We start from the raw sequence: 111,762 nt of genomic DNA, 5'->3' as shown, positions 1-111,762 counted from the left end.
GCCGCGGCAACGTGCTGCTCGTAGGCGGAGCAGTCGCGGATGCTGGCGGGCCTGGGGATGGGGGCGAACAGCCGGACGGAGTCCAGCGCGTGGACGAGGGTGCCGCCCTGCTCGTCGGTCCTGCCGACCTCGATCGGCAGGTCGTCGAGCACTCGGTGGAGCGCGTCCTGCCCCACCTCGAGGTTGGCCAGGAGCGCGATCAGGTCAGCGGGGACGAGCGCGTCCGCGATGGCTGTACCGCGTCGTCTCCCCACGCGATCGGCGTAGTACTGCCGAGCTGCCAGGTTGATGTCGATGACGCTGCCCGACGCGCCGAGGACACCGACCCGCTCGATGGGGCCGACCGGGCTGGGGACCTCGAAGGTCACGTATCGCATGGGTTGTCCTCTCGTCACGACGGTTCGCGCCCCACCATAGTCAGAATGGACAGTCTTGACGAGAAGTGTCTCGTGTGCATAAATGGGACCAGCCCATCCCGGCCCCTAGGAGGACCCGAACATGCTCATCGATCTGCACGCGCACCAGCTCACCAAGGACCTGTTCAACCAGCACGACCATTGGGGCCCGTTCTGGGACAACGGCTTGCGGATCGGTGACTGGAAGCTTGGCACCAAGCGTCAGACTGCCGCGACGCTCGACGAGATGCTCGAGCGCTGGCAGCCGGAGTCCCGCCTGGCCGCGATCGACGCCGCCGGCATCGACAAGATGATCCTCTCGATGCCCCTGCACATGGTCGGGTACCACTACGAGACCGACTTCGCCGTCCGCTACGCCGAGACCGCCAACAACTCGATGGCCGAGTTCTGCTCGCACAACCCTGACCGCTTCTACTTCTGGGCGCACGCGGCGCTCCAGGACCCGGTGGCGGCAGCGAAGGAGCTCGAGCGCTCGGTGACCGAGCTCGGTGCCCAGGGCCTGATGATGGGCGGTCGCAACTTCGGTGGCCGCGAGGTCAACGACCCGGCGTTCCGCCCGCTGTGGGAGAAGGTGTCCGAGCTCGACTGCATGATCTTCGTGCACGGCTACAACCAGTCGGTGACGTGGGGCAAGAACGCCTGCGATGACCCCTTCGACACCACCTCGATCGTCGGCATGAACAGCGACGAGACGCTCTTCTACTGGAACCTGACCAACGGCGGGGTGCTCGACGACTTCCCCGACCTCAAGGTCCTCATCACCCACGGTGGTGGCTTCGTGCCGTTCCAGCTGGGCCGATTCAACCTCACCAACAAGACGATGGCCCCGGACAGCAAGAACAAGAAGGACCTCATCGAGTACAACTCGAACTTCTTCTACGACCTGGACATCCACAGCCCGCACATGCGCCGCGCGATCATCGAGGAGGTCGGCGTCGAGCAGGTTCTCTACGGCGACAACTTCTCCGGAGCCGACGTGCACGAGGGTGACCTCACGGACGGCCTCGGTCTCTCCGAGGCAGACCGCGAGAAGATCCGGTACCGCACGGCGCTGCCCATGCTCAAGCTACCTGAGTCAGGTATGAACCCGGACGACCTCAGGAAGCCGATCGAGCTCAGCACGACGGTCGACCCCGTCGTCGCCGCCGGCTGAGCGCCCCCCCGACTGCGCAACCACGAAGGACTCGTCCATGGACATCATCGCTCTCGCATACATCGGCCTGGAGTCGACCAACCTCGACGAGTGGTCCCGCTACGCCCCCGAGGTGCTGGGGATGCAAGTGAGGCCCCACGATGGCGACGCGCTCCTCCTGCGGATGGACGAGCGGCACCACCGCATCGCCATCCGGCCGGGTGAGGCCGAGCGTCTCAGCTATGTCGGCTGGGAGCTGCGCGACCGTCCGGCCTTCGAGGACGCCCTGCGCATCCTCGATGCCGAGGGCCTGTCGTACACGGTCGGGGACGAGGAGCTGTGCGCCGAGCGGGGTGTGCACGCCGTGGCGTACCTCGACGGACCGGACCGGATCCGGCACGAGCTCTTCTACGGGCAGGCCTTCGCCTCGCACTCCTTCGTCCCGGGACGGGCCCACTCGGGCTTCGTCGCGGGCGAAGGGGGCTTTGGCCACGTGGTCCTCACCGTTCCCGAGTGGAGCGACGAGCTGAACCACTTCGTCGAGGACGTCCTCGGCTTCCGCTGGTTCGGGTCGGGTGGTGACGTCGGCAAGCGCCGGTTCTACCGGCCCAAGCGCAACTTCCGCACCCACGCGATCGGGTACTCGATCGTGCCCGGCGTCGCCGGCCTGCAGCACGTCGGCATCGAGGTCGAGAACCTCGACGACGTCGGAGTCGCCTACGACCTCGTGCAAGAGCGCGGGTACCCGCTCATGGCGACCCTCGGTCGGCACACCCAGGACCCCGTGATCTCCTTCTACTCCTTCACCCCCTCCGGGTTCCCGCTGGAGTACATCCAGGGCGGCATCGAGGACAGCGAGGCGCACCCCTTCGTCGAGGGCAAGCCCGAGCGCCTCTCGGTGTGGGGCCACAAGTTCAACCCCGACGCGCCCAAGCCCGCGACCATGTACGCCCTCGAGTCGCAGGATGCTCCTACCTGAGGTGGACCCATGACAGCTGCAGCGCTCGATGCCCTGGTCCTCGCCGTACGGGCGGATGTGCCGGTGCTCGTCTGGGGCAGCCCGGGTACGGGCAAGACGTCGGCCGTGGTCGACCTCGCCAGGGCTGCGGGCTGGGCCCACGAGGTCGTGGTCGGGGCGATCCGTGAACCCACGGACTTCTCCGGGCTGCCCGTCATCGTCGGCGGGCACGTGCAGTTCGCCCCACCACGCTGGGCCCGCCGGCTCGTCGATGCTGGTGAGGGGCTCCTCTTCCTCGACGAGCTGACCACCGCACCCCCCGCAGTCCAGGCGGCGATGCTCCGCGTCGTCCTCGAGCGCGAGGTCGGCGACCTGGCGCTTCCGCCGGGCGTGCGGATCGTCGCTGCTGCCAACCCTCCCGAAGAGGCAGCGGACGGGTGGGACCTGTCCGCCCCGATGGCCAACCGCTTCGTCCACCTCGACTGGCCGGTCAGCGCCGAGTCGGTCGCAGCAGGCCTGACCGAAGGCTTCCCCACGCCCGCGACCTTGCTGTCGCGCGCCCGACCCGACCAGGCGCACCTGCTGCGCGCCCGCGCCGTGGTCGCGGCCTTCCTCCGGGTGCGCCCTGCCCTCGTGCTCCGGATGCCCGAGAGCGCCGAGGAGGTGGGCCGCTCCTGGCCGAGCCCGCGGACCTGGGAGATGACGGCGCGCCTGCTCGCCGAGTGCGACTCCGCGGCCGCCTCCGACGAGGTCCGATCCCTCCTCGTGCGTGGGACGGTCGGCGAGGGCCCCGGCTCCGAGTTCTTGTCCTGGCTGCGCCACCTCGATCTGCCCGACCCGGCGCAGGTGCTCGCCGACCCCGACTCCTTCGAGATCCCCACGCGGGGCGACCGCGCCTACGCGGCCCTGGCCGCGGTCGCGAGCTACGCCGTGGCTGCCGACGACGCCGACCTGTGGGCCCGGGCTTGGCAGGTCGTCGCGAGGGCGGCAGAGGTCGCTCCCGACACCGCCGTGCTCGTCGCCCGGCTCCTCGCGGGCAGACGTCCGAAGGGGGCTAGGCTCCCTGCCCAGGTGGACGCGCTCAGCGGGCTGCTGGCCCGCGCCGACCTAAAGGCGGAGTGAGTAGCCGTGCAGGAGCGGCCGCGCCTCGAGGGTGAGCTCCTCGAGCGGTGGGCCGCCGGCCGGCTGCTCGCGGTGCAGGAGGCTCCCTACCTCGCGAGCGCGCTGCTCGCCCTTCGTCCCGTGCTCGTCGAGGTGCCGGGCTCGCAGGCCGACCCGGACGGACCCCTGGCCGGCTATCCCGTCGACGCCGGATGGCGTGTCCACATCGACCCGGTGCGCCTTGCCGTCACTGCACCCCGTGAGCTCGCCTACTGGCTGCTCCACCAGGTGACCCATCTCATCCGTGACCACCCGGCCAGGGGGGTCAGGGCGGCGGGTGCGCAGGGGGGCCCGCCCACAAGGGCGACGGCCGCACGCAGCGAGCCGGCACGGCGGTGGGCTGTCGCCGCGGACCTCGAGGTCAACGACGACCTGCCAGACGCCCTTCGCCCTGAGCGTGACCTGCGGGCCGGGCGGCTCGGCCTGCGCGAGGGGTTGCTCGCCGAGGACTACTGGGACCGGCTCGAAGGGGTGTCGCTGACCGGGGTGCGGGACTGCGGCGGTGGTGCGACCGGCCAGCCGATGGGGGGCGCAGGTGCGCAGGCAGCCATCGGGACCCAGGAGTCGCGGCTGCTGCGAGAGGAGACGGCCCGCAGGGTGTCCCGGTGGGCCAGGGCGCACGACGACGTGCCCGGAGGCTGGACCCGATGGGCCCGGGAAAGCCTGGAGCCCGTCGTGGACTGGCGCAGGGAGTTGCGGGTTCAGGTGCGCAAGGGCGTCGGGTCAGCGGCCGGCCGGGTCGACCACACCTATCGACGACGCTCACGCAGGGACGGCGTCGTGCCTGGCGTGATCCTGCCCGGCAGTCACCGGCCCGAGGCTGTCGTGGCCGTCGTCATCGACACCTCGCAGAGCATGTCGCAGGCCCACCTCGACCGGGCGGTGGCTGAGATCGACGGGGTGATCCGCGCGGCAGGGGTCGCCCGCCGCGGGGTGAGCGTGCTCTGCTGCGACTCGGCGGCCTTCGCTGCCGGCCGGGTGATGCTCGCGAAGGAGGTCCGGCTGCTTGGCGGTGGCGGGACCGACATGCGCGAGGGACTGGGCGCAGCCGCACGGTTGCGGCCGCGACCGGATGTGGTCGTGGTGCTCACGGACGGGTGGACGGACTGGCCCGAAAGAGCGCCCAGAGGCTGCCGGGTCGTCGTCGCACTGGTCGATGGCGAGGTGCGACCGCCACACTGGGCACAGGTGGTCGACATCGACCTCTCTGACCTCGCGGAAGGGTGAGTGTCTCGTGTGGGTGACTGGGCCTGACCAGATCATGGGCTTCCTCGGCGGAACTGCCGGGCCGGAGTGGGTGCGTGTCGGTGTCGATGCCGTGTCTGCGCAGCTGTGGACGATCTTGGGCGTCCCGCCGGACCTGGCCAGCCGGCTGCAGCGCGATGGCATCAAGCCCGGTGAGGTCATCGACGAGTGGTGGCGCGCCGGAGTGCCACTCCCAGAGGTGGCCGCATGGTTGGCTGCCGACCTCACCTGTGACGAGGCGCTCGAGCAACGCGCCGACGGCGTGGGCCCCGAGCGGGCGCGGGCCTTCGGTGCACTGCGCGACCTGCCGGGTGTCGACGACATCTAGCGGGGCCGTACCCGGGCGTGGGGCCTGATCGGAACCGGGTATACAGAAATAACACATAGTGTTACGGTTGACCGAATACATCGTCGTTCAGAAAGGTGGTGGAACAGGTCATGTCCAGTGTCGTCATCAAGCCCGGTGCTCGTCTGCGCAGTTCCGTCTCAGAGGTCGAGGTCGTCATCGTGCGGGCTGGCTCCGGCGCCGAGTCGGCGGCGCTCACCTGCGGCGGGCAGCCGTTGCTCGACATCGACTCCGCGCCGGGCAGTGGTGGCTCGGGCGAGGAGGTCCTCCTCGGCAAGCGCTACGTGGACGAGGATTCCGGCATCGAGCTGCTCTGCACCAAGGGTGGCGCTGGCCCGTTGGCGCTGGCCGGCCGCGACCTGACCGTCAAGGGCGCCAAGACCCTGCCCTCCTCGGACTGAACCATGAACCTCGACCTCCTGCTCGACATGGCGGTGTCCGGCGACCCCGACCGGGTCCTCGTCGGCCGACACGGCGACGGACTGACCGCTGCCGACCTGCAGCGGCGCGCTGCCAACGGCGCCGCAGTGCTGCGGACCACGGGTGCGGCACACGTGGTCTACATCGCGGTGATCGACGAGGCCTTCCCCACGGCGCTCTTTGCCGCGAGCCGGGCGAGGGTCCCGCTCGTCCCGCTCAACTACCGACTCGCTCGCGAGCAGCTGAGCGAACTCATCAGCCAGAACGCCCCGGCCTACGTCATCGCAGACCAGGACCTGCTCGACCAGCTCGCGGTCGACCCTGAGATGTCGACGACTCCGGCGGGATGGCTCGCGCTCACCGACGAAGAGCAGGCGGGCGCCGACGACTCCTTCCCAGGGGATCCCGACGACATCGCCCTGCTCCTCTACACGAGCGGCACCACGGCGGCGCCCAAGGCTGCCGTGCTCCGCCACAAGCACCTCACCTCGTACGTCCTGACGACCATCGAGTTCGGCGCCGCCGACCCCGGTGACTGCAGCCTGGTGAGTGTCCCGCCCTACCACATCGCGGGTGTGGCCAACACGATCACCAACATCTACGCAGGTCGCCGGGTGGTCCACCTCAGCCGCTTCACGCCCGAGGGCTGGATCGACACGGTGAGGGACGAGGGTGTGACCCAGGCACTCGTCGTGCCGACGATGCTCGCGCGGGTCGTGGAGAAGCTCGACGACACCGGCGCCATGCACGGTCCGGCCCTGCGCTCGATCGCCTACGGCGGCGCCCCGATGCCCAGGCGCATCATCGAGCGCGCTCTCGACCTCTTCCCTGACACCAACTTCGTCAACGCCTACGGCCTGACCGAGACCTCGTCGACGATCGCCGTCCTGGGTCCAGAGGACCACCGCGAGGCGGTCGCCAGCGGTGACCCGGCGGTGCGGGCCCGGCTCGACTCGGTGGGCCGCCCGGTCCCCGGCATCGAGGTGGAGGTCCGCGACGACCACGGCACGGTCCTGCCCGCGGGCCGGGCCGGAAACCTCTTCGTCCGTGGTGACCAGGTCTCGGGCGAGTACCGCGGTCGCACCACCGAGCAGACCGACGGCTGGTTCGCCACCCGCGACCTGGCCTACGTCGACGACGCCGGTTTCCTCTTCGTCAAGGGTCGAGCCGACGACACGATCATCAGGGGTGGTGAGAACATCGCGCCGGCCGAGATCGAGGCCGCGCTCGAGCAGCACCCCGCGGTCTCCGAGGTGGCCGTCGTCGGCCTTCCCGACGAGGAGTGGGGCCAGCGCATCGCCGCGATCGTCGTCCTGCGCCCGGGCCGCGAGGCGAGCGCCGACGAGCTGCGAGACTTCGCCCGTGGCCGGCTGCGTGGCTCGAAGACCCCGGAGGTCATCGAGCTCGTGTCCGAGCTGCCCCGCACCGACACCGGCAAGCTCCTGCGGCGCTCGCTCGTCACGGACCTCACCCGATCCAGCACCACCACGGAATCAGCAAAGATGGAGGCAACACCATGACGACAAAGGTCACCCTCGACATGGAGAAGTGCTGCGGCTACGGCATCTGTGCCGAGATCTGTCCGTCGGTCTTCAAGCTCGACGACCAGGGATTTGTCTACGTCGACTCCAACGTCGTGCCCGAGGGCGAGGTGGATGCCGCCCAGGAGGCGGCTGACGCCTGCCCCGAGCTCGTGATCGACCTGCACACGTCGTGAGTCCCTCCAGCGCGGTCATCGTCGACGCGGTCCGTTCCCCGATGGGCCGCGGACGCCGAGCGAAGGGCGATCGACCCGGTGGGGCACTGTCCTCGCTGCACGCGGTCGACCTGCTCGCCCAGGTCCTGCGCGGTCTCGTCGAGCGCACCGGAATCGACGCCGGGCTCGTCGACGACGTCTTGATCGGCTGCGTCAGCCAGGCAGGGGAGCAGGCCTTCACCCCTGGCCGGTTGGCGTGGCTCGGTGCAGGTCTCCCGGAGCACGTCCCGTCCGTGACACTCGATCGCCGGTGCGGATCGGGTCAGCAAGCCGTCGAGTTCGCGGTCCACGGGATCATGGCCGGGGCCTACGACATCACCGTCGCTGGTGGTGTCGAGTCGATGAGTCGCGTGCCCATGGGCTCGGCCCGAATGGGTGTCGACGTCTTCGGGCAAGGCATCGCCGAGCGCTACGCTCCGGGCCTGGTCGGCCAAGGAGTCTCGGCCGAGCTGGTCGCGGCCCGGTTCGGGCTCACCCGCGAGCTCATGGACGAGTACGCGGCTCGATCCCACGAGCGCGCGGCCGCCGCCCACGGCGCCATGGCCTCCGAGATCCTGCCCATCACGGTCCCGGGTGAGGGTGAGGGCGCGGTCGGTGCGACCGTCACCGAGGACGAGACCATCAGGCACGGCACGACCGCCGGCTCCCTCGGCGGTCTCAAGCCTGCCTTCGAGGACGCGGAGGTCCACGCCCGCTACCCGGAGATCAGCTGGTCGGTCACCGCCGGCAACTCGTCGCAGATCACCGACGGAGCAGCAGCACTGCTCGTCATGAGCGAGACCAAGGCTGCCGAGCTCGGTCTGCGTCCCCGGGCCCGGGTCCTGTCGACGGCCGTCGTCGGCTCCGACCCGATCTCGATGCTCACCGGGCCCATCCCCGCGACCAAGAAGGCGCTGGAGCGGGCGGGTCTGACGATCGACGACATCGACCACTTCGAGGTCAACGAGGCCTTCGCCAGCGTCCCCCTGGCCTGGCAGCGGTACTTCCAGGTCGACGACGCGCGGCTCAACCCCTTCGGCGGGGCCATCGCGCTCGGCCACCCGCTCGGCGCCTCCGGCGCCCGGCTGCTGACGACCATGCTTACGTCCCTCGAGACCTCCGGCGGTCGCTACGGGCTGCAGACGATGTGCGAGAACGGCGGGATGGCCAACGCGCTCGTCGTCGAGCGACTCTGAGTCGGCGTCCCGAGTATTCCCCCCTTCGACCCTGGAGGTCCGGTGCACCGCACCCTGTTCGACAGTGACCACGAGGACTTCCGCAGCATGGTCCGGCGCTTCTTCGCCGACCGGGCGGTCCCCCGCTACGACAAATGGATGGAGGAGGGGCATCCCGACCGCGAGTTCTGGCTCGAGGCCGGGGCGCTGGGTCTGCTCGGTGTCCAGATTCCCGAGGAGCACGGGGGCGGCGGCGAGTCGTCCTTCCTCTACAACGTCATCCTCACCGAGGAGGCCCAGCACGCTGGCCTGGCGCTCGGTGGAGTGCGGGTACACACCGATATCTGCATGCCCTACTTCCTGGAGCTGACGACGCCCGAGCAGCAGGCGCGCTGGCTGCCGAAGCTCGCCTCCGGCGAGGCGATCAGCGCCCTCGCGATGAGCGAGCCCGGAGCCGGGTCGGACGTCAAGGCGATGTCGACCCGCGCGGTTCGCGACGGCGACCACTACGTCGTCAACGGCTCCAAGACCTTCATCACCAACGGGTTGATGGCCGATCTGGTCATCCTCGCCGTCAAGACCGACCCCGGGGCCGGGCGCAAGGGCATCTCCCTGCTCGTCGTCGAGACCGACACCCCAGGCTTCGAACGGGGTCGTCGCCTCGACAAGATCGGGTTGAAGTCCCAGGACCTCGCCGAGCTCAGTTTCAGCGACATGCGCGTCCCGGTGGCCAACCTCCTCGGCGAGGAGGGCTCCGGCTTCGGTTATCTGACCCGCAACCTCGCCCAGGAGCGGTTGTCAATCGCTGTCAACAGCCAGGCGGCCGCGGCGCGCGCCGTGGAGACCACGGTCGAGTACGTCATGCAGCGACAGGCCTTCGGCACCACCGTCGGCTCCTTCCAGAACACCAAGTTCGAGCTGGCCGCGTGCGCCACGGATGTCGAAGCCGGGCAGTCTCTCCTCGACAGGGCTCTGCTTGCGCACGAGAAGGGAGAGCTGACGCCCGCCGACGCAGCCAAGGTCAAGCTCTTCTGCACCGAGCTCCAGGGTCGCGTGGTCGACCGCTGCCTGCAGCTCCACGGCGGCTACGGCTACATCCTCGAGTACCCCATCGCCAGGGCCTATGCCGATGCGCGGGTCACCCGGATCTACGCGGGTTCCAGCGAGATCATGAAGACGATCATCGCCAAGGACATCGGTCTCTGAGGGGTCTCGACCTGCACGCTCCTTGATCAGATGAGACACTTTCAATACTATTAGTTCTGTTCAATCAGTCAACGTCGGGAGTCACGTGTACACGCTCATGCAGGGAGTCAAGGTCGTGGAGGTGGCCTCGTGGACCTTTGTGCCCGCGGCAGGTGCCGTCCTCGCGGACTGGGGCGCCGATGTCATCAAGGTCGAGCACCCCGACCGAGGTGACCCCCAGCGTGGCCTGATCAGCTCCGGCATCGTTCCCGGCCTGACCGCCAGCGCCGACCACCTCGTCGAGCTGCCCAACCGTGGCAAGCGGAGCGTGGGCATCGACATCAAGACGCCCGAGGGTCGCGCGGTCCTCGACGACCTCATCCGCGAGGCGGACGTCTTCCTCACCAACTTCCTCCCGGCCACCGTCGCCAAGCTCAGGCTCGACGTCGACGACATCCGCGCCATCAACCCGTCGATCATCTACGCCCGCGGCACCGGCCAGGGAGTGCGCGGTCCGGAGGCCTCGCGTGGCGGCTACGACGGGGCGTCCTACTTCTCCCGCGGGGGGGTCTACGACTCGCTCATGCAGCCGGGCGCCGAGATGCTGCCCGAGCAGCCGTCGGCCTTCGGCGACATCATGGGTGGCCTGACGATCGCCGGAGGAGTCGCGGCTGCGCTCTACCAGCGCGCGGCGACGGGTCGGCCCGAGACCGTCGACGTCTCCCTGCTCAACATCGCCATGTGGAATGTCGCGCCCAATGTCGTGGCCTCCAAGCTCCTCGAGGGCGTCGACGTCCCCGTCTACGGGCCCGACGACCGGCCGAACCCCATCGCCCGCAACGCGTACCAGACCAAGGACGGTCGCTGGATCGCCCTGGTGATGCTCGAGTCGGACCGCTTCTGGCCCGACTTCTGCACGCACATCGGTCGCCCCGACCTCATCGACGACCCGCGCTTCGTCGACGCGACGGCCCGCAAGACCAACAACCGCGAGTGCATCAGGATCCTGCGCGAGCAGTTCGCGACGGCCGACATGGCGCAGTGGCGAGAGCGGCTGGCGACGATGAAGGGGGTCTGGGCGCCGGTGCAGACCCCGCTCGAGACCCACGACGACGTCCAGGTCGCGGCCAACGGGTACCTGCGCACGGTGACGACCAACACCGGTCACGAGTTCGCGACGGTCGCGAGCCCGGTCCAGTTCGGCGGCGAGCCGACGGACCTGGGTCCGGCTCCCGACCTCGGGCAGCACACCGAGGAGGTCCTGCTCGAGCTCGGCAAGACGTGGGACGACCTGATCACCCTCAAGGAGGGTGGCCACATCTCCTAGTCGCTGGTCTGATCGGACAGCACAGTGGCCCCGGCGCTCAAGCGTCCGGGGCCACTTCTGTGCGGTGCCGCAGCGTCAGTGACGCGTCGGGGTGTGGGCGACGATCTCGACGAGCGCGCCGTCGAGATCTTCGGGGTCGATGCGCAGCAGGTCGCCGTCGACGGAGTCCAAGCCGCTGATGCGCTGGTAGCGGGTGCCACGGGCGTCGAGGTCAGCGGCCTTGGCGTCGAGGTCGATCGTCGAGAGCCGGATGTAGTAGGGGCCCGGCCCCCAGTTGTGCAGGAAGAGGCCCTCCTCGGTGTCCCACCGGGTCGGCTCGATGAGGTCGAGGCTCGCGCTGTGGCCCAGGGCGAAGGTCATCCGGGCGCGTCGCAGGCCCTCGTCCTCGAAGGTCTCGACGGTCTCGGGGGACCAGTCGAGGTTGGTGCGCAGCCGCTCCAGGACGTCATCGAGGTCGCGGACCAGGAACCCGCGCGCGACGACCCGGACGAGGTCGCTGGGTGCGGGGTCGCGAGGCTCCGCCGCCGGCGTCTGGAAGACGGCGTCGGGCATTTGCAAGGGCTCCAGGCCCATGATCTCGATGCACAGCCCGCCGTCCACCTCGGGTGTGTAGCGCGGGTCCTCGGGGAGGCAGCCGACCCACAGCCGGTCGAAGGGCATCTCCGGGGTGCGTCGGGCCAGGCGGAAGGGGACCCGACGCTCGTGCAGGCGCTGGGTCACCCCCTTCAAGTCATCGGTGATGAGCACCGTGGCGTGCGTCTTGATCGGCCGCGTGACGCCCTGCAGCTCCTCGAGGGAGTGCAGGTAGATCGGGAACATCGGGTCGCCCGGGTTGTCCGCATCGAGGTGCCCCTGCGGCTCGACGCGGGTGGGTGCCACGGCGAGCGACTTGTGGGTGCGCAGGAAGTGAGCGACGTAGGGGTGGCCGGGGAAGGCCTGGCGCCAGTTGGGGTGTCCGGTGATGCCCACCTTGTCCACCAGCAGCTGGGCCATCCGATCGGCGTCGGCGACCATGAGGTCGCCGGAGAGCAGCATGGTGAACATCAGGCAGTGCCTCCGGTGCTCGACGTGCGTTGGCCGATGGTGTTGCGTTGCGTGCCGAGCCCCTCGATGGTCGCTTCGACGACATCGCCGGGCTGGAGGTAGCGGCCGTCCTCGTGACCGACACCCTCGGGGGTCCCGGTGAAGACGACGTCGCCGGCACGAAGGGGGGTGCGTGCGTCGGCCCAGGCGAGGAGCATGTCCACGCCGAAGGACATCTCGCTCGTGCGAGCCGACTGGCGCGTCTCGCCGTTGACCGAAAGGGTCAGACCGAGGTCCGGTGTGCCGTCGCCGAGCTCGTCACGAGTGACGATCCATGGCCCGAGCGGCGCGGACCGGTAGGCGCTCTTGGCGGTGAACATGTCCATGCCCGTCACCGAGCCGCCGAACTGGTGGTCGCGGAGGGAGGTGTCGTTGCCGACCGTGTACCCGAGGATGCTGCGCTCGGGGTCACCCGGATCGAGCGTGTCACCGACAATCATGACGAGCTCGACCTCGAAGTCGAAACCCTCCGAGATCTCCGGGTAGACGATCTCGTCCTCGGGTCCGACGAGGGCATCGAAGTGCTTCCAGAAGCCGGCCGGCTTGTCGTGGGACTGCACTCCGAGGCCGGTGACGTGCTTGGCGTAGGTCGCGCCGAGGCAGATGACCTTGGCGGATTCCTCGACCGGCGCCAGAACCGCCAGCCCGTCGAGTGGTCGCTGCGCCCCCGAGCGGGTGAGGGCGCCCGGCCCGTCGGCGCACACGATCGGGCCCCAGGACCCGATCGAGTCTTCGACCGGGTCGATGGTGCGGGCCTCGAGGTCGACGACCGCCCAGAAGGGGTCACCGCCGTCGCTGAACCGTCCGATCTTCATGCGTTCTCCTTATGTGCGGCGGCCTCGTCGGCCAGCTCGGTAAGATCGAGTTCGGGGTCGGTGAGGTGCTCGAGTGAGACGGACAGGCCGTCGTGCATGATGCGCCGCACCGCGCGGACGTCGTCGGTGCGGTTGTAGGCGACGCAACCCCGCAAGATGCCGTTGCGCACGAGCACGGCCGAGAAGTTCCACTCGTCGACGTCCCCGCGCAGATAGACCTTGTCCAGCGGCTCGGGCACGCCGGTGATCTGGATGGTGACGTCGTACTGGTCGGACCAGACCCATGGCACCTCGAGGAACTCCTCATTGCCTCCGCACATGTTCTTGGCGGCGACCTTGGCCTGGTGCTGCGCGTTCTGCCAGTGCTCGACCCTGCGCCGCTCACCGATGAGCGGGTGGGGGAGGTTGGCGACGTCGCCGATCGCGAAGATGTCAGGGTCGAGGGTCCGGCACTGACCGTCCACGACGATCCCGTTGCTGACCTCGAGCCCGGCCTGCAGCCCGATGTCGTCGTTGGGCACCATGCCGACGCCGATGACGATCACGTCCGCCGGGTAGCTGCTGCCATCGGCGGCATGCGCGACGAGGCCGTCGGGGCCGTGCTCGAAGTCCGTGATCGCGACGCTGGTGCGGAAGTCGACCCCCTTGTCCCGGTGCATCCTCATGTACAGCTGCCCGAGCATCTGCGGCATCATCCGCTGCAGCGGTAGCTCGAGGCCCTCGAGCACCGTCACGGTGCACCCCATCTGCACCGCGCTGGCCGCGACCTCGGCGCCGATGAACCCGCCGCCGACCACGACGACGCGCGCCCCGGGCTTGAGCCGCTCACTGATCGCGAGGGAGTCCTCGACGGTTCGCAGGGTGAAGATGCCGGGGATGCCGTCGGTGCCCGGCATCCGACGAGCGTCACCGCCGGTGGCTATGAGCAACTTGTCGTAGCCGAGCTCCTGGCCGTCGGCGAGGTGGACCGTCCTGGTGTCGCGATCGATGTGCTTGGCGGCAACCCCCGTGATGAGCTCGATGTCCTTCTTGTCGTACCAGTCCTTGGGGCGCAGGGCGGTCCGGTCCGGGCTCTCCTGGCCGCGCAGCACGCCCTTGCTCAGGGGTGGCTTCGAGTAGGGCGGTCGGTTCTCCTCGCAGACCACCACGATGCGCCCCGTGAAACCTTCGGTGCGCAGGGCCAGAGCGGCGGTGCCGCCTCCGACGCCTCCGCCGATCACCACGAATGTCTCGGTCACGGGTCCTCCAAGGGGCGGGCTTTCAATGGTACGGCTAGGTCAGATAGTGTCATATCCGTACGGTGTTGGGAATAGCAGCCAGACTATGCGTCGGTCCGTCGTGACCGGAATGGAGGGCCCATGCGGGTCGCAGTGATCGGGGCCGGGACCATGGGTAGCGGGATTGCCCAGCTGACGGCGATGGCAGGGCACGAGACGGCGCTCGTCGATCTCGACGAGCGCCAGCTCGAGCGGGCACTCTCGGGCATCGCCCAGAGTCTGGAACGCTTCGTGCGCAAGGAGAAGATCGACGCGGACGAGTCGGCGGCCGTCCGGGCGCGGCTGAGGACCACCACCCAGCTGGCCGAAGGGGTCGCCGGCGCCGATGTCGTCATCGAGTCGGTCATCGAGGTCCTCGACGTCAAGCAGGCGGTGTTCAGGCAGGTCGTCGAGCACGCTCCGGTCGACGCGCTGCTCGGGACCAACACGAGCCAGCTGTCGATCACGAGCATCGGTGCGGCCATCCCGAAGGATGCCCACCGGCTCGTCGGCATGCACTTCTTCAACCCACCCGTCATGATGCGACTCGTCGAGCTGGTGGCCGGCCTGGAGTCGAGCGAGGAGGCCATCCAGCGGGCGGTCGACTTCGGCGAGGCGCTCGGCAAGGAGACGGTGGTCTGCCGCAAGGACTCCCCGGGGTTCCTCACCTCGCGCATCTCGGCGCTGGTCCGGTTGGAGTGCCTGCGCATGCTGGAGGAGGGGGTGGCCAGCCCGGGTGACATCGACAAGGCACTGCGGGTCGGCTTCAACTGGCCGATGGGCCCGCTCGAGCTCGGTGATTTCAACGGGCTCGACACCTACCTGCACATCCTCGGCTCCCTCGAGGACACCCTCGGGGACCGATTCAAGCCGACGGTGACCCTGCGCAACCTCGTCGCCGCCGGCCGGCTGGGCCGCAAGACCGGGCACGGGATCTACGCCTATGACGAGTCCGGCAAGAAGGTCGAGGACTCGGGCAGCTCCGATCACTCGGGGAGCATCCGGTGACCCAGCTCGACGAGCGCTCCGCTCCCTCCGTGCCTGACTCCGCGGCCGGTGGATACCAGCTGTCCGACCGGTACGAGGCCGGGGCCCGACCGGTGCTCCTGACGGGCGTCCAGGCGGTGGCTCGATTCCTCGTCGAGCAGCACGCCCGTGACGCCGCCGCCGGTGCCCGGACGGCCAGCCTCGTCTCCGGCTACCAGGGCAGCCCCCTCGCCGGTCTCGACAAGACGCTGGCCGGCGTCAAGGCGCTGCGTGACAAGCACGGCATGCATCTCGAGCCGGGCCTGAACGAAGAGCTGGGCGCCACCGCGGTCTGGGGCAGCCAGCTCGAGCTGCCCGGTGAGACGCGCAATGTCGACGGGGTGGTCGGGGTCTGGTACGGCAAAGGGCCAGGGGTCGACCGCAGCGGTGACGTCCTGCGTCACGCCAACATGTACGGCGCCCACCCGCGTGGCGGTGCCGTGGTCCTCGCCGGCGACGACCCGGGGTCGAAGTCGTCGACCGTCCCGTGCGTCTCCGAGCGGTCACTGGCCGCCATGGGTATCCCCGTCCTGTACCCGCGCAATGCCGCAGAGGTCATCTCGATGGGCCTGCACGCCGTGGCGCTCTCGCGCGTGTCGGGGTGCTGGGTCGCTCTCAAGATCGTGTCCGACGTCGCCGACGGACTCTTCACCGTCGACGCCGACTTCGCTGCCCAGCGGATCGTCCTCCCCGAGATCGAGTGGGAGGGCAAGCCCTGGCGCTACGAGCAGCTCGCCATGCTCTCGCCGACCGACAGCCTCAAGGCCGAGGCGGCGCTCGTGGGCCCGCGTACCGCGATGGTCGAGGCCTACGCGGCCGCCAACGAGCTCGACGTCGTCGAGGTCGAGGCACCCGGTGCCACGCTCGGCATCGCGGCCACCGGCGCGCAGTTCGACACCGTCCGGCAGGCACTGCTCGACCTCGGTCTGGACGACGCCGCGCTGAGCGACGCCGGCATCCGGCTCTACCGGATCGGCATGCCGTACCCGCTCGGCCGGTCGCGGCTCACCGCCTTCGCCGAGGGTCTCGACGAGATCCTCGTGGTCGAGGAGAAGACTCCCTTCGTCGAGTCGCAGGTCCGCGACCTCCTCTACGGCAGCGCGCAGCAGCCTCGGGTCCTCGGCAAGGCCGACGGGGCCGGGACGCCCCTGGTCCCGGCGACCGGCAGCCTGACGGCCGACCGGCTCGTCCCGGCGTTGCGACAGTGGCTCGACGGGCGCGTCGGCCTGCGTGAGCCGGCCGCGCCTGCCCGTCGCTCCCGGATCGACCTGTCGATCACCCCCGTGGGCAGCGCCCAGCGGATCCCCTACTTCTGCAGCGGCTGTCCGCACAACCGGTCGACGGTGCTGCCCGAGGGGTCCATCGGCGGCGGTGGCATCGGCTGCCACACGATGGTGACGATGGCACCCCGCGAGAGTGCACAGGTCACCGGCATCACCCAGATGGGCGGCGAGGGCGTGCAGTGGCTCGGCCAGGCGCCCTTCTCCGACATCGACCACATCTTCCAGAACGTCGGCGACGGGACGTACTTCCACTCCGGTCAGCTGGCGCTGCAGGCCTGTGTCGCCGCCGGGGTCAACATCACCTACAAGATCCTCTACAACCAGGTCGTCGCGATGACCGGGGCACAGGACGCGCCGGGTGGTCTCGGCGTGCCCGAGCTGACCACGAAGCTCGCCGCCGAAGGCGTGGGGCGCATCATCGTGTGTGCGGACGAGCCCGAGAAGTACGGTCGCAACGCCGGTTTCGCGCCCGGGGTCACGGTCTGGCACCGCGATCGCATCGACGACGCGCAGCGCGAGCTGCGCGAGGTGCAGGGCGTCAGCGTCCTCATCTACGACCAGCAGTGCGCGGCCGAGGCCCGCCGCCTGCGCAAGCGCGGCAAGGTCGAGACGCGCCCCATGCGGGTCGTCATCAACGAAGCCGTGTGCGAGGGCTGCGGCGACTGCGGCGTCAAGAGCAACTGCCTCTCGGTGCAGCCGGTCGACACCGAGCTGGGGCGCAAGACCCGCATCGACCAGACCAGCTGCAACACCGACTACAGCTGCCTCGACGGTGACTGCCCGTCGTTCATGACGGTCATGACCGACCCGGGGACGAGGCTGCCCACGCCCGTGCCGGCCACACCGCCGAGCATCCCGAGCCCGCAGCGGCCGACGATCGACGGGACCTTCGACGTCTTCCTCGCCGGGATCGGCGGCACCGGCATCGTCACGGTCAACGCCCTCCTCGCGACGGCAGCCCTCGTCGACGGGCTGCACTGCTCGGGGCTCGACCAGACCGGTCTGTCACAGAAGGCCGGCCCGGTGACGAGTCATCTGCGCCTCGCGCCTGCCGGTGCTGCGCCGGCGAACAACCGGCTCAGCGAGGGCCGGGCGGACGCGATGCTCGCCTTCGACCTCATGGTCGCCGGTGAGGCGAAGAACACCGCCCTGCTGGGCCGGGACCGCTCGACCGTGATCGCCTCGACGAGCCCGACCCCCACGGGCGAGATGGTCTACGACCCGTCGGTCACCTACCCCGACGAGCAAGGTCTCCTCGCCCCCCTTCGCTCTGCGGCGCGCTCCGTGCACACCGTCGACATGCTGGCGGCGACGACGGCGCTGCTCGGCTCGGTCGAGGCGGCCAACCTGCTCCTCGTCGGTGCCGCCGTCCAGGCGGGCGCCCTGCCGCTCTCGGTGGCGGCGCTCGAGCAGGCCATCGCGCTCAACGGCGTGGCCGTCGAGGCCAACCTGTCTGCCTTCAGGTGGGGACGGGTCAGTGTCGCCGACCCGGTGGCCTTCGGCGCCGCGACCCGGGCCCAGGTGGTCGAGGCGCCGGTGCCGGACGGCTCGCGCTTCCTCGCCGGGCTGTCCATGGCCGGGGAGACGCGGCGGCTGGCCGGCGTCCGTGCGGCCGGCATGGATGCCCACTCCGGGGCCGGTGCCGCCCTCGGCTACGCCCGGTTGGTCGAGCGTGCCTGGGTGGCCGAGCAGTCACTGGCCCCGGGCAACGACGACGCGGCCCACGGCTTCAGCGAGTCGGTGGCTCGCGGCGCGCACCGGCTCGGCGCCTACAAGGACGAGTACGAGGTCGCTCGCCTGCTGACCGACCCCGACCTCGAGGCGCAGACGCTGGGACAGGTACCGGGCGCGGCCCGGCCGACCTATCGGCTGCACCCACCGATGCTGCGATCCGCCGGGATGAGCAAGAAGATCTCGATCCCGCTGGCAGGCCGGCCGGCGCTGGTCGCGCTCGCCAGGGCCAAGCGACTGCGTGGCACCGCGCTCGACCCCTTTGGTCGGGCCCACGTGCGCCGCCTCGAGCGGGCCCTGCTCGCCGACTACGTCGCGACCGTGGCACGCCTGGCCGACGGGCTCGATGCCTTGGGCTACGACACCGCGGTCGCCGTCGCCGAGACGGCCGAGATCGTGCGTGGCTACGAGGGCGTCAAGCTCGGCAACGTGGCGCAATACGTGCAGGCTCGTGCCGAGCTCGGCCACCCGGTCTCGGCCGAGGTTGCAGGCCTGCTCTGAGGGTCGGCCGGCCGACCGACTGATCGGGCCCACCCAGCGTGCAGGACGTGCACGCCGGGTGGGCCCGATCAGTCGTGTGGGCGGCAGGGCCGACCCGTGTCTCAGCGACCCTGGTAGACGCCCTCGCGCCGCTCGCCGAAGGCAGCAACCGCCTCGGTGTAGTCCTCCATCGCAGTGACGACGCCGAAGTGCGAGGAGACCATGTCGTAGTGCGTGCGCAGGTCGACGCTCTCGGCCGAGCGGACGAGACGCTTGATCATCGCGACCTGGACCGGGGGAGCGGCCGCGATCTTCTCCGCGAGGTCGTAGGTCCGCTCGAGGACGACCTCGTCGTCATGGACCTGGTTGACCAGCCCGAGCCGTAAGGCCTCGTCTGCCCCGACCGCGTCGCCGGTGAGCAACAGCTCCATCGCCTTGGCCGTGCCGACGAGTCGGGGGAGCAGCCACGCACCGCCGTCACCGGGTACGAGGCCGACCTTGATGTAGCCCTCGATGAGCTTGATCGAGCGGCCGGCGACGCGCATGTCGCACAGCAGCCCCATGTCCATGCCGGCACCGACCGCAGCGCCGCGCATGCAGGCGATGACCGGCTTGTCGAGGTCGGCGAGTGCCGTGGCCACCCGGTGGACGCGCCCGGTCAACATCTCCTTGCGGCCCAACGGGGTGGCCTCGACCTCGGCCAGCGCAGAGAGGTCGACGCCCGAGCAGAACGAGTCACCCGCGCCGGTGACGACGACGGCTCGGACGCGGTCGTCGGCGCCGGACTCGCGCAGCGCGTCGGTCCACTCGTCGACCATCGTCAAGGTGAAGGCGTTCTTGCGCTCGGGGCGGTTGAGGGTGATCGTCGCGATGTGCTCGCTGACGTCGTACACGAGGTCGTCGCTCATGGTGTGTCTACTCCTGTCAGCAGTGGCCAGAGGCCAGCACCGGTCGCGGTGACGGCTCGGTCGGCGATGAGCTCGGCCCAGCGGGACTGGCTGCCCCACTCCGAGCGCCAGGACCACAGTCGGGTCGTCGCATGCCGAAGGGGGTGCTCCTGGGTGACCCCCATCGCCCCGTGGACCTGGTGGGCGATGGTGGCTGCGGTCGTGCTGGCCTCGGCCGTGCGCACTGCCGCGAGCGCGACGGCGAGCTCGCTCGCCGGTGTGCCGAACCCCTCTGTCGCGACCCGTCGCACGGCAGCCTCGACGACTGCGGACGCAGCAGCGGTCTCGGCGACGAGGGTGGCGAGCTGCTGCTGCACCGCCTGGAAGGCGCCGATCGGTCGACCGAACTGCACTCGCTCGCCCGCGTACCGCAGGCTCAGGTCCTGGGTGCGGCGCAGGGCGCCTGCGGCCAGTGCGGCACGAGAGAGCGCGCCGCGCAGCTCGAGCTCGGTGCGTGCGGTGTCGGGCACGGGGGAGAGGTGCGTCAGCCGGAGGTCGATCGTGATCTGGTCGCGCCGCTCACCCGCGAGGTTGTGCCCGGGAATGACGCTCACGCCCTCGACCTGCGTGCGGACGCCGAGCTCGGGAAGCTGGACGACCCCGAGACCGTCGGGCGTCTGGGCCAGTGCCACGACGGTGGTCGCGACGCCGTCGTCGGGGAGCACGGGGACGCGGTCCACGGTGCCGGTGACATGCCAGGCGTCGCCCTCGCGCTCGGCCTGCACGTCACTCGGCCCGGTGCTCACCGGGCCGTCCGGCTGGTCGAGGCCGGCGAGCTCGAGGAGCCATCCACCGAGCAGCGAGGTCTCGGCCAGCGGGCCCGGGGCGGTGTGCTCCCCGATGACGCGCAGGACGTCGGTGGCAGCCACCAGGTCGGCACCCGAACCACCGCGCTCCTCGTCGAGGCCGAGCCTGGTGACGCCGACCGCGTCGAGCGCAGCCCACACGCGGGCGGCCGTCGACGCATCGTCGACGGACTCGGCCGGAGAGGCGTCGGCGAGCACCTCGTGCACCATCGCCGTCAGGTCGCGCAGGTCGGCTGCGGTCAGTGCCTCGGTGCTCATCGGACTCCCATCCCTCGGGCCACGACCCCGCGCAGGATCTCGTTGGTCCCACCACGGATCGTGAAGCCGGGTGTGTGCAGCACGGCCTGAGCGAGCAGGCGGCGGGTGGGGTCGTCGGAGTCGAGGTCGGGCTCGACGTCGAGGAGCGAGTCGGCCAGGGCCACGACCTCGCCCTCGAAACGGGTCCCCAGGTCCTTGACCAGGGCGGCCGGGACATCTTGGGCGACACCCGACGAGAGCGAGGCGGCGACATCGAGCGACATGGCGCGCAGCGTCGCGAGGCGGGCGAGCAGGAGCCCGAGCTCACGCCGTCCGGCGCAGTCGGCGCGCTGGGCCAGTGCGTCGACGAGGACGGCGATGAGGGGATAGGTGGAGAGGAAACGCTCCGGGCCGCTGCGTTCGAAGGCGAGCTCCGACGTCACCTGGTGCCACCCCTGGCCGACCTCGCCGAGCACCATCGAGTCGGGCACGAAGACCTCGTCCAGGACGACCTCGTTGAAGTGGTGCTCACCGGTGAGCAGGTGGATCGGGCGGATCGTCACGCCGGTGGAGTCGAGCGGGACGATGAGCTGGGAGAGTCCGGCATGCCGGTGGGAGGTGTCGAGGGGAGCCGTGCGGACCAGGGCGAAGAACGCGTGCGCGTGGTGCGCACCGCTGGTCCAGACCTTCGTGCCCGTGACCAGCCAGCCCCCGTCGGTGCGGACCCCCTTCGTCCGGACGGAGGCGAGGTCCGAGCCGGAGTCGGGCTCGCTCATCCCGATGCCGAAGTAGACCTCCCCGCGCGCGATGCCCGGGAGGTACATCCGGCGCTGCTCCTCGGTGCCGAAGCGCAGCAGCGAGGGACCGATCTGACGGTCCGCGATCCAGTGCGCCGCGACCGGCGCCGCGGCGGCGAGCAGCTCCTCGGTGACGGCGAAGCGCTCGAGGGCGCTCCTGCCGTGGCCGCCGTACTCGGCAGGCAGGGTCATGCCGAGCCAGCCGCGCTCGCCGAGCCGACGGCTGAAGTCCTCGTCCCAGCCGGCGAGCCAGGCGTCGGCGATGGGCGCGAAGCGTCCCGCAGCGCGCTCCTCGTCGACGAAGGCGCGGACCTCGAGGCGAAGGGGGTCGGTGGCCGCGAGCGCTTCGCTCACGGCCGGTTCGCGCAGCGCGGTCATCGTCCCTCCCACATAGGGAGGCGCTTCTCGGCGAAGGCCCGAGCGCCCTCCCGGGCGTCGCGCGAGGCGCGGACAGGGGCGGTGATCGTCTCCTGGTGGGCGAGGGCGGTAGCGTTGTCGAGGGTGCGGGTCTCGGTGACGATCTGCTTGGTCGCGGCGACAGCGAGCGGGGCGTTGGCCGCGATCGCTCGAGCCAGCTCGAGTGCCGTGTCCCGGACCTGCTCGGCCGGGACGAGAACGTTGACCATCCCGAGCTCGTGGGCACGCGCTGCGGGGAGCGGCTCGCCGGTGAGCAGCATCTGCAGGGCGAGGTGGTGTGGGAGCCGCTGGGCGAGCCGGACCGCTCCGCCACCAGCGGCGACCAGGCCGCGCTTGACCTCGGGCACGCCGAAGGTGGTCCCCTCGGCGGCGACGATCAGGTCGCAGGCGAGAGCGATCTCGAAGCCTCCGCCGAGGACATGGCCCATGACGCCGGCGACGACGGGTTTGGTCGGCGGGCGGCCGACGATGCCGAGGCCGCCGCGAGAGGCGGAGATCGGGCGCTCGCCCGTCTCGGCGAAGGCCTTGAGGTCCATGCCGGCGCAGAATGTGCTGCCGGAACCTGTCAGCACGGCAGCGCGCAGCTCGGGGTCGCCGTCGAGCTCGTCGAGGGCCGCAGCGAGGGCATCGGCGGTCGGGAGGTCGATCGCGTTGCGCCGGTGCGGCCGGTTGAGGGTGATGACGAGGACGGGGCCCTCGCGCTCTGTCAGCAGGTACTCGTCCACCGAACTTACTATACAGAAAGAGTTACTTCTGTTCAATCGGTCGTGGACGGCCCGGTGGCGGCGATGACCCGCTCGGGGCAGGCGGCTGCACGCCGAACTCAGGCGTACATCAGCCCGCCGTCGGTGAGCACCATCGCGCCGGTCATCATCGCGGACGCGTCGGAGAGCAGGAACGAGACGACCTCGGCAACCTGTTCGGGCGTGCCGAGCTTGCCGGTCGGGACCATCTCGCTCCAGTGGGCCTGCATGTCGGCACCGTAGGCTGCCAGCCCCTCGGTCAGGACCGTGCCCGGGCAGACGGCGTTGACCCGGATGTTGCGACGGGCGTACTGCAGTGCGACGTTCTTGGTTAGACCCACGACGCCGTGCTTGGCCGCGGTGTACCCGGCCATGCCGGGGGCGTTCTTGGTGCCGGCGTTGGAGGCCATGTTCACGATCGGCCCGCCGCCGGTCGTGAGCATCGCTGCGATCTCGGCGCGCAGGCAGAGGAAGGTGCCACGCAGGTCGACGGCGATGACGCGGTCGAAGTCCTCGACCGCCAGTTCGTGGAGGTCGGAGGGAGCGTGGGCGATGCCAGCGTTGTTGACGGCCATGTCGAGGCTGCCGTAGGTGCTGACGGCGAGGTCGACCATCGCCTGCACGTCGGTCGGGTCCGAGACGTCGCAGCGGATCGCGACGGCCTCACCGCCCCCGGCCGTGATGGTGTCGACGGTGGTCCGGGCGGCTGCCTCGTCGACGTCCGCGACGACGACCCGGGCGCCGCGCCGGGCGAGCAGGACCGAGGTGGCCCGACCGATGCCCGAGCCGCCGCCGGTGATGACGACGCTGCGATCGGTGAAGAGGGTGCTGCCCTCAAGGGCTGCTGGCTGGTTCATGAGCGGTCTCCGTCCGGGTCAAAGATCACGCTGACGTCGCAATCTTGGAAAAAGGCCTTGTCGTAGTCGACGTGGTGCGGTACACATTAGGCACTAGTAACACTAGATGTATCATTTGCAATCAGCAACAGCCGGGCAACGAGGCCCGACGACCGGGCGGAGCACCGTGACGCAACACCTGACCTTCCTCATGCTGGGACTGGGCAACGGCTCGGTATTCGCCGCGCTGGCGCTGGCTCTCGTCCTGACCTATCGCAGCTCGGGCGTCGTCAACTTCGCGACGGGCAGCATCGCGCTCGTCACGGCCTACGTCTACGCACTGCTCCGACAGGGTGAGCTGCTCAACCTCATCCCGGGCATGGACAACACGATCCCGATCGGCGAGCCCTGGGGCCTGGTGCCCGCGGCCCTCGCGGCGGTCGTCGTGGCCGGTCTCATCGGTCTGGGTCTGCACCTGGTCGTCTTCCGCCCCCTTCGGCACGCCCCCCCGGTGGCCAAGGCTGTGGCCTCGCTCGGTGTCTCGCTGCTGATCACCTCGCTCATCGCTGCCCGGATGGGCACGCAGGCGGTCAACGTCACGGCGATCTTCCCCACGGGTGCATGGCGCTTCGGCGAGGCCAACATCCCCAAGGACCGCGTCTACCTCGCCGGGACGGTCCTGGTCGTCGGGCTGCTCATCGCAGCCGGGTACCGGTACACCCGCTTGGGCCGCGCGACGAGCGCCGTCGCCGAGAGCGAGAAGGGCGCCTACGTCAGCGGCATCTCGCCGACGAACATCTCCGCCTACAACTGGGTGATCAGCTCGGCTGTCGCCGGACTCGGTGGCATCCTCATCTCGCCGATCGTGCCGCTGATCCCGGTGTCCTACACCCTCTTCATCGTCCCCGCGCTCGCGGCGGCCATCATGGGCGGCTTCGCCAGCATCCTCGTGGCCCTCTTCGCCGGCTTCCTCATCGGCATGCTGCAGTCCGAGGTGCAGTTCCTCGCGGGGTCTCACGACTGGCTGCCCAGCAGCGGGATGCCCGAGCTCGTGCCGCTCGTGCTGATCCTGGTCGTCCTCGTCCTGCGAGCCAAGCCCCTGCCGGGCCGCGGCTCCATCATCACCGCGACGCTCGGGCGGGCCCCTCGACCGCGGAGCCTGCTCATCCCCACCATCATCCCGACCGCCGCCGTCCTCGTCGGCCTGGTCGCCTTCTCCGGGGACTGGCGCAGCGGACTCATCTCGACCCTGATCTACGGCGTCATCGCGCTGTCGAGCGTCGTCGTCACCGGCTACGCAGGGCAGGTCTCCCTCGCCCAGCTCCCCCTCGCGGGGGTGGCCGCCTTCCTCCTCGCGCCCCTGACCGCTGACTGGGGGGTCCCCTTCCCGATCGCGCCGGTCGTGGCCGCGATCGGCGCGATGGTCGTCGGCGTGGTCATCGGCCTGCCGGCCCTGCGCATCCGCGGTCTGACCGTCGCCGTTGTCACCTTCGCCCTGGCCGGCGCGCTCGAGGCCCTGTGGTTCCGCAACGTCGACATCGTCGGCGAGGGCCTCAGGGTCGAGAACCCCACGCTCTTCGGGATCGACTTCGGGGTCGGCGCCGGTGACGCCTTCCCCCGGGCCACCTTCGGTCTGCTCTGCCTCGTGGTGCTCATCGCGGTGGCGATCAGTGTCGCCAAGCTGCGCACCAGCCGGCTGGGCTCGCAGATGCTCGCCGTCCGAGCCAATGAGCGCTCGGCAGCCGCGGCCGGGGTCAACGTGGTGCGGACCAAGATCATCGCCTTCGCGATCGGTTCCTTCATCGCCGGACTCGGCGGGGCCCTGCTCTCCTACAAGCTCGGTTCGGTGACGTACGACCCCTTCTCGGCGATCGTCGGCCTGGCCTTCTTCGGCACTGTCTACCTGGCCGGGATCACCTCGGTCAGCGGTGGCCTCTTCGCGGGCGTCATCGCGACCTTCGGGCTCATGTACGTCCTCCTGACCAATGTCTTCACCACCGGCCACTGGTACGAGGTCGTTGCTGCGGTCCTGCTCATCGTCACCGTCATCACCAATCCCGAGGGCATCATCAGCCATCCGCAGGGCGTCATCGAGCGCTGGCGTGAGCGTCGAGCAGGCACCGACCCGCTGGCCGACACCGGCGCTGCCGGGATCGCGCGCACGACCGACCTCGAGGTCGACACCGAGCTGGCCAGCGCTGATGCCGTGGCGCGGGAGGTCGGTCCCGATCTGCTCACCGTGCGTGGACTCACCGTCCGGTACGGCGGTGTCACCGCCGTCAGCGGGGTCGACCTCGAGGTCCGCGAGGGCGAGATCGTCGGACTCATCGGACCCAACGGCGCTGGCAAGACGACGGCCATCGACGCGATCAGCGGTTTCGCGACCGCCGAGGGCGCCGTCCGCCTCGGCGACACGGATCTGGCTGTACTCAAGCCCCACCGGCGGGTGGCTCAGGGCCTGGGCCGTACCTTCCAGGCGATCGAGCTCTACGAGGACCTCAGCGTCCGCGAGAACGTCATCGTCGGACTCACCGCGCGTGCCGCCCACGAGGCCGATCAGGACCCCGTCGAGGAGACGCTCGCACTGCTCGGTCTGGGCTCCGTGGCGGACCGTCCGGCGGGGTCGCTCTCGCAGGGGCAGCGCCAGCTGGTTTCCATCGCCCGGGCGATCATCGGACGACCCAAGGTGCTCCTCCTCGACGAACCCGCTGCCGGGCTCGACAGCACTGAGAGCCTCTGGCTCGGGGAGCGGCTGCGCGGCATCCGCGACAGCGGCATCACGATCCTCATGGTCGAGCACGACATGGGCCTGGTGCTCAGCCTGTGCGATCGGATCCACGTCCTCAACTTCGGTGAGCTCATCGCCTCTGGTAGCCCCCGTGAGATCCGGGCCAACCAGCAGGTCTCGCAGGCCTATCTCGGTACCTCGCACGTCAAGGTGGTGGCCTGATGCAGGGCGCACTCAGCACACGTCCCGTCCTCGAGACCCGGGGTCTCGGTGCCGGCTACGGCGCCATCTCGGTGATCCGCAGCCTTGACCTCAGCGTCGAACCCGGCACCGTGCTCGGCATCCTCGGACCCAACGGGTCGGGGAAGACGACCCTGATGCTCACCCTCGCGGGTCTGCTGCGGCACCAGGGTGGCGAGGTCCTCCTCGACGGCGAGGCCCTGCCGTCGGGTCGGGCGTCGGTCACCAACCGCGCCGGGGTGGTCCTCGTGCCGGACGACCGCGCCCTCTTCACCGGCTTGACCGTCCGGCAGAACATCGACATCGCTCGCCGCAAGGGCGGCATGTCGTGGGACGAGGTCGGTGACATGTTCCCCGCGCTCGCCGATCGGGCCAACCAGCGCGCCGGGTCCCTCTCCGGTGGCGAGCAGCAGATGCTCGCCGTGGCCCGCGGTCTGGTCCAGCAGCCCAAGGTCCTGCTCATCGACGAGATGAGCATGGGGCTGGCCCCCGTCATCGTCGAGGGCCTGCTGCCCGTCGTCCGCCGGATCGCCGACGAGGCCGGCGTGGTCGTCGTCCTCGTCGAGCAGCACGTCCAGCTCGCCCTCGAGGTCGCCGATCAGGCGCTCGTCCTCGTCCACGGCGATGCCGTCCTGCGGGGTGCGGCGGCCGACCTGGCCGCCGACCCCTCAGCACTGGAGGCCGCCTACCTCGGCGACTCCCCGAAGAGTCCCCCCGCTGCCGGGCCGCCGGCCGATGCAGCCCCATCAGAAAGTAGGACATCCCCATGAAGTCAAAGGCACTGCGGCGCACGCGCGTCGTCGTCCCCCTGACGGTCGCGGCCTTGACCCTCATCACCGCCTGCGGTGATGGCGGTTCGTCGACCTCGTCGTCGTCGGTCGACAGCAAGGCTGCGTCCGACGCACTCGGCGCGGAGAACAAGGCCAGTGGCGACCCGATCAAGATCGGCTACGTCGAGACCGGACAGACGGCCGCCATCGACACGACCAACGAGGACAAGACGGCGGCAGCCGTCCTCAAGTACGCCAACGACCACCTCGGTGGTGTCGGTGGGCGTCCGGCCGAGCTCGTCGTCTGCGAGACCAAGGGCACGCCTGCCGGCGCCCAGGAGTGCGGCAGCAAGTTCGTCCGCGAGGACGTGGTCGCCGTCGTGTCCAGCTCGGTCGGTGAGCCGGGACCCCTCATCAAGCAGCTGAACTCGGCCAAGATCCCCTTCACCGCCAACCTCGCGGCCAACGAGGCGGCGCTCAAGGGTGAGGACGTCTTCATCTTCGGCAACCCCCTGTCGGTCTTCGCGACCCCGGCGCAGTACGGCAAGGAGAAGGGGGCCACCAACGCGGCCCTCGTCGTCATCGACGTGCCCGGCAGCGCTGGTCCGGCCAAGACCCTGGCCCCGTTGCTCTTCGGCAACGCAGGAGCCAAGACCGACCCGGTCCTCATCGCCCCGGGCACGGCTGACATGACGCCGCAGATCCAGGCGGCCCTCAACAAGAAGCCGGACATCTGGTACGTCCTGGGTGACCCGAACTTCTGCTCGAGCGCGGCCAAGGCCTTCCAGACGCTGAACGTCACCGAGAACATCCTCATGGACGGTCGCTGCATCGGTGAGGACCCGGCGGCGGCGCTGCCCGGCATCGACAAGATGAAGTTCGTCACCGGCTTCACCACGGACCCGAAGGACGAGGACTACATCCTGCTCCGGGCCATCCTCGACAAGTACGCCGACGGCCTCGAGACCGACGTCTACGCCGAGACCGCGTTCCAGGGCACGCTCAGCCTGATCACCGGGATCAACGCCGGGAAGCCGGCCGAGGTCACCGCGGAGAACGTGACCAAGGCACTGCGCGAGGCTCCGGCCACGAACTACCCGCTCAGCGCCGGCACGACCTTCCAGTGCAACGGCAAGCAGGTGCCCAAGGCCATCTCGCCCAACATCTGCTCGACCGGTGGCCTGATCGCCTCGTCTGACGCCGACGGGACCTTGAAGGACTTCAAGGCCGTCGACGCCAAGGATCTCTACGTCATGCCGAAGAAGTAAGGCCTGCACGATCGAGGAGCGCACCATGGGCAGCCCCCCGCACGAGTCGAACTTGTGCGGGGGCTGCCGCGCGGCCGGACGATGCCGCCTCGGACTGAGGACCTGGGAGATCTCGGACGAAGGGGTCGTGGTCCGGGGGGCCTGCCCCGCCACGTGGACCGGTGGTCCTTCCATCGCCCATGGCGGGTGGACGGCTGCAGCCTTCGACGACGTCGTCGGGCGGACCGTCCGGGCCACCGGGGTGCGTTCGGTGACGGCTCACCTGGGGGTCGACTTCGTCCTCCCCGTCCCGGTCGAGAACGAGCTCGTGATCCGGGCCCGGATCACCGGCGCCGAGGGCCGCCGCCGCTTCGTCGAGGCAGTCCTCGAGCTCGCCGGCACCGGTGAGGTGCTGGCCCGGGCCGACGCCACCATGGTCGTCGTCGACGACCGCCACTACGACCGACACCGCGCCCACATGGACGAGCGGGCTGCAGGCGAACGAGGAGAAGCACCACATGCACGTTGACCTCACCGGATCACGGATCATCGTCACGGGCGGCGCTCGTGGCATCGGGGAGTCCCTGGTGCGGGTCCTGTGCGCCGAGGGCGCGCTCGTCGCGGTGCTCGACGTGCTCGATGACGCCGGGCAGGCAGTCGCGGGGTCGGCCACCGCTGCGGGCCCGGGACGAGCCGTCTACCACTCCTGCGATGTCACCTCCCGGAGCTCCGTGACAGAGGTCTTCGCCGCGGTGGCCGCAGACTTCGGTGGCCTCGACTCGCTGGTCCACGGTGCGGGGGTCGAGACGCGAACCCCGGCCGAAGAGCTCACGGACGCCGAGTGGGATCACGTGGTCGACGTGAGCCTGCGCGGCGCCTTCCTCACCAACCAGGCGGCCTTCCCCCTTCTGCAGGCCGGCGGCGGCCGCATCCTCAACGTCGCCTCCGGCGCCGGGCTCGACCCCTTCCCCGGCGCAGCCCACTACTCGGCTGCCAAGGCCGGTGTCATGGCCTGGACCCGCTCGGTCGCGCACGAGTGGGGCCGGCACGGCATCACCCTCAACGCGATCGTCCCGGCCATGTGGACGCCGATGTACCAAGCGACCCGTGACCACCTCACCCCCGAGCAGCTCGCGGCGCACGACGTCTTCATGGCCGGCCGGATCCCCGTGGGGGGCAAGCTGGGCGATCCCACGACCGATCTCGCCCCCGTGATCGTCACGCTCCTCTCGGACGTCACCCACTTCGTCACCGGTCAGATCATCTGCATCGACGGCGGCCTCAGCAGTGTCCGCTGACCCCGATGTCTTCGCGCTGCGCGCCTGGCTCGATGCCCAAGGGGTCGAAGGGGGCGCGCTGACCGACGTCCGGACGCTGCGGGGCGGTACGCAGAACCAGATCGGCGCCTTCGTGCGCGGCGGTCGAGCACTGGTCGTGCGACGTCAGCCGGTGCGCGAGGGGAGCGCCGGGGTGGACTCGGCTCGTCGCGAGGCCAGGGTGCTGCGGGCCCTCGCCGGCACCGATGTCCCCCACCCCCGGCTCGTCGGCGTGTGCCTGACGGCGGACGTCCTCGGCACTCCCTTCCAAGTGAGCGAGCTCGTGGAGGGCACCAGCCTCTGGGAGGCGGCCGACCCCAGCGATCGGGAGACTCGCGCGCTGCGCGCCGAGCCGAGCCGGATGCACGAGATCGGTGCCCAGATCGCGACCGGCTTCGGCGTGCTGGCCCGGCAGGACCCTCGGGCGCTCGGCCTCGACGACCTGGGCCGGGGGGCCGGCTGGGTCGCTCGGCAACCCGAGCGTTGGGGCCGCGTGCTGCGGACCCAACGCGCCCAGGTGGGTCTCGCGGCGCGCCTGGAGGGGGCTGACGAGATCCACGACTGGCTCGTCGACCACGTGCCCGCGGACGATCAGCCGGGCGTCGTCCACGGGGACGCGCACCTCGGCAACGTGCTGGTCCACCGTGACGGCAGCGGCGTGAGCATCATCGACTGGGAGCTGGCCACCGTCGGTGACCCGCTCCTCGACCTGGCCGAGCTCCTCGTCACCTGGCCGACCCCAGGGTCCCCCTACGCCTGGAGGGTCCGGGACCACGGGCTGCCCGACGAGGCCGTCGTCATCGACCAGTGGCGTGCGGCCAGCGGGAGGAGCGTCGACCGGCTGCCGTGGTTCCGGGTGCTCGCCGGCTACCGGCTCGCGGTGCTGCTCGAGGGCACGCACGTCCGCGCTCTCCAGGGGAAGGCTCCGCAGGAGATCGGCGCCGACCTCCACCGCCGAGCCCAGGAGCTGATGAGGAACGCCCTCTACACGTCAGCCCTCATCAACATCTCGAACGAATCCGCCGCCGACACCCCGAGGACCACGCATGTGGAGCTTTGAGACCGACCCCGACCACCAGGCCGAGCTCGACTGGGCGGCACACTTCATCGCCACCGAGGTCGAGCCGCTCGACATGCTCCTGGGGTCCCCCTTCGATCGCTCGGACCCGGCGGTGGCAGCGCACGTCCGCAGCCTGCAGGATGTCGTGCGTGCCCGCGGTCTGTGGGCCTGCCACCTCGGACCGGAGTTGGGCGGGCAGGGCTACGGCCAGCTGCGCCTGGCGCTGCTCAACGAGGTGCTCGGCGGTTCGAGCTGGGCCCCGACGATCTTCGGCTGCCAGGCCCCGGACTCAGGCAACGCCGAGATCCTGGCGCACTTCGGCACGCCGGAGCAGCAGGACCGCTATCTGCAACCCCTGCTCGACGGGGAGGTTTGCTCGACCTACGCGATGACCGAGCCGCACGCCGGCGCCGACCCGCTGCTCTTCACGACCACCGCCCGCCGAGACGGCGACGAGTGGGTGATCGACGGGGAGAAGTGGTTCGCCACCAATGCCCGCTTCGCCGCCTTCCTCATCGTCATGTGCGTCACCGACCCTGACGCGCAGGACCCGCACCGACGCATGTCGATGCTTCTCGTCCCGGCCGGGACTCCCGGTGTCGAGGTCGTCCGCAGCGTCGGGGTGGGGACCGACCGACCCGGGGAGGGGACCCACGGCTACCTGCGCTTCACGGGCGCCCGGGTCCCGGCCGACGCGCTGCTCGGCGAGGAGGGGCAGGCCTTCGTGGTCGCGCAGACCCGCCTCGGCGGTGGCCGGATCCACCATGCGATGCGCACGATCGGGCAGGTGCGTGCCGCCTTCGACATGATGCGCGAACGGGCGGTGTCACGCTCGACGCGCGCCGGGGCCCTCGGCTCGCTGCAGATGGTGCAGGAGCAGATCGCCGACAGCTGGATCGAGATCGAGCAGTTCAGGCTGCTCGTGCTGCGCACCGCCTGGCTCATCGACAAGGAGCAGGACTACCTCAGGGTGCGCAAGGAGATCGCGGCGGTCAAGGCACTGATGCCCAAGGTCTTCAGCGATGTCGTGAGTCGGGCGATGCACCTGCACGGTGCTCTCGGGGTCTCCGAGGAGATGCCCTTCATGGCGATGCTCAGCCGCGCCGAGGTGATGGCAGTCGCCGACGGGCCCACCGAGGTCCACAAGGTGACGGTGGCCAGGCAGCTGCTGCGCGGGGTCGAGCCGGTCGACGGCCTCTGGCCGAGTGCGCACCTGCCCAGCCGACGAGCTGCCGCACAGGCGCGACTCGGCGCCACGCTCGAAGCGGGAGTGGTCTCGTGAGCGCGTCGACGGAGCGGTGGACCGGTCGGGTCGCCGTGGTCACCGGCGGCACGCGCGGTCTGGGTCGCGAGATCGCGACGGGACTTGCAAGGAGAGGGGCCGAGGTCGTCATCGTGGGCCGCGACGAGGGGCGGGCGGTGACCGCCGCGTCCGAGATCGCCTCTGCGACAGAGGGCCTCGTCACCGGGATGGGATGTCACGTGGGCCGCTGGGCAGAGTGCGACGCCCTGGTCGAGCGGATACGGGAGACCCACGGGCGCCTTGACGTCCTGGTCAACAACGCCGGGATGTCGCCTCACTACGACGAGCTCACCGACGTGACCGAGGAGTACTTCGACAAGGTCTTCGCGGTGAACCTCAAGGGCCCCTTCCGGCTCAGCGCGCTGGCTGCCGAGCTGATGACGAAGGGGGATGGTGGCTCGATCGTCAACATCACCAGCGTCGCCGCGGTGCGGCCGAGGCGAGGCCAGGTGCCCTACGCGATGGCCAAGGCAGGACTGGCCACCCTCACCCACGCGATGGCTCATGCGTGCGGCCCGAAGGTGCGGGTCAACGCCGTTATGGCCGGGCCCTTCCTCACCGACGTGTCCCGGGCCTGGGACATGGAGGCCTTCGAGGCCCGGGCCCATCGAGAGATCCCACTCCAGCGGGCCGGTCGGCCCGAGGAGATCGCCGGAGCGGTCCTCTATCTCGCGGGTCCCGACTCGACCTACACCAGCGGTGCCGTCGTCAAGGTCGACGGTGGCGAGTCCTGGGCTCCGGCATGAGCACGACGTACCGCACGCTGGGGAGGTCCGGGCTGCGGGTCGCTCCCTTCGGGCTCGGGACGATGACCTTCGGCCAGTCCGGTTGGGGCTGCGACGAGGAGGTCGCCGGCCAGGTCCTCGACACCTATCTCGGCTGGGGCGGCAACCTCATCGACACCGCGGACATCTACGCCGGCGGCGAGTCCGAGCGGATCATCGGGCGCTACCTGGCTGACCGCGGGGCGCGTGCTGACGTCGTCCTCGCGACGAAGTACTCCATGGGCGCACGGCCGGGCCACCCCAATGCCGGCGGCAACGGGAGAGTCGCCATGCGTGGGGCGCTCGAGGGCTCGCTCGAACGGCTGGGCACCGACCACGTCGACCTCTACCTCGTCCACGCCTGGGACGGCACCACCCCGGTCGAAGAGGTGATGCGGGCCCTCGACGAGGTCGTGAGGGCAGGCCTGGTCCGACATGTCGCGCTCTCGGGCGTGCCGGCCTGGTACGCGGCCCGAGCAGCGACGATCGCCCAGTGGCGTGGCTACGAGCCGCCGGTCGCCGTCCAGCTCGAGTACTCGCTCGCCGAGCGGGGTCTCGAGCACGAGTTCCCCGGCCTCTGCCGCGAGGTCGGACTGGGGCTGATGACGTGGGGGCCGCTCGCCAACGGCCTGCTGGCCGGTGCCTACTCCTCGGTCGCACATGCCGAGGACCCGGAGGAGGCCGAGCTCCCGGACGGACGGATCAAGGCGACCTCCGCACGGCGCAACCCGGCGACGGACAAGCGCAACGAGCGCACCTGGGCCGTGGTCCGCGCGCTCGAGGAGCTGGCCGCCGAGGTCGGGGCGACGCCTGCGCAGGTCGCCATCGCCTGGCTGCGGGATCGCCCCGCGGTGACGACGGTGCTGCTCGGTGCCCGGCGTCCCGAGCAGCTGGAGCAGAACCTCAGGGCCGCTGACCTCGAGCTGCCCGCCGAGGCGCGGACCCGGCTCGACGAGCTCAGTGTCCCTCCCCGCACCGTGCCCTACGGCTTCATGCCGTGGGCCCAGTCCCTGATGAACGCCGACCTGGAAGAAGACACCCTGTGAAGATCGCTCGATATCTGGCCGACGACGGACCCACCTGGGGTCTCGTCGAGATCGCCACGGAGCGGGCGACCGTTCGCCCGATCCGCGGAGCCATCTCCGAGTGGGCGCCGGCCCTCGTCTCGTCCGGCTTCGCCGACCTGCCGGTCGAGGACGAGGAGCTGCCGCTGGAGAGCGTGCGGCTCCTCGCGCCCGTCGAGGCCGCCACCAAGGTGCTCGGCGTCGGCGCCAACTACTGGGAGCACCTGCGTCGTCTCGGCCGCACCGAGCGACCCACGCATCTCGCCTCCTTCATCAAGCCGATCAGCGCGATCGTCGGACCGGACGACGAGATCCGCTACCCCCTTCTCACCCAGGAGCTCGACTACGAGGTCGAGCTGGTCGCCGTCATGGGCACCCCGGTGACACCGATGACTGCCGACGCCGTGCCCGCGGTGCTCGGCTACACCGTCGGCAACGACATCAGTGCCCGCGACTTCCGTCACGGCGACAAGGGTCCCGATCTCGTGAGCATGAAGGCCAACGACGCGACGACGCCGCTCGGGCCCTGGATCGTGACCGCCGATGAGCTCGCACCTGCCGACCAGCTCGACCTGACCATCACCTGCCGCGTGGACGGTGAGGTGCGCCAAGAGGACTCGACCTCGCAGATGCTCTGGAGGGTGCCCGAGATCCTCGACTTCTTCCGGCTGCGGATCTCGCTGGCGCCCGGTGACATGGTCTTCACCGGGACGACCTGCGGGGTGGGGCTCGAGGACGGCCGCTTCCTCACCGAGGGCCAGACCGTCGAGACCGAGGTCGAGTCGATCGGCGTCCTGCGCAATGTCGTCGGCGCTCGCGGCGAACGAGGCTAGACGTGCGCGCGGCTGTCGTGACGCAGCTGGGAGGCCCCGAGGCCGTCGTGATCCGGGAGGTCGAGCGGCCATCGCTGCGTCCGGGCACGGTGCGGGTCGCTGTCTCCCACGCGGCACTGAACTTCCCGGATCTGCTGATCATGGCTGGGCGGTACCAGGCCAAGGTCGACCCTCCCTACGTGCCCGGCTGCGAGTTCTCGGGGACGGTCCTCGAGGTCGCCGACGGGGTGAGCGAGGTCGCGCCCGGTGACACGGTCTTCGGCCTGGCGACCCACGGTGCTCTGGCCGAGGAGGTCGTCATCGACGCCTGGCGGGTCACGCCGGTGCCGACCGGCCACGACCTGGACCTGCGGACCCTCGCGGCTTTCGGCGTCACCTACACGACGGCCTACCACGCCCTGCGGACCTTCGGTCGGGTGGCGCGGGGGGAGTGGGTCACGGTCCTCGGGGCAGCCGGTGGCGTCGGGCTCGCGGCAGTGGACATCGCGGGCGCGCTCGGCGCGCGCACCGTGGCCGTGGCACGCGGCCACGACCGGCTGGAGGTCTGCCGACAGTCGGGCGCCGACGTGCTCGTCGACTACTCGACGAGCGACGTGAAGCAGGCGGTGAAGGACGCCACCGGTGGGGGCGCCGACGTCATCATCGACCCGGTGGGGGGCGACCTGGCCGAGCCGTCCCTGCGGGCGATGCGGTGGGGCGGTCGTTATGTCGTCGTCGGGTTCGCCTCCGGCGAGATCCCGAAGATCCCGCTCAACCTCGTGCTGCTCAAGGGCGTGTGGGTCGTCGGGTTCGAGAACCGCACCATCCTCGAGCACCTGACCGAGGTCGCCCGGGGGCATCGTCGCGAGGTGCTCCAGCTGTTGCTCGAGGAGCGGGTGCATCCGCGCGTCGCCGCGGTGCACCCCCTTCGCCAGGTCGTGACCGGACTCCACCAGCTCCAGGACCGCACCATCGCAGGAAAGGTCGTCATCGATGTCCGAGCACAGTGAGCACACTGGGCAGGTCGCCCTCATCACCGGTGGAGCGAGAGGTTTCGGGGCCGCCTTCGCCGCGTCGTTCGCCGCCGACGGCGTGGCCGTTGTCCTGGTGGACCTCGATGGCGCGGCTGCCGAGGAGACCGCCGCCGGGTTGCGCGCGCAGGGTGCCCGAGCTCTCGCGATCGAGGCCGACGTCACGGACGAGGTCGGCATGTCCGCCGCGGTGGCCCGGACGGTGGACACCTTCGGGTCCCTCGACATCTTGGTCAACAATGCCGGCCTGCACCTCGTGCGCTACAACCGACCCTTCGCCGAGCTGGGCGTGGACGAGCTGAGGCGGCTCCTCGACGTCAATGTCGTCGGCCTCGTGGTCACGACCTTGGCGGCTCGCGAGGCGATGCGGGCCGCCGGCGGGGGCTGTGTCGTCAACATCTCGTCGATCGCGGGCTACCTGTCGAAGACCCCCTACGGGGTGTCCAAGCTGGCGGTGCGCGGGGTGACGGTGGCGTTGGCGAATGATCTGGCAGCCGACAAGATCCGGGTGAACGCGGTGGCGCCCGGCCTCATGGGAACCGAGAGCGCGCTCGCTGAGCTGCCCACGGCGATGGTCGAGGACTTCGTCTCGAACCTGCAGCTCGTGCACCGCCTGGGGGAGCAGGATGACGTCGTCGCCGCGGTCCGCTACCTGTGCAGCCCGGCCGCATCGTTCATCACCGGGGAGACCATCAAGGTGTCGGGGGGCTACCCGCTGGGCCTGATGTAGCGACGCGTCCCGGTGCGCAGGGACCGAAACGTCAGATCGCGGCGTCCTTGACCGCGGGTCGGTAGCACACCGCCATGAGCAGGCCGGCCGCGGCGATCCCGCCGACGAGCGAGACGACAGCCCAGACCGGGCCGGCGACGTCCAGACCCAGGGCGTCATCGAGCGACCAGGCGCCCGGGCCCGTGGCGGCGAGGCCGATCGCCACCATGGCGACCAGCAGCGTGTACTCCCACCCGCCCTTGAAGACGAAGTACCCCTTGCCGCGGTGGTCGGTGAGCGCGGCGACGGCCATCAGGCCCACGAACGCGGTCGACGAGAGCCCGGTGAGGAGACCGAGCGTCATGAGCACACCGGCGCCCATCTCCGTGGCCGCAGCGACTCGCGCCTGGACCGCGGGGAAGCGGAGGCCGAGGGCGCGGAACCAGCCCGTCGTCCCGTCCAGCCCCCCGCCGCCGAAGACCTTGTTCCAGCCGTGGACGATGAGCATCGGGCCGAGCGCGAGTCGCACGACGAGCAGGCCGAGGTCGAGATCCATCACAGTCCTCCGAAGAGTTGTCGGGCGTTGGTCCGCAGGATGCGGGTGAGCGCGTCAGGGGCGAGGCCGCTGTCGGCGTGGTACGCCATGGTCTGCGCGTAGGTGGTGAAGTGGAGCATCACGGGGTAGTCGCTGCCGGCCAGCAGCCGATCAGCCCCGAAGGCCTCGGCGGCGGCGCCCAAGGCCGTAGACGAACCGTGGGACACCGTGTCGTACCAGAAGCGGCGCGCCGTCTCGCTGGGCCGCTCGGTCAGCCCGGACACACTCATCGGCAGCTGGTTGTCGAGCCGGTCGAGCAGCATCGGCAGCGCCCCACCGAGGTGGGGGACGATGATGTCGATGCCGGGGAAGCGCTCGGGCACGCGCGCCGTCATGAGGTGCAGCGCTGCGACGGTGTCCTCGAAGACCGTCCCCGCGGTGGGCGCCAGCCCCCAGTCCGTGACCAAGGGCGAGCGGAGCCCGTTGACGCTGGGGTGGAGGAAGAGCACGCCGACCCGCCGGTCGAGCTCGGCGAGGACCGGCTCGAAGGCCGGGTCGGCGACCGAGCGTCCACCCACCGAGCAGTGGATGATCACGCCGACCGCGCCGAGGGTGTCGAGCGCGTGCTCGACCTCGTCGAGCGCGGCATCGACGTGGGGGAGCGGCAGGGCGGCGAAGAAGGAGAATCGATCCGGGTGCGCGGCGACCAGCGCGGCGTGGGTGGTGTTGACCAGCCGGGCAGCACGCCGGGCCGAGTCCTGGTCGGCTGCGTACGGACCGACGGTCGGCGAGAGGACCTGGCGCGCGACACCGGCCCGGTCCATGTGCTCGAGACGGCGCTCGATGCTGCTGGGGTCTGCGCCGGAGGGGGCGGGACACGGGGGCTCGCTCGGGGTCGACGCCGGGGGCCCCGCCTGCCCGTAGCCGGGCAGGTCGAGACCGGCCGCGCGCAGCAGCGATGAGTAGTCCGGCAGGGAGACGTGCGCGTGCACGTCGATGATCGAGCGGTCCACGTGGTCCATGCGGTCAGGCGCCGCGCTCGTCCGCCTTGCACCGGCAGGTCCCGGCCTGGTGCAGCTCGATCATGTTGCCGCTCGGGTCGTGGAGGAAGATCTGCAGCTGCTCGTCGCGCCCGATCCGCCAGTACACGGCCTCGAGGCGGTCGAGCTCGGCGCGCGCCGCGGTGATGTCCGGTACGCCGAAGGCGACGTGAGGCGTGAAGGGGTCGCGATCGGGGGTGCGGGCGTGCTCCGACACCCCTTCGAGTGCGAAGAGGTGGACCTGCGACTGACCGACGTCCATCCAGAGGAGGGGGATGCCGGGCACCTCGCGTGCGCCGGGGTCGGGGTGGAGCCCGAGGACGTCACCGAAGAAGTTGCGGGTCGCCTCCTCCCTGCCGGGCACGATACGAATCGCGTGGTGGTGCAGCTCGAGTCCGTCGAGTGCCATCGGGTCTCCTCGGGGTGTGGGCGGAGGTGGAAGGGAGGGGAGTGCGCGTTATCGGGTGAGCAGGAGCGCGCCGCCGTGCGGGCCTCCGCCCGCCGCCGCCAGCGCGACCTCGGCGCCCTGGACCTGCCGCGCGCCGGCCTCGCCGCGCAGCTGGAGGCAGGCCTCGTAGAAGTGGCCCCACCCGTGGAGACGACCGGCGGACAGCTGACCGCCGCTGGTGTTGAGCGGGAGCGTGCCCGTCAGCGAGATGTTGTCGCCCCCTTCGACGAAGGCGGGAGCCTCGCCGTAGCCGCAGAAACCCAGCGACTCGAGCCACATGATCGTCAGGAAGGTGAAGCCGTCGTAGAGCTGCGCCGTGTCGACGTCGGCGGGGCGCAGGTCGGTCCGGCTCCACAGGTGCCTGGCGGCGTCGGCAGCGGCCATGTCGTGCGGGTGCCGCCACTGGTCCCAGCCCGGGTCGTTGCGCATGGCCGAACCGATGGCCTCGATCCGGACGACCTTGGGGGCGTCGCCGGCGGTCTCGGCGGCAGAGACGACCGCCGCGATGCTGCCGTCGGTCGGGACATCGCAGTCGAGCAAGCAGAAGGGTTCGCTGATCATCCGCGCCGCGAGGTAGTCGTCGATGGTGATCGGCTCGGTGAAGACGGCGTCGGGGTTGTCGGCGGCATAGCGGCGCTGGCTCACGGACAGCCAGCCCACCTGGTCGCGGCGGGCCCCCGTCTCGTGGACGTAGCGTTGGTAGTTCATGGCGAGCCAGTTGGCTGCCGAGACCGCCCCGAAGGGGCGCTGCCACTGCAACGAGCCGGTGACCCCGCCCTGGTCGGCGCCGTTGGTGAGGACGCGCCCGCCCGCGCCCTGGGCGGTCGACTCCTCCGTGGTGCGGTAGACGAGGATGTGCCGTGCGACACCGGCGGACACGGCCATTGCCGCCGCCATGATCGGTGTCAGCTGGGCCGGGCCCTCCTGGCACGCGAGGTGCCACTTCAGGTCGAGGTCGAGCGCCCCCTTCACCCGCCAGGGGCTGGGCCCGTTGAAGCCGGGCGCGGCCGGGTACTCGCCGGGCCACGCGACGACTCCGTCGATGTCGGCCATGGTGAGCCCGGCGTCGGCGACTGCGGCTCGAGCGGCCTGGACGGTGAGGTCGAGGCCGGAGCGCCCGAGCCGTCGGCCGGTGTCGGAGCGGCCGATCCCGGTGATGGCGGCGTCGTGCTCGAAGTGGTCGCGGCTCATGCTGGTGCCTTCTCGTCGGTCGTGGTGAGGGGCTCGAAGAAGGGGAGGTGGATCTCGCCGTGCTGCTCGAAGGTCACCTGCACCCGCTGGCCGATGTGCACCGACTCGGGGTCGCAGCCGACGATTCGGGTCATCAGCTGCAACCCCTCCTGCTCGTCGAGCTCGACGATCGCGATGACATAGGGCGGCGTGATCGCGGGGAGGAAGGGCTGGCGGTTGATCGTGTGGCTGTAGACCGTGCCGAGTCCCGACACCGGCGTGGGGACCGGGGTGCAGGTGCCGTAGGGAGGGCAGTCGGGCCGTGGTGGGTGGAACCAGCGCCCGGTCTCTGCGCACCGCTGGATGCGCAGCCGGCCGTCCGCGCCGGAGGTCCAGAAGAACTCGGTCTCGGGCGTGAGCCGCGGAAGGGGAGGTTCGAGCGCTGGCACCGTCATGCTCCGAAGATACACTAGTGACGAATAGTGTTTTATCTGGCACAGTGTCGACATGGTCGCGTCGCGCGGCCCCAGGGGTGAGCAGGCTCACCCGGGCAGGCGAGGAGGCAGATGGGCAACGTTCTCGACGGGGTCCGGGTCATCGAGGTGGCGATGTGGACCTTCGTCCCCTCGGCAGGAGCGGCCCTGGCGGAGTGGGGCGCCGATGTCATCAAGGTCGAGCACCCGGTCACCGGCGATGCGCAGCGAGGGTTGGTCAACTCCAGGTTCCTCCCACAGCAGGCCGGCGGGGCGAACTACATGATGGAGGTGCCCAACCGGGGCAAGCGCTCCATCGGTCTCGACCTCGGCACGGACGAGGGGCGCTCGATCCTCTACCGGCTCTGCGAGGACGCCGACGTCTTCCTGACGAACTTCCTGCCGGATGCCCGGGCCCGCCTGGGCATCGACGTCGACGACATCCGGGCGCACAACCCCACGGTGATCTACGCCCGGGGCAGCGGCGCCGGGCAGCGCGGCCCGGAGGCGCACAAGGGCGGCTTCGACAGCTCGTCCTACTGGGCGCGCGGCGGCATCGGTTACGCCGTCACCCCGCCCGACGCGTCCTACCCCGTGCGGATGCGCTCGGCCTTCGGCGACGTGATGGGCGGCCTGACGATCGCCGGTGGCCTGGCCGCGGCGCTCTTCCACCGCGAACGCACGGGGGAGCCCAGCGTCGTCGACGTCTCGTTGCTCAACCTCGCGATGTGGAACCTGTCGGTCGACATCGCGTCGGCGCCGCTCTTCCCCGAGGAAGGGGTGCACCGCTACGACCCCGAGGCGATGATCAACCCGACGGTCGGTATGTACCCCACCCGGGACGGTCGCCACCTCAACCTCACCATGCTTCAGTCGGACCGCTACTGGGCCGAGCTCGTCGACGCGATGGGGTGCCCCGAGCTCGCCGACGACCCGCGGTTCATCGATCACGCTGCGAGAGAGCGCAACTCGGCGGACTGCACGCAGGCGCTCAAGGCGGTCTTCCTCGGCCGGACGCTCGACGAGTGGCGCGATGCGCTCGCTGCCATCGAAGGGGTCTGGTCGCCGCTCCAGACCCCTCTCGAGGTCCATGACGACCCGATGGTCGCCGCCAACGGCTACCTGCCGGTCGTCGAGACGACGAGCGGCAGGTCCTTGGCCCTCGTGGCCAACCCGGTGCAGTTCGACGAGCAGCCCGCCCAGCCGACCGGCGCGCCGGAGCACGGTCAGCACACCGAGGAGATCCTGCTCGACCACGGCTACGACTGGGACGACCTCGTCGGCCTCAAGGAGCGAGGGGTGATCACATGAGCCGGTCCGTGCCCCCGAAGGACCCCACCGCCCCCTCGCCGCGCGTCCCCCTGCGGGCCGACGCCGACGGGGACGCGCTGCTGCGGACCATCTACGACAAGGTCACGGCGACCGCGGGTCGGGTCCCGACCCTCTACCAGGCGCTCGGCAACGCGCCCGCCCAGCTGCAGGGGTGGATCGACGCGGCCTGGGCGCTCCGGGCACAGGCGCACAGCGACAGGGCGCTGCGCGAGCTCGCGATCCTGCGCTGCGCCTACCTCGCCCAGAGCGAGTACGTGTGGTGCAGCCATGTCCACCTCGCCATCGTCGAGGGGGCCAGCGAGCAGCAGGTGGCCCACATCACCGAGTGGTCCGCGCACCGGGCGGACTACCCGCCCGCGACGCAAGCGGTGCTTGCCCTGACCGACGATCTCGCCGGTCAGGGGCAGGTGGCAGAGGCGACCTGGCAGGCCGCGGCCGAGCACCTGGACCCCGAGGCCCTCGTCGAGGTCGTCCTGACGCTCAGCTGGTACCTGCACGTGGCGCGCGTCGTCGAGACCCTGCACATCCCACCCGAGGGCTACCACGCCCGCGTTGCCCCCCTTCCACCACGCCCCGGCACCGGGGCCCCGGACCAGGAGAAATGAACATGCGAGCAGCAGTCCTGCAAGAGCGCGGCGGCACCCCTGTGGTCGTCGACCACGAGGAGCCCTCGGAGCAGGCGGGTGCCGTCCTCATCGACGTCGACACCGCCGGGCTCGGCGGCTGGGACGTCGTCGGTGCCTATCGCGAGTCCGTCGACTTCCCCTGCGTCGTGCGGGGAGAAGGGGTGGGGCGCGACCAGGACGGACGCCGGGTCTACTTCGGCGAGCGCTCGGTCCTCCCCTTCGGCGCGTTGGCCGAGCGCACCGTCGTGCCCGTGCCCGAGGTCTGGGAGGTGCCGGACGGTGTCGACGATGCGACCGCGATCACCATGGCCATCGCCGGGACCGGTGCACTGCTGCCCCTCGAAGCGACCAGGATCGAGGCGGGGGACCGCGTGCTCGTTGTCGGCGGCACGGGTGCGCTCGGTCGCATCGCGCTCCCGCTGGCCCGCCACTTCGGCGCGGGCCGGGTCGTGGCGGCCGCTCGGGATGCGGATGCGCTGGCCGACCTCAAGTCGGCCGGCATCGCCGACGAGGTCGTCACCCTGACGGGTGAGGACGATGCCGCGCGGCTGCGCGACGCGAGTGGCGGCGACGGTTTCGACGCCGTGCTCGACCTCGTTTACGGGGCGCCCCTGGAGGCGGCGATCGCCGCCACCCGCTGGGGCGCGCGCATCGTCAACGCCGGCACCCTCGCCGGCCGCCAGGTCACACTCGGGCCGGGTGCGCTGCTCTTCCGCACCCTGACAACCATCGGCACTGGTCAGCGGCCACCCGCCGAGCGCGAGCAGATCTGGCGCCGCCTGCTCCAGCTGTCGACCGAGGTCGACCTGTCGATGCCGACCACGCACTATGCGCTCGAGGACGCTGCGACCGCTTGGCAGGCCCAGGTGGCGAGCCCCCACGGCAAGGTCATCGTCGACATACGCTGAGCCGGACGCATCCCTCGACGGCAGGGGTCAGCCGTCGAGGTGGGCTCGCAAGGTGACGAGGCTGGCGTCGAGCAGCGCCAGCAGGTCGGAGTCGGGATGGTCGAGCCACTGGTCATAGGCCGTGACCGCCAGCGCGAGGCTGACCCGGCCGATCAGGAGTGGCTCCAGCGCCGTCGGGTCCACGCCTCGAGCCGTCGCCACGTGGTCGGCGATCACCCGGCGCCACTGCGCGTAGCGGAGCGTTGAGTGGGCCTGCAGCGCGGGGGTGTGCAGGATCAGCTCGAGGCGCTGGCGATGGGCGGGGAGGACCTCGGCCGGGTAGGTGTGGAAGGCCAGCACCCCCTGGTGCACCCGCTGCCAGAGCGGCAGCGACGAGGGGAGCGCGTCGAGGATCGCGCGGAAGTCGCCCGCTCACCCGTCTCCTGGGGCGACGTCTGGAGGACCTCGCCTACGGGGCGGGAGTGTGGATCGGCGCGCTGCGGGACCGCTCCGTGCAGGGCCTGCGACCCCGGATCGTCGGACGTCGACCCCGCCTGCGACGGACGGGGTGTGCACGGCCCTGACGCTCGAGAATACGATGTGCGGCCATGAGCACCCCTGCTGCAGCACCGCCCTCGACGGAGGGTTCCGCGATCGAGCGGTACTTCAAGATCGCCGAGCGTGGTTCGACCGTCGGCCGTGAGGTCCGCGGTGGTTTCGCCACCTTCTTCACGATGGCGTACATCGTCGTCCTGAACCCCCTGATCATCGGCACCCAGGCCGACTCCACCGGGGGATTCCTCGGTGGCGGCGACGGACCCAACCTGCCCATGGTGGCTGCGTGCACGGCGCTCGTCGCCGGCGTCATGACGCTGCTCATGGGCGTGGTCGCCAACTACCCGCTGGCGCTGGCCGCCGGACTGGGGCTCAACGCCTTCGTCGCCTTCGGCATCGCGAAACTGCCGGAGATGACCTGGGCCGACGCCATGGGCCTGGTCGTCATGGAGGGTCTGATCATCCTCCTGCTCGTCCTGACCGGGTTCCGCAAGGCCGTCCTGCATGCCGTACCCGCCCAGCTGAAGACGGCGATCAGCGTCGGCATCGGTCTCTTCATCACCGTCGTCGGCCTCGTCGACGCCGGCTTCGTGCGCAAGGCCGCGGGCGGTCCCCTCGGCGAGCTCGGTGTCGGTGGCTTCCTCGCCGGCTGGCCGCTGCTCGTCTTCGTCATCGGCCTCTTCATCATCATCACCCTCTACGTGCGCGGGGTGAAGGGCGCGATCCTCTACGGCATCCTCGGCACGACGATCCTCGCGATGGTCGTCGAGGCCGTCTTCAGCATCGGGTCGCAGACCAACGAGAAGGGCGAGATGGTCAACCCGACCGGGTGGGGCCTGAATGTCCCGAGCCTCCCGGACGCCGTCGTGGCGACCCCCGACTTCGGTCTGCTGGGTGACTTCAACCTGCTGGGCTCTTTCGACAAGATCGGCATCGTCTCCGCGTCGCTGCTCGTCTTCACGATCCTGCTCGCCGACTTCTTCGACACCATGGGCACGATGGTCGCCGTCGGTGCCGAGGGTGACCTGCTCGACGAGGAGGGCAACCCGCCCAACTCGCAGAGGATCCTCATCGTCGACTCGCTCGCCGCAGCCGCCGGTGGCGCCGCATCGGTCAGCTCCAACACCAGCTACATCGAGTCCGCCTCGGGTGTCGGCGAGGGGGCACGCACGGGTCTGGCCTCGGTCGTCACCGGTGTCCTCTTCCTGTTCGCGACCTTCCTCTCGCCGCTCGTCGCGGTCGTCCCCTACGAGGCCGCCACGCCGGCCCTCGTGCTCGTCGGCTTCCTGATGATGCAGCAGGTCAAGGAGATCGACTGGGACGACCTGGAGATCGCCATCCCGGCCTTCCTCACGATCATCCTGATGCCCTTCACCTACTCGATCACCGCGGGCATCGGCGCCGGCTTCGTCACCTATGTCTTCATCAAGGTGGTGCGCGGCAAGATCGGCGTCATCCACCCGCTGATGTGGCTCGTCGCCCTGCTCTTCGTCCTGTACTTCGGGATCGACCCGATCAAGGGAGTGCTCGGCGTCAGCTGAGCCCACCCCCTTCGCCCCACAGCGCCCCCGCAGCGATCCTGCGGGGGCGCTGCTGTGTCCGCACGACCTTAAGGAGATGCGCAAGAGGTGCGCACGACCTCAAGGAGATGCGGCTGGGGTGCGTACGACCTTAAGGAGATGCGGCCCCAGGTGCGCACGACCTTAAGGAGATGCGCAAGAGGTGCGCACGACCTTAAGGGGCTCTTCACAGATGAGGGTGTAACTGGGTTTGTGGCCCCGGGCGGCGTGGCGGTGGCGGGGTAGGCGTCGAGGCCTTCACATGATGGAAGTTCTCACACAACCCATCAGGAAGACCTCGACATGTCTGACGCTACCTTCACTGCCCCGGATCTGACCACGTTCGCCCGCTTGGACCAGCTCGGACTGGAGGTCACTGGCCAGTGCCTCGAGGCCGGGCAGGCGGTGCTGGCCTGCCGGGTGGTCGAGCCGGATGACTGGTGCCACCGCTGTGGCTGTCAGGGCCGGCCACGCGGCAGCGTGGTGCGCTCCTTGGCGCATGCCCCCTTCGGTCAGCGCCCCACGACCCTTCGGGTGCGGGTGCGCCGCTACACGTGCACCGACTGTGGTCATGTGTGGCGTCAGGACACCTCCCGGGCGGCTGAGCCTCGAGCCAAGCTCTCTCGTGGGGGGCTGGCGTGGGCGTTGAGCGCGATCGTGTGCCAGCACCTGTCGATGTCCCGGGTCGCCGAGGGCTTGGGCGTGGCGTGGAACACCGCCAACGACGCGGTCCTGGCCGAAGGGCGACGGGTGCTGATCGATGACCCGGCCCGCTTCGAGGGGGTGAAGGTCCTGGGTGTCGATGAGCATGTGTGGCGCCACACCCACCGCGGGGACAAGTACGTCACCGTGATCATCGACCTGACCCCTACTCGTCAGGACGGCGGCACGGCCCGGTTGCTGGACATGGTCGAAGGGCGTTCCGGGGAGGTCTTCGCTGCGTGGCTGGCCCAACGGCCCCAAGCCTGGCGTGAGGGCATCGAGGTCGTCGCGATGGACGGGTTCACAGGATTCAAGGCTGCCGCCACGAAAATGGTCCCCACCGCGGTCACGGTCATGGACCCCTTCCACGTCGTCGCCCAGGCCGGTGAGGCGATGAACCGGTGCCGACAGCGGGTGCAACGAGAGACGTGTGGGCGCCGCAGCCGCAAGGGCGACCCGTTGTACCGCGTGCGCAGGGCACTGTTCGTCGGCGACCAGTTGCGCACCCAGCGCCAGAGCGAACGCATCACGCCCGTGCTGGCCGATCCCGCCCACGCCCAGCTCGCGCAGGCCTGGCGCGCCTACCAAGAGATGATCAACGCCTACCGCGACGAGAAGCCTGCTCGAGGACGCCAGAGGATGGCCGATCTGATCGATCACCTCAACTCCCAGCCCCCCGAACAGATCGAACTACGCAAGCTCGGCAAGACCCTGCACCACCGCGCTGAGGACGTCCTGGCCTACTTCGACCACCCCGGCTCATCCAACGGACCCACCGAAGCCATCAACGGACGCCTGGAACACCTACGCGGCCTGGCCCTGGGCTTTCGCAACCTGACCCACTACATCGCCAGATCCCTCCTAGAATCCGGCGGCTTCAGACCCCAACTACACCCTCAGTTGTGAAGAGCCCCTTAAGGAGATGCGCAAGAGGTGCGCACGACCTTAAGGAGATGCGCAAGAGGTGCGTACGACCTTAAGGAGATGCGGAATAGTTAGCAAGAGTAATGAGTTGTGCTAACTTGTTGTACCTGACGAAGGGAGATCCGTGACCGAGACCGCGGCGAGACTGGGACCCAAGGCGATCAGCTCGGTGAGCGAGGACCTGCGACTGGCGTGCATGCGGATCAGTCGCAGGGTGCGCTTCGAGAGCACGGACGAGATCGCCCCGCACCAGTTCTCGGTGCTCTCCCGACTCGAGGACGGACCCCTCACCCCACGGGCGCTCGCCGACATCGAAAAGGTGTCGGCGCCGAGCATGACCCGCACCGTCGGCTGCCTGGTCGACGACGGTCTCGTCGAGCGCCATGACGACCCGGATGACGGGCGGCGCATCCTCGTCGAGCTGACCGCTGCGGGCCGCGACTTCCTCATGACGGTCCGTCGCCAGCGCGGCCGCTGGATGTCCGAACGCGTCAGCGAGCTGACGAGCGAGGAGCAGGCGGTCCTCGTGGCCGCGAGCGAGATCCTGGGCAGGATCGCCGCCCGATGAGCTCGACCTTCGCCTCCCTCTCGATCCGCAACTACCGCATCTACGCGATGGGTGCGATCGTCTCCAATGTCGGCACCTGGATGGGTCGCGTCGCGCAGGACTGGGTCGTCCTCACCGAGCTCACCGACCACTCGGCCTCAGCGCTCGGCATCGTCACCGGCCTGCAGTTCCTGCCGATGCTCCTGCTCGCCCCCTGGACCGGTGCTGTCGCCGATCGGTTCCCCAAGCGGCTCCTGCTGCTCGTCACCCAGGCCACGCTCGGGCTCACCGCTCTCGTCGGCGGTGTCCTCGTCCTGACCGGCACGGCCCAGCTGTGGCACTTCTACGTGCTGGCGCTCATCACCGGTATCGCGGCGGCCTTCGACAACCCGGCCCGCCAGACCTTCGTGTCCGAGATGGTGCCGCGCCACCGGTTGAGCAATGCGGTCGCGCTCAACAGCGCCTCCTTCAACCTCGGCCGTCTCATCGGACCGGGTGTGGCCGGCCTGGTCATCGCCGGTATCGGCTCCGGCCAGGCGCTGGTCGTCAACTCGCTGACCTTCGTCTCGGTGATCATCGCGCTGCTGTGCCTGCGGACGAGCGAGATGACTCCGGCGCCCAGGGTGACCGGTCGCGGGACGGCTCTGGAGGGCCTGCGCTATGTGCGAGGGAGGCCGGACATCGTGCTCGTCCTCGTCCTGATCTTCGTCCTCGGCACCTTCGGGATGAACTTCCAGCTGACGATCGCACTGATGGCGACCCAGACCTTCCACAAGGGCGCGGAGGAGTACGGCCTGCTCGGGTCGATCATGGCCATCGGGTCACTGGCTGCGGCGCTCATGGCTGCCCGCCGCAACGAGCCCCGGCTGCGCGTGCTGCTGATGGCGCTCGTCGGCTTCACCCTCGCCACCACGGCCGCGTCGCTGGCGCCGACCTACACGACCTTCGCCATCGCGCTCATCGCGTGCGGCATGACCTCGCTCACCGCGATGACCACCGCCAATGCCATGGTCCAGATGCGCACCGAGCCGATGATGCGCGGGCGGGTCATGGCCCTGTACATGGCGATCTTCTTCGGCGGGACGCCCCTCGGTGCGCCGGTCATCGGCTGGATCGGCGACGTGCTGGGTGCTCGTTGGACGCTCGGTGTCGGGGCGATCGCGGTAGGGATCACGCTCGTCGTGGTGTCCTTCTGGCTCGGACGGCACGAGAATGTCGAGGTGACCTACTCGAGCCAGCGCCGCCCCCGCGTGCGCGTCCTGTCAACGCCCACCCAAGACATGCCCGAGGCCGCCCGGTGACCCCGCGCTTCCGCCGGATCATGACCTGGCTGGTCCTCGCCTCACTCGTCCTCGTGGCGATCGCCGCGGCCTTCTAGGTCAGACCCTCCCGGGTCAGGCGCGCTCGAGCACGAAGTCGATGCAGGCCAGCAGCGCCGAGACGTCGTCGGGGTCGACCGCCGGGAAGGTCGCGATCCGCAGCTGGTTGCGACCCAGCTTGCGATAGGGCTCGACGTCGACGATCCCGTTGTGCCGCAACGTCGCCGCGATGGCGGCGGCATCCACCTCGTCGGCGAAGTCGACGGTCGTGACGACCTGAGAGCGGGCTGCCGGGTCGGCCACGAAGAGGCTCGTGTGCTCCCCCTTCGTCGCCCAGTCGTGGATCCGCGAGGAGGAGTCCGCAGTGCGACCCGCGGCGAAGGGGAGGCCTCCCGACGCGTTCATCCACCGCACCTGCTCGTCCATGAGGGCGAGCGTGGCGACGGCGGGGGTGTTGAGGGTCTGGTCCTTGCGTGAGTTGTCGATCGCCGCGGTCAGGGAGAGGAAGTCGGGGATCCACCGGTCGGTGGCGGCGATCTCCTCGGCGCGAGCGATCGCCGCGGGGCTCATGACGGCGAACCAGATGCCACCGTCGGAGGCGAAGGATTTTTGCGGGGCGAAGTAGTAGGTGTCCGTCTGCGTGATGTCGACGGGCAGCCCGCCTGCGCCGGACGTGGCGTCGACGAGGACGAGGGCGCCGTCATCGATGCCCTCGGGGCGCTGCACGGGTGCCATGACGCCCGTGGAGGTCTCGTTGTGCGGCCAGGCATAGGCGTCGACGCCCGCGACGGCCCCGGGGGAGGCCAGCCCGCCCGGCTCCGCCGAGCGCACATCGGGGTCGGCGAGGAAGGGGGCCTTGCGCGTGACCGCGGCGAACTTGCTCGAGAACTCGCCGAAGACGAGGTGCTGGGCGCGCTCACGGACCAGGCCCAGCGCCGCGATGTCCCAGAAGGCCGTCGACCCGCCGTTGCCGAGGACGACCTCGTAGCCGTCCGGCAGCGAGAAGAGGTCGCCGAGGCCCTCGCGGAGGCTGCCGACGATCGAGCGGACCGGCGCCTGCCGGTGGGAGGTGCCGAGCACCGTGCCCGCGATCGAGGTGAGGTGGGCGACCTGCTCCGGGCGGACCCGCGAGGGGCCGGACCCGAAGCGTCCGTCCCTGGGACTCAGGTGATCGGGGATGGTGAGGTCGGTCATCACTGGACCTTGGCCAGCTCGGAGTCCTTGGGCTTGACGATCGACACCGGCTCGCCCCAGCCCTTGGCGATGAGCGTGGCGTTGGCGCCGTTCTGGGTGAAGGACATCTTGCGGACGAGATCGTCCTCGTCGAGCCACACGTCGTAGATCAACCTCGCAGGAGCGTTGGGGTCGGGATCCAGCCCGAGCTCCTTGCGCACATCGGCGGTGCGCACAGTGGCGGTGTAGTGCGTCGTGGTCACACCCTCGACCTTTTCGCTGCCCTTGTCGCCCGCTGACTCGACGCCAGCAACGAAGGCATCGAGCTGCTTGCGCATGCTCAGTGCCGACGTCTGTTCCAGTGCCTGCTTAACCAGTGGATTGGTCGAGCCCTTGGTGATGGCGACCCATTTGGGGGGCTGGGCCAAGTAGTACGTCCCGTCGACGAGCCGATACGTGAACTTTTGACCGTTGAGGTCGAGCTCCATCTCGAGGGCTTCGTTCTTCAGGTCCTGCACACCGGTGGCAGTGATGCCGGGCTGCCCTTGGGCGCCCATCTTCACGTCGATCGTGACCGTCGGGTTCCGATGGATGGCCCTTTCGATCTTGCTGGTGAACTCCTTGGGGTCGAAGGGCGTGCCCGTGTCGGTGGGCTTCGACGAGGACGACGAGGACGATGTCTTCTTCGCCGTCTTCGACGTGGTTGTCGGGGCACTGCTCGACGTCGTGGTCGGCGCCTGCGTGGAGGTGCTGCCGGTGCCCGCGGTCGGGCCCGGACCACCGTCCCCCCCGCACGCGGCGAGGGCAAGAACCGCCGAGGCGGCAAGCGTCATCGAGATCCTGCGCATGGTGTCCCCTCGTCCCCGGAAGCCGATCAGGCGGGGAGCGTGTCGTAGCCGGCCACGTCGCTGATCGGGCGCGGTCCCGGGCCGGTGTAGTTGCTGCTCGGGCGGATGAGGCGACCGGTGCGCTTCTGCTCGAGCACGTGGGCCGACCAACCGGCCGTGCGGGCACAGACGAAGAGCGGGGTCATCATCTCGCCGGGGACATCGGCGAAGTCGAGCAGGACCGCGGCCCAGTAGTCGACATTGGTCTCCATCTTGCGGTCCGGGTAGCGGTCCGCGAGCTCGGCGATGGCCGCCTTCTCCAGCTCGAGGGCCACCTCGTAGCGGGGGGCGCCCAGGCGCTGGCAGGTCTCGCGCAGGACGGCCGCGCGCGGGTCGTAGGCCCGGTAGACGCGGTGACCGAAGCCCATGAGGCGCTCCTTGTTGTCGAGCGCGTCCTTGACGTACTTGGTCGCGTCGCCGGTGCGCTCGACACCCTCGATCATGTGCTGGGCGCGGGACGGGGCGCCACCGTGCAGCGGTCCGGACATCGCACCGACGGCCCCGGAGAGGCAGGCGGCCGCGTCGGCGCCGGTGGAGGCGATGACCCGTGCGGTGAAGGTCGAGGCGTTCATCCCGTGCTCGGCAGCGGAGATGAAGTAGGCGTTGATGGCCTCGACGTGCTTGGGGTCGGGCTCGCCGCGCCAGCGGATCATGAAGCGCTCGACGATGCTCTTGCCCTCGTCGACGCGCGCCTGGGGGACCATCGCGGTGTTCTGGCCGTGCGCGGACTGGGCGATGAAGGACAGCGCCATGACCGACGAGCGGGCGAGGTCCTCACGGACTTGGGTGTCATCGATGTCGAGCAGCGGCTTGAAGCCCCACAGCGGTGCCAGCTGGGCCAGCGCGGACTGCACGTCGACGCGGATGTCGCCGCTGTGCACGGGGAGGGGGAAGGGCTCGGCCGGCGGGAGACCCGGGTCGAAGGAGTCGTCGACGAGCAGGCCCCACACGTCACCGAAGGTGACCTTGCCGACGAGGTCGTTGATGTCGACCCCTCGGTACCGCAGGTTGCCACCAGCCTTGTCGGGCTCGGCGATCTGGGACTCGAAGGCGACGACGCCCTCGAGGCCGTGCTTGACATCCGTGTCGGACATATCTGGTGTGCCTTCCTGCTCAGCCGTCTGTTGCTCTGTGCACATTCTGCACTCTTCGCTTCAAGGACTGGCCGGTAGCATGCCCGAAGCCGCTCCGGCGGCAGACGACCCACGACACACGAGGAGCAGCGGTGGCACGTTCACGCCTCGGGTACAGCCCTGCGCTCGACGGGGTCCGGGGCCTTTTCATGCTCTGCTTCATGGCCTTCCACTTCGGGGTCACGTGGCTCACCGGAGCCTGGGTCGGCATCAACCTCTTCTTCGTCCTGTCCGCCTTCCTCATCACCCGGCTGCTCGTGGAGGAGAAGATCACCAGCGGCGGCATCGACGCCATCGCCTTCTACACGCGCCGCGCGCGGCGACTCCTGCCCGCCCTCTTCCTCGTCCTGGGTTTCGTCATCGTCTACGCCGTGCTGTGGGCCGACGACACGGTCCGTCGCAAGATCGGCGGGGACGTCATGGCCACCTTGGGCTATGTCATGAACTGGCGGCTGATCTCGGAGGGCGACCAGTACTTCGGCACCCTGGGTGGGGCCACCCCCCTTCGTCATGCGTGGACGCTCGCGATCGAGGAGCAGTTCTACGTCCTCGTCCCCTTCGTCATCCTCGCCCTGATGGCCCTGGTCCGCTCCCGCCGGGCCATCACCCTCGTGCTCGTGATCGGCGCCGTGCTCAGCGCGGTGTGGACCGCGGTGCTCGGATTCCACGACGCGAGCGACTACCCGCGGGTGTACTACGGCACGGACGCCCGCGCTCAGGCGCTCTTCGTCGGCGCGGCCCTCGGGGTCTGGCTCGCGCCGGGCCGCAGCGGCGCGGTCCCGACCTTCCCCCGACCCGTCGTCCTGGGTGCCGGTGTCGTCGGGGTCGTCACCAGCATCGGTGCCTTCTTCGTCGTCGGCCCCTACTCGGCATGGATGTTCAACCTCGGCGGGATGCTCTTCTTCGCGTTGGGAGCGGCCCTGCTCGTCCTCGCCTGCGCCGATGAGCGCCCGAGCTGGGTGCAGACGATCTTCGGGTGGCGCCCGCTGGCCTATGCAGGACGGCTGTCCTACGGGCTCTACCTGTGGCACTGGCCGATCTGGCTGGCCTTCGGCAACCGACGTCTCGTCGACAACGGGATCGCAAATTTCGTCATCTGCTCCGTGCTGACGGTCGGGATCGCGCACCTGTCGTACCAGTACATCGAGCGCCCGGTGATCAAGAAGGGGGTCCGCGGCCTCTTCCCGACGCTGCGCACCCGCGCGGTCGCGGTCGTCGTGCCCGTCGTGCTCCTCGCCGGCTGCGGCCTGGCCATCGCGCACAGCGCTCCCACCTCCCCGGCGCCCGGCGACACAGCGATTGCCGCCCCGGCCGGCCCGCCCCCCATGATCGTCAAGGGGCAGGAGGAGTACGTCTCGGGTGAGCCGGCGCGGGTGGGCGTCTACGGCGACTCCGTCCCCTTCTTCCTCGTCGACCGCTTCCAGTCGGCCCCCTTCCCCGGCGTGACGCTGAAGAACTACTCCCGTGAGGGTTGCGACCTGCTCGCCGAGCCGATGAGCTGGGCCCCAGGGTTCCAGATGGGCAACGAGCCGCTGTGCACGCAGATGAAGAAGGACTGGCCGGCGAAGTTCACGCAGAACGACGACCAGGTGCTCCTCGTGTGGGCCTCACCGCTGCTCGCCGTGCCGCACGTCGTCGGCGGCGAGCGGCTGTGGCTGGATGACCCGGAGTACGTCCACCTCATCGACGAGCGCCTCGACACGGTGCGCAAGGAGGCGGTCGACGCCGGCGCGCAGCAGGTCCAGATCGTCAACGTGCCCTGCCGCAAGCCGGTCAAGGAGACGCTCCCCGAGGAATTCCGCTTCGTCTTCGACTCCAACCCCAAGATCGTCAAGGAGTACAAGGACCCGACGAAGATCAATGCGATCGTCGATGACTGGGCTGCGTCCCACGACGACGTCGCGGTCGTCGACCTCCACGGCGCCCTCTGCTCCGACGGCTACCAAGAGAAGATCGACGGCATCCAGGTCTTCAACGACTACCTGCACTTCTCGCCCGAGGCGACCCCGATGATCTGGAGCTACGTCCTCGGTGAGGTCAGCGCCAACTACGCGAAGCGGTGAGGATCACGCGTCCCGGAAGTTCCAAGCGGTGACGATCTCGGGCGCCAGCCAGGTCCACACGAGCTGGGCCCCCTGCCGGGCGAAGTGCACCCGGTCGACATAGACCTCGGCGCCGTTGATGTTCGCCCGGTAGCCGTTGGCGCACAGCACCCCGTTGAGGTCGAGGACAGCGACCGAGACCGGACCGCCTTCGTCCTGGACCCCCTTCGCCCAGCGGCTGACCACCTGGTTGGTGGAGGTGGGGTCGATCTTGACGGCGCCCAGCTCCGCTCCGTCACGGACGGTGGCTGGGTCGTCGTGGCACGTGGCGTTGACGATCTGCAGCTGACGGGCCCCGGCATCCTCGGTCTGCGCGAGCAGCGCGTCCAGGGCGCGCCGGACCTGCCGGTCGTGTTCTGGAGCGCCCGGCTCGAAGGTGCGGCCGTCGATGACCATCGGCTGGGTCAAAGCGGTCTCGATGGGGGAGAGCACGATCTGTGCTCCCGACCCGCGTACCTCACCGGGCCACTGCGAGCGCCAACTGGCGCACGTCGGGTCCTCCTCGACCTCGCCTCCTCCCATGTACCTGAAGGTGATCGGCACCGGGTTGCAGGAGCCTCGGCGCGTGTGGCCACTGACGTCCAGCCCCGGATACTCGCGACCCCGGAACCCGTCGCGCATCGACTGGGCGATCGAGCTGCCGACGACGGCAACTTTGAGATCACCCGCAGGCGGGCGGTACTCGGCGGTGGCGCTCAGCGGCGTGCCATCCCAGTCCCCATTGATGAGCGGTGACCAGACCGTGCTCAACGCGAGCGAGACCGCGGCCAGCGCTGCGATGACGGTCGGTGCGGCCCATTGCCGCAACCCGCGACCCAGACTGCGCGGGACAAGGGCACGGAAGCCACCGATCATCACGGGCAACTCGACGAACCGATAGGACAGGACCGCGCAGATCCACGCCAGGACGAGCTTGATGACGATCGCCAGGGCCATGGGTAGGCCGTCCATGGGCAGCCAGATCGTGATCGGCCAGTGGAAGAGGTAGAGCCCGTAGGAGATCTGGCCGAGGTGGACCAGGGGTGACCAGCCCATGAGGCGGTTGATCCGCAGCGGTCGGGGGTCCAGCGCAGAGGCGCTCATGCACGCGGCCATCACAGCGAAGATCACCATCCCCCCGCGCTCGAAGATCCAGCGGCCGGTCTCGTCGAGCAGGAAAAAGGCCGAAATCGACAGCAGGGTGCCGCCCCAGCCGATCACCTCGGCGACGGATCGGCTCAGTCGAGGGGCTCGCCCGCGTCGGTCCGGCGTCATGAGCATCGCGACGGCCAGGCCGACGAGGATCGCCTGTGCGCGGACGTCGGTGCCGTAGTAGAGGCGTGATCCGGTGGCTCCCGCCCCGGCGAGGTGCGCGGTCCAGACCGCAGATGCGACGGCCAGCCCGAGGGCGATCACTGTGCGTGCCCACCGCCGGCGCACGAGCAGGACGGCCGCCACGACGAAGGGGGCGAGGAGGTAGAACTGCTCCTCGACCCCGAGGGTCCACACGTGCCGCAGGGGGCTGGGCTCGACGAGGAGGTCGAAGTATTGGTCATCGCGGGAGACCAGGCGCCAGTTCTGCCAGAAGGTGATGGTGGCGAACGCGTCACCAGCCGTCTGCGGGCGATCGCCGGAGTCGACGAGCAAGGTGTGGGCGAGGACGGCGGTGACGAGCAGCACCATCGCAGGCACGATCCGCCGAGCTCGGCGTAGGTAGAAGCGGACGGCGTCGATGCGGCCGCGGCGCTGCCACTCCTTGATGAGGATCCCGCCGATGAGGAAGCCGGAAAAGGTGAAGAAATGGTTGATCCCCACCCAGCCGCCGGCCAGTTCGGTGACCCCGAAGTGGTAAAGCATGACCAAGATGATGAAAAGCCCGCGGTAGCCATCGATGGCCGGCCGGTAGGAGGTGCCCATCTGATCCAGGTCCGTGCTGACGAGATCGCGCCACGAGGTGCGCTGGCGGCGGTCGTGCCGCGGAGCGGCAGGGCGCATGCGAAACTCCAGGAAGGGGCGGGCCGGAATGATGGTCCCGGGCAGGCTACCGGCCAGTCCGGGGTGGTGGGGCGACGGCCGTAGTCTGGCGCCATGAGCGCTTCGCCGGACGGGATCATCCCCCGCACGCCCCCGCGACCGGACCACGTGGACTACGCCGGGGAGGGGTTGGACGAAGGGGAGGTGCCGGGCGCTCCCTTCGGCCTGATCTCGTCGTGGGTCGACACCGCACGAGCCCGGCAGGTCGAGCGTGGCGACGTGCCCGAGCCGATGTCCTTCGCGGTCGCGACCGTCGACGCGCAGGGCCGGCCCGATGTCCGCACGGTGCTCATGCGATTCCTCGACCCGGTCGGGCCGGGCTTCGTCACCAGCCTCGAGTCGGCCAAGAGCCGCCAGCTGGAGGCCACTCCCTTCGTCGCGGCCACGCTGACCTGGCCGGCGATGTTTCGCGCGATCCGATTCCGCGGCCGGGCCGAGCGCATCGATGACGCGCAGCTCGACACCTACTTCGCCGACCGCCCGCGAGGCTCACAGCTGAGCGCCTGGGTCTCGCGCCAGTCGCAGCCCGTCGAGGGCCGTGCGCCGCTGGAGCAGGCATGGGCCGAGGTCGAGGCCCGCTACGAGGGCCAGGACGTGCCTCGCCCCGATGACTTCGGTGGTTGGCGCATCGCGTGCGATGAGGTCGAGGCCTGGGCCGGCCGCAGCAACCGCCTGCACGACCGCTTCCGCTGGACGCGCGTCGCGGACGGCGGCCTGGACGACCCCGCCGCCTGGAAGGTCGAGCGACTGCAGCCCTGACACGGGCAGGACGGGCGGGCGCCGCCCGTCACCAGTGGTGCATGGACGCCCGGACGACCCCGGCGATGTCCTCCTCGGTGACCTCGCGGGGGGCGGTGGCGAGCAGCCGCTGCTGCTGCATGGTGCCGCTGACGATCCCGTCGACGTCGGCGTCCGTGTAGCCGATCTCGGCGAGGCCGGAGGGCTGGCCGATGTCGCGCATGAGGCGGCGCAGGACGGCCGAGAGCCGCTCGGGCTCGGCCACGTCGGCGTCCAGGCCCTGCGGGTCGAGCCAGCTAGCCGCGGCGAGGTGGCGCTGCGGGTCGGCCTCGAAGGTCATCGCGAAGGCCGCCGGAGCGGTCGAGGCGACGGCCATGCCGTGCGGGACCATCGCCTCGCTCGCGTCGTACCCGTCGGGGCGGAAGCCGGAGCCGAGGTCGTGCACGCGGCCCGCGACGGGGTAGGCGTTGGCGTGCGGCACATGGACCCCGGCGTTGCCGAAGCCCATCCCGGCGAAGGTCGCCGCGAGAGCCATGTCGGTGCGGGCGGCCTCGTCGCCGGCGACGGCGCGACGGAAGGCCCCGGCGAGCAGACGCATCGCGCGCTCGGCGTACATGTCGGCGATCGGGTTGGCGCCGCAGTACGGGACCCGCTGCTCCGGCGTCTTGTGCTCGTAGGTCGTGTAGGTCCGCGCGGTCCAGGACTCGAGGGCGTGGCAGAGGATGTCCATGCCCGCCGACGCCGTGACGCCGGGAGGCTGGGTCGCGGTGAGCTCGGGATCGACGACGGCGAGCACGGGGCGCAGCCGCTCGTGGCTGATGCCGGTCTTGACCTTGGCCTCGAGCACGTCGAGGACGCAGATGGTCGTCGACTCGCTGCCGGTGCCGGTGGTCGTGGGCACGGCGATGACCGGCAGGACCGGGTGCTCGGGTGCGCGCCCGCCACCGACGGGGGCGTTGACGTAGTCCATGAGCTCGCCGGGGTTGGTGAGGAGCAGGGAGACGGCCTTGGCGGTGTCGATGCTCGACCCACCACCGACGGCGACGACGGCGTCGACGGGGGCCACCCCCTTCGCCCGCTCCACGGCCGCGGCCAGCGAGGCGTCACTGGGCTCGACGGCGGCGGAGTCGTGGATCTCGACACGCAGCCCGGCGGACCGGAGTGCGTCGGCGACCCGCTCGGGGTGCCCGGTCGCCATCAGGCGGGGGTCGGTGACGACGAGGGCGCTGCGGGCGCCGAGCCCGGCGACGTCGTGGCCGATCTCGCTGATGGCGCCGGGACCGAACTTCAGCTTCGGCGCCGCGTAGGTGAAGACGGACTCGGGCATGCTGGGGGTGGGCAGCATCAGGACTCCCTGTGGACCTTGTGGGCGGCGGCCTGGGCTCGTGGCTTGATGACGAGCAGGTCGACGTTGACGTGCGGCGGCCGGGTGGCCATCCACGTGATGGCGTCGGCGATGTCGTCGGCGACGAGGGGCTCGGCGACGCCGGCGTAGACCTTGTCAGCGCGCTCGCTGTCGCCCTTGAAGCGGGTGAGGGAGAAGCCCTCGGTGTGCACCATCCCGGGGGCGATCTCGGTGATCCGCACCGGCTGGTCGACGAGCTCCAGGCGCATCGTCTCGGTCATCGTCGCCAGCGCGTGCTTGGCGGCCGTGTAGCCGGCGCCGCCCTCGTAGGAGGTGCGTCCCGCCGTGGAGCCGACGTTGACGATGATCCCCTCACCCGCGACGAGCGAAGGGAGCAGAGCCTGCGTCACGCGGAGGGTCCCGATGACGTTGACCTCGTACATGGTGCGCCAGTCCTCGATGTCACCGGTGGCGACGGGGTCGAGACCGTAGGCGCCGCCGGCGTTGTTGACGAGCACCGCGAGCTGGTCGCCGACCTCGGCCGCGAGCTCGGCCACCGAGTCGGCGTCGGTGACATCGCAGGTGACCGCCCGTCCGTCGATCTTGGCGGCGAGATCGACGATGCGGTCGGTGCGGCGGGCGGCGCAGATGACCTCGTGGCCGGCGGCCGCGAGCGCGCGGGCGGTGGCGGCGCCGATGCCGGAGCTGGCGCCGGTGACGAGGGCGAGGGGGCGGGTCATGGGCTCTCCTGTGGCTGGGCTGCGGGGGCGGTGCCGGGGATGGTGTCGCGGCCGACAGCGATCCAGGTCGCGGCGGCGCTGGCGAGCAGGCGCTCGCCGTCGAGGAGGGCCGTGCCGGACCATCGCTTGCGGCCCTCTCGCCCGGCGGCCCAGGCCAGGACGACGAGCTCGCGCCCGACCGGGACGGGGGCGTGGACGGTGGAGGTGAAGGTGCCGAGCAGCAGCGCGTCCTCGCCGAAGCCGACGGTGAAGGCGCCCGGGCAGTCCAGCGCCGCGAGGACCGAGGGCAGGCCCTCCTCGGTGAGGGTCACGGGTGCGGCGAGGACGTCGTCGCGTCCGGCGACGGGGCTGGCGTAGACGTGCAGGCCGGCGTCGTTGTCGGGCCCGCAGACGAAGCACCCGGGATAGGGGTGGTTGCTCGCGTCGAAGCCGGCCGCTGCCGCACGGGCGTCCTCGAGGGTGACCGGTGCGGGGATCGTGAGCTCGGGCAAAGGGACCCGACGGGCCGTCCCGAGCAGCGTCTCCCCGTCGAGCAGGTGGAGGGAGAGGTCAGGACCGTCGGCGACCGAGCCGTCGACCTCCCACTGCAGCGGACGGCCGAGCGGCGTCGGGGCGCTGAGGCGTACCGTCGCCGAGGTCAGGTCCCCCTCCGCGGGGACGAGGTCGTCGAGACGCTCGGTGAGCAGGCCGCTGACCCAGCCGCCGTTGCCGCACCCCGGAGGTCCGGCATGGCGTGGGGAGACGGTCGTCGTCTCGGCTGTGGTGTGCACCACCCCAACCTAGCGATGCGCTCCGAGGAGAGGACACGGGGATGAGCTCGGGCGAGGACTTCGGCTGGCGGCGCATCGTCGTCCCCGCCTACGGTCCGACCCTGCTGTCGGCGTCGGCCGCCGGCGCCGTGGTGCCGATCGCGGCCCTGCGGGCCGACGAGCTGGGCGCGAGCCTGGGCATGGCCGCCTTCGTCGTCGCGCTCACCGGGGTCGGGCAGCTTCTCGGCGTCCTGCCCGCGGGTGCCCTCGTGGCGCGCATCGGGGAGCGCGCCACGCTCATCCGGGCCGGGCTGCTCGACGTCGCCGCGCTCGCGGTGGCCGGGTGGGCCCCCTCGTTGTGGCTCATGGGCGCGGCGCTGCTCGTCAGCGGGCTGGCCACGTCGGCCTTCTTCCTCGCCCGGCAGGGCTACATGATCGACGTGCTGCCGCAGCACCTGCTCGCGCGCGGCATGTCCCTGCTCGGAGGTGCCATGCGCGCGGGGCTGCTCCTCGGGCCGGTCGTCGGGGCGCTGGCCATCGCTCCCTTCGGCCTGCAGGGTGCCTACGGCGTCGCCGCGCTCCTGGCCCTCGGGTCGGCCCTCACCGTGCTCACCGCGCCCGACCTCACGGCCGACCACGAGCGGGCCCGGGCGGGCCAACCGCGCACGGGGATCTTCCGCGTCATCCGTCGGCACGCGCGTCTCCTGCTCACCCAGGGGGTGGGGGTCACGGTGATCTCGGCGCTGCGCTCCGCGCGCCTGGCGATCCTGCCGCTGTGGGCGCTGCACATCGGTCTCGACGGCGTCGACTCCTCGCAGATCTTCGCCGCGGCCGGGGTCGCCGAGCTCTTCCTCGTCTACCCGGGCGGCTGGATGATGGACCGGCTCGGCCGGTTGTGGGTCGTGGCGGCCCTCCTCGTGGTCGTCTCCGCCTCCTTCCTCGTCCTGCCGTGGGCCGACTCGAAGGGAGAGCTGCTCGCGGTCGCCCTCTTCATGGCGCTGGGCAACGGGCTGGGCTCGGGCATCGTGATGACGCTCGGGGCCGACAACGCACCAGCCGCGGACCGGGCGCAGTTCCTCGGCGCCTGGCGGCTCACGGGCGAGGTCGGTCATGCCTCCGGGACGCTGGGCCTGAGCGCCGTCACGGCAGTGGCGTCGCTGCCGGTGGCGGCCGTGACGCTGGGGGTCCTCGGCCTGGGCGGGCTGGCGTGGACGAGCGGGTGGATGGCCCGGGCCGACCGGGAGCGCCTCGCGCGCTGACGACGGCTGTCCGGTCGGTGCCGGGCAAGGCATGATGGGGCTCGTGAAGGACCTCATCGACACCACCGAGATGTACCTCCGCACGATCTTCGAGCTCGAGGAGGAGGACATTCCTCCGATGCGTGCCCGGATCGCGGAGCGACTGGGCCACTCGGGGCCGACCGTCTCGCAGACCATCGCCCGCATGGAGCGCGACGGTCTCGTCAGCCTCGGTGGGGACCGCCAGCTCGTGCTCTCCGACACGGGGCGCCTGCTCGCGACCCGCGTCATGCGCAAGCACCGGCTCGCCGAGCGGCTGCTCGCGGACGTCATCGGCCTGGAGTGGGAGCACGTCCACGAGGAGGCCTGCCGGTGGGAGCACGTCATGAGCGAGCGGGTCGAGCGCAAGATCCTGTCGATGCTCCCCGAGCACCGTGAGTCGCCCTACGGCACCCCGATCCCCGGCCTCGACGAGCTGCTTGCCGGCGAGGAGGCCACCGCCGACTACCTCGAGGGCCTGCAGAGCCTGACCGAGATCGTCGCAGCCGGCTCCCAGGGCGGGCAGTACCGCGTGCGACGCATCGGCGAGACCGCGCAGGTGGACCACGAGGCGCTCGCCCTGCTGACCGAGGCCCGGCTGCGCCCCGGCGAGGTCGTCACCATCTCGGCCGACCAGGACCGGGTCGTCGTCGCGAGGGTCGGCGCCCAGCCGGGGGACGCCGTCTCCTTGCCCGGCGACGTGGCCGAGCACGTCTTCGTCGAGATCCTCCCTTCCTGACCCGCCGTGACCTGAACGTGACATTGGGCCGATCTGCAGGTACGGTCTGTCGGGTCCGCCTCCCCTGGGCGGACTCGTCTCGCGGACGCTGAGTCCTGCCACCGCACCGGACGGATCTGCACGAACACCGCATGGCAGGAGCGGGGGACCCACTCATGGGGCATCGCGGATGCTCCTTGGGGTTAAGTCCTTCAGCGCATCGGACCGCAAGGTCGATCCGGCGCCGTAGGACCGGGCCGCACCTCTGGCCCGAACCCGACAGCTCACCCCGCAAGCCGGATAGAGGTCAACACCTTGTCTCACAACATCGGGCGCCACCGCGCCGCTGGTCGCTACAACCCCGTGTCCGAGATCGGGCAGATCGTCAGCCACGCCGGCACCCCGATCGCCAAGGGCACCGCCGTCTTCGCCGCCTCGGGTGGCCTGATCGCTGCGATCGCCGTCCCCGCGCAGGCCGCCGACTCCGCCACCGTCGTGGACTCCGCCCCGGTCCAGGCCACGTCGCAGGCCGCAGCGGTCACCGCACCCAGCGCCACCTCCTCGTCCACCCAGGCGGTCACCGCCTTCGGAAAGCTCGAGGTCACGCCCGTCGCCAAGCCGACCGGCCCGACCCCCGCGCAGCTGCGTGCCCGCGCCGAGCGCGAGCAGGCCCGCCAGGAGGCCGCCGCCGCTGAGCGCCAGCGCGAGCAGGAGGCCGCCCAGCAGGCCCAGCAGGAGCAGGCTGCCCCCGCTGCACCCGAGCGCACGCAGAGCAGCACGGCGAGCCGCTCGCAGGAGCGTCAGGCCCCCGCCGCCGCTCCGGCCCCGGCCGCCGCCCCGGCGCCGGCCCCGAAGAAGGCCGAGCCGGCCCCGGCTCCCTCCTCCAACGCCGGCGGCGTCATCGCGATCGCCAAGCAGTACATCGGCACCCCCTACGTCTACGGCGGCTCCACGCCGGCCGGCTTCGACTGCTCGGGCTTCACCCAGTACGTCTTCGCCAAGGCGGGCAAGTCCCTGCCGCGCGTCACGACCGCCCAGCAGGCCATGGCCACCCCGGTCTCCGACCCGCAGCCCGGTGACCTCGTCTTCTTCGGTTCGCCGGCCTACCACATGGGCATCTACCTCGGCGACGGCATGATGATCGACTCTCCCCGCACGGGCTCGAGCGTCAGCATCCGCCCGGTCTTCGACGGCGTCTCCGGCTACGGCCGCGTCTGAGCGCAGCTCACCCCGTGACCAAGGGGGCGAAGGGAGTCACTCTCCCTTCGCCCCCTTCGTCAGGTCGTGGGTCGGCACGTCGCGGGTCGTCGTGCGGTGAGTGCGGCTACGGCGCGCTGCCCTCGTCCTGCTCCATCCGCCGGTAGGCCTCGCCGAGCTCGTCGTGGTGCAGCAGGTCGTCCTCGGAGATGCCGGTGCGGTACCCGGCGCGGCCGAGGATGTGCGCCGTCACCGGTGCGGTGAGGGCCTGGGCGCCCACCACGATGAGCAGGGTCGCGACCGAGGCCCAGGTGCGCACGTTGAGGGCGAGCCCGACGAGGATCAGCAGCAGCCCCAGCGTCTGCGGCTTGGTCGCCGCGTGCATGCGGGCGAAGATGTCGGGCAGCCGCACCAACCCGATGGCACCCACGAGGGCGAGCACCGCCCCGAGGAGGATGCTGATCGCGCCGGCCAGGTCGCAGGCCTCCTGCCAGGTCATGACTCGTCCTCCTTGCGCGCCATGAATCTGGCGACGGACACGGAGCCGACGAAGCCGGTCAGGCTGAAGACGACCATGATCGGCAGCGCGCCCACGTCGTCGGTGCGCAGGATCTGCGTGGCGATGATGCCGGTGATGATGACGATCAGGACATCGAGGCTCAGCGCGCGGTCGAGGTTGGTCGGGCCGAGGTTGACGCGCACGAGCACCAGGGCGGCCGCCGCTATGAGCAGGCCCAGGGAGATGGCCAGGATGATGCTCATGCCTCCTCCGTCTCCTGGGCCGCTCGACCCGGGGCCGTCGGGCCCTGCGTGCACAGGGTGATCTCCTCGTCGGTGCCGATGGCCCGCACGACGCGGGTCTCGACGTCGAGGACGTCCTGCCGCAGCTCCTCCAGGCCCTCCGGCGAGGTCACGTGAAAGCCGTGGACGTAGAGGATGCCGGCCCGCCGACGGGCCTCGACGACGATCGACCCGGGGACGAGCGAGACGAGGGCCGACACGATCGTCATGTAGAACTCCGAGCGGGTGCGCAGCTGCACCTCGACGATCGATCCCCCGAGCGAAGGGCGGGGGCTCAGCGTGGAGATGACGATCTGCACGGCCGCGACGACGAGGTCGACGAGGAAGCGCGCGACGAGCACGACGAGGCGCCACGGGTGGATGCGACCGAAGTACTCGATGGACGGCAGCGGGAAGATCTGGGTGACGACGGCACCGATGATCAGGCCGTTGACGACATTGCCGAGGGAGACCTTGTCCCACAGCAGGACCCACACGACCGCCAGGGCGATGATCGCGCGTGGCTGCCAGCCGCCGCGACGTCCGGTGGTGGCGACGTGCTCGGCGTCCATCACGGCACCTCCTGGGGCAGCACGGCCTCGACGTAGGCGTCACGGGTGATCATCTGGCGCGCTGCGGCGTCGGTGTAGGTGAAGAGCGGCCCGGCGAAGACGGACAGCCCCATGCTGAAGACGACCACCGCGCTGGCGGCGCCGAGCATGAGCGGGGGCATGGGGCGGTCGACCTGGCGCGAGGGCGCCGGGGGTGAGATGGGTGTCGACGGCCGCTCGTGCGCGACGACCGCACCGATGGCGTCGCTCAGCCGCCCGAAGCTCGGGGTGAGCGTCGGGATCTCGAAGGTCTGGTCGGCGCCCTCCTCTGCGCGGGGCCGCCAGAAGGCGAAGCTCCAGGTCTTGGCCACCGCGTAGAGGGTGAGGAGCGAGGTGACGACCGACCCGACGACGAGCGTCCAGGCCACCGCGCCCCCGTCGGCGACACCCGCCTGCACCAGCCCCACCTTGCCGACGAAGCCGGAGAAGGGAGGGATGCCTGCGAGGTTCATGGCCGGCACGAAGAAGAGGATCGCCAGCACCGGGGACGTGGCCGCGAGCCCGCCGAGGCGGTTGATGACCGTCGACCCGCCGACCCGCTCGATGAGTCCGGAGATGAGGAAGAGCGCGGTCTGCACGATGATGTGGTGCGCGATGTAGAAGATCGCCGCGGACAGCCCCAGCCCGCTGGCCACCCCGATACCGAAGAGCATGTAGCCGATGTGGCTGACGAGGGTGAAGGAGAGCATCCGCTTGATGCCCGGCTGGGCGACCGCACCGAGGATGCCGACGAGCATCGTCAGCAGCCCGGCGATCATGAGCAGCGTGTGCAGGGGCGACTCGGGGAAGAGCAGGAACTGGGTGCGCACGATCGCGTAGACGCCCACCTTGGTGAGCAGGCCGGCGAAGACGGCCGACACCGGGACGGGCGCCGAGGGGTAGCTGTCGGGCAGCCACGCGGACATCGGGAAGACGGCGGCCTTGATGCCGAAGACGGTGAGGAGCATCAACTGCAGGGCCAGGCTGACGGTCGGGTCGATGTCGGGCAGGCGCAGCGACAGCTGGGCCATGTTGACCGTGCCGGCCGCCGCGTAGATCCCGGCGATGGCGACGAGGAAGAGGAAGGAGGAGACCATCGAGACGATGACGTAGGTCGTCCCGGCGCGGATCCGGGAGCCGCTGCCGCCGAGGGTGAGCAGCACGAAGGACGCGAAGAGCAGCATCTCGAAGCTGACGAAGAGGTTGAAGAGGTCGCCGGCGAGGAAGGCGTTGGACACGCCCGCCGACAGCACGAGATAGGTCGGGAAGTAGATCGACAGCGGTGAGTCCTCGTCGCCGTCGGCGACGCCCTGACCGATGGCGAAGACGAGCACGACGAGGATGACGAAGCTGCTGATCAGCAGCATGAGCGCGGACAGCCGGTCGGCGACGAGGGCGATGCCCAGCGGCTCGGTCCACGCGCCGAGCCACAGGACGATGGGCCCCTGGTCGTGGGTGCCCCACATCAGGGCGATCGCGACGCCGAGGCTCGCGGCGAGCACCAGGAGGCTGATGGCGACCTGGGTGCGGGGCCTGCGGCGCGCGACGAGGGTGAGCGCGGCCCCGAGCAGCGGTAGCAGGACGGGAAGGGGGAGGAGGTTGGCCATCGTCATGCGGTCGCGTCCTCCTCGTCTGCGGTGGTGGTGGACTGGGTGTCCGGGTCGTAGGTGCTCGAGACCTCGTCGCGTTCCGCGAGGCGCTTGATCAGGTCGTCCTCGGCGTCGTCCGGGACGTCGTCGCTGCCGGTGATGCGCCACTGGCGGTAGGCGAGCGAGAGCACGAAGGCCACGGAGGCCAGCGCGATGACGATCGCGGTGAGCACCATCGCCTGCGGGAGTGGGTCGCTCATCTCGGACGAGGGGCGGGCACCGACGAAGGGCGCTCCCTTCGCCGGTCCGGAGACGACGAGGTAGAGCGTGGCCACGCCGTTGCTGGCGAGGACGATCCCCAGGAGCAGTCGGGTCAGGGCCCGCTCGAGCAGGAGGTAGACGCCGCTCGCGATGAGGAATCCGGCGACGACGACGAGGGTGAGGCTGGGGGCGATGGCGTTGGGGTTCATGCGGTGAGCTCCTCCTCCTCGGCCTGCTTGTCGATGCCGGAGCCGAGGGAGCGCACGACGTCCAGGGCCAGCCCGACGACGATGAGGTAGACGCCGATGTCGAAGAGCAGGGCCGTGACGATCTTGACCTGGCCCCAGATCGGCAGGTCGAGCTCGACGACCGCGGACTGCAGGACGGTGCCGCCGAAGGCGAGCGGGGCGAGCGCGGAGATCGCCGAGACCGCGAGGCCGGCGCCGAGGACGAGACCGGCGCTGACCGGTGCGGCGAAGTCGAGCTCGGCGCGCCCTCCGGCGAGGTACCGCACGAGCAGCGCGAGACCGAGGACGAGGCCTCCGGCGAAGCCGCCGCCGACCTGGTTGTGCCCGGCGAGGAGCAGGTAGAGCGAGAGCAGGATCATCACGTGGAAGACGAGGCGGGTGGCGGTCTCGAGGATGACCGAGCGTCGCTCGCGTGGCACGGAGGCGATGACCTCGCCCTGGCTACGACGCCGCGTCCACGAGCGCTCGACGTCCTGCGTGCGCACGAAGACGAGGCTGGCGATTCCGGTGGCCGCCGCGACGAGGACGGAGATCTCGCCGAGCGTGTCCCAGGCGCGGATGTCGACGAGGGTGACGTTGACGATGTTCTTGCCGTGGCCGAAGGCGTAGGCCGCCTCGGGGAAGGCCTTGGAGATCGGCTCGTGGACGCGTGCATTGGCGGCGACGACGGTGATCGTCGAGATGGCCAGCCCCATGGACCCGGCGAGCGCCAGCCGCCACGAGCGCCGCAACGAGCGGCGCTCGGCCAGCGGGCGCCGGCGGAACCGCTCGGGCAGCTTGCGCAGCACGAGGACGAAGAGGACGAGGCTGAAGGTCTCGACGAGGACCTGGGTGAGGGCGAGGTCGGGGGCGCCGTGGAGCAGGAAGAGCAGCGCGAGGCCGTAGCCGGTGGTCCCGACGAACATCACCGACTGCAGCCGGTTGCGCGACCTGACCGCCAGGACCGCAGCCACGATGACGAAGAGCCCCACGACGGCCTGCGCGAGGGAGTCCCACAGCCGCACCTGCGTCCCGGGCAGCGCGGTGGCCGCCACGGCGCCGGGCAGCACCAGCACGATGATGAAGATCGTCCCGAGGTAGGTCGGCAGCGAGCCGCCCTGCGACAGTGCGGTGACCTCGACGGCGAAGCGGTCGAGGGCGCGCATGAAGCGCTGGTAGACCCGCTCGGCGTCGACCACCTGCGGCAGCGCGGCCTGCAGGCGGGCGAAGGGGGCCCGCGCAGCGAAGAGGAGGAGGCCGGCGGTGATCGCCAGGGCCGTCAGGCCGAGGGTGGGGGTGAGTCCGTGCCACAGCGCGAGCTGCTCGGGCTCGGGGCCGGTGAGGGTGCGCGCGTACGGCTCGAAGACGTCGCTCCAGGTGCCGCCGAGGAAGCCGCCGACGAGGGTGACGGTGGCGAGGAGCACGGGAGCGATGAGCAGTGCGGACGGTGCGGCGAAGGGGGTGGGTCTCGGGGAGGTGCCGGGTCCCCCCTTCGTGGCGAAGGCACCCCAGACGAAGCGGGCGGAGTAGGCGACCGTGAGCGTGGACCCGGCGACGAGGCCGGCGACGACGAGCCACCCGGTGATGCCGGGGATCGCGCCGTGGGTGGCGTCGAGGGCTGCGGTGAGGGCCGACTCCTTGGCGACGAAGCCGATGAGCGGCGGCAGGCCGGCCATCGAGGCCGCCGAGACGACGGCGACGGCGGTGAGGAGGGGGAGCCGCCGGGCCAGGCCGTGCAGCTGGGTCAGGTCGCGGGTGCCGGTCCCCTTGTCGATGATGCCGACGGTGAAGAAGAGGACCGACTTGAAGAGGGCGTGCGAGAGGACGAGGGCGAAGGCGGCCAGACCGGCGGCCTTGGTGCCGATGCCGGCGAGGGCGGTCATCATGCCGAGCTGGCTGACGGTTCCGTAGGCGAGGAGGAGCTTGATGTCGTCCTGGCGCAGCGCCCGCCACCCGCCGAGCACCATCGTCCACAGGCCCAGGCCGATGGTCAGGGGCTTCCACCCGGGGGTGTCGGCGAAGACGGGGGCGAGCAGGAGGACGACGTAGATGCCGGCCTTGACCATCGACGCGGCGTGCAGGTAGGCGCTGACCGGGGTCGGTGCGGCCATGGCGCCCGGCAGCCAGAAGTGGAAGGGGACCTGTGCCGACTTGGTCAGCGCCCCGATCAGGACGAGCAGGACGGCGATGGTCGTCAGGGTCCCGGCGGGCGGCGGGTCGGCGAGCATCTCGCTGATCGTGTAGCTCGAGGTCTCGCCGAGGACGATCGTGCCGACGAGCATCGCCAGCCCGCCGAAGGTGGTGACGAGCAGGGCCTGGGTCGCCGAGCGACGGTTGGCCGAGCGCACCGGGTTGTGCCCGATGAGCGTGTAGGAGAAGACTGTCGTCAGCTCCCAGAAGACGTAGAGCGCCATGAGGTTGTCGGCGATGACGAGCCCGAACATCGCGCCGGCGAAGGCGGTGAAGACGCCCGTGAAGCGCCACAGGCTGGGGTCGTCGGGCTTGAAGTACCAGGCGCAGTAGACGAGCGCGAGGGCGCCGACGCCGCTGACGAGCAGGCCGAGGAGCCACTGGAGCGTCCCGAGCCGCAGGTCGAAGTCCATCCCGAGCTGCGGCACCCAGCTGATCTGCTCGACGACGGCGTGGCCGTCGGTGACGCGGCTGGTCTGCGCGAGGAGCCAGGCGAAGGTGACCGCCGGCACGAGGGCGAGGACGAGGAAGGAGCGCCGGTGGAGGATCCGGGCGAGAGCGGGCGCGACTGCTGCTGCCACGAAGTGGGCGAGCAGCAGCAGGGTCACGAGGGCCTCTCGAGGGGTCCGGGGACGGGTTGTCAGTTTAACGGTTGGCTTCGCGCACTCCCCGTCGAGGTCGCCCCCGGGCTTCCCACGTTCCCCGAGGAGGCCGCCCCGCGGCCGTCTCGAGGGGAGCCAGATCGTCCACATTCTCGGGCTCACCCTCTTCTCTTGTTCGAACGTATGTACTAGTCTGGATGTAGCGAAGGGAGGCGCGATGACCGATCAGGGGACTGACACCACAGTGGGTGAGTCGATGGTCGGGGACGCGCTGCCTGATCGTCTTGCTGCTGCTCTTGAGGTGTTGAGCGGTGCTCGTGCCGAGGGTTTGTCGGAGGCTGAGCTGCTGCAGGTCGTGACGGTGTGCGAGGCGACGAAGGGGGCGGCTGCCGCGTTGCAGGCCCGCGCGACCGCGATGTTTGTCGAGGACCGTGACGCGAGGGTGGCGCAGGACCGTGCTGATGGTGTGGTCTCGGCGCGGGAGGCATCGTGTCGTCGGCGTGGGGCGCGGGCGGAGCTGGCTCTTGCTCGGCGGTGTTCGCCGGGTCAGGCGGATCGGCACGTGGGGTTGGCGAAGAGCTTGGTGCACGACCTGCCGTACACGATGGCGGCGTTGACCGCTGGTGAGCTGAGTGAGTGGCGGGCGACGATCGTGACCCGTGAGACCGCGTGCCTGTCGCACGAGGACCGGGTCGAGGCCGACCGCAGGTTGGCGGGGTGCCTGACCACGGTCAGTGACAAGGAGCTGGCTGCGGCGGCGCATCGGGCGAGTGCGGACCTGGACGCGGAGGCTCTGGTGCGGCGGCGCCGCAAGGCGGTCGCCTCCAGGAATGTGAGTGTGCGGCCTGCGGCGGATGGGATGGCGTGGTTGAGCATCCTGGGTCCGCTGGCGGATGTCGTGGGGGCGTTTGCGGCGTTGAAGAAGGCGGAGCAAGGCAAGTATGTCGCCACCGGTGACCCTGAAGTTGATGCGGCACGAGCCGCCGATGAGCGGGGTCGGGGCGCGTGGATGGCCGACACGGCTCTGGAGCTGTTGTCCGGTCGGTGCGAGGGGCAGGTGCAGCCGGTCGAGGTGGGTCTGGTGATGCGTGAGGAAGCGATCGTGCGCACCGGCGAAGGCTCCGGTGCGAGTGGCGATGCTGGTTCGGTGTTCTTCCGCACTGGCGCCACCGGTGCTGGTGATCGGGATGAGGTCGAGGTCCCGGGGTGGGGCGCGATGCCCGGGGAGATGGCCCGGGAGCACTTGCTGCGTCTGTGCGACGCGGGGACCGCGACGTGGTTGCGCCGGTTGTGGACCGCCCCGGGCGGCAACGACCTGGTCGCGATGGACTCCAAGCGGAGACTCTTCAGCGGGGTACTGCGGCAGCTGGTCGAGCTGCGGGATGCCACCTGCCGGGTTCCTTTCTGTGGGGCGCCGATCCGCGACATCGACCACGTCAGGGGTCACGCCCGTGGTGGTGAGACGTCGGCGGCGAACGCGATGAGTGACTGCCAGGGACACAATCTGGTCAAGGAGGCCCCGGGTTGGCGGGCCGAGGTCACCTCGACGGGCTTGGATCCTGGCGGCGGCCCCCACGAAGTCACCCTGACCACCCCGACGGGTAGCGAGTACATCTGCACGGCGCCGCCCCTGCTGGGTCACGGGCGACCACATCCGCCACGGCCTCGGTCGGCTCCAGCTCTGGTTCCCGATCTGATGTGGTCTCCCTTGGAGACCCACCTCGCGAGCATGTTTGCCGCCTAGCGCGCGCGGTCCAGCGCCAGTACGGGCCAGCCGCCGATGGGTTCGGCGATCAGCGCAAAATCACTGGCCTGACACGCGTCAACGACGAGTGCCCCCGGCTGGATTCGAACCAGCGACACCTTCTTTAGGAGAGAAGTGCTCTTCCCCTGAGCTACGAGGGCCTGGCACGGGCACCCTGGCTCTCACCAGAGGCGCGATGCGCCGAAGGACAGGGTACGCGTCATACTCCCTTCGGTGAGCACCCACGCCCTGCAGCGGCGCACCATCGCGACGCTCGCCGGGTCCCAGGTCCTCGGGGGTGTCGGCGTGAGCGCGGGCGCTGCCGTGGGTGCGCTGCTCGCGGCGGACGTGTCGGGCAGCGAGGCCTGGGCCGGGTTGGGTGGCACGGCGCAGACCCTCGGCGGTGCGCTGGCAGCGATCGTCATCGCCCGGATCATGGCGGCGAAGGGGAGGCGTCCCGGGCTCGTCACCGGGTACGCCATGGCCATCGCCGGCGGCCTGCTCATCGTGGGGGCGGCGGTGGTCGGCTCCTTCGCCCTGCTGCTCCTGGGATTCCTTCTCTTCGGTGGGGCGACCGCGGCCAACTCGCAGGCGCGCTTCGCGGCGACCGACCTCGCGGACGACGTGCACAAGGGCCGCCACCTGTCGATCGTCGTCTGGGCCACCACGATCGGGGCGGTCGCCGGGCCCAACCTGACTGGGCCGGGTCGCTGGGTGGCCCAGCAGCTGCACCTGCCGGTCCTCGTCGGCCCCTATGTCCTCTCGCTGGTGGGCATCCTCCTGGCCGGGCTCGTCCTGACGCTCGCCCTGCGCCCCGACCCGCTCCTCACGGCCAGGGCCCTGCAGGTCGAGCACGTCGAGCCGGGGGAGGACCACGCCCCACCGGCCACGGGATGGGCGGCCATCCACACGCGGCCCGACGCGCTCACCGGCGTGCTGGCCATGGCTCTGGGCCACACCGTCATGGTCTCGGTGATGATCATGACCCCCATCCACATGCGGCACGGGGACGCGACCCTCGAGGTCATCGGGCTGGTCATCTCCCTCCACGTCGTGGGCATGTACGCCTTCTCGCCCGTCACCGGCTGGGCCGTCGACCGCTGGGGCGCCCGGTCCGTCATCGGGGCCGGCTCGCTCCTCCTGCTCACCGCCAGCCTCCTGGCGGCATCCTCCCGTGAGGGGCAGTCGCTCGCCCTCACCGCGGCCCTTTTCGTGCTCGGTCTCGGCTGGTCCTGCACCCTCATCGCCGGGTCGACCCTCCTGACGGCGGCAATCCCCCTTCGCCAACGTCCCGCAGCCCAAGGCCTCGCCGACGTGGCGATGGGCCTGGCCGGGGGCGGGGGCGGAGCCCTCGCGGGACTCATCGTCGGATGGTGGGGATACCAGGCCCTGGGCCTGCTCGCCGGCGGCACGGCCCTGCTCGTCGGGCTGCTGGTCCCGCTCGGGAGGCGCCGCGGTTGTTAGCGTTGCCCGGTGAGCACCCCGTCGACCACCCCTGCCCCGGTGTCGGCTGACGTCTCGCGGCTGCGCCGCGAGCTCATGGAGCTCGGGGGCCCCAACACCCTGCTGTGGCCGGCCCGCGACCCGCACGTCGTCGACCTCACGACGGCCCACCCCGGTGGCGTGGCAATGCTGTTGTCCGGCAGGGACGCTCGCCTCTCCGACCTCGTGCGGGAGCCCGGCGCCCTGCTGCGCGCCCAGCGCCGGGCGGCCGAGCTGACCGAGCACGTCGAGCGGATCGCCGAGGAGCACGGGGTCCACACGGGGTTCCTCGCCATGGGGTCCGCCTCCTGGCAGGTGCCGGGTGAGGACGAGCGGCCACTGGCGCCCGTCGTCCTGCGTCGAGCGACGCTGCGGCGACTGCGGCCGGGGCCCGACTTCGCCCTCGACCTGGCCCACCGCGTCGAGATCAACCCGGCCCTCCTGACCTATCTGCGTCGGGCCCTGCACCGTGACATCGACGGCGAAGCCCTCGCCGACCTCGGCCGCGGAGACGGCCGCGGCTTCAACCCCACGCCGATCCTCGACGAGCTGCGGCGCCTGTGCGCGGACCTGCCCGAGCTCAACATCACCCCCCGGATCGTGCTGGCCGCCTTCCCCTACGGCAAGGCAGAGGCGCTCGCCGACCTGGCCGGTCTGGGCGACCGGATCACGCGCGGCCCCGCGGCGGCCCTGATCGCGGGCGAGCCGGTGCCACCCGCGCAGACCGAGCCCGACAGCGTCGCCGACACCGCGGTCCTCGACATCACCGCCGACCAGCAAGCCGTCCTCGACCGGGTCGCCGCGGGGGAGGACCTCTATGTCGATGCCCCTCCCGGCACGGGCATCGCCCGCCTCGTCGCCTCGGTCATCGCCCAGACGGCGGGCGAGCGCCGCAGCGTGCTCCTGCTCACCGAGAAGACAGCGGCCATCGAGGCCGTCGTCGAGGACCTCAAGGAGGCTGGGCTCGAGGACCTGCTCATCCACGTCGTCGACCCCGCCGTCGAGATCGACCCCGCCGTCGTCGTCGACCGCTGGCCCCGGGGGCTGCCCGAGTCCGAGCGGTCCTTCGACAACCCCGGCCGCCGGGCCGGGTCCGCTGCGCACCTGCTCGACGGCCACACCCACGCCATGCACGAGCCGCGCGAGCCGTGGGGCGTGTCCATCGCCCAGGCGCACGACGCGATCGTCGGCCTGAGCACCCGCCGCCCGGCGCCCCGCTCGCGGGTGCGGCTGAGCGGCAAGGTCCTCGCCTCCCTCGATGTCGAAGGGAGGGAAGCCCTCGTCGCGCAGGTGGTCGGGCTGGCCAACCGCAAGGCGTGGCACCCCGGCCGCAGCGACCAGCCCTGGGCCGGTGCGCGACTGCACGACGACGCCGACGTCGACGAGGTCCTGGCAGCCGTCGACCGCCTGCGCGGCAAGGACGGCACGCTCGCCCAGCTGCGCGCGACGGTCCGCGAGGTCTTCGCCGACATCGCCGAGCCACGCGCCGCCACTCCCGCGGACCACGGCCGCTTCCTCGCCGGCATCGAGGAGATCCGCGACACCGTCGAGATCTTCCGCCCCGAGATCTTCGACACCCCGCTCGACCACCTCCTCGCCGCCACGGCGCCCAAGGGCGCCTCGCCCGAGGGCGAGTCGCTCGGCGTGGTCGAGAAGCGTCGGCTGCGCGCCCATGCCCGACGGCTCCTGCGGCCCGGCCGTCCCCCCGAGGACCTGCACGCCGCCCTCCAGCTCGCGTCCCAGCAGCGCCGCAACTGGTCGCGGCTGACCGGCGGTGGCGGACGACCGCGGATCCCCACCGACATGGACCGGGCGCACACCGCCTACGAGCGCGTCTACGCCGACCTGACGCACGTCGCGTCGGTCATCGGCGACGACCCTGCAGCCACGAGCCTGCTCGACACCCCGTGGGAAGAGCTGACCGCTCGACTGGACGCCCTGGGCAAGGACACCGCCGGTGCCCGCGTCGTGCCCACGGTCATCGCGGACCTCGACGACCTGCGCTCACGGGGACTCGGCGACCTCGTCGACGACCTCGCCGCACGGAGGGTGCCCGCCGAGTCCGCCGCCGACGAGGTGCTCTTCGTCTGGTGGGCCTCGGTGCTCGCCGAGGCCGGCAGGGACGAGCGCTTCGCCCAGGTGACGGGCGAGCAGCTCGACGAGGCACTGCGCACCTTTGTCGAGGCCGACCGGGCGAGCCTGGGCGCCAACGCCGCCCGCATCGCCGCCCGCCAGCGCGAGCGCTTCCACGTCGACGGCCGCCGGCACCGGGCTGCCGCGCGGCAGGTCGCCGCGGCCCACGAGGGCCTCCTGGCCAGGCCGGCGTGGAGCCAGGCCTTCGACCGGTGGGGTGGCCTGCTGCGGGCGGCCGCACCGGCTTGGGCGATGCCTCCCTTCGTCGTCGGTCAGGTGCTGCCCCTCGACGAGCGCTTCGACCTGGTGATCGTCGACGACGCATCGCGCACGACGCTGGCGCGCACCCTCTCGGGCATCGCCCGCGGAGACCAGCTGCTCGTCATCGGCGACCGTGGTCAGCTGCCACCCGACACGTGGACGGCCGACGCAGGCGTCCCGGCACCGGCCCGCCCCCGCAGCTCGCTCGCCGACCTGGCCTCCCGGGTCCTGCCGTCGATCGCCTTGCGGGACAGCGCGTATCCCCGCCCGCGGGTCGACAACCTCCTCGGCGCCGAGACCACCGCTGCAGAGGTGGTCCACCCGCCGGCCCCCGTCCCCCACGACGCGGTCCATCTCGTGCGGGTCGAGGGCCACGGGATCCTCGACGAGCGCACCGGGCTCGTCGAGACCACCACGGCAGAGGTCGCAGAGGTCCTCGAGCGGGTCCGTGAGCACCTGCGGCGCTACCCGCGTCGGACCCTGGGCATCGTGACCTTCGGCCAGCTGCACGCCGACCGGATCGCCGACGCCGTGGCCGAGCTGGCGCAAGCCGAGCCACAGGTCGGGCAGGCCATGGCCGGGCTGCGGGAGCCCCTCGTCATCAAGCCTGCCGAGCGGTGGCAGCGTCAGCAGCGCGACACCGTGATCGTGGCCGTCGGCTTCGGCCGTACGCCCCAGGGGCGGGTCGTGCAGCGGCTGGGCGCCCTCAGTGGCGTGACCGGCGCCGAGCTGGTCCTCATCGCGGCGACCCGGGCCCGCCGGGCGGCGATCTGGGTGACCACCATCGACCCGGGCGACCTCGCCGGTGACCGGGGCAACCTGCCCGGCCATCGGGCGCTGCGCACCCTGCTGACGGGTCTGGTCGACCCGACCCCGACCACCTCCGATGGGTCGGCCCCGCTGAGCCCACTGCTCGCCGGCTTTGTCCAGCGACTGCGGGAGGGTGGTCTCGTGGTGACGACCGACGTCGGCATGGGCGAGCACCGGGTCGACATCGCGGTCGCCGACCCGCGGGACCGCCAGCGCATGCTGCTGGCCGTGGACGTCGACGGACCGGGCTACGCCGGTCTGGCCTCGACCCGGCAGCGCGACCGGATCCTCGTGGAGCGCCTCACCGACCTCGGATGGGCACACCTGCGGCTGTGGGCGGTCGACATCTTCGCCGACCCGGCCCGGCAGGAGGCCCAGGTCCTGCGCGCCGTGCGCGAAGCCATCGCCAAGGAGGAGTCGTGAGCCCGACACCCGGAGCCGACAGGCAGACCGGCGAAGGGGAGGACCTCACCCTTTCCGCGAAGGCGGACCCGGCGGACGCCACCCCTGGGTCGAAGCCGAAGCCGAAGCCGAAGCCGAAGGCAAAGCCCGAGCAGACCCGTGACGACACCGATCGCGGCTGGGGGGAGCGTCCCGACGAGGACGCCCACGACCGCTGGCTGCGGGAGCAGCGACCGCCGCACTGGGAGTGAGCGCCCACCCGCCCACTCCCGACATCCCGCGCACCTGAGCACCCGATCACGACGAAGAGGGCCGGTCACCGTGACGGTGACCGGCCCTCTTCGGGCGTGAAGCGGTGTGACTCAGGCGCGACCGGCGCGCAGGGAGTCGCGGATCTCGCGGAGGAGCTCGACGGACTCGTCGGTGGTCTCCTCCTCGTTGGCGACGAAGCGCTCACGCATCGCGGTGTAGGGCTTGACGACACCGAAGTAGACGACGGCGGCGAGGATGAGGAATGCGACGACGGCGGTGATGAAGGCGCCGACGGGGATGCCACCCGGCTTGAAGGCCGAGAAGTCCGGGTTGCTGCCGAGGACCTTGGCGATCAGCGCCATGATGACGGCGGTGAACGTGGCGACCACGGTGGCGAACGACGTGGCGATGATCAGACCGACGGCGATCTCGACGAGATTGCCGCGCATGATGAAGTCCTTGAAGCCCTTCATGAGGGTCTCCCTTCGGTTTGGGTACACAGGGGCGTGACGTATGTGCACATCACTCGTCTTGCATTGTGAACCATCGGCGGGTCGATTGCCGTGCCAGAGCGGCGTGTCGTGCGTCGCTCACCCACCCGCCACGAGGACGAAACCGCCCTGTGAGGCCCCGCCGGCGCCCATCTGGCGCAGGATCGGCTCGACATCGCTGCGGCGCAGGATGACCCGCGCCATGGCCGCCCCGGACGGTGTCTGGGAGGTGCCCGCGATGCGGGCGCCCGTGGCGATCGGGGTCCCGCGCCCCGGGACGTAGACCGCGACGGCGTCGCCGGGGAGCAGGTGGTCTGCCGGCACGGCCAGGGGGAGCGACAGCTCGGGCCCAGCGCGCTCAGCGGCCGGTACGGGGGCCGCTGCGGGCGGGCGGACGGCGCCGAGGGTCAGGTGCAGTGCCAGCAGGATCGCGACGACCGCGAGGGCTCGCCGCACCAGCGAGAGCCGCCAGGCCGCGCGCCGTGAGGGCCCGAAGAGGGACGGGAGCTGCTGCGCCAGACGGGAGGAGGCCATGCCTCGACGCTAGGGACATGTGGTCCCCAGCGGGTGGTCGATCAGCTGGCGGTGGACGCAGCGCTGGTGGTGCTCGAGGGTGTGGACGAGCTGCTCGTGGAGGACCCGTTGGAGGTGCCGGAGCCGCCCGTCGAGCTCGACGACGAGTCGCTGCTCGAGGAGGTGCTCGAGGCGGCGGTCGAGCTGCTCGCCGCCGTGTCGGTCGAGGAGCTGGTCGCCCGGGAGTCGTTGCGGTAGAAGCCGCCTCCCTTGAAGACGACGCCGACGGCGTTGAACTGCTTGCGCAGGTTGCCGCCGCAGCTGGGGCACACCGTCAGCGAGTCGTCGCTGAAGGACTGGACGATGTCGAAGGCGTGGCCGCAGTCGGCGCAGGCGTAGGCATAGGTAGGCATAACAGGCCCTATGATACGTCGCCGCGCCAGCCGGCCAGGCGGCCGTTCGCGGACACGGCCCGGAAGCGCTTCTCCGTCGCCTCGCGCAGGTCGCCGGGGGTGACGACGAGCAGCCGGTCGTTGGGCCACAGCCGGGTATGGGCGTCGGGGACGAAGGTCTCCTTGTCGCGCACCACGAGCGAGACATTGGCCCCCTTGGGCAGCCGCAGCTCGTAGATCTCGACGCCGGCGAGCTTGGACCCCGGGGCGACCGCGATCTCGAGCAGCTGCGCGCCGAGCTCCTCCAGGGGCATCGCCTCGACGATGACCCCGGTGGCCCGGCTGGGCTCGGTGACGCGCAGCGCCCGCGCCACCCACGGCATGAGCGGTGCCTGCACGACGGTGAAGATGACGACGAGCATGAAGACGAGGTCGAAGACCCACTCGATCCCGGGGACGTTGTTGGTGATCGGGACGGTCGCCAGCACGACGGGCACGGCACCGCGCAGGCCGGCCCAGGAGAGGAATGCCTGCTCGCGCCACGGCACACGGAAGGGGGTGAGCGAGACGAGGACCGACAGCGGCCGGGCCACGAGGAGCAGGACCAGCCCGACGAGGATCGCGCGGGGGATCTCGTCGAAGAAGCCCGAGGGGGTGGCGAGCATCCCGAGCATGACGAAGAGGCCGATCTGCGCGAGCCAGCCGAGCGCCTCGGCGAAGCCGGTCACCGACTGGCGGTGCGGCAGGTGCATGTTGCCCAGCACGAGGGCCGCGAGGTAGCAGGCGATGAAGCCGGAGGTGTGGATCGTGGCCGCACTCGCGTAGGCGAGCACGCCGATCGCGACGACCCCGAGGGAGAAGAGGCCCGAGGTCCCTGACGCCAGACGACGCATCAGCCACCCGCCGAGCCAGCCGACCGCCAGCCCGACGAGCGCGCCGCCCGCCAGCTCGACGACGGCGAGCAGCCCGATGCTCCACCACGGCTCGGCGGTGGCCGGGTCGGCGATCTGCAGGGACAGGGCGGTGACGAGCAGGACGACGGGCGCGTCGTTGAAGCCGGACTCGGCCTCGAGCATCCCGGAGAGCCGTCGGGGGAGAGGCACCACCCGCAGCACCGAGAAGACGGCGGCGGCGTCGGTCGAGGCGAGGATCGCGCCGATGAGCAGGCTGATCTGCCAGTCGGTGCGCAGGATCTGGTGCAGGGCGACCGCGACCACCCCGACCGAGACGAGGACACCGACGGTCGACAGCGCCAGGGCCGGGCCCACGGAGGAGCGGATCGAGGACCAGTTCGTCGTCAGCCCGCCCTCGATGAGGATGAGGACGAGAGCGCAGTAGCCGAGCACCTGCGCGACCTGGTCGGAGTCGAAGGGGATCCCCAGGCCCTCCTTGCCCACGGCGAGCCCGATGGCCAGGTACAGCAGCAGGGTCGGCAGGCCGGAGCTGGTGGCCAGACGGACGGCAGCGACGGCCACGACGAGCACGAGCGACCCGGCCAGGAGGACCAGCGACAGGTCCGAGAGGCCGAAGGCAGCGGCCTGCTCGGTCATCGTCACCGCATCCCCCTCTCGCCGTCGCTGGCGTCTAGTCTCGCAGGGTGACCCTCGCGCGTCAGGTACGCCGCAGCCTCTACGTGACGCTGGCCCTCGTCATCGTGCTCGTCGTGGTGCTCGCCGGGGTCGTCTTCGGCCAGGGGCGCCGCCCCCTTCCCCAGACCGACGGGACGCTCGAGGTCAAAGGACTGACCGGTGACGTCGAGGTGCTGCGGGACGCCCAGGGCATCCCCCACATCTACGCCGACACCAGGGGCGACCTCATGCGGGCACAGGGCTATGTGCAGGCCCAGGACCGCTTCTTCGAGATGGACACCCGACGGCACATCACCGCCGGCCGCCTCGCCGAGCTCGTGGGCGAGCCCGGCGTCGAGACCGACACGGTGATCCGCACGATGGGGTGGCGCCGGGTGGCCGAGCAGGAGCTGCCGATGCTCCAGCCGGAGACCCGTCGGGCGCTCGCGGCCTACACCGACGGGGTCAACGCGTGGATCGAGGAGCAGGGCTCGCCCTCCTCGATGGCCCTCGAGTACACGATCCTGTCCCTGAGCCTGCCCGAGTACCGCGTCGAGCCGTGGACCTCCGTGGACTCTCTCGCGTGGCTGAAGGCGATGGCGTGGGACCTGCGTGGCAACTACACCGGCGAGCTGACCCGCGCCGCGCTGCAGGGCCGGGTCAGCGACACGATGATCGCCGAGCTCTACCCGGCCTACCCCACGGCCGAGCACGTGCCGATCCTCTCGGGCAAGGACTGGCGACCGGGAGGAGCGAAGGGAGGGTCGGCGCAGCCCGCGCAGCCGAAGGGGGCCCAGCCGAAGGGGGCCCAACCAACTTCGTCGTCCGCGCCGGCCGGCTCGTCCGCACCAGCAGGCTCTGCCGCAGTGCTCGACACCGCGGCCGCGATCGACGCGGTGCCCGCGCTGCTCGGCCGCGGCGAGGGGATCGGCTCCAACTCCTGGGTGGTCTCGGGCGAGCGGTCCACGACGGGAGCGCCGTTGCTGGCCAACGACCCCCACCTCGGGGTGAGCATGCCCGGCATCTGGTACCAGATGGGTCTGCACTGCCGTGAGGTCAGCGATGCCTGCCCGATCGACGTGTCCGGCTACACCTTCGCCGGTGTACCCGGTGTCGTCATCGGGCACAACCGGGACATCGCGTGGGGCTTCACCAACCTCGCGCCCGACGTGACCGACTTCTACCTCGAGCAGATCACTGGCGACGAGTACCTGCGCGACGGCCGGCTGCGCCCGCTCGAGACGCGCACCGAGACGATCCGGGTGGCGGGTGGCCCGAGCCAGCAGATCACCGTGCGCTCGACCGGTCACGGGCCGATCCTGTCGGACGCCGTCCCCTCCGTCGCGGCGGCCGGGGACGAGGTCGAGGTCGAGGGGCGGGCCACGAGCGACTACGCCGTCTCCTTCGCCTGGACGGCCCTGCGACCGACCACGACGGCCGACGCCCTGCTCGGGCTCAACACGGCGAGCAACTGGGACGAGTTCCGCGCTGCGGCAAAGGACTTCGCGGTCCCGAGCCAAAACCTCGTCTATGCCGACACCGCCGGTCACATCGGCTACCAGGCCCCCGGGCAGGTGCCCATCCGCAAGGGCGTCGGCGACAACCCGCCCGGCTACGTGCCGGCCCCGGGATGGGACTCGGCCTACGACTGGACCGGCTTCGTCCCCTTCGACGAGCTGCCGTCCTCGCTGGACCCGCCCGAGGGACTGGTCGTGACGGCCAACCAGCAGGTCACGGCGAGCACCACCCCCTTCCTCACGACGGAGTGGGACTCCGGCTATCGCTCGCAGCGCATCCGCGACCTGCTCGAGAGTGACGAGCAGGTCAGCCCCGACAAGATGGCGCGCATCCAGCTCGACACGGACAACGGCCTCGCGCCGGCGCTCCTCGGCCCGCTGCTCGAGGTGGAGCTCGACGATCCCTTCACCGAGGACGCGCGTGCCCTCCTGCGTGACTGGGACGGCCGTCAGCCGGCCGGGGCGGGGGAGGACGCAGCCGCCGCGATGTACTTCAACGCGGTGTGGCAGCGGATCGTGGCGCTGACCTTCAACGACGACCTCCCCGCCGACCTGCAGGCCAGCGGCGGGTCGCAGTACTGGCAGGCCGTGACCGGCCTGCTCGCCAAGCCCCAGAGCGGCTGGTGGGACGACCGCACGACGGCGGGGGTCGTCGAGGGGCGCGACGAGATCCTGCGACGCGCCCTCGTCGACGCGCGACTGGACCTCACCCGCGAGCTCGGCAAGGACCCTGCGACCTGGCGGTGGGACCAGCTGCACCAGGTGACCTTCCGCCACCAGGTGCTCGGCGGAGACACCATCCCCGCCCCGGTGCGGGGCCTGGTCAACTCCGGGCCGCACCCCGTCCAGGGCGGCTCGTCGACGGTCGACGCGACCGGCTGGGACGCGTCGCAGGGCTTTGCGGTGACGTCGGCCCCGTCGATGCGCATGGTCGTCGACCTCGGTGACCTCGACGCGTCACGGTGGGTCAACCAGACCGGGGCGTCCGGGCACCCCTTCAGCGACCACTACGACGACCAGGTCGATGACTGGCTCGCCGGGCGCACCCACCCGTGGCCGAGCAGCGAGGCTGCGGTCCGCGAGGGCACCGAGCAGACCCTGACCCTCACCCCTGCGGGGCAGTAGTCCCCAGCACGCGATGGGTCGGTGTGCACCCCTTCGCCGTCAGCACCCACGGGACCGGGATGTCGTGCTCCTCGCTGGGCAGCCGCTCGTCGGTGTGCTCGCCGGGGTGAAGCAGGACGATGACCGGCGTCCCGGTCGGCAGCATCGGCAGCACCCGGTCGTAGCAGCCGCCGCCCTGCCCCAGCCGCGTGCCGGCGGTGTCGACCGCCAGTCCCGGGGCGAGGACGAGGTCGGCGTGCGTGGGCGCGTCGATGCCGAAGGGGGTCCGCCCCGGGTCGTCGAGGTCGCACCAGTCGAGCTGCATGTCGGGCAGGGTGATCGGGACGAGGACCCGGTCACCGCGGGCGCGGAGCGCAGCGTTGATCGCGGCGGTGGGCGGCTCGTGGGGGAGCGACTCGTAGGACAGGACCGTGGCCGGCTCGGACCTCGGTCCGGCTCCCGCGGGAAGGGAGTCGAGGTGCTCCGCGATGGCGCTCGCGTCGGCCGTGAGGTCTCGGGCGGCAGCCAGCCGTCGCCGCCGCGCCCGCAGGAGGCGACGGACATCTCCCTTGGACATGGGGGCAGAGGCCATGACTGCATCGTAGGGTGACCGGCATGGGACCTGAGGGGCTGACCGAGGCTGTCCGCAAGATGTCCGATCGTGGGGTCGACGAGCGTGCGATCACGGTCTTCGAGGACTACTGGCAGCAGCTCGCTGACGGTGCCGAGGGCGTCATCCGTGAGGAGGCCATCGAGCCGCTGTGCGATGTGCCCGAGCTGGCGGCCATCGAGGTCAGCGACGACGAGCGGCGGGCTGCCCTCGCGCAGGTCGCGGTGATCAAGCTCAACGGCGGGCTCGGCACGAGCATGGGCATGGCGGGCCCCAAGGCCGCGCTGGTGGCCCGAGACGGCCTGACCTTCCTCGACGTCATCGTGCGCCAGCTCATCGGGCTCGAGGAGCGGTACGGCTCACGGCCGCCGCTGATGCTGATGAACACCCCGCTCACCCGGGGTGCCTCCCTGGAGATCCTCGAGCGGTATCCGCACATGGCCGACCAGGACCTGCCGTTGGACTTCCTGCAGAACATGGAGCCCAAGCTCGACGCGCACACCCTCGCACCCGTGGCCTGGCCGGAGGACCCCGAGCTCGAGTGGTGCCCGCCCGGGCACGGTGACATCTACGTGGCCCTGGCCTCCTCGGGCCTGCTGGACCAGATGCGCGCCGCGGGCATCCGCTACGCCTTCATCTCCAACTCCGACAACCTCGGTGCCACCTGCGACCCCGACATCGCGGCCTGGTTGATGAGCGAGGGCATCCCCTTCGCCGCCGAGGTCGCGGAGCGAACTCTCAACGACCGCAAGGGTGGTCACGTGGCGGTGCGCAAGAGCGACGGCCGTCTCATCCTGCGCGAGTCGGCGATGGTCGTCGCCGAGGACCAGGACCTCTTCCAGGACACGACCCGTCACCAGTGGTTCAACACCAACAACCTGTGGGTGGGGCTCGACGAGCTCGACGCCCTGCTGCGCGAGCGCCAGGGGGTGCTCGGTCTGCCGATCATCGTCAACCGCAAGACGGTCGACCCCACCCTCCCGGACTCCCCGGCGGTGATCCAGATCGAGTCCGCGATGGGCACGGCCGTCGAGGCCTTCGAAGGGAGCGTCGCGCTGCGCGTGCCCCGCTCGCGCTTCCGCCCGGTCAAGACGACCAACGAGCTGCTGCTCTTGCGCAGCGACGTCTTCGCCCTCGACGACAGGTCGCAGATCGTCTCCCTCATCGACCACCCCGAGCCCCGGGTCAGCCTCGACGGGACCTACAAGTTCATGCGTGACTTCGACGCCCGCTTCCCCGCCGGGGTCCCATCGATGCGCGACTGCACCTCGTTGACCGTCTCGGGTGACGTGACCTTCGGCGCCGACGTGCAGGCCGTCGGTGACGTCGAGGTCGTGGCCGAGAGCCCGGCGAGCGTCGCCGACGGCACCCGGCTCGAGGGCCCGACCGTGCTGGCGCAGTGAGGCGCTCGCGAGGACCCGTCCTGTCCGGCTCGACCCCGGCAGGTGAGCTGGTCTCCCTTCGTCCACTGCGGGTGCGGGACCGGGCCGAGCTCGTCCGGCTGCGCACCCGCAGCGCTGACTGGCTGCGTCCCTGGGACCCGACGGTCCCGCCGGGCGGCGCGCCTCGGCGGGACATCGCCGCCGACTTCCGGGGGTACGTGCGGGCGCTCGACGCGGAGAGGCGGTCGGGGAGCGGGCTGAGCCTGGCCATCGTCGTCGACGACGCGATCGTCGGGATGGTCGCCGCGAGCAGCATCGTCGAGGGCGCGCTGCGCTCGGGGAGCATCGGCTACTGGGTCGGCCACGAGGTCGCCGGTCGAGGCATCGCGCCCACCGCCGTCGCTCTGCTCGGTGACCACCTCATGGACCCGAGCGGCCGTGCGCTGCACCGGATCCAGCTCGAGATCCGCCTCGACAACGCGCCCAGCCTCGCGGTCGCGGCCAAGCTCGGGCTGCGCGACGAGGGCATCCGTCGGGCCTACCTGCACATCGACGGGGCCTGGCGCGACCACCGGTCCTTCGCCGTCGTGACCGAGGAGATCGGTCCCGGAGGGCTGCTGGCACGACTTTCACACCAACAACATCAGCCACGCCCGCGACACACCGACCAGCCTGCGCCACCCTGAGGCTCCGGCCTCCTAGCGTGGGGCCCGTGCAGCCGAGCAGCCTCATCTTCGTCCTTGTCGTGGCGATCTGGGCTGTCTACCTGCTCCAGTACTGGATCAAGCGTCGTGACCACCTCTCCACCGTGCGGTCGGTCGACCGCTTCTCCGCAGCCATGCGGGTGCTCGACGACCACCGCCTGCGTCGCGAGACCGCTGAGCCCACCCCTCGCTCCTACTCGGTCGCGCCGGCCCGTGCCGCGCGGCCCGCGGTGACCGTCAAGCACGCCGAGGCCCCGCCCCGGGCGCGCATCGTCGAGCCCGTCGTCGGCGCCGACCGCCGGGTCCGTGGACTGACGCTCCTCACGATGCTCGTCCTGGCGCCCGTCGTCCTGCTCGTCGCGGCCTTCGGTCCGCTGCCGTGGTGGGTCGCCGCTGCGTGGCTCGTCGGGACGGTGGCTGCCTTCGGGTGGCTGCGTCAGGCGGTCACGGCGCAGCGTGAGGCACGTGGTCGTGAGCGGGTTGCCCAGCGGCGCACCGCCCAGGCGGCTGCCGCCCGCCCCGAGCGCAGCGAGCGTCCCGAGACCGTCGAGACCGCTGCACCGACTCCGGCCCCGCGTCGCAAGGCCGAGCGCATCTACGACGTCGCGTCGACCGCGCCGGCCGCCGAGGCCGTCGTGGACGAGGCTCCGGTCGAGGCCCGCCCGCTCGAGCCCGGCACGTGGGAGCCGACCCCGGTGCCCCGCCCGATGTACACGATGAAGGCGCGCGCCGACCGGCCCGAGCCGGCCCCGCAGCCGGCCGCTCCCGCGGCCGTGGACCCCGAGGTCCCCCAGGTCATCGACGTCGAGGACGAGGACCTGCCGGCCATCGCCGGCTGGGGCTGACCCTCCCTTCGCCTCCTCAGGCGTCGTGCGGCGGTGACTCGCGGTCGGGCCGCGCCAGCTCGTCGGCCGCCGTGATGTCTTCCGTGATCTCGGCGTGCTCGACGTCCGTCACGAGATCGGCCGAGTCCAGCACGTCCTCGGGCGTCGGTTCGAGCAGGTTGTGGCCCACCGCGTCGAGCACGGCCACGAGCGGGACGGCGGTCAGCGCCCCGATGATGCCGCCGACGAAGATGCCGGTCGCGATGCCCAGGATGACCGCGAGCGGGTGGACGCGGACGGCCCGCCCCAGGAGGAGGGGACCCTTGGCGACGAAGGCCAGCGCGACGGCGACGAAGCCCGACAGCAGGGCGCCGACGACCGGGATGAAGGACCCGATGAAGACGAGCAGGGCGATGCCGGAGGCGAAGGGGACGCCCAGGACGAGAGCCCCCAGACCGATGCCGAGGGCGTCGGTGCCGGCCACGAGGATCGTCGCGCGGGTGAAGGCCTTGAGCTGGTTCCAGGCGATCGCGCCGGAGGAGAGGACCTTGGCCCGGGCGCTGCGGGGGAAGAGCCGCACCATCCACGCCCGGATGCCGGGACCGTCGTGCGCTCGACTCCAGTCCTGCGGATTGTTGACCCGCGCCACCACGGTGTTATGGTTACCGTCGTTCTTGGGGCTGTGGCGCAGTTGGTAGCGCGTCTCGTTCGCAATGAGAAGGTCAGGGGTTCGATTCCCCTCAGCTCCACCACCGGGACACCCCGGCCGACCAGCGAAAACGCTGGAAACTCGGCCGGGGTTTCGCTTGTCATTCCGACCCCGCCTCGCGATGTGTCCCCCCGGTGCCCCCCGGCGCGGCATTGAGCCGGTCCAGACCCGCCCGGTCAGCGCCCGTGCCGAGGAAGTGCAGGTACCTGTTCGTCGTCGCGATGGACTCGTGACCCATCCACGCCTGCACCGTCCCGGGATCGACCCCACGACTCAGCCAGAGGCACGCCGCGGTGTGCCGCAGGTCGTGGATCCGGCGGCCGCGACCTGTCGTCGGCCAGCGGACCGAGCGGAGCACGGCAGAGCGGTGCAGCTGCGCCCCTCGCTCGGTCGTGAAGAGCAGATCCCCTTGGGCCTTGCCCTCCGACAGCCGCAGCACGATCGGCAGCACCCGGTTGGCCAAGGGCACTCGACGTGACCGCCGCCCCTTGGTGGCCTTCACCGCCTGACCCTCAGGCTGCGAGCGTCGGACGAGCAGACCGGGAGTCGGGACCTGCATGACGTCCTCGACCCGCATCGCCCGTGCTTCCGCCCAGCGCAAGCCCGTCCACGCCAGAACCAGCAGCAGGTCCGCGAGGTGCGGCGATGCCGTGGCCCATGCGGCGTGGACCTCCTCGAGGACCTCCTCCGTGAAGGGATCCATCTCCTCGACCTCGCCGGACTGCTTGGGCACGGTCATGCCGATGACCGGGTTGGCCAGGACGATCTTCTCGCGCACGCACCATGCGAAGAAGGAGGAGAGGCTGGCTCGGAAGCGTCGGACCGAGCTCTCGGCGAGACCGTCAGAGAGGAGGCTCTCGAAGGAGCGGGCGACCTCCCGACCCGAGACCGCTGACACGTGCAGCGCCAGCATGCTGGTCGGCATCAGCCGCAGCAGGTCCTGGTCTGCCCTGTAGGTCTTCGCGGCCACCGTCGTGCGCCGGACCTCGAGCCACTGCACCACGAGGACCCGGACCCGCTGCCGCCCCGCCCGTGGGTCGACCCCGCCGGACAGCGCCGCACGTTCGCGCGCCAGCCACGCCTTGGCCTCCCGCTGGGTGTCGAAGACACGGCTGGCGACGTTGACCCGTCCGCTCTTCAACTTCGCCCGGAAGCGCCCGTTCGGGGTCTTCTGGATGCTCACGCCGCCGCCTTCCTCAGCCACGCGTCGACGTCCTCACGGCGGTACCGCGGGATGAAGGGTGACAACCACGTCACGCGCGGCCCCTCCCCGGAGTGCCGCCAACGACACAGCGTCGACGGCGAGACCTGCACCGCTCGCGCCACGTCCTTGGTGGTCAGCAGCCGAGGAAGCTCGGCCTCGTCCGGTGTCGGTGTGCTCTGGTCCATGTCTTTCCCCTGTCTCTAGTGTCCACGTCGGGTGGTGCGTCGTTGGGCTTTCCACAGGTCGTATTCGCGGGAGCGGGCGGCGGTGGCCAGGGCGAGGGCTTCTTCGGTGTCGTCGCGCCAGCCGGTGCCGGCGTAGGTCCAGGACCCGATGACTTGGGTGGTGGTGTCGGCGTCGTCGGCCAGGAGGCGGGCTTCGAGATCGCGGATGTCGATGGGGGTGCCGGTGCGTCGGGACTGGGTGGCGAGTTCTTGCCAGCGTGATCGTGCGCGGCGTAGTGCTCCGAGGGTGATGGAGTAGCGGCGGGACTTGGTGCCGAAGTGTCCGCGGAAGCCGAGGCAACGCACCCATTTGTGCATGCGGCGGTAGTCGTGCTCGGGGGCGTGGAAGGCTGCGGCTCGCTGGGCCATCTGGCGGCATTGGTGTTGCAGCGCGGTGATGTGGGGCCGGTTTTGCCCGTGGCCGTGCAGGCTGCCGGAGTCCTTGGTGGAGTACTTGGCGAGGTATCCGGCGACTTGGTCGGGGGTCAGTGGGCCGGTGGGGTCGTCGGTGCGGGTCCCGGCGCGCACGGTGCGCACGTCGACCTGCGCGCCGAACGCGAGGATGCGGGGGGTGTCGTCGTGGTCGACGGGTTCGGCCAGGACGGTCACGGTCGGGACGACGTCGCGGACGAGGTCGGCGAGGTCGTGGCCGGTGAGGGTGGTCGGTGCGGGGGAGCCGGTGCCTGCGGTGGCGGGCCCATCGAGTCGGATGAGGGCGTGGAAGTGGATCAGTCCGCGGGTCTGGTACTCGGCGACCTTGGCGTACTGCACGGATGCGTGCTCGCTCAGGCGGACCTCAGGGACGTGCAGGTGGTGGGCGATGCTGCGGCGCAGCGCGATGGTGAAGCGTCGCCACAGCTCGGGGGCGTGCCATTGCCACATCACGGCCGAGGCGGTGTCGTGGCAGTCGGAGCACAGCGGGGACCCGTTGGCGTGGTCGTCTTCGTCGTGGACGAGCCCGCACCATGTAGGTCGTCCGTGGGGGCAGCGTGTCTGGTCGTCGCGGCGTCGTGGCCGGCAGGCGCGCCCGTGGCGGTGTCCGTGGACGGGCCCGAAGGAGGGGGCGGTGAGGGTGACGAAGAGCAGGGGGTTGTCCCGCACGTGTGCGGGGACGGTCTTGCCGCCGTTGATGCCGGCGTGGATCAGGGCGTAGGTGTCTCTGGCGTAGACGCGGGAGCAGGCGGGGCAGTCTGAGGCGCGGCGGTTGCCGCAGGGGCGGTGCAGGACGCCGAAGGGCAGGTCGCGGGTGTCGAAGGTGGAGAGGACTTGTCCGGTGGTGGTGTCGACTGTGGTCGTGGAGCCGGCCAGGCGGATGGGGTGGGCGCAGTTGCCGGTGCCGGCCAGGGCGTCGAAGAAGGCGTCCATGGTGCCGTCGGCGATGCGGGAGGAGAGTAGCTCGGGGGTGCCGGCGCGGGTGAGGGCTGGCACGTCGAGCGGGGCGTCTTCGCTGAAGCCGGGGAAGTGGTCCGTGGCGGCAAGGACGGGTGTGGTGTCGGTGTGCACGATCCCTCCCAACCAGAAGGGTGTGCCGCGTGAACGGTGATGCTGGCCTTGGGTTCACGCGGCACACCCGGACTGTGGGAAGTGCGGCAATGACGAGATGCGGAATCTTCCGGCGCCGCAAGGCCGCTCAACGCCGGACGCAACCACCACGATGGGGTGGGTGCAGGAGCGGATCAGTCGAGTGTGTGTAACGGCCATCTGTCATGCGAGCGCACTGGGCCCGAGGCTGGGGAGCCGACCCCCAAGGGAAATATCCCGTTCGTGTGTGTGTTGATCCGCACCAACAACTCTGCCGCCCCGAAATGGCTCCCGCATCTTTCAGAGCAAATTTCTGTTAACCGAATTGTTCCTCGGCCGGGCGGAAGCGTCCAAGAAGGTCTTGTCGGACGCAACACTTGGGGGCCCGTGCGGCGTTCGAGGGAGGAGAGGGGGTGAGATCCGTGTTCGACGAGAGCTTCGAGGACTTCATCGCCGTGCGTGGGCCGGAGCTGTTCCGGGTGGCTCTGGCGATGTGCGGGGACCCCGGACGGGCCGAAGACATCGTGCAGGACGTGTACGCCGTGGTCTATCCCCGGTGGGAGCGGATCGCGGCGCTGGAGCAGCCTTACGCCTACGTGCGGCGATCGGTCGTCAACCGCTTCCTCGCGCTGAACCGCCGGAGGGCCTCGACCGAGGTCGTGGGGCTGCACGAGGACCGTGCGGAGTCCACGGACGGCGGGCTGCCCCAGGTCGACGCCGCCCTGTCCGTGCTCGACCTGATCCAGCACCTGCCTCCGAGAGCACGGGCGATTCTCGCGCTGCGCTACCTCGACGACATGACCGACGCGGCCATCGCCGAGCTGCTGGAGATCAAGCGCGCCACGGTGGCGGCCACGGCCAGTCGGGCCCTGCGTCGCCTCGCCCAGGAGATGCCCGAGTTGAAGGGAGCCCATGATGATCGATGAGGAGCGACTGGCCCAGCGCCTCCGGGACGAGCTCGCCGCTGTCCCTGTCCCGAGGTCGGTCACGACGCCACCGCGCCGGAAAGTCTCTCCGCGCCGGGGGGTGTGGGTGGCGGCCGTGGCGTCACTAGCGGCCTCCGTGGCCGCGGTCCTCGTCGGAGTCACCCTCTGGCCGGGCAGCACGCAGGACGCGGCAGCACCGAACGGTGGCCTGCCGTGGCAGACCCGCGACGGTGAGATGCTCGTGCGCTGCGGGTCGAGTGGGACTCCGTTCGCGCCCTCCATCGTCGACGAAGGGGGGCTGGACCTTACCGCGGGCGAGCGTAGCGGGGTGGACTCCGCCCTCGACCGGCTGCGTGACAGCGCCGGGATCGACGCTCCGAAGGCTCTGCAGGAGACCGAGGGGAAGGTCGGTTGGGTAGCCGTCGCCCGGGGGACCTCCCCGGACCGCGTGCTCACGGTCCTGCTCCCGGAGACGAAGGGCGGCTCCGTGCGGCTGGCGACCGCTCAGCTGGTCGAGCTCGACGACTCGCTCGGCTCCCTTCGGACGGGGAGCTGGGGCGGCGGATGTGGCGCCGAGCCCGCACCTAATGGCGCAGGAGTGTGGGCCAACGTCGTCGCCGCGGCCGTGCCCGACCCGTCAGCCGACACGATCCGTGTGGAGCTCTCCGAGACGGAGTGCTCCTCCGGGGATCTCGACAAGCGGCTGGGCGAGCCGTACCTCGTGGAGACGGAGGAGGCGGTGACCGTCTACTGGCCCGCGCAGGCCGTGTCAGGCGGTGCCTTGTGCATGGGCCACCCGACCGTGAAGCGAACGGTCACCCTCGCCCGGCCTCTGGGCGATCGCGAGCTGCTCGACGGCAGCCGGTATCCCGCACGTCGGGTGCAATGAACTCGGGAACCCGGACGCACTGAACGCCGACCGCGCCCGATCCTCGCTTCTACACCCTGAAGGCTTCACCGGATCCGTTCACCAGGTGACGGCCGTCATGCCCGGCAGCGCCGCTCACTTCCGACAGGCTGTGGGCAACGAGCAGGTGGACTCATTGATCGTGAGGACTTTCTTTACTGACTCAAGGCGGGCCTTCGGCCCGCGCCCGGCCGGCCGACTTCGGCCGCTCCGGTGGGGACCCCCGCGCTCCGGGCTCGTGCCTCGCCCTGCGCGCACCCCACCTGCGCGCCCTTCGCCGCCGGCCGAACACAAGCAAGGGCACCCGGTGCTCCCCACACCGAGTGCCCTCATCTATGAACCGCCGACCCGCCGCTACACCCTCCGACCTCCACGGCCACGGCTCAAGCGGCCCGCGCTCACCGCAACAGGGACGCGCTCCGCGCCTGCGCACCACACGTGACCGAGCCTCCTGGCCGCTTGCCCCGCACCCGCTCCGGTCGGCTCTGCTCCGCTATCGGGACGGCGGTTCTCCGTGCCCCCCTGGTGCCCCCCGACGCTGCGAACCGAGGCGTCGATGGCACGTATGCACTTCTGCGAGTGGCGGATTCCCGGGGCGACGAGACCGCAGCGCGCCTTCGCAATGAGAAGGTCAGGGGTTCGATTCCCCTCAGCTCCACCACCGAAGGCCCCCGCTACGGCGGGGGCCTTCATCGTTGCTTGGGCGACCGCGGGTACATCCCCGGCCGGTGCCCGAAAGCGGCTCAGCCGACGCCCGGTGCGCCGAAGTACGCGTCGTCCCGTGTCCCGACCCGTCGAGCCGTCGTCAAGTGCCCGCCGAGGTAGGCGCCGACGCCGGAGATGCCGGCTCCCATGAGCGCCAGTCGCGCCCCGCGCTCGTCGTGGCCCGCACGTCGGGCGAACCACGACGAGGCGTAGGCGCCGACGGTGACGGCATTGGTCACGGCGTGGACGAGACCCACCCGCTTGTCCCGCGGCCCCGCCTCCGACCACTGCGCCCACCCGGTCCAGGCGGTCGGCCCGAAGGCCAGGAGCCCGGTGGCGACCAAGGTCCGCGCCGGTGCCGCCCACTGGCCGCGACCGGTCACGTCGAGGATGCTCGCCGACAGCCACGTCCCGAGGACGACGTCGGTCAGGGCCGGGTGGAGCGCGTGACCGAGCCAGTCACCGCGCAGTACCGCTCCTCTCGTCCCGGATCCGAAGAGGGTGCGGATGTGCGGCTCCAGCGCCTCGACGGCCGGGTCGAGCGCGGCGGCATCCTCGAGGCGTCGGGTCACGTGCACGAGCGCGGGTGCTGAGGTGGCTTCCATGGTGGTCTCCTCGACCGGTCGGGCGTCGCGATGGCGCGGGCAGGCTCCCTTCCACCTTGCTCCGACGAGTGGGTGAGCGCAAGCACCCGACCGTGCCACAGTGACCTGGTGGACGAGACCCTCTCGAGCAGCGCTGCCCAGCGCCTGCGCGACGCCGCACTGACCTACGCGCCTGTGGGTGGCACGCGGACCGGTGAGGTCCCGAGCGGGTTCGCCACCTTCAGCCGCACCCGCACCGTGGGCGAGGGGCAGGAGCGCTTCGAGGTGGCAGCTCGTGGTCTCCTGCGCTGGGAGATGCACCGTCGGGCGGGCCTGAGAGTGCAGGCTTCCCACGGGCACGTGACGGCAGGCGCGGTGGCCGTCTTGCGCTTGGGAGTCGGCAGAGTGGCTCTTGCTGCACCGGTTCGCGTCGTGCACGTCGTGGACGAGCCGCGACGCCAGGGGTTCGCCTACGGCACCCTCCCGGGCCACCCCGAGAGCGGCGAGGAGTCCTTCGTGCTCGAGCTGCAGCCGGGCGGCTCGGTGGACTTCACCATCACCGCCTTCTCACGTCCGGCGACGTGGTTGGCCCGTGCCGCAGGCCCGGTGGGGCGCCGCGTCCAGTCGTCGATCACCGACCGGTACCTGCGGTCGGTCTGATCGGACGAAGGGGGTGACGGGCGCCCCCTTCGGCAGTAGCGTCGATCTCCACCCAGACCCAGGAGACGACCATGCGCCAGGTGACCTACTCGATGGGCTCCACGCTCGACGGCTACGTCGTCGGGCCGGACGGCGGCTTCGACTGGTCCGTCCCCGACGAGGAGGTCTTCGCCCAGCACCTCCACGACCTGCGGGGGACGAGCGTGCACCTGCTGGGCCGGCGGCTCCACGAGACGATGCTCTTCTGGGAGAGCGACGGCCCGGACCTCGACCCCGCGGAGCTGGAGTGGGGACGGAGGTGGCGCGCGCTGCCCAAGGTCGTCTTCTCCACCACCCTCACCGAGGTCACCGGCAGCAACACCCGCCTGGCCGAGGGGGGCCTCGCCGAGGAGATCGAGCGACTGCGCTCCGAGTCCGACACGGGCGAGATCGCCGTCGGCGGCGCCGAGCTCGCCGCCGAGGCCGCCGAGCTCGACCTCATCGACGAGTACCGACTCTTCGTCCACCCCGTGCTGGTCGGTGGTGGCCGCACCTTCTTCCCCGAGCTCGAGCGGCAGGTGTCGCTCGAGCTGGTCTCCAGCAGGGCCTTCGGGTCGGGGGTCGTCGCCTCCCGCTACCGCGTGGTGCGCTGACCCCCGACCCCGGCTGACCTCAGGCTCGGCGGCGGCCCCTCAGCGCCAGAGCGGCGCCGGCGAGGGCGACGACGAGCGCGAGCCCGCCGAGCACCCGCGTGAGCATGTCGGAGGAGTCAGCCGCGGCGGCCTGGGTTGTGGGAGTGGCCGTCTCGCTCCCTTCGTCAGCGGTGGCGTGGTGGCCACCCTCTTCGGCTGCCGTGACCTCGAAGCTCGGCGCCGGGTGCTCCGGCTCCTCGCCGCCGGCCTCGGCCACATCGGACCAGTCGGACACCTCACCGTCGGAGTAGGTCTGCTTCGCGGCGAGGGTGAGCGTGCTGGGCGCCGGGAGCGGTCCCGCGCTGATCGCGAACTCCGTGTCCGACTCGTTGGGCACGCGGAAGGTCAGCGCCGCGTAGCCGCCGGATGCGGTGGCGTCGGGCATGACCCGTCCTTAGAGGAGTGGGTGAGCTGGAGAGGCCTCCCGCCGCACCCCGACGAAGGGGGTGGGTCAGGCGGCCGTGGGGGCGTGGCCGAGCGAGGGGCCGCGTTGGCCGACACCACCGAGGACCACGACGGTGCGGGTCGGTTCGCCCCCTCTGGAGGGGGCGAACGCCTGACCCACCACGAGGAGCAGAACGGGAGCGGCGGGCAGCCTCGGCCAGAGCAGCTGGGCAATGCGCCAGATCGCGTCCTCGCGGTGCAGCGTGGGCAGCTTGGTGGTGATGTCGGTCCAGCCTGTTGGACTCGGCCTCCGCGCATGGGGGGTACCGAGTGGCCCGCCGGACCTAGAGCGTCACCGCGCCGGCGATCGGGGCGGCGACGTCACGGCTCGAGCGGTGGCTGCGACGGCAGCATCGACACCTGTCAGACGGTGACTGGTCCGCGCTGACCCGGCGAGGAACTCCAGGACGAGGAGTGTCGGGCTGTGGGCGGGAGGCAGCCAGTACACGGGGTGATGGGTGCGCCACCCGAGGCGGGCGAGCACGTCGCTGATCTCGCTCGCCCAGCCCGCGGCCGGCACGCCACTGCCGACCACTGCCAGGGCGAGCCACCCGGCGTCGTGGTCGATGTCCTTGGTGCCGAGCGGCAACCGCGAGACGATGTGCTGCCAGAGCGCGCGGCCGTTGTCGCGCACGCGCGCGCCGGCCACGGTCGGGGCCAGCCGGCCCTTGCGCACGGTGACCAGACCCATGGCGCGAGCCGTGGTGCGCACCTGATGCACCGGCCACGTGAGATCTTCCCGGTTCGCCTTCCCGATCCACCACTCGGCCACGCCAGTGCGTTCGGCGAGTGTCTCGACCATTGCCGGTGGAAGGTACCCCGCCTGGGTGAGCTTCACCCCTTCGCCGATGGTCTCGAGGAAGATGCGATAGGTCTCGGTCAGACGCGCGGCGTCCTCGTCGCTGATCCCTACCGGCTCGTGCGCCGCGGGACGCGAGAGCAGAAGCCGCAGGCTCGGGTCGCCCTGCTGGTGGAGCCGCTCGACCATGGCGCCGAGCCGCTCGGTCACCGCCGCGGGCCCGGCACTGACGATCGCCAGCGCGTCATCTGCCTCGTTGAGATCGAACGCGTCGGGGTGCCAGTCCGGCGGCAGCCACATGTGGGCCTGCGTGGAGTCCTCGAAGACGGGCGGCAGGAGTGCGTCGTCATGACCACTGCGGACCCACTGCGCCAGCTGGTCGTGACCGCCGATGCCGCCGCAGTCCTCGGGAGGACAGGCCAAGCGACCTCCCGTGCACCGTGGGCGCGAAGGGGGTGCGTCCAGGACCTCCTCGACCGTGAGTACGTGGTCCCAGTCGTCCCCGAAGTCGTACTCGTACCCGAGCCGGTCACCCTTGGCGGCCACAAGCTGGTCCAGGCGCACGTCGTCCTCCAGCACGCCGTCCTCGCCCTCGGTGAGGTCGAAGCCGGTGACGAAGTACGGCGACCGGCGATCGACACCGGTGCGGAACCGGTGCAGGTGGCTGTCGGTCCACCCCATGGCTGCCTGGATCACTTCGTGCAGACCGGGCAGCGTCAGATCGCCGGGCAGCTCGAGGCGCCGCCACACCGGGGGTTTGGTGCCGCGCAGATCGAGGCGGACCCGGAAGCCCCGGGTGATGTCCGGAACCGCGAGCATCTCCGGTCGGGGCTCCTCCAACAGGTCCCCCATCGGGGGCGGGCCGGTTTTGAGCAGCGCCGAGAGCAGGACGTGGTGCTCGGCGGGGGGTGATGCGCCCGCCAGCAACTGCTCGACCAGCGCCTTCGCGTCGTCCTCGTCAGTCATCCGCCCAGTCAATCACTTGGTGGACGACGTCAAAAGCGCGGTGGTCACCCGCGGTCGGACCGGAAGCGCCGGGGCCGAGCGGGCAGGTGCTCGACGGCGACCGTGAGCGGCCGCCACGCGATCCCGGGTACCCACCGGATCGGTGCGTACGGGTCGGCCGCGTGGTTCCAGGCAACCTCGAGGTCGTCCGCGATGAGGGCGCCGTCGGCAGGGTGCGTCCTGGATGCCAGCTCACGCAGCCGCTCGACGTGGGTGAGTTTGACCGTGGATGACCACGTGATCACACCCCGGTTGCTGGACTTGTCCGCCACCTCGGACGTGATCTCCATGATGCGGAAGGCGCCGGCCTCCATCAGGTCGTGCTGACCGTCGGTGGCCCAGATCAGCCCGGCGATGGTGTCGACCGGGCTGCCCGGCGCTTCCTCGGGAGCCGGACCGACAGCCTCCCCGTCCGGGACAGGGCCGAGGTCGACGGTGTTCCGTTCCGCCTCCTTCGCCCCGCGAGCGACGGCGGCCGCGTCGAGGATGGTGACCTCGACGGTCACCCTGCGTCTCCAGGTCTCACGGTTCCGTCCGCGGTGAGGGCTTGGGCGCGGCACCCGTGGCTCGAGTTGCGGCATGTCGAACAGGCTGTCGACGACGGGGACCGCGACGGGCAGCGAAACATCGGACTCGGTGAGCTCGCCCTGCTGCCCGGTGCTGGCGAGGGGCAGCTGCTCCCACTGCAGGCGGATGGCGGGGGTCGTCGAGAGCGACTCGAAGGCCGCCTCGGCAGCCTCCTGGAGGCCGTCCGCGACGTCCTCCCCTCCGGAGACCAGATCCAGCACCCGGCTCGTCGCCCCGGCCAGCTCCGGCCGCGGGATCGCGGCCCAGCCACCGCGTCCGCGCATGCCCTGGTCGTCCGCCGGCAGGTCGTCGAGGAAGCGGGCGACGGCCGCGGAGGCGACGGCCGCGTCGTCGTGGTCCACGCGCAGCCGGAGGGACGCGACGGGACCCTCCAGATCGGTGCCCCAGAGCCACTCGAGGTCGACGCGCCACGGGGCCGGGCGCGGGTCGTGCGAGTCCATGCGGACCAGCCTTGCACAGGGGAGCGGCCGTGGCCGGTCAGGGAGCGGGTGGTCCGCTGATCATCCGTCCGTCGGCCGACCGCGGCCAGGCGTTGGCGGTGCACCCGTGCAGCGAGAGGGTCTGCTGCACCATGACGGGAGCCGGACTGCCCTTGCGCGGGCAGCGCTCGTGGCCCTGCCCGAGCCCGTGACCGACCTCGTGGTTGACGAGGTAGTGCCGGTAGAGCGCGAGGTCCTTGATGTGCGGGACCCCCTCGAGCCAACGGTCCAGGTTGAGCACGACGTACTGCCCCACGCGGCAGGAGGTGTAGCCGTGAGTGTTGGCGCCGGCGGCCGCGCACTGCTCGTCGACCGTGTCGGGCGTGGCCAGGCGGATGGTCAGGTCGGCGTCTGCGGTCGCCACCCGCTGGAAGCGCCAGTGCCCACGGGCCGTCCAGCCCCGTGGGTTGCGCAGGGTGGCGTCGACCGCCCGGGCGAAGCCGCTCGGGGAGACCCCGGCCCCCTCCTCGACCTCGATCCGGTAGGTGACCAGCTCGCCCTTGCTCCCGCGGACCGGGCCACGTGCACCCACGGTGCGGTAGCGCCCGGTGGAGCGGTAGGTGTGCTTGGGCGAGGGAGCGGCCTTGGTCGCTGACGTCGTGGTCGACGCCGAGGGCGAAGGGAGATCCGCCGACGTGGTCGAGGTGGCGACCACCGGGCTCGGCGCCCCGGGTGCCTCGCCCTGCTCGGACTCCGCAGCGCCAGCACCCTTGAGCCCCACGGCGATCGCGACGACCAGCACGACGGCGGCGAGCACGGCGGCCACCTGTCGGCGCCGGGCCTGGTCGGCGTCGCGCGGAGCGAGGTGGCGGTGTGTGGGCACGCGTCTCAGGATACGTGCGCGTGGGCCAGCAACCAGTCGCGCAGGCGCAGCGTCGACAGGCAGTCGTACTCGTTGTACTGGCGCAGGTCCTCCAGACGCAGCGCCGCCTGCGCCTCGTCGCCCACGGCGACGGCCTCCCGGTAGCGCTGGTACTCGATGATCGAGTCGCCGCCGGCGGTCACGCCGTCGGCGTCGCGCAGGTCATCGCCCATGTAGAGCGGCTCCAGCCGCTTGATCGAGTACGACGGGCTGCCCACGCGCACCGCCGACTTGACCGCGGCGTAGAGGTCGACGAAGACACCGCGCTCGAGCAGGTCGGCGACCTCCTGCTCGTGGACACCGTGCCGTGCGGCCAGCCGGGTGAGGGCGCTGCGCTCGTAGCCGGAGTAGTGGAAGACGTGCAGGTCGGGCCAGCGCTGCAGCCGCTCGCGCAGCCAGTCGACGAAGCCGACGAGCGCCGCGCGCTCCTGCTCGCGGTCATGGGCCCAGAAGGGGACGAACTCGCCGCCAGCGGTGAGGGACCCGAAGAGGTACTCCAGGCCGAAGTCCTCCTCGCCGCTCCCGCGCCACATCGGGTCGCCCTCGAAGTCGAAGAAGACGTCACCGTCGCTGGGGGAGGGCAGCGCCGCGAGGGCCTCGGGGGCGAAGACCTCGTAGGCCAGGGGCTGCTCGGCCGTGGGCTCGACGAGCTGCAGGGAGGCCTGGCTGCGCAGCACGGCCAGACGGGTGTCGTCCAGCCCCTCGACGGGGTCGACCCGGGCCGCGAGCGCAGCGACCGTGCTCACCCCGGACTCCAGCAGCAGGCGCCGCGTGGAGGAGTGCACCCCTGCGACCAGCCCGACGTCACCACGCTCGGACAGCTCGGCGCGGCAGACGTCGCAGTGCAGGCAGGCCCGCCAGCGCGCATCGCCCCAGGTGACCGGGCTCCCTTCGCCCTGGTGGGTGTCGAGCACCTCAAGCACCCGGGCCCGGGCCGCGGACAGGTCGCCGGCGATCTCCTCGCGGGGTGTGTCGACGACCGACCCGTCGCCCAGGATCAACCGGACGAAGGGAGCGACGGCCACCCCGCTGTCCTCGAGCGCCTGGGCATAGGCCGCCACCTGCACCAGCGCGTCCTGCCTGACGGACCGGGCCAGCTTGGTCTCGGCGACGACCCACATCCCGGAGTCGTCGCGCAGCAGGTGGTCGGCCCGTCCCTGGAAGCGTGCGCCCCGCACCGCGGCCTGGTGGACGAGCCGGGTGCCCGGGTCGTCCAGGACCGCGACGACGGCCTCGGGAGCCAGCGCGTGGGCGTGCACGACGCCCACGCCGACCTCCTGCGTCAGGGCCTCGGTGACCTCGTGCTCGCGCTCGCGACCCAGGTCGCCGAAGCGCGCCCGGATCGGGTCGGGCTCGGCCGGCACGCTCTCGCGCCGTCCCAGCCGCACATCGGCCGTGACGAGCAGCCCGTACTCGCAGCGGAGCCCGGCGCGCAGGTCACTCGATGTGATGACCGCGGGCTGGGGGAGGCCGGCGACGAGGGGGAAGTCCATGGCCTCGAGGGTACGAGGGGCCCCCGACAGTCCGAGCTCGCCCGGGCAGTTCGGCTGGGTTCACACCCAGCTGGGGAACCACATCCGCCAGCGCCACTGGTCGTAGGGGATGACCTGGGCGGTCCAGATCGGCCAGAAGAAGGCGAAGTTGGCCAGGACGATGAGCAGGTAGATGCCCACGGCGAGCTGCCCGATGCGGCGTCGGCGGGCATCGGCGCCCGGTGGGCCGAGCGCGAGGCCGAGCACGAAGACCACCGCGAGGATGACCCAGGGCTGGAAGGAGATCGTGTAGAAGGTGAAGATCGTGCGGTGCTGGAGGAAGAACCACGGCAGCCAGCCGCCGACGAACCCGGCGAGGACCGCCCCGGCGCGCCAGTCCCGTTTGAAGGCCCAGTGGTAGGCGAGGAAGAAGAGGGCGGCGGTCGCCAACCACCAGATGGAGACCGAGCCGAGAGAGCTGATCGCCTTGGAGCACTTCTCGACCTCACAGCCGGTCATGCCCTGTGTGGGTGACTCGTAGAAGAACGAGGTCGGCCGGGACTGGATCATCCACGACCAGGGGTTGGACTGGTAGGTGTGCGGTGACGTCAGGTTGTCGTGGAAGTCCAGGACCTGCACGTGGTACTGCCACAGCGAGCGAAGGGCGGGGGGTAGCCACTGCACGCCCTCGCCCGGGTTGTCGGCGGCCCAGGTGCGGTTGTACCCGGTGCGGGTGGCGAACCAGCCGACCCACGAGGCGAGGTAGGTCGCGAGGACCACGACGGTCATCGACAGGCCCGCCCAGACCCCGTCCTTGCCGATGCCCGCGACGATCCAGTGCCGGGCGCCCGCCGCCCTTCGTGCACCGATGTCCCAGAAGACGGTCATCAGGCCGAAGGCGGCGAAGAAGTACAGACCGGACCACTTCGTGCCGCAGGCCAGACCCAGCGAGAGCGCGGCGACGAGGCGCCACGGCCGCCACCACAGCATCGGCCCCGTGCGGAAGCTCGAAGGAAGCCGAGCGGCTCTCTCCGCCAGGCGTGCTCGCGACCAGTCCCGGTCGATGAGCAGCGCCCCGAAGGCCGCCAGGGCGAAGAACATCAGGATGATGTCGAGCAGGCCCGTGCGCGACTGGACGAAGTGGTGCCCCTCGAAGGCCATCAGGAAGGCCGCAACCGCCCCGAGCCAGCTGGACCCGAAGAGGCGCCGCGCGATCCGGCCGACCATGAGGATCGAGAGGGTGCCCAGCAGGGCCACCGAGAAGCGCCAGCCGAAGCTGGACGTCGGCCCGAAGACCCACTCGCCGAAGGCGATGATCCACTTGCCGACCGGCGGGTGGACGACCATGTCGCCCTCGGTGGCGTTGAAGATCGCCGTCGTGCCCTGGGTGAAGAGCGGGTCGACCTTCTCGCCGTCGCCGTTCCACCGCTGCTCGACGCCGTAGTCGAGCATCGAGACGCCCTGCTTGACGTAGTAGGTCTCGTCGAAGACCAGCTGGTGGGGACGGCCCAGGGACCAGAAACGCAGGATCCCGCCGATCGCGGCGAAGAGGAGGGGGCCGGCCCAGCCCCACAGGACGTCGGTGGGACGGAACCCGAGCAGGCGCTCACGCAGCTGCTGCCCCCTGTCCATGCGCGCCATCGTAGGCGAGGGGAGCGCCCCCTCGTGGCGCGGTGCTGGGATGATGCCCGCATGCCTCTCGTCCTCGCAGCCACACCCATCGGCGATCCGCGCGACGCCAGCCCGCGTCTGCGCGAGGAGCTCGCCGGGGCGGACGTCATCGCCGCGGAGGACACCCGGCGCCTGCGCGGCCTCGCCGCCCGGATCGGTGTCGACCTGCCGCCGCGCGTCGTGAGCTACCACGAGCACAACGAGGCGACCAAGACCGCCGAGCTGCTCGAGCTGGTGCGCGAGGGGCAGCGGGTCGTCCTCGTCACCGACGCCGGGATGCCCTCGGTGTCCGACCCGGGCTACCGCTTCGTGCGGGCCTGCATCGACGCCGACCAGGTCGTCACCTGCGTCCCCGGCCCGAGCGCGGTGCTGATGGCACTGGCCGTCTCGGGGCTGCCGGTCGACCGCTTCTGCTTCGAGGGCTTCCTCCCGCGCAAGGCGGGGGAGCGGCGCTCGGTCCTGCAGGAGGTCGCGTCGGAGAGGCGCACGATGGTCTTCTTCGAGGCGCCCCACCGCATCGCCGCCTCCCTGGAGATCATGGCCGAGGTACTGGGGGCCGACCGTGAGGCCGCCGTCTGCCGCGAGCTGACCAAGACCTACGAGGAGGTCCGCCGCGGCGGTCTCGCCGAGCTCGCCGAGTGGGCCGCAGAGGGGGTCAAGGGCGAGATCACCATCGTCGTCGGCGGGGCCGAGGAGAGGAGCGTCTCCCTCGAGGACGCCGTGGCCGAGGTGCTGGCCCGCAAGGACCGCGGCGCCCGGCTCAAGGACGTCTGCGCCGCGGTGGCCACGTCCACCGGGCACGGCAAGAAGGCCCTCTACGACGCCGTGGTGGCCCACCGCATGTCCCTCTCAGACTGAGGTGGGACAATCCCGGCCATGACCGAGCCGCTGCCCGACTCAGGCACCGACCTGCCCGTCGACACAGAGTCCCCGGAGACCGCAGCCCAGGCCGCAGGAGCCGCCAGCGAGGCCGCAGAAGGAGCCCGGGAGGCCCACGCCGAGCACGGTGCCCGTCCCGGCAGCGAGCGCACCGTCGTGCACCTGCTGCGTCACGGCGAGGTCGACAACCCCGACAAGGTCCTCTACGGCCGCCTCCCCGACTACCACCTGTCGGCCCTCGGTCGCGAGATGGCCGAGGTCGTCGCCGAGCGCCTCGCCGAGGCCGACCTGGCGCTCGTCGTGCACAGCCCGCTCGAGCGCACCGCCGAGACCGCAGCCCCGACGCTCGCCCGCCACGGACTGACCGCCGTCGTCGACCCCCGGGTCATCGAGGCGGGCAACAAGTTCGAGGGCCGCCGATTCCGCAAGCGCCTCCTGCTCGACCCGCGTCGCTGGTGGTGGCTGCGTGACCCGACCAAGCCCACCTGGGGCGAGCCCTACCGGGCCATCGGCAAGCGGATGATGGCTGCCATCGAGGACGCCCGAGACCACGCCCGCGGCCACGAGGTGCTCATCGTCAGCCACCAGCTGCCGATCTGGACCATCCGCAGCGTCCTCGAGCACCGCAACCTGTGGCACGACCCGCGCAAGCGGGAGTGCAACCTCGCCTCCCTCACGTCGGTGACCTTCACCGGCGACGAGATCACCGACGTCACCTACAGCGAGCCCGCCGCGCACCTCTACGCGCAGGCCGCCACGATCCCTGGAGCCTGACACCCTTCGATGAAGACCCGCCGCCTGACCTCCGCCCTCGTCGCCTCGGTGAGCGCCCTCGCGCTCGTCGGGGGGCTGTCCGCCTGTGGCGAGTCCGCCTCCGAGAAGGCCGCCAAGGAGGTCGGCTCGCGCAACGGCGACGGGTCGATGACCCTCTTCGCGCCGCAGGACCGTGGCGCGCCCGTGGAGCTGGCGGGGGAGACCATCGACGGCAAGACCTGGGACAGCGCCGACGAGCGCGGCCAGGTCGTCGTGGTCAACCTCTGGGCCAGCTGGTGCGGTCCGTGCGCCAAGGAGGCCCCGCACCTCGTCGAGGCCTACGAGAAGACGAAGGGGGATGACGTCGAGTTCGTCGGCATCAACTACCGCGAGTCCTCCAAGGCGACCGGCCTGGCGCAGGGCAAGGAGTGGGGCTTCACCTGGCCCTCCGTCTACGACAAGTCGGGCCGGACCGCGATCGCGATGCAGGGCAAGATGACCACCCAGCCCTCCACGGCCGTGCTCGACCGTGAGGGTCGGATCGCTGCCGTCGTCCTGGGACCGGTGACGACCTCGACGCTCGTGGGCGCGGTCGAGGACACGCTGGCAGAAGCCGGATGACGGCGGCCCTCACCTCGCTCACCGCGGCCTCGTCCTCGCTGAGCGACCAGATCAGTGCTGGGGCACTGCCGCTCGTCCCCCTCCCCAACGACAAGGAGCTGTTCTTGTGATGGCCCGCACCACCCGGCCCGCGCCCGACGTCACCCAGCCCAAGCTCGGGCCGATCGGCTACCTGCGGTGGGGCTGGCGACAGCTGACCAGCATGCGCACCGCGCTCTTCCTTCTGCTGCTGCTCGCGATCGGCGCGGTGCCCGGCTCCGTCTTCCCCCAGCGCAGCCAGGACCCGGCGCGCACGGCCGACTGGATCGCCCGGCACGAGACCACCGGGCCGACGCTCGACAAGCTCGGGGCCTTCGAGGTCTACTCCTCGCCCTGGTTCTCCGCGATCTACCTGCTGCTCTTCATCTCGCTCATCGGCTGCATCCTGCCGCGCACCGCGGTGCACTGGAAGGCCTTGCGCAGCAAGCCCCCTCGCGCGCCCAAGCGGCTCGCCCGGCTCGAGGCGCACGCCGACGGCGAGGTCGACGGGGACCTCGCCGAGGTGCGCGCAGCGGCCACCGCGGTGCTGCGCCGCCGCCGCTACCGCGTCGCCAGCCACGACGACGCGTCGGTGTCGGCGGAGAAGGGATACCTCAAGGAGACCGGCAACCTCGTCTTCCACACCGCCCTCGTCACCCTGATCATCGGGATCGCGGTCGGCTACCTGTGGGGCTGGAAGGCCGACATCATCGTGCCCTCCGGGGAGTCCTTCGTGAGCACGGTGACCCGCTACGACACCTTCGCCCCGGGGCCCTTCGTCGACGCGTCCTCGATGTCCCCCTTCGCCATCGACGTGAAGAAGATGAGCGCCGACTTCAACGACCGCAAGCCCGGCGCGACGACCTTCGGCCAGCCGCGGGACTTCGAGGCCCTCGTCGACGTGACCGAGGCCGACGGCAACTCCTTCACCGACAGCATCAAGGTCAACCACCCCCTGGAGATGAAGGGCGCGACGGTCTTCCTCCTGGGCAACGGGTACGCCCCGGTCGTCACGGTCAAGGACAAGGAGGGCGAGGTCCTCTACCAGGGGGCCACCGCCTTCCTCGCGCAGGACGGCAACTACCGCTCGACCGGCGCGATCAAGGTCGGGGCGGCCAAGGAGCAGTTCGGCTTCGTCGGGCTCTTCCTCCCCACCGCCTACATCGACCCCGACCAGGGGCCGATCTCGGTCTTCCCGGACACCAGGAGCCCGGCGCTCGCGATGAGCATGTACACCGGCGAGCTCTACCCGAACGGCCGTCCGCAGTCCGTCTTCACCCTCGACACCGCGTCGATGAAGAAGGTCGAGACCAAGGACGGCAAGGACGCGCTGCGGTTGTGGCTGCAGCCCGGCGAGGGCGCCACGCTGCCCGACGGCATGGGCACGATCACCTTCGACGGCATCGAGCGATACGCGGGCTTCTCGGTGCGCCACGACCCCGGCAAGGGCCTGACCCTGTGGTCGGCGCTCGCTGCGCTGGCTGGCCTGATCACGACCCTGACCATCAAGCGCCGCCGCGTCTTCGTGCGTCTCGTCCAGGTGGGCGAGGTCGTGCGGGTGGAGGTCGCTGGCATGAGCAAGGACGACGACGAGGGCATCCTCGGGGTGGTCCAGGAGATCCGCGACGAGCTCGTGGGAGAATCGAGGACATGATGACGAACGCGATGCTGGCCCAGTACGCCAACTACTCGCTGGCCGCGGCCGCGCTGGTGATCACCGTGGCGATGCTCGGCTACGCCCTGTACCTCGCGCAGGCGGTGCCGGTGCGCGAGCGCGACGAGGTGGCAGCCAAAGTCCCTGCTGCTGTGGGCGCTCCTGCCACGGACGAAGGGGGCGACGCACCCGCCGAGACCGGCACCGCGACCGCTGTGGAGACCCCGATGCGGGCGCGCAAGGCCGCCGGTGTCGCCGGCTCCCTCTCGTGGCTCGGTGCGGGGTTCCTGCTGCTGTCGTTCGCGCTGCGGGGGTTCGCGGTGGACCGATTCCCCCTGGGCAACCTCTTCGAGTTCAGCATCGGCGCAGCCTTCTTCGCCATGGCGACGTTCAGCGTGGCCAAGTCGCGGCGTGACCTGCGCTGGCTCGGGGTCTTCGTCACGGCCTTCGTGGTGCTGCTGCTCATGATCGCCTCGACCTCCTGGTACGTCGAGGCCGACGAGGTCGTGCCCTCGCTGCAGTCCTACTGGCTGCCGATCCACGTGACCGTCGCCACCCTCGCCGTCGGTGTCCTCACCGTCGGCGCCATCGTCAGCGGGCTCTACCTGCTCAGCGACCGCGAGGTCGGTGGCGAGCGGTTCTGGCGCAAGCTGCCGTCAGCTCCGGCGCTGGAGAGGTTCTCCTACTCCCTGCACATCATCGGCTTCCCGCTGTGGACCTTCACCCTCATCGCCGGCGCCATCTGGGCCCGCGAGGCCTGGGGCGCGTACTGGACCTGGGACCCCAAGGAGGTGTGGACCTTCGTCATCTGGACGGTCTACGCCGCCTACCTGCACGCCCGCGCGACGAAGAACACCCCACGTCGCACGGCGAACTGGATCGCCATCGCGGGCTTCGTGTGCATCATCATCAACTACACGGTCGTGAACTTCTACTTCATCGGCATGCACAGCTACGCCCAGTGAGGCACTACATGGTCCGCTACACCCTGCTCCGCCTGATGATCTTCTTCGGCTGCCTCGCGCTGCTGTGGCTGGTCGGCCTGCGCGAGCCCACCGAGCTGCCGTGGCTGGTCGTCGGCGCGGCGCTCTCCTCGATGATCATCTCGGCGATCGTCCTGCGGCCCTTCCGTGCCGAGATGATCCAGCAGATCCAGGACCGGCAGGCCGCCAAGGAGACCGCTCGCTCGGCGCGCACCGACACCGACGAGGCCGTCGAGGACGCCGCTCGCGAGCGCTCGGACCGCTCAGATGCTTCGCGTGAGGCGACGGCGGTCGACGAGGAGCCCGAGAACTTCCGCTGAGCGGGGGCGAAGGGGGTCAGCGCGCCAGCGGGGCGAAGAGCCAGACCGCCCACATCAGCTCGGCGAAGCCGGTGAGTGCCAGGGCCGGGATGAGCGCGCGGCCGGTCTCCCCGGAGCGCACGGCCTGGATCCCCGGCCAGGCGATGACGAGGCCGAGCAGGCCGAGCGGGGCCCACGGGCGCCAGATCGTCATGAGCAGGGTGCAGACGATCGCGACGACGAAGAGACCGAGGTAGAGCTGGCGGGTGCGGGCGTCGCCGAGCCGCACGGCGAGGGTCTGCTTGCCCGTCACGGAGTCGGTCGGGATGTCGCGCAGGTTGTTGGCGACGAGGATCGCGGTGGCCAGCGACCCGACGGCGATCGCCCCGAGCACGCCGACCGCGGTGATCGTGCCGATCTGGGTGTAGAGGGTCCCGAGCGTCGCGACGAGCCCGAAGAAGATGAAGACGTAGACCTCGCCGAGGCCGCGGTAGCCGTAGGGGTTGTCACCGCCGGTGTAGCGCCAGGCCGCGATGATCGCCAGGGCGCCGATCGGGATGAGGATCCACGCCTGGCTCAGCGCCACGAGGGCGAAGCCGGCGAAGGCGCCGAGCCCGAAGAAGGTGAAGGCCGCGATCTTGACGTTCGCCGGGTCGGCGAGTCGCTGGCCCACGAGGCGCACCGGACCGACCCGCTCCTCGTCGGTGCCGCGGATCCCGTCGCTGTAGTCGTTGGCGTAGTTGACGCCGATCTGCAGGCAGCAGGAGACGAGCATGGCGAGCAGGGCGAGGCCGAGGCTGGCTCCCTTCAGCCCCTCCTCGACGTCCCGGTGGGCTGCGGCGGCGGCGGTGCCGACGATGACGGGAGCGATTGCTGCGGGGAGGGTTCGCGGACGGGCGCCGGCGATCCACTGCTTGATGGTGGCCACGATCGCCGATCCTACGAGGCGGTCAGGCTCCGAGCAGACGCGCCACGGCGGTGCGGTCCGGTTTGCCCGGGCCGCGCATCGGCAGCTCGGCGACGACGTGCACCCGGCGGGGGAGGGCGGCGGCCTCGAGGTGGGGTCGCAGCATCTCGCGGATCTCGGCGACGCCACCCTCCGCGACCGGCCCGACCGGCGGCCCGCCGGGGGAGGTGACGACGGCCAGCGACACGGCCTGGCCCCACTGCGGGTCGGGTACGCCCACGACGACCGCCTCCGTCACCGCGGCGATGTGCGCCAGGACCGCCTCCTCGACGACGCGGGGCGCGACCTTGAGCCCGCCGGTGTTGATGATGTCGTCGGCGCGACCGGTGACGCTCACCCGGCCATCACGGTCGACGGTCCCCAGGTCGCCGGTGCGGAACCAGCGCTGCCCCGCTTCGGTCGTGAAGGCGTCGCTGTCCCGGCCGAGGTAGCCGTGCGCGACGACGGGGCCACCGAGCTCGAGGACGCCGTCGGCGTCGGCACGGGCGGCGACGCCCTTGAGGGGCTTGCCGTTGTAGACGCAGCCGCCGCCGGTCTCGGACATGCCGTAGGTCGTGACGACCCGGACGCCTTCGGAGCGGGCTTTGTCGAGCAGGAGGCGCGGGGTGGCGGCGCCGCCAACGAGGATCGCGTCGAACCGGCGCAGCGCCTCCAGCCCGAGCGGGTCCTCGACGAGGCGGGCTAGCAGCGTCGGGACGAGCGAGGTGTAGCGCCGCTCCCCGTGCATCCCGGCGGTGGCCTGGACGAGGTCGAACGGGGTGACGCTCCCGGGGTCGAGGACCACCGGAGTGGTGCCGGCGGCGATGCTGCGCAGGAGGACCTGCAGGCCAGCGATGTGGTGCGGCGGCAGGGCGAGCAGCCACTGACCGTGGCCGCCCAGGCGCTCGGCCGTCGCGTCGGCGCTCGCGATGAGGCCGGCCGCGGTGAGCAGCGAGAGCTTGGGGGTTCCGGTCGACCCGGAGGTCGCGATGGCGACGGCCAGGTCGTCGGGGAGCGCGCCCTCGGGCAACGCCGGGGTCGAGTCCGGTGCGTGCGGGTGGATCGGCGCGGTGCCGGTCAGCGCACGCTCGAGCGAAGGGAGCGACTCGAGGACCGCGGGTCCGGTGGGCAACGGGAGCGTGGTGATGGGCACGGCGCTCATCCTCTCGTGGCGGGAGTCAGGCACGCGCCCGGTCCTTCCAATAGCCGGGGCGTCGTTTGGTGTGGGCGACGGCGACCACGGTCAGCACGTCGTCCCGCACCAGGTACAGGACTCGGTACGGGAAACTCGTCACGCCCTTCGACCGGACGATGGGTTCGCGTGGCCACCCCCGTAACGGAGGCCACGCCTCGGGGTCCTCGGCCGCGAACTCGATGGCGATCTCGACGGCCTCGGCAAAGCGCTCCCCGAGCCCTGCGCGATCGTCGTACCAATCAACCTCTGCAATGAACTCGTCCCGGGCATCCGGATGGAAGCGGACGGGAAGGGTCATGCGTTGCGGGCAGCCCGGCGGGCAACGATGTCCGCGAAGACCTGGTCACTCGGCACAGTCCGGAGCCGGCCACCCGTGAGGTCGTCCACGCGACGTGAGATCTCGATCGTCCATTCGTCATCGACCGACTCGTCCTCGCTGTCTTCGAGCGACTCGAGCAGCCTCAGGGCGACGTGCCTGCGCACGTCCGGAGGTAGAGACATCCCTGCCTCGTAGAACTGCGACTCGCTCACCGACATACGGAGAGTTTACGCCGCAGTCGCTGCCCTGCGCTGGGCCTTGTCCACAGGGTCGCGCAGCGATTCACGGAGACGCCAAGGGCGGCAGACGTGGTGCGGGCTGGAGGGCCGACGCTCGCTTCCTCAATGGGTCCAGGGGTCTGACCCACGGAACCTCTGGGGATCAGAAGTACCAGGGGAAGGGCGACCAGTCGGGCTCGCGCTTCTCGTGGAACTGGTCGCGCCCCTCGACGGCCTCGTCGGTCATGTACGCCAGACGGGGTCGGTAGGGGGAGCGGGTGATCGGCACGGGATCGTCCTTTCACCACGGGCGCTCCGAACGTCGCAGATCCGCTGGCCAGCCGAAATCTTGACGTCGTTCGTAGATTGGCCCCATGACGAGTGGTCCCTTGGAGCGCGAGACCTGCCGGGATGTCGTCGTGCCCGCGCTCGCGGCCGCGGGTTGGACGGGAGCAGACGTCCGCGAGCAGTACCCAGTCAAGGCGGGCCGGACTCTGCGGCTCGGGAGTCGCGCGCGCAACCTCGGTGATGGCTTCGTCGACTACGTCCTCGAGATCGACCAGGTGCCGGTCGCTGTGGTCGAGGCGAAGCGTGCCTACCGATCGGCGTCCGACGGTCTGCAGCAGGCATTGCGTTACGCACAACAGCTTGACGTCCCGCTCGCCTACGCCACCAATGGCGACGAGATCATCGAGCGCGATCTGGTGTCGGGTCGCGAGCGCCGAGTCGAGGCCTATGCCGCGCCAGCCGAGGCATGGGCGCGTTACGCCCACCTGCATGATCTCGACGCGGCGGGGCAGGCACTGCACTCCAAGGGGTTCAACCGTGAAAAGAGGTTGGCCACCGGTGACGTCCAAGAGCCTCGGTGGTACCAAGCGGTCGCGATCAGGCGTGTGCTGAGCGCAGTGGCTCGTCACGAGCGGCGAATCCTCCTGCTCATGGCCACGGGTACCGGTAAGACCTTCACCGCGATGCAGATCGTGCATCTCCTGCGTGAGTACCACCGGGTCGCCAACCCGGAGCGCAATTACCGGGTCCTGTACCTCGCGGATCGTGATGCGCTTGTGGCAGATCCGATGCGCAAGGACTTCGCCCAGGCTTTCGGTGGCGAGCCACTCTTCCGTGTCGGCGGTGCTGCCAATCTCAATCGCGAGGTCTACTTCGCGACCTACCAGTCCCTGGTGCAAGGCGATGAGGACCGGCTGGGCGAGTACCGACCCGACTTCTTCGATCTCGTCATCGTCGACGAGTGCCATCGCGGGAGCGCGTCGGAGAACTCGTCATGGCGCCGGATCCTCGACCACTTCGACGCGGCGATCCAGCTGGGGCTGACCGCGACGCCCAAGCAGGGCGACACCGTCGACACCTACCGATACTTCGGGGAGCCGGTCTTCACCTATTCGCTGCGTCAGGGGATCGAGGACGGATACCTTGCGCCGTACCGCGTCCGGCGCGTCACACTCAGCCCCGACGCCGATGGCTGGGAGCCCACGCCGGGACAGCGCGACCGCTTCGGACGTGAGATCCCGGAGGGGGTCTACGGCACCCGGGACTTCGAGCGAGTCTTGCGGCTGCTGGCCCGCACGGACCTGGCGGCCGGTTACCTGTCCCGGCTGCTTCGGGCGGACCCGACGGCCCGGACGATGGTCTTCTGCGTCGACACCCAGCACGCTGACGAGATGCGACAGGCGTTGGTCGACGCCAACCCGGATCTCGTGGCGGACGACCCGGAGTGGGTGGTCCGCATCGTCGGCGTTGAGGGTGAGAAGCAGCGTCTACTGGAAGCCTTTTGCGACCCGCACCAGACGTCTCCAGTGGTGGCGACCACTTCACGGCTGCTGTCCACGGGTATCGATGTGCCGGACCTCAAATATGTCGTGATCTTCCGGCCGGTCGGCTCGATGGTGGAGTTCAAGCAGATCATCGGCCGGGGGACGCGCCTCTACCCCGAGAAGGGGAAGACCTCCTTCGAGATCGTTGACTTCGTGGGGGCCACGAGCCACTTCGAGGACCCAGACTTCGACGGGTACCCCGTGCGGATCATTCACGATCCTCCCTTGGACGGGACTGCCCAAGGCTCGGACGAGAGCGAGGCGACGAACCACGCCTCTGGGGTCAGCGAGCCGGTTCCTCCCTTCACCGCACACAACCCCGAGGACCCTGTCGGCGGTGACCCCCTGCCTGCCGGCGCCGATGCAGCCTCCCGCTCGAGCCCCACCTTTGTCGTCGACGAAGGCGGTTTCACCGTGGTCTCGGAGTCGGTGCACGTCGTCGACAACTCCACGGGACGCCTTCGCCTGACCGAGTACGGGGAGTACGTGGCCGGTGTCGTCCGTCGCTTGGCTCCGACACCGGGAGACCTGGCGACTCAGTGGTCGCGCCGGCCGTCGCGCGAGGAGATCTTGACCGTGCTCGAGGGCGAGGGTGTCGTCGTGGACGACCTGCTGCCTGCCGGCGAAGGGGACGTGGATCCGTTTGATCTGCTCGTCCAGCTTGCGTGGGGACTGCCCTCGCGGACGAGAGCTGAGCGGGTGCGGCGGGTGCGCACTCGTCATCACGCGGACCTGGAGCTGCGATCCGAGCTGGCTCGCAGGGTCCTGACCCGTCTGCTCGACGTCTATGCGGAGCGTGGGATCGACGAGGTCTCCTCGCCCCAGCGACTACGCCTCCCGGAGATTGCGGCACTGGGATCGGCGCGGGAGATCGCCACGGCGTTCGGCGATCCTGCGACGATGCACCAGGCCATCGATGAGCTGCAGACGTGGTTGTACTCCACGGAGAGCGCATAGCAAATCACGTAGAACTACAGTTTTCGTTGAGTTTTCATGCTGGTAGCCTTCGCTGGTGCCCGGCTCTCGACAGGATCTCCGCCAACAGCTGAGCACCCTTGCGTTCAGTCAGGCCGGATACTTCACGGCGGCGCAGGCCCTCGCAGTCGGTTACACCTACCAGGCTCAGAAATATCACGTCGACCACGGGAACTGGGTGCGGGTGCAGCGAGCGCTCTTCCGCCTGCCGGGATGGCCGAGCAATGCCGATGACACATATGCCCGATGGTCGGTCTGGTCGCGCGGTGAGGGGGTCATCTCCCACGAGTCAGCGATGTCTGTGCTTGAGCTGTCCGACGTCAACCCCGCCCACGTGCACCTGACGGTCCCGGCAACATTCCGCGCGGCCGACGATGCCGTTGTGCTGCACCGTGGGGTGGTCTCCGACGGCGAGGCGGAG

General features: G+C 70.7%; 106 protein-coding genes, 2 tRNA genes and 1 riboswitch (2 of these 109 only partly in view). Of the genes, 58 read left to right on the top strand and 50 right to left on the bottom strand.

The window, feature by feature from the left end; genetic code table 11:
- A protein-coding gene (locus EXU32_RS13265) for a fumarylacetoacetate hydrolase family protein (RefSeq protein ID WP_130630328.1) crosses the window boundary here: on the bottom strand, positions 1–377 show its 5' portion. Its footprint begins 616 nt before the window's first position; the window shows 377 of its 993 coding nt (coding positions 1–377); it begins with the start codon at positions 375–377; its stop codon lies off the left edge, out of view.
- A gap of 121 nt (positions 378–498) precedes the next feature.
- Here EXU32_RS13265 and EXU32_RS13260 point away from each other — a divergent pair, with 121 nt between their 5' ends.
- The 11 genes from EXU32_RS13260 to EXU32_RS13210 all read left to right on the top strand — a co-directional run bounded on the left by EXU32_RS13260 (position 499) and on the right by EXU32_RS13210 (position 11,100).
- Positions 499–1,569, top strand: a complete 1,071-nt coding sequence (locus EXU32_RS13260; RefSeq protein ID WP_130630327.1) for an amidohydrolase family protein — start codon at positions 499–501, stop codon at positions 1,567–1,569.
- A gap of 37 nt (positions 1,570–1,606) precedes the next feature.
- Positions 1,607–2,527: a VOC family protein gene (locus EXU32_RS13255; RefSeq protein ID WP_130630326.1), complete on the top strand. Its 921-nt coding sequence runs from the start codon at positions 1,607–1,609 to the stop codon at positions 2,525–2,527.
- A gap of 9 nt (positions 2,528–2,536) precedes the next feature.
- The gene (locus tag EXU32_RS13250) at positions 2,537–3,628 is read left to right on the top strand and encodes a sigma 54-interacting transcriptional regulator (RefSeq protein ID WP_130630325.1); all 1,092 of its coding nucleotides are present in this window, start codon (positions 2,537–2,539) and stop codon (positions 3,626–3,628) included.
- Between the two features lie 6 nt (positions 3,629–3,634).
- Positions 3,635–4,894 (top strand): vWA domain-containing protein, encoded by a 1,260-nt coding sequence (locus tag EXU32_RS13245; protein WP_130630324.1) that lies wholly within the window; start codon positions 3,635–3,637, stop codon positions 4,892–4,894.
- 13 nt (positions 4,895–4,907) lie between these two features.
- Positions 4,908–5,240, top strand: coding sequence for a hypothetical protein (locus tag EXU32_RS13240; RefSeq protein ID WP_130630323.1), 333 nt, complete (start codon positions 4,908–4,910; stop codon positions 5,238–5,240).
- 110 nt (positions 5,241–5,350) lie between these two features.
- Positions 5,351–5,659, top strand: a complete 309-nt coding sequence (locus EXU32_RS13235; protein WP_068424639.1) for a hypothetical protein — start codon at positions 5,351–5,353, stop codon at positions 5,657–5,659.
- Between the two features lie 3 nt (positions 5,660–5,662).
- Positions 5,663–7,198, top strand: coding sequence for a class I adenylate-forming enzyme family protein (locus tag EXU32_RS13230; RefSeq protein WP_130630322.1), 1,536 nt, complete (start codon positions 5,663–5,665; stop codon positions 7,196–7,198).
- The gene (locus tag EXU32_RS13225) at positions 7,195–7,395 is read left to right on the top strand and encodes a ferredoxin (protein WP_130630321.1); all 201 of its coding nucleotides are present in this window, start codon (positions 7,195–7,197) and stop codon (positions 7,393–7,395) included. Before EXU32_RS13230 ends, EXU32_RS13225 begins: the two co-directional genes overlap by 4 nt.
- Complete coding sequence (locus EXU32_RS13220) at positions 7,392–8,609, top strand: thiolase family protein (RefSeq protein ID WP_207233799.1); 1,218 nt, start codon at positions 7,392–7,394, stop codon at positions 8,607–8,609. The genes EXU32_RS13225 and EXU32_RS13220 overlap by 4 nt, the downstream gene beginning before the upstream one ends.
- Before the next feature lie 42 nt (positions 8,610–8,651).
- A complete protein-coding gene (locus EXU32_RS13215) occupies positions 8,652–9,794 on the top strand; it encodes an acyl-CoA dehydrogenase family protein (protein WP_130630320.1) in 1,143 nt (380 codons plus the stop codon).
- Positions 9,795–9,879: 85 nt separating this feature from the next.
- Positions 9,880–11,100: a CaiB/BaiF CoA transferase family protein gene (locus tag EXU32_RS13210; protein ID WP_130630319.1), complete on the top strand. Its 1,221-nt coding sequence runs from the start codon at positions 9,880–9,882 to the stop codon at positions 11,098–11,100.
- Between the two features lie 75 nt (positions 11,101–11,175).
- On the opposite strand, the gene EXU32_RS13205 is transcribed toward EXU32_RS13210, so the two are convergent.
- The 3 genes from EXU32_RS13205 to EXU32_RS13195 are packed head-to-tail and all read right to left on the bottom strand — an operon-like array spanning position 11,176 to position 14,236.
- Entirely contained in the window at positions 11,176–12,144 is a 969-nt protein-coding gene (locus EXU32_RS13205; protein WP_130630318.1) for a lactoylglutathione lyase, read from the bottom strand.
- The gene (locus EXU32_RS13200; protein WP_130630317.1) at positions 12,144–12,998 is read right to left on the bottom strand and encodes a fumarylacetoacetate hydrolase family protein; all 855 of its coding nucleotides are present in this window, start codon (positions 12,996–12,998) and stop codon (positions 12,144–12,146) included. The genes EXU32_RS13205 and EXU32_RS13200 overlap by 1 nt, the downstream gene beginning before the upstream one ends.
- A complete protein-coding gene (locus EXU32_RS13195; RefSeq protein ID WP_130630316.1) occupies positions 12,995–14,236 on the bottom strand; it encodes an NAD(P)/FAD-dependent oxidoreductase in 1,242 nt (413 codons plus the stop codon). The genes EXU32_RS13200 and EXU32_RS13195 overlap by 4 nt, the downstream gene beginning before the upstream one ends.
- A gap of 120 nt (positions 14,237–14,356) precedes the next feature.
- Here EXU32_RS13195 and EXU32_RS13190 point away from each other — a divergent pair, with 120 nt between their 5' ends.
- Positions 14,357–15,262, top strand: a complete 906-nt coding sequence (locus tag EXU32_RS13190; RefSeq protein ID WP_130630315.1) for a 3-hydroxyacyl-CoA dehydrogenase family protein — start codon at positions 14,357–14,359, stop codon at positions 15,260–15,262.
- On the top strand, positions 15,259–18,795 hold the full coding sequence (locus EXU32_RS13185) for an indolepyruvate ferredoxin oxidoreductase family protein (RefSeq protein WP_242612790.1): 3,537 nt from the start codon (positions 15,259–15,261) through the stop codon (positions 18,793–18,795). The genes EXU32_RS13190 and EXU32_RS13185 overlap by 4 nt, the downstream gene beginning before the upstream one ends.
- 101 nt (positions 18,796–18,896) lie before the next feature.
- Here EXU32_RS13185 and EXU32_RS13180 read toward each other — a convergent pair whose 3' ends face one another.
- From EXU32_RS13180 to EXU32_RS13160, 5 genes are all read right to left on the bottom strand, one after another.
- Positions 18,897–19,682: an enoyl-CoA hydratase/isomerase family protein gene (locus EXU32_RS13180; protein ID WP_130630314.1), complete on the bottom strand. Its 786-nt coding sequence runs from the start codon at positions 19,680–19,682 to the stop codon at positions 18,897–18,899.
- Positions 19,679–20,785 carry an acyl-CoA dehydrogenase family protein gene (locus EXU32_RS13175; RefSeq protein WP_130630313.1) on the bottom strand — a complete coding sequence of 369 codons (1,107 nt, stop codon included), beginning with the start codon at positions 20,783–20,785 and terminating at the stop codon, positions 19,679–19,681. Before EXU32_RS13175 ends, EXU32_RS13180 begins: the two co-directional genes overlap by 4 nt.
- Positions 20,782–21,939, bottom strand: coding sequence for an acyl-CoA dehydrogenase family protein (locus EXU32_RS13170; protein WP_130630312.1), 1,158 nt, complete (start codon positions 21,937–21,939; stop codon positions 20,782–20,784). The genes EXU32_RS13175 and EXU32_RS13170 overlap by 4 nt, the downstream gene beginning before the upstream one ends.
- On the bottom strand, positions 21,936–22,703 hold the full coding sequence (locus EXU32_RS13165; RefSeq protein WP_130630311.1) for a crotonase/enoyl-CoA hydratase family protein: 768 nt from the start codon (positions 22,701–22,703) through the stop codon (positions 21,936–21,938). Before EXU32_RS13165 ends, EXU32_RS13170 begins: the two co-directional genes overlap by 4 nt.
- Positions 22,704–22,801: 98 nt before the next feature.
- Positions 22,802–23,578, bottom strand: a complete 777-nt coding sequence (locus tag EXU32_RS13160) for an SDR family NAD(P)-dependent oxidoreductase (RefSeq protein WP_130630310.1) — start codon at positions 23,576–23,578, stop codon at positions 22,802–22,804.
- Between the two features lie 166 nt (positions 23,579–23,744).
- Here EXU32_RS13160 and EXU32_RS13155 point away from each other — a divergent pair, with 166 nt between their 5' ends.
- Genes EXU32_RS13155 through EXU32_RS13100 form a run of 12 tightly spaced genes read left to right on the top strand, consistent with a single transcriptional unit; the run spans position 23,745 to position 36,622 of the window.
- Positions 23,745–26,507 carry a branched-chain amino acid ABC transporter permease/ATP-binding protein gene (locus EXU32_RS13155; RefSeq protein ID WP_130630309.1) on the top strand — a complete coding sequence of 921 codons (2,763 nt, stop codon included), beginning with the start codon at positions 23,745–23,747 and terminating at the stop codon, positions 26,505–26,507.
- Positions 26,507–27,295, top strand: a complete 789-nt coding sequence (locus EXU32_RS13150) for an ABC transporter ATP-binding protein (RefSeq protein WP_130630308.1) — start codon at positions 26,507–26,509, stop codon at positions 27,293–27,295. Before EXU32_RS13155 ends, EXU32_RS13150 begins: the two co-directional genes overlap by 1 nt.
- Positions 27,292–28,563: an ABC transporter substrate-binding protein gene (locus EXU32_RS13145; RefSeq protein WP_130630307.1), complete on the top strand. Its 1,272-nt coding sequence runs from the start codon at positions 27,292–27,294 to the stop codon at positions 28,561–28,563. The genes EXU32_RS13150 and EXU32_RS13145 overlap by 4 nt, the downstream gene beginning before the upstream one ends.
- Before the next feature lie 25 nt (positions 28,564–28,588).
- Positions 28,589–29,071 carry a PaaI family thioesterase gene (locus tag EXU32_RS13140; protein WP_130630306.1) on the top strand — a complete coding sequence of 161 codons (483 nt, stop codon included), beginning with the start codon at positions 28,589–28,591 and terminating at the stop codon, positions 29,069–29,071.
- Positions 29,061–29,840: an SDR family NAD(P)-dependent oxidoreductase gene (locus EXU32_RS13135; protein WP_130630305.1), complete on the top strand. Its 780-nt coding sequence runs from the start codon at positions 29,061–29,063 to the stop codon at positions 29,838–29,840. The genes EXU32_RS13140 and EXU32_RS13135 overlap by 11 nt, the downstream gene beginning before the upstream one ends.
- Complete coding sequence (locus tag EXU32_RS13130) at positions 29,830–30,918, top strand: phosphotransferase family protein (RefSeq protein WP_130630304.1); 1,089 nt, start codon at positions 29,830–29,832, stop codon at positions 30,916–30,918. Before EXU32_RS13135 ends, EXU32_RS13130 begins: the two co-directional genes overlap by 11 nt.
- The gene (locus EXU32_RS13125; RefSeq protein WP_130630303.1) at positions 30,905–32,200 is read left to right on the top strand and encodes an acyl-CoA dehydrogenase family protein; all 1,296 of its coding nucleotides are present in this window, start codon (positions 30,905–30,907) and stop codon (positions 32,198–32,200) included. The genes EXU32_RS13130 and EXU32_RS13125 overlap by 14 nt, the downstream gene beginning before the upstream one ends.
- Positions 32,197–32,967, top strand: coding sequence for an SDR family NAD(P)-dependent oxidoreductase (locus tag EXU32_RS13120; RefSeq protein WP_130630302.1), 771 nt, complete (start codon positions 32,197–32,199; stop codon positions 32,965–32,967). Before EXU32_RS13125 ends, EXU32_RS13120 begins: the two co-directional genes overlap by 4 nt.
- On the top strand, positions 32,964–34,031 hold the full coding sequence (locus EXU32_RS13115; RefSeq protein WP_130630301.1) for an aldo/keto reductase: 1,068 nt from the start codon (positions 32,964–32,966) through the stop codon (positions 34,029–34,031). The genes EXU32_RS13120 and EXU32_RS13115 overlap by 4 nt, the downstream gene beginning before the upstream one ends.
- Positions 34,028–34,882, top strand: coding sequence for a fumarylacetoacetate hydrolase family protein (locus tag EXU32_RS13110; RefSeq protein WP_130630300.1), 855 nt, complete (start codon positions 34,028–34,030; stop codon positions 34,880–34,882). Before EXU32_RS13115 ends, EXU32_RS13110 begins: the two co-directional genes overlap by 4 nt.
- A 2-nt stretch (positions 34,883–34,884) precedes the next feature.
- Entirely contained in the window at positions 34,885–35,871 is a 987-nt protein-coding gene (locus tag EXU32_RS13105; RefSeq protein WP_130630299.1) for an NADPH:quinone oxidoreductase family protein, read from the top strand.
- Entirely contained in the window at positions 35,855–36,622 is a 768-nt protein-coding gene (locus EXU32_RS13100) for an SDR family NAD(P)-dependent oxidoreductase (RefSeq protein WP_130630298.1), read from the top strand. The genes EXU32_RS13105 and EXU32_RS13100 overlap by 17 nt, the downstream gene beginning before the upstream one ends.
- 31 nt (positions 36,623–36,653) lie before the next feature.
- Here EXU32_RS13100 and EXU32_RS13095 read toward each other — a convergent pair whose 3' ends face one another.
- From EXU32_RS13095 to EXU32_RS17355, 5 genes are read right to left on the bottom strand one after another with little or no spacing between them, the layout of a single operon-like run.
- Positions 36,654–37,157: a DoxX family protein gene (locus EXU32_RS13095; RefSeq protein WP_130630297.1), complete on the bottom strand. Its 504-nt coding sequence runs from the start codon at positions 37,155–37,157 to the stop codon at positions 36,654–36,656.
- Positions 37,157–38,158, bottom strand: a complete 1,002-nt coding sequence (locus EXU32_RS13090) for an amidohydrolase family protein (protein ID WP_130630296.1) — start codon at positions 38,156–38,158, stop codon at positions 37,157–37,159. Before EXU32_RS13090 ends, EXU32_RS13095 begins: the two co-directional genes overlap by 1 nt.
- A gap of 4 nt (positions 38,159–38,162) precedes the next feature.
- Positions 38,163–38,585, bottom strand: a complete 423-nt coding sequence (locus EXU32_RS13085; protein ID WP_068424730.1) for a VOC family protein — start codon at positions 38,583–38,585, stop codon at positions 38,163–38,165.
- Between the two features lie 48 nt (positions 38,586–38,633).
- Entirely contained in the window at positions 38,634–39,815 is a 1,182-nt protein-coding gene (locus tag EXU32_RS13080) for a thiolase C-terminal domain-containing protein (protein ID WP_207233798.1), read from the bottom strand.
- Positions 39,812–40,249: a Zn-ribbon domain-containing OB-fold protein gene (locus EXU32_RS17355; RefSeq protein ID WP_207233797.1), complete on the bottom strand. Its 438-nt coding sequence runs from the start codon at positions 40,247–40,249 to the stop codon at positions 39,812–39,814. Before EXU32_RS17355 ends, EXU32_RS13080 begins: the two co-directional genes overlap by 4 nt.
- Positions 40,250–40,360: 111 nt before the next feature.
- Between EXU32_RS17355 and EXU32_RS13075 the strand changes: the two genes are divergently transcribed.
- Genes EXU32_RS13075 through EXU32_RS13065 form a run of 3 tightly spaced genes read left to right on the top strand, consistent with a single transcriptional unit; the run spans position 40,361 to position 43,133 of the window.
- A complete protein-coding gene (locus EXU32_RS13075; RefSeq protein ID WP_130630295.1) occupies positions 40,361–41,578 on the top strand; it encodes a CaiB/BaiF CoA transferase family protein in 1,218 nt (405 codons plus the stop codon).
- Complete coding sequence (locus tag EXU32_RS13070; RefSeq protein ID WP_130630294.1) at positions 41,575–42,204, top strand: carboxymuconolactone decarboxylase family protein; 630 nt, start codon at positions 41,575–41,577, stop codon at positions 42,202–42,204. Before EXU32_RS13075 ends, EXU32_RS13070 begins: the two co-directional genes overlap by 4 nt.
- Positions 42,205–42,206: 2 nt before the next feature.
- A complete protein-coding gene (locus tag EXU32_RS13065) occupies positions 42,207–43,133 on the top strand; it encodes a quinone oxidoreductase family protein (RefSeq protein WP_130630293.1) in 927 nt (308 codons plus the stop codon).
- Positions 43,134–43,160: 27 nt separating this feature from the next.
- On the opposite strand, the gene EXU32_RS17210 is transcribed toward EXU32_RS13065, so the two are convergent.
- The gene (locus EXU32_RS17210) at positions 43,161–43,472 is read right to left on the bottom strand and encodes a hypothetical protein (RefSeq protein WP_165399673.1); all 312 of its coding nucleotides are present in this window, start codon (positions 43,470–43,472) and stop codon (positions 43,161–43,163) included.
- A gap of 248 nt (positions 43,473–43,720) precedes the next feature.
- On the opposite strand from EXU32_RS17210, the gene EXU32_RS13050 reads away from it, so the two are divergent.
- The 4 genes from EXU32_RS13050 to EXU32_RS13035 all read left to right on the top strand — a co-directional run bounded on the left by EXU32_RS13050 (position 43,721) and on the right by EXU32_RS13035 (position 48,700).
- Positions 43,721–45,208 (top strand): NCS2 family permease, encoded by a 1,488-nt coding sequence (locus EXU32_RS13050; protein ID WP_130630290.1) that lies wholly within the window; start codon positions 43,721–43,723, stop codon positions 45,206–45,208.
- A 321-nt stretch (positions 45,209–45,529) separates the two neighbouring features.
- Positions 45,530–46,834, top strand: coding sequence for an ISL3 family transposase (locus EXU32_RS13045; RefSeq protein WP_130628169.1), 1,305 nt, complete (start codon positions 45,530–45,532; stop codon positions 46,832–46,834).
- 142 nt (positions 46,835–46,976) lie between these two features.
- A complete protein-coding gene (locus tag EXU32_RS13040; protein ID WP_235499478.1) occupies positions 46,977–47,420 on the top strand; it encodes a MarR family winged helix-turn-helix transcriptional regulator in 444 nt (147 codons plus the stop codon).
- Positions 47,417–48,700: an MFS transporter gene (locus EXU32_RS13035; protein ID WP_130630289.1), complete on the top strand. Its 1,284-nt coding sequence runs from the start codon at positions 47,417–47,419 to the stop codon at positions 48,698–48,700. Before EXU32_RS13040 ends, EXU32_RS13035 begins: the two co-directional genes overlap by 4 nt.
- 93 nt (positions 48,701–48,793) lie before the next feature.
- Here EXU32_RS13035 and serC read toward each other — a convergent pair whose 3' ends face one another.
- Genes serC through EXU32_RS13020 form a run of 3 tightly spaced genes read right to left on the bottom strand, consistent with a single transcriptional unit; the run spans position 48,794 to position 51,872 of the window.
- Positions 48,794–49,912 carry a phosphoserine transaminase gene (gene serC / locus EXU32_RS13030; protein ID WP_130630288.1) on the bottom strand — a complete coding sequence of 373 codons (1,119 nt, stop codon included), beginning with the start codon at positions 49,910–49,912 and terminating at the stop codon, positions 48,794–48,796.
- Entirely contained in the window at positions 49,912–50,739 is an 828-nt protein-coding gene (locus EXU32_RS13025; protein WP_130630287.1) for an LppX_LprAFG lipoprotein, read from the bottom strand. Before EXU32_RS13025 ends, serC begins: the two co-directional genes overlap by 1 nt.
- Before the next feature lie 26 nt (positions 50,740–50,765).
- Complete coding sequence (locus EXU32_RS13020) at positions 50,766–51,872, bottom strand: citrate synthase 2 (protein WP_055997124.1); 1,107 nt, start codon at positions 51,870–51,872, stop codon at positions 50,766–50,768.
- Between the two features lie 131 nt (positions 51,873–52,003).
- Between EXU32_RS13020 and EXU32_RS13015 the strand changes: the two genes are divergently transcribed.
- Positions 52,004–53,974 (top strand): acyltransferase family protein, encoded by a 1,971-nt coding sequence (locus tag EXU32_RS13015; protein ID WP_130630286.1) that lies wholly within the window; start codon positions 52,004–52,006, stop codon positions 53,972–53,974.
- Positions 53,975–53,977: 3 nt separating this feature from the next.
- Here EXU32_RS13015 and EXU32_RS13010 read toward each other — a convergent pair whose 3' ends face one another.
- Entirely contained in the window at positions 53,978–55,987 is a 2,010-nt protein-coding gene (locus EXU32_RS13010; RefSeq protein ID WP_130630285.1) for an acyltransferase family protein, read from the bottom strand.
- 93 nt (positions 55,988–56,080) lie between these two features.
- On the opposite strand from EXU32_RS13010, the gene pdxH reads away from it, so the two are divergent.
- Entirely contained in the window at positions 56,081–56,785 is a 705-nt protein-coding gene (gene pdxH, locus EXU32_RS13005; RefSeq protein WP_130630284.1) for a pyridoxamine 5'-phosphate oxidase, read from the top strand.
- A 28-nt stretch (positions 56,786–56,813) separates the two neighbouring features.
- Here pdxH and EXU32_RS13000 read toward each other — a convergent pair whose 3' ends face one another.
- Genes EXU32_RS13000 through EXU32_RS12990 form a run of 3 tightly spaced genes read right to left on the bottom strand, consistent with a single transcriptional unit; the run spans position 56,814 to position 59,619 of the window.
- Positions 56,814–58,109 (bottom strand): hydroxyacid-oxoacid transhydrogenase, encoded by a 1,296-nt coding sequence (locus EXU32_RS13000; protein WP_242612789.1) that lies wholly within the window; start codon positions 58,107–58,109, stop codon positions 56,814–56,816.
- Positions 58,109–58,849: an SDR family NAD(P)-dependent oxidoreductase gene (locus EXU32_RS12995; protein ID WP_130630283.1), complete on the bottom strand. Its 741-nt coding sequence runs from the start codon at positions 58,847–58,849 to the stop codon at positions 58,109–58,111. The genes EXU32_RS13000 and EXU32_RS12995 overlap by 1 nt, the downstream gene beginning before the upstream one ends.
- The gene (locus tag EXU32_RS12990; RefSeq protein ID WP_130630282.1) at positions 58,846–59,619 is read right to left on the bottom strand and encodes a hypothetical protein; all 774 of its coding nucleotides are present in this window, start codon (positions 59,617–59,619) and stop codon (positions 58,846–58,848) included. The genes EXU32_RS12995 and EXU32_RS12990 overlap by 4 nt, the downstream gene beginning before the upstream one ends.
- Before the next feature lie 41 nt (positions 59,620–59,660).
- Here EXU32_RS12990 and EXU32_RS12985 point away from each other — a divergent pair, with 41 nt between their 5' ends.
- The 3 genes from EXU32_RS12985 (at position 59,661) to EXU32_RS12975 (ending at position 62,811) form a co-directional block, all read left to right on the top strand.
- The gene (locus EXU32_RS12985; protein WP_130630281.1) at positions 59,661–60,857 is read left to right on the top strand and encodes an MFS transporter; all 1,197 of its coding nucleotides are present in this window, start codon (positions 59,661–59,663) and stop codon (positions 60,855–60,857) included.
- Between the two features lie 43 nt (positions 60,858–60,900).
- On the top strand, positions 60,901–61,614 hold the full coding sequence (locus EXU32_RS12980) for a metal-dependent transcriptional regulator (RefSeq protein ID WP_165399672.1): 714 nt from the start codon (positions 60,901–60,903) through the stop codon (positions 61,612–61,614).
- 123 nt (positions 61,615–61,737) lie between these two features.
- A riboswitch (cyclic di-AMP (ydaO/yuaA leader) is annotated at positions 61,738–61,906 on the top strand.
- 2 nt (positions 61,907–61,908) lie between these two features.
- Positions 61,909–62,811 carry a C40 family peptidase gene (locus EXU32_RS12975; RefSeq protein ID WP_130630280.1) on the top strand — a complete coding sequence of 301 codons (903 nt, stop codon included), beginning with the start codon at positions 61,909–61,911 and terminating at the stop codon, positions 62,809–62,811.
- 106 nt (positions 62,812–62,917) lie between these two features.
- On the opposite strand, the gene mnhG is transcribed toward EXU32_RS12975, so the two are convergent.
- Genes mnhG through EXU32_RS12945 form a run of 6 tightly spaced genes read right to left on the bottom strand, consistent with a single transcriptional unit; the run spans position 62,918 to position 69,035 of the window.
- A complete protein-coding gene (mnhG, locus tag EXU32_RS12970; protein WP_130630279.1) occupies positions 62,918–63,289 on the bottom strand; it encodes a monovalent cation/H(+) antiporter subunit G in 372 nt (123 codons plus the stop codon).
- The gene (locus EXU32_RS12965; protein ID WP_130630278.1) at positions 63,286–63,552 is read right to left on the bottom strand and encodes a monovalent cation/H+ antiporter complex subunit F; all 267 of its coding nucleotides are present in this window, start codon (positions 63,550–63,552) and stop codon (positions 63,286–63,288) included. The genes mnhG and EXU32_RS12965 overlap by 4 nt, the downstream gene beginning before the upstream one ends.
- Complete coding sequence (locus EXU32_RS12960) at positions 63,549–64,142, bottom strand: Na+/H+ antiporter subunit E (protein WP_130630277.1); 594 nt, start codon at positions 64,140–64,142, stop codon at positions 63,549–63,551. Before EXU32_RS12960 ends, EXU32_RS12965 begins: the two co-directional genes overlap by 4 nt.
- Positions 64,142–65,773 carry a Na+/H+ antiporter subunit D gene (locus EXU32_RS12955; RefSeq protein WP_207233796.1) on the bottom strand — a complete coding sequence of 544 codons (1,632 nt, stop codon included), beginning with the start codon at positions 65,771–65,773 and terminating at the stop codon, positions 64,142–64,144. The genes EXU32_RS12960 and EXU32_RS12955 overlap by 1 nt, the downstream gene beginning before the upstream one ends.
- The gene (locus EXU32_RS12950) at positions 65,770–66,219 is read right to left on the bottom strand and encodes a Na(+)/H(+) antiporter subunit C (protein WP_130630276.1); all 450 of its coding nucleotides are present in this window, start codon (positions 66,217–66,219) and stop codon (positions 65,770–65,772) included. Before EXU32_RS12950 ends, EXU32_RS12955 begins: the two co-directional genes overlap by 4 nt.
- Positions 66,216–69,035 (bottom strand): Na+/H+ antiporter subunit A, encoded by a 2,820-nt coding sequence (locus tag EXU32_RS12945; protein WP_130630275.1) that lies wholly within the window; start codon positions 69,033–69,035, stop codon positions 66,216–66,218. The genes EXU32_RS12950 and EXU32_RS12945 overlap by 4 nt, the downstream gene beginning before the upstream one ends.
- A 211-nt stretch (positions 69,036–69,246) precedes the next feature.
- Between EXU32_RS12945 and EXU32_RS12940 the strand changes: the two genes are divergently transcribed.
- The gene (locus EXU32_RS12940; RefSeq protein ID WP_130630274.1) at positions 69,247–70,773 is read left to right on the top strand and encodes an HNH endonuclease; all 1,527 of its coding nucleotides are present in this window, start codon (positions 69,247–69,249) and stop codon (positions 70,771–70,773) included.
- An 89-nt stretch (positions 70,774–70,862) separates the two neighbouring features.
- On the opposite strand, the gene EXU32_RS12935 is transcribed toward EXU32_RS12940, so the two are convergent.
- Positions 70,863–70,934, bottom strand: a tRNA-Arg gene (locus tag EXU32_RS12935).
- 73 nt (positions 70,935–71,007) lie between these two features.
- Here EXU32_RS12935 and EXU32_RS12930 point away from each other — a divergent pair.
- From EXU32_RS12930 to EXU32_RS12920, 3 genes are read left to right on the top strand one after another with little or no spacing between them, the layout of a single operon-like run.
- On the top strand, positions 71,008–72,237 hold the full coding sequence (locus EXU32_RS12930) for an MFS transporter (protein WP_242612788.1): 1,230 nt from the start codon (positions 71,008–71,010) through the stop codon (positions 72,235–72,237).
- A gap of 9 nt (positions 72,238–72,246) precedes the next feature.
- Positions 72,247–75,882: a DUF4011 domain-containing protein gene (locus tag EXU32_RS12925; protein WP_130630273.1), complete on the top strand. Its 3,636-nt coding sequence runs from the start codon at positions 72,247–72,249 to the stop codon at positions 75,880–75,882.
- Positions 75,879–76,112 (top strand): hypothetical protein, encoded by a 234-nt coding sequence (locus tag EXU32_RS12920; RefSeq protein ID WP_130630272.1) that lies wholly within the window; start codon positions 75,879–75,881, stop codon positions 76,110–76,112. The genes EXU32_RS12925 and EXU32_RS12920 overlap by 4 nt, the downstream gene beginning before the upstream one ends.
- 111 nt (positions 76,113–76,223) lie before the next feature.
- On the opposite strand, the gene mscL is transcribed toward EXU32_RS12920, so the two are convergent.
- The 4 genes from mscL to EXU32_RS12900 all read right to left on the bottom strand — a co-directional run bounded on the left by mscL (position 76,224) and on the right by EXU32_RS12900 (position 79,059).
- Complete coding sequence (gene mscL, locus EXU32_RS12915) at positions 76,224–76,586, bottom strand: large conductance mechanosensitive channel protein MscL (RefSeq protein WP_130630271.1); 363 nt, start codon at positions 76,584–76,586, stop codon at positions 76,224–76,226.
- A 117-nt stretch (positions 76,587–76,703) separates the two neighbouring features.
- Complete coding sequence (locus tag EXU32_RS12910) at positions 76,704–77,138, bottom strand: hypothetical protein (protein WP_130630270.1); 435 nt, start codon at positions 77,136–77,138, stop codon at positions 76,704–76,706.
- A gap of 41 nt (positions 77,139–77,179) precedes the next feature.
- Positions 77,180–77,530, bottom strand: a complete 351-nt coding sequence (locus EXU32_RS12905) for an FmdB family zinc ribbon protein (protein WP_130630269.1) — start codon at positions 77,528–77,530, stop codon at positions 77,180–77,182.
- Positions 77,531–77,538: 8 nt separating this feature from the next.
- A complete protein-coding gene (locus EXU32_RS12900) occupies positions 77,539–79,059 on the bottom strand; it encodes a potassium/proton antiporter (protein WP_130631194.1) in 1,521 nt (506 codons plus the stop codon).
- Positions 79,060–79,106: 47 nt separating this feature from the next.
- Here EXU32_RS12900 and EXU32_RS12895 point away from each other — a divergent pair, with 47 nt between their 5' ends.
- A complete protein-coding gene (locus tag EXU32_RS12895) occupies positions 79,107–81,719 on the top strand; it encodes a penicillin acylase family protein (protein WP_130630268.1) in 2,613 nt (870 codons plus the stop codon).
- Here the strand turns inward: EXU32_RS12895 and EXU32_RS12890 are convergent.
- The gene (locus EXU32_RS12890) at positions 81,700–82,290 is read right to left on the bottom strand and encodes a 5-formyltetrahydrofolate cyclo-ligase (protein WP_130630267.1); all 591 of its coding nucleotides are present in this window, start codon (positions 82,288–82,290) and stop codon (positions 81,700–81,702) included. The genes EXU32_RS12895 and EXU32_RS12890 overlap by 20 nt on opposite strands.
- A 23-nt stretch (positions 82,291–82,313) precedes the next feature.
- Here EXU32_RS12890 and EXU32_RS12885 point away from each other — a divergent pair, with 23 nt between their 5' ends.
- From EXU32_RS12885 to EXU32_RS12875, 3 genes are read left to right on the top strand one after another with little or no spacing between them, the layout of a single operon-like run.
- Entirely contained in the window at positions 82,314–83,711 is a 1,398-nt protein-coding gene (locus EXU32_RS12885) for a UTP--glucose-1-phosphate uridylyltransferase (protein ID WP_130630266.1), read from the top strand.
- Positions 83,708–84,376 (top strand): GNAT family N-acetyltransferase, encoded by a 669-nt coding sequence (locus tag EXU32_RS12880; RefSeq protein WP_242612787.1) that lies wholly within the window; start codon positions 83,708–83,710, stop codon positions 84,374–84,376. Before EXU32_RS12885 ends, EXU32_RS12880 begins: the two co-directional genes overlap by 4 nt.
- A 26-nt stretch (positions 84,377–84,402) precedes the next feature.
- Positions 84,403–85,239: a hypothetical protein gene (locus EXU32_RS12875; RefSeq protein WP_130630265.1), complete on the top strand. Its 837-nt coding sequence runs from the start codon at positions 84,403–84,405 to the stop codon at positions 85,237–85,239.
- Positions 85,240–85,255: 16 nt separating this feature from the next.
- Here EXU32_RS12875 and EXU32_RS12870 read toward each other — a convergent pair whose 3' ends face one another.
- A complete protein-coding gene (locus EXU32_RS12870) occupies positions 85,256–85,870 on the bottom strand; it encodes an AI-2E family transporter (protein ID WP_130630264.1) in 615 nt (204 codons plus the stop codon).
- A gap of 24 nt (positions 85,871–85,894) precedes the next feature.
- Between EXU32_RS12870 and EXU32_RS12865 the strand changes: the two genes are divergently transcribed.
- Positions 85,895–85,970, top strand: a tRNA-Ala gene (locus EXU32_RS12865).
- A 57-nt stretch (positions 85,971–86,027) separates the two neighbouring features.
- Here the strand turns inward: EXU32_RS12865 and EXU32_RS12860 are convergent.
- From EXU32_RS12860 to EXU32_RS12850, 3 genes are read right to left on the bottom strand one after another with little or no spacing between them, the layout of a single operon-like run.
- On the bottom strand, positions 86,028–87,110 hold the full coding sequence (locus EXU32_RS12860; RefSeq protein ID WP_130630263.1) for a tyrosine-type recombinase/integrase: 1,083 nt from the start codon (positions 87,108–87,110) through the stop codon (positions 86,028–86,030).
- Positions 87,107–87,316, bottom strand: a complete 210-nt coding sequence (locus EXU32_RS12855) for a helix-turn-helix transcriptional regulator (protein ID WP_084451355.1) — start codon at positions 87,314–87,316, stop codon at positions 87,107–87,109. Before EXU32_RS12855 ends, EXU32_RS12860 begins: the two co-directional genes overlap by 4 nt.
- Positions 87,317–87,331: 15 nt before the next feature.
- On the bottom strand, positions 87,332–88,858 hold the full coding sequence (locus EXU32_RS12850; RefSeq protein WP_130630262.1) for a replication initiator: 1,527 nt from the start codon (positions 88,856–88,858) through the stop codon (positions 87,332–87,334).
- A gap of 431 nt (positions 88,859–89,289) precedes the next feature.
- Between EXU32_RS12850 and EXU32_RS12845 the strand changes: the two genes are divergently transcribed.
- Positions 89,290–89,802 carry a sigma-70 family RNA polymerase sigma factor gene (locus tag EXU32_RS12845; protein WP_165399671.1) on the top strand — a complete coding sequence of 171 codons (513 nt, stop codon included), beginning with the start codon at positions 89,290–89,292 and terminating at the stop codon, positions 89,800–89,802.
- A gap of 115 nt (positions 89,803–89,917) precedes the next feature.
- A complete protein-coding gene (locus EXU32_RS12840; protein WP_130630260.1) occupies positions 89,918–90,691 on the top strand; it encodes a hypothetical protein in 774 nt (257 codons plus the stop codon).
- 761 nt (positions 90,692–91,452) lie between these two features.
- Here EXU32_RS12840 and EXU32_RS12835 read toward each other — a convergent pair.
- Positions 91,453–92,019 (bottom strand): DUF2231 domain-containing protein, encoded by a 567-nt coding sequence (locus EXU32_RS12835; RefSeq protein ID WP_130630259.1) that lies wholly within the window; start codon positions 92,017–92,019, stop codon positions 91,453–91,455.
- A gap of 108 nt (positions 92,020–92,127) precedes the next feature.
- Between EXU32_RS12835 and EXU32_RS12830 the strand changes: the two genes are divergently transcribed.
- The gene (locus EXU32_RS12830; RefSeq protein WP_242612786.1) at positions 92,128–92,658 is read left to right on the top strand and encodes a DUF1990 family protein; all 531 of its coding nucleotides are present in this window, start codon (positions 92,128–92,130) and stop codon (positions 92,656–92,658) included.
- Between the two features lie 71 nt (positions 92,659–92,729).
- On the top strand, positions 92,730–93,290 hold the full coding sequence (locus EXU32_RS12825; protein WP_130630257.1) for a dihydrofolate reductase family protein: 561 nt from the start codon (positions 92,730–92,732) through the stop codon (positions 93,288–93,290).
- A 19-nt stretch (positions 93,291–93,309) separates the two neighbouring features.
- Here EXU32_RS12825 and EXU32_RS12820 read toward each other — a convergent pair whose 3' ends face one another.
- From EXU32_RS12820 to EXU32_RS12795, 6 genes are all read right to left on the bottom strand, one after another.
- Positions 93,310–93,714, bottom strand: coding sequence for a DUF1775 domain-containing protein (locus EXU32_RS12820; RefSeq protein ID WP_130630256.1), 405 nt, complete (start codon positions 93,712–93,714; stop codon positions 93,310–93,312).
- A gap of 351 nt (positions 93,715–94,065) precedes the next feature.
- Entirely contained in the window at positions 94,066–95,538 is a 1,473-nt protein-coding gene (locus EXU32_RS12815) for a plasmid pRiA4b ORF-3 family protein (protein ID WP_130630255.1), read from the bottom strand.
- A 44-nt stretch (positions 95,539–95,582) separates the two neighbouring features.
- Positions 95,583–96,605, bottom strand: a complete 1,023-nt coding sequence (locus EXU32_RS12810) for a hypothetical protein (protein WP_130630254.1) — start codon at positions 96,603–96,605, stop codon at positions 95,583–95,585.
- A 37-nt stretch (positions 96,606–96,642) separates the two neighbouring features.
- Positions 96,643–97,467, bottom strand: coding sequence for a DUF3152 domain-containing protein (locus EXU32_RS12805; protein WP_207233795.1), 825 nt, complete (start codon positions 97,465–97,467; stop codon positions 96,643–96,645).
- A gap of 5 nt (positions 97,468–97,472) precedes the next feature.
- Positions 97,473–98,999, bottom strand: coding sequence for a TM0106 family RecB-like putative nuclease (locus EXU32_RS12800; protein WP_130630253.1), 1,527 nt, complete (start codon positions 98,997–98,999; stop codon positions 97,473–97,475).
- A gap of 60 nt (positions 99,000–99,059) precedes the next feature.
- Complete coding sequence (locus EXU32_RS12795) at positions 99,060–100,610, bottom strand: dolichyl-phosphate-mannose--protein mannosyltransferase (protein ID WP_130630252.1); 1,551 nt, start codon at positions 100,608–100,610, stop codon at positions 99,060–99,062.
- 60 nt (positions 100,611–100,670) lie between these two features.
- On the opposite strand from EXU32_RS12795, the gene rsmI reads away from it, so the two are divergent.
- The 6 genes from rsmI to EXU32_RS12765 all read left to right on the top strand — a co-directional run bounded on the left by rsmI (position 100,671) and on the right by EXU32_RS12765 (position 105,877).
- Positions 100,671–101,507 carry a 16S rRNA (cytidine(1402)-2'-O)-methyltransferase gene (gene rsmI, locus EXU32_RS12790; protein ID WP_130630251.1) on the top strand — a complete coding sequence of 279 codons (837 nt, stop codon included), beginning with the start codon at positions 100,671–100,673 and terminating at the stop codon, positions 101,505–101,507.
- Between the two features lie 18 nt (positions 101,508–101,525).
- Positions 101,526–102,302 carry a histidine phosphatase family protein gene (locus tag EXU32_RS12785; protein WP_130630250.1) on the top strand — a complete coding sequence of 259 codons (777 nt, stop codon included), beginning with the start codon at positions 101,526–101,528 and terminating at the stop codon, positions 102,300–102,302.
- 9 nt (positions 102,303–102,311) lie between these two features.
- On the top strand, positions 102,312–102,902 hold the full coding sequence (locus EXU32_RS12780; protein ID WP_130630249.1) for a TlpA disulfide reductase family protein: 591 nt from the start codon (positions 102,312–102,314) through the stop codon (positions 102,900–102,902).
- Positions 102,903–103,011: 109 nt separating this feature from the next.
- Positions 103,012–104,574, top strand: a complete 1,563-nt coding sequence (gene resB, locus EXU32_RS12775; protein ID WP_130630248.1) for a cytochrome c biogenesis protein ResB — start codon at positions 103,012–103,014, stop codon at positions 104,572–104,574.
- Entirely contained in the window at positions 104,571–105,539 is a 969-nt protein-coding gene (gene ccsB, locus EXU32_RS12770; protein WP_226282933.1) for a c-type cytochrome biogenesis protein CcsB, read from the top strand. Before resB ends, ccsB begins: the two co-directional genes overlap by 4 nt.
- 8 nt (positions 105,540–105,547) lie before the next feature.
- Positions 105,548–105,877, top strand: a complete 330-nt coding sequence (locus EXU32_RS12765) for a DUF4229 domain-containing protein (protein ID WP_130630247.1) — start codon at positions 105,548–105,550, stop codon at positions 105,875–105,877.
- A 16-nt stretch (positions 105,878–105,893) separates the two neighbouring features.
- Here the strand turns inward: EXU32_RS12765 and EXU32_RS12760 are convergent, their stop codons facing one another.
- The 5 genes from EXU32_RS12760 to EXU32_RS17625 form a co-directional block, all read right to left on the bottom strand.
- Positions 105,894–106,784, bottom strand: coding sequence for a 1,4-dihydroxy-2-naphthoate polyprenyltransferase (locus EXU32_RS12760; RefSeq protein ID WP_130630246.1), 891 nt, complete (start codon positions 106,782–106,784; stop codon positions 105,894–105,896).
- A 22-nt stretch (positions 106,785–106,806) separates the two neighbouring features.
- Complete coding sequence (gene menE, locus EXU32_RS12755) at positions 106,807–107,988, bottom strand: o-succinylbenzoate--CoA ligase (RefSeq protein ID WP_242612785.1); 1,182 nt, start codon at positions 107,986–107,988, stop codon at positions 106,807–106,809.
- Positions 107,981–108,295 carry a type II toxin-antitoxin system RelE/ParE family toxin gene (locus tag EXU32_RS12750; protein WP_130630245.1) on the bottom strand — a complete coding sequence of 105 codons (315 nt, stop codon included), beginning with the start codon at positions 108,293–108,295 and terminating at the stop codon, positions 107,981–107,983. The genes menE and EXU32_RS12750 overlap by 8 nt, the downstream gene beginning before the upstream one ends.
- A complete protein-coding gene (locus EXU32_RS12745; protein ID WP_130630244.1) occupies positions 108,292–108,534 on the bottom strand; it encodes an addiction module protein in 243 nt (80 codons plus the stop codon). The genes EXU32_RS12750 and EXU32_RS12745 overlap by 4 nt, the downstream gene beginning before the upstream one ends.
- Positions 108,535–108,697: 163 nt before the next feature.
- Entirely contained in the window at positions 108,698–108,823 is a 126-nt protein-coding gene (locus EXU32_RS17625; RefSeq protein ID WP_278044451.1) for a hypothetical protein, read from the bottom strand.
- Between the two features lie 85 nt (positions 108,824–108,908).
- Between EXU32_RS17625 and hsdR the strand changes: the two genes are divergently transcribed.
- Together hsdR and EXU32_RS12735 are read left to right on the top strand one after the other, a co-directional pair.
- Positions 108,909–111,323: an EcoAI/FtnUII family type I restriction enzme subunit R gene (gene hsdR, locus EXU32_RS12740; RefSeq protein WP_130630243.1), complete on the top strand. Its 2,415-nt coding sequence runs from the start codon at positions 108,909–108,911 to the stop codon at positions 111,321–111,323.
- A 55-nt stretch (positions 111,324–111,378) separates the two neighbouring features.
- Positions 111,379–111,762, top strand: partial view of a type IV toxin-antitoxin system AbiEi family antitoxin domain-containing protein gene (locus tag EXU32_RS12735; RefSeq protein ID WP_130630242.1) — the 5' portion only. The gene runs 210 nt beyond the window's last position; 384 of the gene's 594 nt are visible here — the first part of the coding sequence; the start codon lies at positions 111,379–111,381; its stop codon lies beyond the right edge, outside the window.

Source organism: Janibacter limosus, from assembly GCF_004295485.1.
GTDB lineage: Bacteria > Actinomycetota > Actinomycetes > Actinomycetales > Dermatophilaceae > Janibacter > Janibacter limosus_A.
The sequence above is the reverse complement of the archived record's forward strand: the minus strand, read 5'-3'. Positions and strand labels throughout refer to the sequence as shown.

Excerpts from the sequence above, each read along its gene's own strand:
- hsdR (WP_130630243.1), top strand. The coding sequence starts at position 108,909 with ATGACGAGTGGTCCCTTGGAGCGCGAGACCTGCCGGGATGTCGTCGTG.
- EXU32_RS12890 (WP_130630267.1), bottom strand. The coding sequence starts at position 82,290 with ATGGCCTCTGCCCCCATGTCCAAGGGAGATGTCCGTCGCCTCCTGCGG.
- EXU32_RS12745 (WP_130630244.1), bottom strand. The coding sequence starts at position 108,534 with ATGTCGGTGAGCGAGTCGCAGTTCTACGAGGCAGGGATGTCTCTACCT.
- EXU32_RS13160 (WP_130630310.1), bottom strand. The coding sequence starts at position 23,578 with ATGAACCAGCCAGCAGCCCTTGAGGGCAGCACCCTCTTCACCGATCGC.
- EXU32_RS12995 (WP_130630283.1), bottom strand. The coding sequence starts at position 58,849 with ATGACCCGCCCCCTCGCCCTCGTCACCGGCGCCAGCTCCGGCATCGGC.
- EXU32_RS12825 (WP_130630257.1), top strand. The coding sequence starts at position 92,730 with ATGCGCCAGGTGACCTACTCGATGGGCTCCACGCTCGACGGCTACGTC.
- EXU32_RS13025 (WP_130630287.1), bottom strand. The coding sequence starts at position 50,739 with ATGCGCAGGATCTCGATGACGCTTGCCGCCTCGGCGGTTCTTGCCCTC.
- EXU32_RS12900 (WP_130631194.1), bottom strand. The coding sequence starts at position 79,059 with ATGACCGAGCAGGCCGCTGCCTTCGGCCTCTCGGACCTGTCGCTGGTC.
- EXU32_RS12795 (WP_130630252.1), bottom strand. The coding sequence starts at position 100,610 with ATGGACAGGGGGCAGCAGCTGCGTGAGCGCCTGCTCGGGTTCCGTCCC.
- EXU32_RS13080 (WP_207233798.1), bottom strand. The coding sequence starts at position 39,815 with ATGAGCCGCGACCACTTCGAGCACGACGCCGCCATCACCGGGATCGGC.
- EXU32_RS13180 (WP_130630314.1), bottom strand. The coding sequence starts at position 19,682 with ATGAGCGACGACCTCGTGTACGACGTCAGCGAGCACATCGCGACGATC.
- ccsB (WP_226282933.1), top strand. The coding sequence starts at position 104,571 with ATGATGACGAACGCGATGCTGGCCCAGTACGCCAACTACTCGCTGGCC.
- EXU32_RS12780 (WP_130630249.1), top strand. The coding sequence starts at position 102,312 with ATGAAGACCCGCCGCCTGACCTCCGCCCTCGTCGCCTCGGTGAGCGCC.
- EXU32_RS12965 (WP_130630278.1), bottom strand. The coding sequence starts at position 63,552 with ATGAGCATCATCCTGGCCATCTCCCTGGGCCTGCTCATAGCGGCGGCC.
- EXU32_RS13075 (WP_130630295.1), top strand. The coding sequence starts at position 40,361 with ATGGGCAACGTTCTCGACGGGGTCCGGGTCATCGAGGTGGCGATGTGG.
- EXU32_RS13070 (WP_130630294.1), top strand. The coding sequence starts at position 41,575 with ATGAGCCGGTCCGTGCCCCCGAAGGACCCCACCGCCCCCTCGCCGCGC.
- EXU32_RS13085 (WP_068424730.1), bottom strand. The coding sequence starts at position 38,585 with ATGGCACTCGACGGACTCGAGCTGCACCACCACGCGATTCGTATCGTG.
- EXU32_RS13175 (WP_130630313.1), bottom strand. The coding sequence starts at position 20,785 with ATGAGCACCGAGGCACTGACCGCAGCCGACCTGCGCGACCTGACGGCG.
- EXU32_RS13010 (WP_130630285.1), bottom strand. The coding sequence starts at position 55,987 with ATGCGCCCTGCCGCTCCGCGGCACGACCGCCGCCAGCGCACCTCGTGG.
- EXU32_RS13000 (WP_242612789.1), bottom strand. The coding sequence starts at position 58,109 with ATGCTGCCCACCCCCAGCATGCCCGAGTCCGTCTTCACCTACGCGGCG.
- EXU32_RS13255 (WP_130630326.1), top strand. The coding sequence starts at position 1,607 with ATGGACATCATCGCTCTCGCATACATCGGCCTGGAGTCGACCAACCTC.
- pdxH (WP_130630284.1), top strand. The coding sequence starts at position 56,081 with ATGAGCGCTTCGCCGGACGGGATCATCCCCCGCACGCCCCCGCGACCG.
- EXU32_RS12940 (WP_130630274.1), top strand. The coding sequence starts at position 69,247 with ATGACCGATCAGGGGACTGACACCACAGTGGGTGAGTCGATGGTCGGG.
- EXU32_RS12905 (WP_130630269.1), bottom strand. The coding sequence starts at position 77,530 with ATGCCTACCTATGCCTACGCCTGCGCCGACTGCGGCCACGCCTTCGAC.
- EXU32_RS13190 (WP_130630315.1), top strand. The coding sequence starts at position 14,357 with ATGCGGGTCGCAGTGATCGGGGCCGGGACCATGGGTAGCGGGATTGCC.
- EXU32_RS13035 (WP_130630289.1), top strand. The coding sequence starts at position 47,417 with ATGAGCTCGACCTTCGCCTCCCTCTCGATCCGCAACTACCGCATCTAC.
- EXU32_RS13170 (WP_130630312.1), bottom strand. The coding sequence starts at position 21,939 with ATGACCGCGCTGCGCGAACCGGCCGTGAGCGAAGCGCTCGCGGCCACC.
- EXU32_RS13115 (WP_130630301.1), top strand. The coding sequence starts at position 32,964 with ATGAGCACGACGTACCGCACGCTGGGGAGGTCCGGGCTGCGGGTCGCT.
- EXU32_RS12985 (WP_130630281.1), top strand. The coding sequence starts at position 59,661 with ATGAGCTCGGGCGAGGACTTCGGCTGGCGGCGCATCGTCGTCCCCGCC.
- EXU32_RS13225 (WP_130630321.1), top strand. The coding sequence starts at position 7,195 with ATGACGACAAAGGTCACCCTCGACATGGAGAAGTGCTGCGGCTACGGC.
- EXU32_RS12750 (WP_130630245.1), bottom strand. The coding sequence starts at position 108,295 with ATGACCCTTCCCGTCCGCTTCCATCCGGATGCCCGGGACGAGTTCATT.
- EXU32_RS12885 (WP_130630266.1), top strand. The coding sequence starts at position 82,314 with ATGGGACCTGAGGGGCTGACCGAGGCTGTCCGCAAGATGTCCGATCGT.
- EXU32_RS13150 (WP_130630308.1), top strand. The coding sequence starts at position 26,507 with ATGCAGGGCGCACTCAGCACACGTCCCGTCCTCGAGACCCGGGGTCTC.
- EXU32_RS12950 (WP_130630276.1), bottom strand. The coding sequence starts at position 66,219 with ATGAACCCCAACGCCATCGCCCCCAGCCTCACCCTCGTCGTCGTCGCC.
- EXU32_RS13125 (WP_130630303.1), top strand. The coding sequence starts at position 30,905 with ATGTGGAGCTTTGAGACCGACCCCGACCACCAGGCCGAGCTCGACTGG.
- EXU32_RS13090 (WP_130630296.1), bottom strand. The coding sequence starts at position 38,158 with ATGGACCACGTGGACCGCTCGATCATCGACGTGCACGCGCACGTCTCC.
- EXU32_RS13250 (WP_130630325.1), top strand. The coding sequence starts at position 2,537 with ATGACAGCTGCAGCGCTCGATGCCCTGGTCCTCGCCGTACGGGCGGAT.
- EXU32_RS13050 (WP_130630290.1), top strand. The coding sequence starts at position 43,721 with ATGAGCACCCCTGCTGCAGCACCGCCCTCGACGGAGGGTTCCGCGATC.
- EXU32_RS12810 (WP_130630254.1), bottom strand. The coding sequence starts at position 96,605 with ATGGACTCGCACGACCCGCGCCCGGCCCCGTGGCGCGTCGACCTCGAG.
- EXU32_RS12800 (WP_130630253.1), bottom strand. The coding sequence starts at position 98,999 with ATGGACTTCCCCCTCGTCGCCGGCCTCCCCCAGCCCGCGGTCATCACA.
- EXU32_RS13235 (WP_068424639.1), top strand. The coding sequence starts at position 5,351 with ATGTCCAGTGTCGTCATCAAGCCCGGTGCTCGTCTGCGCAGTTCCGTC.
- EXU32_RS13200 (WP_130630317.1), bottom strand. The coding sequence starts at position 12,998 with ATGAAGATCGGACGGTTCAGCGACGGCGGTGACCCCTTCTGGGCGGTC.
- EXU32_RS12820 (WP_130630256.1), bottom strand. The coding sequence starts at position 93,714 with ATGCCCGACGCCACCGCATCCGGCGGCTACGCGGCGCTGACCTTCCGC.
- EXU32_RS13260 (WP_130630327.1), top strand. The coding sequence starts at position 499 with ATGCTCATCGATCTGCACGCGCACCAGCTCACCAAGGACCTGTTCAAC.
- EXU32_RS13065 (WP_130630293.1), top strand. The coding sequence starts at position 42,207 with ATGCGAGCAGCAGTCCTGCAAGAGCGCGGCGGCACCCCTGTGGTCGTC.
- EXU32_RS12955 (WP_207233796.1), bottom strand. The coding sequence starts at position 65,773 with ATGACGATGGCCAACCTCCTCCCCCTTCCCGTCCTGCTACCGCTGCTC.
- EXU32_RS13135 (WP_130630305.1), top strand. The coding sequence starts at position 29,061 with ATGCACGTTGACCTCACCGGATCACGGATCATCGTCACGGGCGGCGCT.
- mnhG (WP_130630279.1), bottom strand. The coding sequence starts at position 63,289 with ATGACCTGGCAGGAGGCCTGCGACCTGGCCGGCGCGATCAGCATCCTC.
- EXU32_RS17355 (WP_207233797.1), bottom strand. The coding sequence starts at position 40,249 with ATGACGGTGCCAGCGCTCGAACCTCCCCTTCCGCGGCTCACGCCCGAG.
- EXU32_RS12960 (WP_130630277.1), bottom strand. The coding sequence starts at position 64,142 with ATGGACGCCGAGCACGTCGCCACCACCGGACGTCGCGGCGGCTGGCAG.
- EXU32_RS12855 (WP_084451355.1), bottom strand. The coding sequence starts at position 87,316 with ATGGACCAGAGCACACCGACACCGGACGAGGCCGAGCTTCCTCGGCTG.
- EXU32_RS13100 (WP_130630298.1), top strand. The coding sequence starts at position 35,855 with ATGTCCGAGCACAGTGAGCACACTGGGCAGGTCGCCCTCATCACCGGT.
- EXU32_RS12785 (WP_130630250.1), top strand. The coding sequence starts at position 101,526 with ATGACCGAGCCGCTGCCCGACTCAGGCACCGACCTGCCCGTCGACACA.
- EXU32_RS12815 (WP_130630255.1), bottom strand. The coding sequence starts at position 95,538 with ATGACTGACGAGGACGACGCGAAGGCGCTGGTCGAGCAGTTGCTGGCG.
- EXU32_RS13020 (WP_055997124.1), bottom strand. The coding sequence starts at position 51,872 with ATGTCCGACACGGATGTCAAGCACGGCCTCGAGGGCGTCGTCGCCTTC.
- resB (WP_130630248.1), top strand. The coding sequence starts at position 103,012 with ATGGCCCGCACCACCCGGCCCGCGCCCGACGTCACCCAGCCCAAGCTC.
- EXU32_RS13145 (WP_130630307.1), top strand. The coding sequence starts at position 27,292 with ATGAAGTCAAAGGCACTGCGGCGCACGCGCGTCGTCGTCCCCCTGACG.
- serC (WP_130630288.1), bottom strand. The coding sequence starts at position 49,912 with ATGACCGACCTCACCATCCCCGATCACCTGAGTCCCAGGGACGGACGC.
- mscL (WP_130630271.1), bottom strand. The coding sequence starts at position 76,586 with ATGAAGGGCTTCAAGGACTTCATCATGCGCGGCAATCTCGTCGAGATC.
- EXU32_RS13230 (WP_130630322.1), top strand. The coding sequence starts at position 5,663 with ATGAACCTCGACCTCCTGCTCGACATGGCGGTGTCCGGCGACCCCGAC.
- EXU32_RS13045 (WP_130628169.1), top strand. The coding sequence starts at position 45,530 with ATGTCTGACGCTACCTTCACTGCCCCGGATCTGACCACGTTCGCCCGC.
- EXU32_RS12765 (WP_130630247.1), top strand. The coding sequence starts at position 105,548 with ATGGTCCGCTACACCCTGCTCCGCCTGATGATCTTCTTCGGCTGCCTC.
- EXU32_RS13205 (WP_130630318.1), bottom strand. The coding sequence starts at position 12,144 with ATGTTCACCATGCTGCTCTCCGGCGACCTCATGGTCGCCGACGCCGAT.
- EXU32_RS12910 (WP_130630270.1), bottom strand. The coding sequence starts at position 77,138 with ATGGCCTCCTCCCGTCTGGCGCAGCAGCTCCCGTCCCTCTTCGGGCCC.
- rsmI (WP_130630251.1), top strand. The coding sequence starts at position 100,671 with ATGCCTCTCGTCCTCGCAGCCACACCCATCGGCGATCCGCGCGACGCC.
- EXU32_RS12835 (WP_130630259.1), bottom strand. The coding sequence starts at position 92,019 with ATGGAAGCCACCTCAGCACCCGCGCTCGTGCACGTGACCCGACGCCTC.
- EXU32_RS13140 (WP_130630306.1), top strand. The coding sequence starts at position 28,589 with ATGGGCAGCCCCCCGCACGAGTCGAACTTGTGCGGGGGCTGCCGCGCG.
- EXU32_RS13095 (WP_130630297.1), bottom strand. The coding sequence starts at position 37,157 with ATGGATCTCGACCTCGGCCTGCTCGTCGTGCGACTCGCGCTCGGCCCG.